Source organism: Streptomyces sp. NBC_00510, assembly GCA_036013505.1.
GTDB lineage: Bacteria > Actinomycetota > Actinomycetes > Streptomycetales > Streptomycetaceae > Actinacidiphila.
In genome coordinates this window covers 5025793-5141135 of sequence record CP107851.1, presented here as the reverse complement: position 1 = coordinate 5141135, position 115343 = coordinate 5025793, and the positions used below count along the sequence as shown (strand labels likewise).

General features: G+C 71.8%; 104 protein-coding genes, 3 tRNA genes and 1 pseudogene (2 of these 108 only partly in view). 40 read left to right on the top strand and 68 right to left on the bottom strand.

Features of this window, described 5'->3' with window-relative positions:
• A protein-coding gene (locus tag OG937_23165) for a helix-turn-helix domain-containing protein (GenBank protein ID WUD74384.1) crosses the window boundary here: on the bottom strand, nt 1-416 show its 5' end (the start). The gene continues 454 nt to the left of window position 1, outside the view; the window shows 416 of its 870 coding nt (coding positions 1-416); its start codon is at nt 414-416; its stop codon lies beyond the left edge, outside the window.
• A 193-nt stretch (nt 417-609) separates the two neighbouring features.
• Here OG937_23165 and OG937_23160 point away from each other — a divergent pair, with 193 nt between their 5' ends.
• Nucleotides 610-1095 carry an ATP-binding protein gene (locus OG937_23160; GenBank protein WUD74383.1) on the top strand — a complete coding sequence of 162 codons (486 nt, stop codon included), beginning with the start codon at nt 610-612 and terminating at the stop codon, nt 1093-1095.
• A gap of 22 nt (nt 1096-1117) precedes the next feature.
• Here the strand turns inward: OG937_23160 and OG937_23155 are convergent, their stop codons facing one another.
• The 4 genes from OG937_23155 to OG937_23140 form a co-directional block, all read right to left on the bottom strand.
• On the bottom strand, nt 1118-1357 hold the full coding sequence (locus tag OG937_23155; protein ID WUD74382.1) for a DUF397 domain-containing protein: 240 nt from the start codon (nt 1355-1357) through the stop codon (nt 1118-1120).
• A 231-nt stretch (nt 1358-1588) separates the two neighbouring features.
• Nucleotides 1589-2542, bottom strand: a complete 954-nt coding sequence (locus tag OG937_23150; GenBank protein ID WUD74381.1) for a pirin family protein — start codon at nt 2540-2542, stop codon at nt 1589-1591.
• A gap of 104 nt (nt 2543-2646) precedes the next feature.
• Nucleotides 2647-3066 carry an SseB family protein gene (locus tag OG937_23145; protein ID WUD78852.1) on the bottom strand — a complete coding sequence of 140 codons (420 nt, stop codon included), beginning with the start codon at nt 3064-3066 and terminating at the stop codon, nt 2647-2649.
• A 45-nt stretch (nt 3067-3111) separates the two neighbouring features.
• Nucleotides 3112-5220: a SpoIIE family protein phosphatase gene (locus OG937_23140; GenBank protein ID WUD74380.1), complete on the bottom strand. Its 2109-nt coding sequence runs from the start codon at nt 5218-5220 to the stop codon at nt 3112-3114.
• A 108-nt stretch (nt 5221-5328) separates the two neighbouring features.
• On the opposite strand from OG937_23140, the gene aspS reads away from it, so the two are divergent.
• Entirely contained in the window at nt 5329-7098 is a 1770-nt protein-coding gene (aspS, locus tag OG937_23135; GenBank protein WUD74379.1) for an aspartate--tRNA ligase, read from the top strand.
• Nucleotides 7099-7174: 76 nt separating this feature from the next.
• Here aspS and OG937_23130 read toward each other — a convergent pair whose 3' ends face one another.
• Both OG937_23130 and metG read right to left on the bottom strand, forming a co-directional pair.
• On the bottom strand, nt 7175-7720 hold the full coding sequence (locus tag OG937_23130; GenBank protein ID WUD74378.1) for a hypothetical protein: 546 nt from the start codon (nt 7718-7720) through the stop codon (nt 7175-7177).
• A complete protein-coding gene (gene metG / locus OG937_23125; GenBank protein WUD74377.1) occupies nt 7720-9447 on the bottom strand; it encodes a methionine--tRNA ligase in 1728 nt (575 codons plus the stop codon). Before metG ends, OG937_23130 begins: the two co-directional genes overlap by 1 nt.
• Nucleotides 9448-9583: 136 nt before the next feature.
• Here metG and OG937_23120 point away from each other — a divergent pair, with 136 nt between their 5' ends.
• From OG937_23120 to OG937_23105, 4 genes are all read left to right on the top strand, one after another.
• Nucleotides 9584-10660 (top strand): AI-2E family transporter, encoded by a 1077-nt coding sequence (locus OG937_23120; GenBank protein WUD74376.1) that lies wholly within the window; start codon nt 9584-9586, stop codon nt 10658-10660.
• 110 nt (nt 10661-10770) lie between these two features.
• Nucleotides 10771-12600 carry an acyl-CoA dehydrogenase gene (locus OG937_23115; protein ID WUD74375.1) on the top strand — a complete coding sequence of 610 codons (1830 nt, stop codon included), beginning with the start codon at nt 10771-10773 and terminating at the stop codon, nt 12598-12600.
• Nucleotides 12601-12695: 95 nt separating this feature from the next.
• A complete protein-coding gene (locus OG937_23110; protein ID WUD74374.1) occupies nt 12696-13985 on the top strand; it encodes a M18 family aminopeptidase in 1290 nt (429 codons plus the stop codon).
• A 133-nt stretch (nt 13986-14118) separates the two neighbouring features.
• The gene (locus OG937_23105) at nt 14119-14340 is read left to right on the top strand and encodes a hypothetical protein (protein WUD74373.1); all 222 of its coding nucleotides are present in this window, start codon (nt 14119-14121) and stop codon (nt 14338-14340) included.
• 16 nt (nt 14341-14356) lie between these two features.
• On the opposite strand, the gene OG937_23100 is transcribed toward OG937_23105, so the two are convergent.
• Nucleotides 14357-16174: a redoxin domain-containing protein gene (locus tag OG937_23100; protein ID WUD74372.1), complete on the bottom strand. Its 1818-nt coding sequence runs from the start codon at nt 16172-16174 to the stop codon at nt 14357-14359.
• A 217-nt stretch (nt 16175-16391) separates the two neighbouring features.
• On the opposite strand from OG937_23100, the gene OG937_23095 reads away from it, so the two are divergent.
• Nucleotides 16392-17771: a VCBS repeat-containing protein gene (locus tag OG937_23095; protein WUD74371.1), complete on the top strand. Its 1380-nt coding sequence runs from the start codon at nt 16392-16394 to the stop codon at nt 17769-17771.
• Between the two features lie 115 nt (nt 17772-17886).
• On the opposite strand, the gene OG937_23090 is transcribed toward OG937_23095, so the two are convergent.
• The 4 genes from OG937_23090 to pdhA (OG937_23075) all read right to left on the bottom strand — a co-directional run bounded on the left by OG937_23090 (nt 17887) and on the right by pdhA (OG937_23075) (nt 21775).
• Nucleotides 17887-18081 carry a hypothetical protein gene (locus tag OG937_23090; GenBank protein WUD74370.1) on the bottom strand — a complete coding sequence of 65 codons (195 nt, stop codon included), beginning with the start codon at nt 18079-18081 and terminating at the stop codon, nt 17887-17889.
• Between the two features lie 106 nt (nt 18082-18187).
• Complete coding sequence (locus OG937_23085) at nt 18188-19594, bottom strand: 2-oxo acid dehydrogenase subunit E2 (protein ID WUD78851.1); 1407 nt, start codon at nt 19592-19594, stop codon at nt 18188-18190.
• 52 nt (nt 19595-19646) lie between these two features.
• Nucleotides 19647-20621, bottom strand: coding sequence for an alpha-ketoacid dehydrogenase subunit beta (locus tag OG937_23080; protein ID WUD74369.1), 975 nt, complete (start codon nt 20619-20621; stop codon nt 19647-19649).
• Nucleotides 20622-20623: 2 nt separating this feature from the next.
• Nucleotides 20624-21775, bottom strand: a complete 1152-nt coding sequence (pdhA, locus tag OG937_23075) for a pyruvate dehydrogenase (acetyl-transferring) E1 component subunit alpha (protein WUD74368.1) — start codon at nt 21773-21775, stop codon at nt 20624-20626.
• Between the two features lie 310 nt (nt 21776-22085).
• Between pdhA (OG937_23075) and OG937_23070 the strand changes: the two genes are divergently transcribed.
• The 3 genes from OG937_23070 (at nt 22086) to OG937_23060 (ending at nt 24869) form a co-directional block, all read left to right on the top strand.
• Nucleotides 22086-22790 carry a response regulator transcription factor gene (locus OG937_23070; GenBank protein ID WUD74367.1) on the top strand — a complete coding sequence of 235 codons (705 nt, stop codon included), beginning with the start codon at nt 22086-22088 and terminating at the stop codon, nt 22788-22790.
• Between the two features lie 94 nt (nt 22791-22884).
• Nucleotides 22885-23565, top strand: coding sequence for a GntR family transcriptional regulator (locus OG937_23065; protein WUD74366.1), 681 nt, complete (start codon nt 22885-22887; stop codon nt 23563-23565).
• On the top strand, nt 23565-24869 hold the full coding sequence (locus OG937_23060) for an MFS transporter (protein WUD74365.1): 1305 nt from the start codon (nt 23565-23567) through the stop codon (nt 24867-24869). The genes OG937_23065 and OG937_23060 overlap by 1 nt, the downstream gene beginning before the upstream one ends.
• A gap of 15 nt (nt 24870-24884) precedes the next feature.
• Here OG937_23060 and OG937_23055 read toward each other — a convergent pair whose 3' ends face one another.
• A complete protein-coding gene (locus OG937_23055) occupies nt 24885-25715 on the bottom strand; it encodes a maleylpyruvate isomerase family mycothiol-dependent enzyme (GenBank protein WUD74364.1) in 831 nt (276 codons plus the stop codon).
• A gap of 131 nt (nt 25716-25846) precedes the next feature.
• Between OG937_23055 and OG937_23050 the strand changes: the two genes are divergently transcribed.
• From OG937_23050 to OG937_23040, 3 genes are all read left to right on the top strand, one after another.
• A complete protein-coding gene (locus OG937_23050) occupies nt 25847-26647 on the top strand; it encodes a carbon-nitrogen family hydrolase (GenBank protein WUD74363.1) in 801 nt (266 codons plus the stop codon).
• A gap of 91 nt (nt 26648-26738) precedes the next feature.
• Entirely contained in the window at nt 26739-27107 is a 369-nt protein-coding gene (locus OG937_23045; GenBank protein ID WUD74362.1) for a pyridoxamine 5'-phosphate oxidase family protein, read from the top strand.
• Nucleotides 27104-28132 (top strand): phosphotransferase, encoded by a 1029-nt coding sequence (locus OG937_23040; GenBank protein ID WUD74361.1) that lies wholly within the window; start codon nt 27104-27106, stop codon nt 28130-28132. The genes OG937_23045 and OG937_23040 overlap by 4 nt, the downstream gene beginning before the upstream one ends.
• A gap of 19 nt (nt 28133-28151) precedes the next feature.
• Here the strand turns inward: OG937_23040 and OG937_23035 are convergent, their stop codons facing one another.
• The gene (locus OG937_23035) at nt 28152-29720 is read right to left on the bottom strand and encodes a protein kinase (GenBank protein ID WUD74360.1); all 1569 of its coding nucleotides are present in this window, start codon (nt 29718-29720) and stop codon (nt 28152-28154) included.
• Nucleotides 29721-29965: 245 nt separating this feature from the next.
• Here OG937_23035 and OG937_23030 point away from each other — a divergent pair, with 245 nt between their 5' ends.
• Nucleotides 29966-31732 (top strand): protein kinase, encoded by a 1767-nt coding sequence (locus OG937_23030; GenBank protein WUD74359.1) that lies wholly within the window; start codon nt 29966-29968, stop codon nt 31730-31732.
• A gap of 115 nt (nt 31733-31847) precedes the next feature.
• On the opposite strand, the gene OG937_23025 is transcribed toward OG937_23030, so the two are convergent.
• From OG937_23025 to pdhA (OG937_22985), 9 genes are all read right to left on the bottom strand, one after another.
• Nucleotides 31848-32411: a bacterial proteasome activator family protein gene (locus tag OG937_23025; protein WUD74358.1), complete on the bottom strand. Its 564-nt coding sequence runs from the start codon at nt 32409-32411 to the stop codon at nt 31848-31850.
• A gap of 185 nt (nt 32412-32596) precedes the next feature.
• The gene (locus OG937_23020) at nt 32597-32953 is read right to left on the bottom strand and encodes a hypothetical protein (GenBank protein ID WUD74357.1); all 357 of its coding nucleotides are present in this window, start codon (nt 32951-32953) and stop codon (nt 32597-32599) included.
• 75 nt (nt 32954-33028) lie between these two features.
• Nucleotides 33029-34000 (bottom strand): NAD(P)H-quinone oxidoreductase, encoded by a 972-nt coding sequence (locus OG937_23015; GenBank protein ID WUD74356.1) that lies wholly within the window; start codon nt 33998-34000, stop codon nt 33029-33031.
• Between the two features lie 10 nt (nt 34001-34010).
• The gene (locus tag OG937_23010) at nt 34011-35024 is read right to left on the bottom strand and encodes a potassium channel family protein (protein WUD78850.1); all 1014 of its coding nucleotides are present in this window, start codon (nt 35022-35024) and stop codon (nt 34011-34013) included.
• Between the two features lie 53 nt (nt 35025-35077).
• Nucleotides 35078-36487, bottom strand: coding sequence for a molybdopterin molybdotransferase MoeA (locus tag OG937_23005; GenBank protein ID WUD74355.1), 1410 nt, complete (start codon nt 36485-36487; stop codon nt 35078-35080).
• Nucleotides 36484-37404: a molybdenum cofactor guanylyltransferase gene (locus tag OG937_23000; GenBank protein ID WUD74354.1), complete on the bottom strand. Its 921-nt coding sequence runs from the start codon at nt 37402-37404 to the stop codon at nt 36484-36486. The genes OG937_23005 and OG937_23000 overlap by 4 nt, the downstream gene beginning before the upstream one ends.
• 28 nt (nt 37405-37432) lie before the next feature.
• Complete coding sequence (locus OG937_22995; protein ID WUD74353.1) at nt 37433-38776, bottom strand: 2-oxo acid dehydrogenase subunit E2; 1344 nt, start codon at nt 38774-38776, stop codon at nt 37433-37435.
• Complete coding sequence (locus tag OG937_22990) at nt 38776-39801, bottom strand: alpha-ketoacid dehydrogenase subunit beta (protein WUD74352.1); 1026 nt, start codon at nt 39799-39801, stop codon at nt 38776-38778. Before OG937_22990 ends, OG937_22995 begins: the two co-directional genes overlap by 1 nt.
• On the bottom strand, nt 39798-40898 hold the full coding sequence (pdhA, locus tag OG937_22985; protein ID WUD74351.1) for a pyruvate dehydrogenase (acetyl-transferring) E1 component subunit alpha: 1101 nt from the start codon (nt 40896-40898) through the stop codon (nt 39798-39800). Before pdhA (OG937_22985) ends, OG937_22990 begins: the two co-directional genes overlap by 4 nt.
• A gap of 149 nt (nt 40899-41047) precedes the next feature.
• Between pdhA (OG937_22985) and OG937_22980 the strand changes: the two genes are divergently transcribed.
• Nucleotides 41048-41590 carry an Lrp/AsnC family transcriptional regulator gene (locus tag OG937_22980; GenBank protein WUD74350.1) on the top strand — a complete coding sequence of 181 codons (543 nt, stop codon included), beginning with the start codon at nt 41048-41050 and terminating at the stop codon, nt 41588-41590.
• 47 nt (nt 41591-41637) lie between these two features.
• On the opposite strand, the gene OG937_22975 is transcribed toward OG937_22980, so the two are convergent.
• The 3 genes from OG937_22975 to OG937_22965 are packed head-to-tail and all read right to left on the bottom strand — an operon-like array spanning nt 41638 to nt 44540.
• Entirely contained in the window at nt 41638-42366 is a 729-nt protein-coding gene (locus tag OG937_22975; GenBank protein ID WUD74349.1) for an alpha/beta hydrolase, read from the bottom strand.
• A gap of 33 nt (nt 42367-42399) precedes the next feature.
• On the bottom strand, nt 42400-43017 hold the full coding sequence (locus tag OG937_22970; protein WUD74348.1) for a TetR/AcrR family transcriptional regulator: 618 nt from the start codon (nt 43015-43017) through the stop codon (nt 42400-42402).
• Nucleotides 43018-43019: 2 nt separating this feature from the next.
• Nucleotides 43020-44540, bottom strand: a complete 1521-nt coding sequence (locus OG937_22965) for a 3-hydroxyacyl-CoA dehydrogenase (protein WUD74347.1) — start codon at nt 44538-44540, stop codon at nt 43020-43022.
• A 131-nt stretch (nt 44541-44671) separates the two neighbouring features.
• Between OG937_22965 and paaN the strand changes: the two genes are divergently transcribed.
• On the top strand, nt 44672-46348 hold the full coding sequence (gene paaN / locus OG937_22960) for a phenylacetic acid degradation protein PaaN (GenBank protein ID WUD74346.1): 1677 nt from the start codon (nt 44672-44674) through the stop codon (nt 46346-46348).
• A gap of 45 nt (nt 46349-46393) precedes the next feature.
• Here paaN and OG937_22955 read toward each other — a convergent pair whose 3' ends face one another.
• From OG937_22955 to OG937_22945, 3 genes are all read right to left on the bottom strand, one after another.
• Nucleotides 46394-47074, bottom strand: a complete 681-nt coding sequence (locus OG937_22955; protein WUD74345.1) for an rRNA methyltransferase — start codon at nt 47072-47074, stop codon at nt 46394-46396.
• Nucleotides 47071-48381 carry an HTTM domain-containing protein gene (locus tag OG937_22950; protein WUD78849.1) on the bottom strand — a complete coding sequence of 437 codons (1311 nt, stop codon included), beginning with the start codon at nt 48379-48381 and terminating at the stop codon, nt 47071-47073. The genes OG937_22955 and OG937_22950 overlap by 4 nt, the downstream gene beginning before the upstream one ends.
• A 170-nt stretch (nt 48382-48551) precedes the next feature.
• The gene (locus OG937_22945; protein ID WUD74344.1) at nt 48552-49235 is read right to left on the bottom strand and encodes a DUF5819 family protein; all 684 of its coding nucleotides are present in this window, start codon (nt 49233-49235) and stop codon (nt 48552-48554) included.
• A 205-nt stretch (nt 49236-49440) separates the two neighbouring features.
• On the opposite strand from OG937_22945, the gene OG937_22940 reads away from it, so the two are divergent.
• Nucleotides 49441-50562: an acyl-CoA/acyl-ACP dehydrogenase gene (locus OG937_22940; protein ID WUD74343.1), complete on the top strand. Its 1122-nt coding sequence runs from the start codon at nt 49441-49443 to the stop codon at nt 50560-50562.
• A 49-nt stretch (nt 50563-50611) separates the two neighbouring features.
• Here OG937_22940 and OG937_22935 read toward each other — a convergent pair whose 3' ends face one another.
• From OG937_22935 to OG937_22925, 3 genes are all read right to left on the bottom strand, one after another.
• A complete protein-coding gene (locus tag OG937_22935; protein ID WUD74342.1) occupies nt 50612-50944 on the bottom strand; it encodes a rhodanese-like domain-containing protein in 333 nt (110 codons plus the stop codon).
• A 49-nt stretch (nt 50945-50993) separates the two neighbouring features.
• Entirely contained in the window at nt 50994-51821 is an 828-nt protein-coding gene (locus OG937_22930) for a hypothetical protein (protein WUD74341.1), read from the bottom strand.
• 82 nt (nt 51822-51903) lie between these two features.
• Nucleotides 51904-53322 (bottom strand): DUF2252 domain-containing protein, encoded by a 1419-nt coding sequence (locus OG937_22925; protein WUD74340.1) that lies wholly within the window; start codon nt 53320-53322, stop codon nt 51904-51906.
• Between the two features lie 153 nt (nt 53323-53475).
• Between OG937_22925 and OG937_22920 the strand changes: the two genes are divergently transcribed.
• On the top strand, nt 53476-55959 hold the full coding sequence (locus OG937_22920) for a SpoIIE family protein phosphatase (GenBank protein WUD74339.1): 2484 nt from the start codon (nt 53476-53478) through the stop codon (nt 55957-55959).
• A 57-nt stretch (nt 55960-56016) separates the two neighbouring features.
• Entirely contained in the window at nt 56017-56454 is a 438-nt protein-coding gene (locus tag OG937_22915; GenBank protein ID WUD74338.1) for a MarR family transcriptional regulator, read from the top strand.
• A 7-nt stretch (nt 56455-56461) separates the two neighbouring features.
• Here the strand turns inward: OG937_22915 and OG937_22910 are convergent, their stop codons facing one another.
• Nucleotides 56462-56872, bottom strand: a complete 411-nt coding sequence (locus OG937_22910) for a helix-turn-helix transcriptional regulator (protein ID WUD74337.1) — start codon at nt 56870-56872, stop codon at nt 56462-56464.
• A 114-nt stretch (nt 56873-56986) separates the two neighbouring features.
• On the opposite strand from OG937_22910, the gene OG937_22905 reads away from it, so the two are divergent.
• The gene (locus OG937_22905) at nt 56987-57601 is read left to right on the top strand and encodes an NAD(P)H-dependent oxidoreductase (protein ID WUD74336.1); all 615 of its coding nucleotides are present in this window, start codon (nt 56987-56989) and stop codon (nt 57599-57601) included.
• 67 nt (nt 57602-57668) lie between these two features.
• Here the strand turns inward: OG937_22905 and OG937_22900 are convergent, their stop codons facing one another.
• Nucleotides 57669-58244, bottom strand: a complete 576-nt coding sequence (locus tag OG937_22900; GenBank protein ID WUD74335.1) for a TerD family protein — start codon at nt 58242-58244, stop codon at nt 57669-57671.
• Nucleotides 58245-58404: 160 nt separating this feature from the next.
• Between OG937_22900 and OG937_22895 the strand changes: the two genes are divergently transcribed.
• Entirely contained in the window at nt 58405-58926 is a 522-nt protein-coding gene (locus tag OG937_22895; GenBank protein WUD74334.1) for a MarR family transcriptional regulator, read from the top strand.
• Nucleotides 58927-58948: 22 nt separating this feature from the next.
• Here OG937_22895 and OG937_22890 read toward each other — a convergent pair whose 3' ends face one another.
• From OG937_22890 to OG937_22880, 3 genes are all read right to left on the bottom strand, one after another.
• The gene (locus tag OG937_22890; GenBank protein WUD74333.1) at nt 58949-59221 is read right to left on the bottom strand and encodes a hypothetical protein; all 273 of its coding nucleotides are present in this window, start codon (nt 59219-59221) and stop codon (nt 58949-58951) included.
• Between the two features lie 37 nt (nt 59222-59258).
• A complete protein-coding gene (locus OG937_22885; GenBank protein ID WUD74332.1) occupies nt 59259-59477 on the bottom strand; it encodes a hypothetical protein in 219 nt (72 codons plus the stop codon).
• 389 nt (nt 59478-59866) lie between these two features.
• Nucleotides 59867-59950 (bottom strand) — tRNA-Leu (locus OG937_22880).
• A gap of 364 nt (nt 59951-60314) precedes the next feature.
• Between OG937_22880 and OG937_22875 the strand changes: the two genes are divergently transcribed.
• From OG937_22875 to pknB, 6 genes are all read left to right on the top strand, one after another.
• Nucleotides 60315-61163: a DUF3662 and FHA domain-containing protein gene (locus tag OG937_22875; GenBank protein WUD74331.1), complete on the top strand. Its 849-nt coding sequence runs from the start codon at nt 60315-60317 to the stop codon at nt 61161-61163.
• Between the two features lie 10 nt (nt 61164-61173).
• A complete protein-coding gene (locus OG937_22870) occupies nt 61174-61695 on the top strand; it encodes an FHA domain-containing protein (protein ID WUD74330.1) in 522 nt (173 codons plus the stop codon).
• A gap of 57 nt (nt 61696-61752) precedes the next feature.
• Nucleotides 61753-63303: a protein phosphatase 2C domain-containing protein gene (locus OG937_22865; protein ID WUD78848.1), complete on the top strand. Its 1551-nt coding sequence runs from the start codon at nt 61753-61755 to the stop codon at nt 63301-63303.
• Nucleotides 63304-63328: 25 nt separating this feature from the next.
• The gene (locus OG937_22860; protein ID WUD74329.1) at nt 63329-64717 is read left to right on the top strand and encodes an FtsW/RodA/SpoVE family cell cycle protein; all 1389 of its coding nucleotides are present in this window, start codon (nt 63329-63331) and stop codon (nt 64715-64717) included.
• The gene (locus OG937_22855; protein WUD74328.1) at nt 64714-66177 is read left to right on the top strand and encodes a penicillin-binding transpeptidase domain-containing protein; all 1464 of its coding nucleotides are present in this window, start codon (nt 64714-64716) and stop codon (nt 66175-66177) included. Before OG937_22860 ends, OG937_22855 begins: the two co-directional genes overlap by 4 nt.
• 151 nt (nt 66178-66328) lie before the next feature.
• The gene (gene pknB, locus OG937_22850; GenBank protein WUD74327.1) at nt 66329-68320 is read left to right on the top strand and encodes a Stk1 family PASTA domain-containing Ser/Thr kinase; all 1992 of its coding nucleotides are present in this window, start codon (nt 66329-66331) and stop codon (nt 68318-68320) included.
• Nucleotides 68321-68412: 92 nt separating this feature from the next.
• Here the strand turns inward: pknB and OG937_22845 are convergent, their stop codons facing one another.
• The 6 genes from OG937_22845 to OG937_22820 form a co-directional block, all read right to left on the bottom strand.
• The gene (locus tag OG937_22845; protein WUD78847.1) at nt 68413-69099 is read right to left on the bottom strand and encodes a class E sortase; all 687 of its coding nucleotides are present in this window, start codon (nt 69097-69099) and stop codon (nt 68413-68415) included.
• A gap of 70 nt (nt 69100-69169) precedes the next feature.
• Entirely contained in the window at nt 69170-70678 is a 1509-nt protein-coding gene (locus OG937_22840) for a class E sortase (protein WUD74326.1), read from the bottom strand.
• Between the two features lie 4 nt (nt 70679-70682).
• The gene (locus OG937_22835; protein ID WUD74325.1) at nt 70683-71318 is read right to left on the bottom strand and encodes an aminodeoxychorismate/anthranilate synthase component II; all 636 of its coding nucleotides are present in this window, start codon (nt 71316-71318) and stop codon (nt 70683-70685) included.
• Nucleotides 71315-71491 carry a hypothetical protein gene (locus tag OG937_22830; protein ID WUD74324.1) on the bottom strand — a complete coding sequence of 59 codons (177 nt, stop codon included), beginning with the start codon at nt 71489-71491 and terminating at the stop codon, nt 71315-71317. The genes OG937_22835 and OG937_22830 overlap by 4 nt, the downstream gene beginning before the upstream one ends.
• Before the next feature lie 41 nt (nt 71492-71532).
• Complete coding sequence (locus tag OG937_22825; protein ID WUD78846.1) at nt 71533-72252, bottom strand: class E sortase; 720 nt, start codon at nt 72250-72252, stop codon at nt 71533-71535.
• A gap of 2 nt (nt 72253-72254) precedes the next feature.
• Nucleotides 72255-72938 (bottom strand): DUF881 domain-containing protein, encoded by a 684-nt coding sequence (locus tag OG937_22820; protein WUD78845.1) that lies wholly within the window; start codon nt 72936-72938, stop codon nt 72255-72257.
• Nucleotides 72939-73158: 220 nt separating this feature from the next.
• On the opposite strand from OG937_22820, the gene crgA reads away from it, so the two are divergent.
• Nucleotides 73159-73413 carry a cell division protein CrgA gene (gene crgA, locus OG937_22815; protein ID WUD74323.1) on the top strand — a complete coding sequence of 85 codons (255 nt, stop codon included), beginning with the start codon at nt 73159-73161 and terminating at the stop codon, nt 73411-73413.
• A 241-nt stretch (nt 73414-73654) separates the two neighbouring features.
• On the opposite strand, the gene OG937_22810 is transcribed toward crgA, so the two are convergent.
• Nucleotides 73655-74509, bottom strand: a complete 855-nt coding sequence (locus OG937_22810) for a rhomboid family intramembrane serine protease (GenBank protein ID WUD74322.1) — start codon at nt 74507-74509, stop codon at nt 73655-73657.
• Nucleotides 74510-74580: 71 nt separating this feature from the next.
• Nucleotides 74581-75108: a peptidylprolyl isomerase gene (locus OG937_22805; protein ID WUD78844.1), complete on the bottom strand. Its 528-nt coding sequence runs from the start codon at nt 75106-75108 to the stop codon at nt 74581-74583.
• A 218-nt stretch (nt 75109-75326) separates the two neighbouring features.
• Between OG937_22805 and OG937_22800 the strand changes: the two genes are divergently transcribed.
• Nucleotides 75327-76094, top strand: a complete 768-nt coding sequence (locus tag OG937_22800; protein WUD74321.1) for a DUF5324 family protein — start codon at nt 75327-75329, stop codon at nt 76092-76094.
• A 94-nt stretch (nt 76095-76188) separates the two neighbouring features.
• Here the strand turns inward: OG937_22800 and OG937_22795 are convergent, their stop codons facing one another.
• The 4 genes from OG937_22795 to OG937_22780 form a co-directional block, all read right to left on the bottom strand.
• Nucleotides 76189-77790, bottom strand: a complete 1602-nt coding sequence (locus tag OG937_22795; protein ID WUD74320.1) for an MFS transporter — start codon at nt 77788-77790, stop codon at nt 76189-76191.
• Nucleotides 77791-77860: 70 nt separating this feature from the next.
• Nucleotides 77861-78682: a hypothetical protein gene (locus OG937_22790; GenBank protein WUD74319.1), complete on the bottom strand. Its 822-nt coding sequence runs from the start codon at nt 78680-78682 to the stop codon at nt 77861-77863.
• Nucleotides 78683-78771: 89 nt separating this feature from the next.
• Complete coding sequence (locus OG937_22785; GenBank protein ID WUD74318.1) at nt 78772-81204, bottom strand: AAA family ATPase; 2433 nt, start codon at nt 81202-81204, stop codon at nt 78772-78774.
• A gap of 97 nt (nt 81205-81301) precedes the next feature.
• Nucleotides 81302-81374: transfer RNA gene (locus tag OG937_22780), tRNA-Ala, on the bottom strand.
• 111 nt (nt 81375-81485) lie between these two features.
• Here OG937_22780 and OG937_22775 point away from each other — a divergent pair.
• A complete protein-coding gene (locus OG937_22775) occupies nt 81486-82052 on the top strand; it encodes a helix-turn-helix domain-containing protein (GenBank protein WUD74317.1) in 567 nt (188 codons plus the stop codon).
• The gene (locus tag OG937_22770) at nt 82045-83274 is read left to right on the top strand and encodes a serine/threonine protein kinase (protein ID WUD74316.1); all 1230 of its coding nucleotides are present in this window, start codon (nt 82045-82047) and stop codon (nt 83272-83274) included. The genes OG937_22775 and OG937_22770 overlap by 8 nt, the downstream gene beginning before the upstream one ends.
• Here the strand turns inward: OG937_22770 and OG937_22765 are convergent.
• The 12 genes and pseudogenes from OG937_22765 to dnaA form a co-directional block, all read right to left on the bottom strand.
• Nucleotides 83260-84498: a hypothetical protein gene (locus tag OG937_22765; GenBank protein WUD74315.1), complete on the bottom strand. Its 1239-nt coding sequence runs from the start codon at nt 84496-84498 to the stop codon at nt 83260-83262. The genes OG937_22770 and OG937_22765 overlap by 15 nt on opposite strands.
• A complete protein-coding gene (locus OG937_22760; protein ID WUD74314.1) occupies nt 84495-86384 on the bottom strand; it encodes a VWA domain-containing protein in 1890 nt (629 codons plus the stop codon). The genes OG937_22765 and OG937_22760 overlap by 4 nt, the downstream gene beginning before the upstream one ends.
• Before the next feature lie 179 nt (nt 86385-86563).
• A complete protein-coding gene (locus OG937_22755) occupies nt 86564-86704 on the bottom strand; it encodes a DLW-39 family protein (protein ID WUD74313.1) in 141 nt (46 codons plus the stop codon).
• A gap of 155 nt (nt 86705-86859) precedes the next feature.
• A tRNA-Ile gene (locus OG937_22750) sits at nt 86860-86933 on the bottom strand.
• Between the two features lie 48 nt (nt 86934-86981).
• Nucleotides 86982-87698 (bottom strand): DUF3566 domain-containing protein, encoded by a 717-nt coding sequence (locus OG937_22745; GenBank protein ID WUD74312.1) that lies wholly within the window; start codon nt 87696-87698, stop codon nt 86982-86984.
• 6 nt (nt 87699-87704) lie between these two features.
• Nucleotides 87705-90296 carry a DNA gyrase subunit A gene (gene gyrA / locus OG937_22740; protein ID WUD74311.1) on the bottom strand — a complete coding sequence of 864 codons (2592 nt, stop codon included), beginning with the start codon at nt 90294-90296 and terminating at the stop codon, nt 87705-87707.
• A 43-nt stretch (nt 90297-90339) separates the two neighbouring features.
• On the bottom strand, nt 90340-92382 hold the full coding sequence (gene gyrB, locus OG937_22735) for a DNA topoisomerase (ATP-hydrolyzing) subunit B (GenBank protein WUD74310.1): 2043 nt from the start codon (nt 92380-92382) through the stop codon (nt 90340-90342).
• 270 nt (nt 92383-92652) lie between these two features.
• Complete coding sequence (locus OG937_22730; GenBank protein ID WUD74309.1) at nt 92653-93210, bottom strand: DciA family protein; 558 nt, start codon at nt 93208-93210, stop codon at nt 92653-92655.
• Nucleotides 93207-94337, bottom strand: a complete 1131-nt coding sequence (gene recF, locus OG937_22725; protein ID WUD74308.1) for a DNA replication/repair protein RecF — start codon at nt 94335-94337, stop codon at nt 93207-93209. Before recF ends, OG937_22730 begins: the two co-directional genes overlap by 4 nt.
• Nucleotides 94338-94369: 32 nt before the next feature.
• Nucleotides 94370-95248: pseudogene (gnd, locus tag OG937_22720) on the bottom strand (decarboxylating 6-phosphogluconate dehydrogenase).
• 82 nt (nt 95249-95330) lie between these two features.
• Nucleotides 95331-96461, bottom strand: a complete 1131-nt coding sequence (gene dnaN / locus OG937_22715) for a DNA polymerase III subunit beta (protein WUD74307.1) — start codon at nt 96459-96461, stop codon at nt 95331-95333.
• 838 nt (nt 96462-97299) lie between these two features.
• Nucleotides 97300-99048: a chromosomal replication initiator protein DnaA gene (dnaA, locus tag OG937_22710; GenBank protein WUD74306.1), complete on the bottom strand. Its 1749-nt coding sequence runs from the start codon at nt 99046-99048 to the stop codon at nt 97300-97302.
• Nucleotides 99049-99438: 390 nt separating this feature from the next.
• On the opposite strand from dnaA, the gene rpmH reads away from it, so the two are divergent.
• The 9 genes from rpmH to OG937_22665 all read left to right on the top strand — a co-directional run bounded on the left by rpmH (nt 99439) and on the right by OG937_22665 (nt 106006).
• Complete coding sequence (gene rpmH, locus OG937_22705) at nt 99439-99576, top strand: 50S ribosomal protein L34 (GenBank protein ID WUD74305.1); 138 nt, start codon at nt 99439-99441, stop codon at nt 99574-99576.
• 26 nt (nt 99577-99602) lie between these two features.
• Nucleotides 99603-99977, top strand: coding sequence for a ribonuclease P protein component (gene rnpA / locus OG937_22700; GenBank protein WUD74304.1), 375 nt, complete (start codon nt 99603-99605; stop codon nt 99975-99977).
• On the top strand, nt 99974-100294 hold the full coding sequence (gene yidD / locus OG937_22695; GenBank protein ID WUD74303.1) for a membrane protein insertion efficiency factor YidD: 321 nt from the start codon (nt 99974-99976) through the stop codon (nt 100292-100294). The genes rnpA and yidD overlap by 4 nt, the downstream gene beginning before the upstream one ends.
• Nucleotides 100295-100296: 2 nt before the next feature.
• Nucleotides 100297-101349: a membrane protein insertase YidC gene (gene yidC / locus OG937_22690; GenBank protein ID WUD74302.1), complete on the top strand. Its 1053-nt coding sequence runs from the start codon at nt 100297-100299 to the stop codon at nt 101347-101349.
• Nucleotides 101350-101364: 15 nt separating this feature from the next.
• The gene (locus tag OG937_22685; protein WUD74301.1) at nt 101365-101862 is read left to right on the top strand and encodes a single-stranded DNA-binding protein; all 498 of its coding nucleotides are present in this window, start codon (nt 101365-101367) and stop codon (nt 101860-101862) included.
• A gap of 103 nt (nt 101863-101965) precedes the next feature.
• Nucleotides 101966-102682, top strand: a complete 717-nt coding sequence (gene rsmG / locus OG937_22680; GenBank protein WUD74300.1) for a 16S rRNA (guanine(527)-N(7))-methyltransferase RsmG — start codon at nt 101966-101968, stop codon at nt 102680-102682.
• 253 nt (nt 102683-102935) lie between these two features.
• Complete coding sequence (locus tag OG937_22675) at nt 102936-103985, top strand: ParA family protein (protein WUD74299.1); 1050 nt, start codon at nt 102936-102938, stop codon at nt 103983-103985.
• The gene (locus OG937_22670) at nt 103982-105091 is read left to right on the top strand and encodes a ParB/RepB/Spo0J family partition protein (protein WUD74298.1); all 1110 of its coding nucleotides are present in this window, start codon (nt 103982-103984) and stop codon (nt 105089-105091) included. Before OG937_22675 ends, OG937_22670 begins: the two co-directional genes overlap by 4 nt.
• Before the next feature lie 297 nt (nt 105092-105388).
• Nucleotides 105389-106006 (top strand): GNAT family N-acetyltransferase, encoded by a 618-nt coding sequence (locus OG937_22665; protein WUD74297.1) that lies wholly within the window; start codon nt 105389-105391, stop codon nt 106004-106006.
• A 56-nt stretch (nt 106007-106062) separates the two neighbouring features.
• On the opposite strand, the gene trxA is transcribed toward OG937_22665, so the two are convergent.
• From trxA to OG937_22630, 7 genes are all read right to left on the bottom strand, one after another.
• Nucleotides 106063-106392, bottom strand: a complete 330-nt coding sequence (gene trxA / locus OG937_22660) for a thioredoxin (protein ID WUD74296.1) — start codon at nt 106390-106392, stop codon at nt 106063-106065.
• A 47-nt stretch (nt 106393-106439) separates the two neighbouring features.
• On the bottom strand, nt 106440-107426 hold the full coding sequence (gene trxB, locus OG937_22655; GenBank protein WUD74295.1) for a thioredoxin-disulfide reductase: 987 nt from the start codon (nt 107424-107426) through the stop codon (nt 106440-106442).
• A gap of 109 nt (nt 107427-107535) precedes the next feature.
• Nucleotides 107536-108399, bottom strand: coding sequence for a hypothetical protein (locus OG937_22650; protein WUD74294.1), 864 nt, complete (start codon nt 108397-108399; stop codon nt 107536-107538).
• Entirely contained in the window at nt 108396-109088 is a 693-nt protein-coding gene (sigM, locus tag OG937_22645) for an RNA polymerase sigma factor SigM (GenBank protein WUD74293.1), read from the bottom strand. Before sigM ends, OG937_22650 begins: the two co-directional genes overlap by 4 nt.
• 19 nt (nt 109089-109107) lie before the next feature.
• The gene (locus OG937_22640; GenBank protein WUD74292.1) at nt 109108-110841 is read right to left on the bottom strand and encodes a protein kinase family protein; all 1734 of its coding nucleotides are present in this window, start codon (nt 110839-110841) and stop codon (nt 109108-109110) included.
• 120 nt (nt 110842-110961) lie between these two features.
• Entirely contained in the window at nt 110962-113025 is a 2064-nt protein-coding gene (gene murJ / locus OG937_22635; GenBank protein ID WUD74291.1) for a murein biosynthesis integral membrane protein MurJ, read from the bottom strand.
• Between the two features lie 33 nt (nt 113026-113058).
• A protein-coding gene (locus OG937_22630) for a DUF6049 family protein (GenBank protein ID WUD74290.1) crosses the window boundary here: on the bottom strand, nt 113059-115343 show its 3' portion. Its footprint extends 118 nt past the window's final position; only the last 2285 of its 2403 coding nucleotides appear in the window; its start codon lies beyond the right edge, outside the window; its stop codon occupies nt 113059-113061.

The following is a 115343-nucleotide window of genomic DNA, read 5'->3' as shown; positions in this document are numbered from 1 at the left end:
TCGATGACGGCGCGGCTGTAGTCGTCGGCCTGGAGCAGGCCGTGCACGAACTGCGTCTCGAAGGAGCGGATGACCGAGGCGGACTCCTCCAGGCCGACGTACGTCTGGAACCACGCGGGCAGGACGTCGCCGAAGCCGTGCCACCAGCCGGCGACGTTCGCCTCGCGCACCAGGCCGAGCAGGGCCGTGCGCTCACCGTCGTCCGTGATGCCGTAGAGGGTGAGCAGGTCGGCCACGTCGCGCTCCTTGAAGCTCACGCGCCCGAGCTCCATGCGGCTGATCTTCGACTCGGACGCGCGGATCGAATAGCCCGCGGCCTCACGGGTGATGCCCTGCGCTTCGCGCAGCCTGCGCAGCTGCGAGCCCAGGAGGATGCGGCGCACCATCGATCCGCTTCCTGACTGCACTGTGGTCATTTGCGCCTACCTTCTCCCCGTGGCATCCAGCAGTCTGCCACCTTCGCGCTGCGTTCAGTACTCGATCGGTCACTCTCGATCGTCACTCCCGACCCATCTGCCTCGTGCCATGCAAATGCACGTGCATCCGCCCCTTGCATCGGCCGCAGGCCGTACGGGACGATTACGTACGTGCCGATACCGGGTGGTGCGCATGTGGACTGAGAGCTCGGCCGGGGTGCAGCCCTTATGGGACGGGCTGGTTCCGGAGCGCCTTTCGTCGTCGAGTGCCACCTCCTGCCCGCTGCCGCCGCGTTACGAGGCGGTCGGCGACGCACGAAGATTTGCGCGGACGACCCTGCACGCCTGGCACTTGGAAGAACTCCAGGACGGCATCGAACTGGTCGCCTCGGAACTGGTGACCAACGCCCTGCGCTACGCGGTCCCCGAGGACGCGGCCCACGGGTGCGTCCGGCTCAGCCTGGTCAGATGGTCAACGCGCGTAGTGTGCGCGGTGCGCGACCCCAGCAGTCACGGGCCCGTCGCCAAGGCCCCGGACTTCGTCGCCGAGTCCGGGCGCGGGCTGCATCTGGTGGAGTCCTTCAGCGAGACCTGGGGCTGGCATCCCCTCACCGGCATGGGGAAAGTCGTCTGGGCGCTCTTCCGTATGCCCGGACAGAACGACGGCCCGTCACATTGAGCCGTACCGGGGACGACCGTGGTCAGTTCGCCACGAAGTGATCGAACTCCCCGTTCTTCATCCCCACGATGAGGGATTCAATCTCTTCCTTCGTATATATCAGCGCCGGTCCGTCCGGAAAACGTGAATTGCGCACGGCCACGTCCCCGTCCGGAAGCGCGGCCAGCTCCACGCACTGACCGTTCGCATTGCTGTCCCGGCTCTTCTGCCACACCAGTCCGTGGAGATCGGACGCTGCCATGCCGTTGTACGTGTGGCGCATGCTTCTCTCCAGGTAAGTGCCGTGCAGGACAGGGGAGATGATAGCCAGAGACGGTGTCACGTGCATCTGCACGTGCAGGTGCACGTGCAGTCACTCAGGGTGAATGCAGCGGCCAATGAAGAGCCAACGAACCGCCCGCCGGAATTGCTCCCACCGTATGCGACGGCCCCGCCCGGGAATCGGATTCCCGGACGGGGCCGTTTAATGCCGGAGGCACCGGAGCCGTCGCCGTCACTCCTGACCGGCGGGAACGGTGCCGAGCTTGCCGGCCTTGAAGTCGTCGAAGGCCTGGGCGAGTTCCGCGTGGGTGTTCATCACGAACGGGCCGTACTGCATCATCGGCTCACGAATCGGCAGCCCGCCCAGAAGGACGACCTCGAAGTTGGGGCTGCGCGATTCCTGGGACCCGTCGGCGCGGATCGTGAGGGAATCGCCGCGCCCGAAGACCACCGCCTGCCCCATGCGGAAGGGCCGGTTCTCCGGGCCCGCGGTGCCGCGGCCGGCCAGGCCGTACGCCAGGGCGTTGAAGTCCGCGCGCCAGGGCAGCGTGAGCTGGGCGCCCGGGTTCACCGAGACGTGCAGCATGGTGATCGGGGTGTGCGTGGCGCCCGGGCCCTGGTGGCCGTCGATGTCGCCGGCGATGATCCGGATGAGCGCGCCGCCGTCCTCGGACGCCAGCAGCTTGACGTTGCCGCCGCGGATGTCCTGGTACTTCGGCGCGATCATCTTGTCCCTGGCGGGCAGGTTGACCCACAGCTGCAGGCCGTGGAACAGGCCGCCGGTCATGACCAGCTCCTCCGGCGGCGTCTCGATGTGGAGCAGGCCGCTGCCGGCCGTCATCCACTGCGTGTCACCGTCGGTGATGGTGCCGCCGCCACCGTGGGAGTCCTGGTGGATGAACGCGCCGTCCATGATGTAGGTGACGGTCTCGAAGCCGCGGTGCGGGTGCCAGGGCGTGCCCTTGGGCTCGCCGGGCGCGTACTCCACCTCACCCATCTGGTCCATCATGATGAACGGGTCGAGGTTCTTGTAGTCGATGCCCGCGAAGGCGCGGCGGACGGGGAAGCCCTCCCCCTCGAAGCCGCTCGGGGCGGTGGTCACCTGCAGCGCCCGCCGCTGTACCGCGTCGGCGGGGGCGTGGACGCGCGGCAGGGTCAACGGGTTCTCGACGGTCACTGCAGGCATGGCCAGATCCTCCTCGGATTGTTCAACGTTCAACATAGTTGAACGCTGAACTTCCCGCAACCGTTCCCCGGCCTTTGTCCGGTTTCCGTGGGGTGAGGGCCGGATCAGCCGTACATCCGCCGCATGGTGAACTCCACCATCTGCTCGACCGCCTTCGCGTCGAACACCATCCGGTGCTCGCCCTCCATGTCCAGCACGAAGCCGTAGCCGGTCGGCAGCAGGTCCAGCACCTCGGCACCCGTGATCACGAAGTACTTGGACTCCTTGCCGGCGTAGCGGCGCAGCTGCTTCAGCGAGGAGAACATGGGGATCACCGGCTGCTGCGTGTCGTGCAGCGCCAGGAAACCGGGGTTGTCGCCGCGCGGGCAGTAGACCTTGGACGTGGCGAAGACCGCCTGGAAGTCCTCCGCCGACATCGAGCCCGTCGTGAACGCGCGCACCGCGTCCGCCAGCGAGGGCGGTGACGGCTCGGGGTAGCCCGCACCCATCGGCGCCCCGCCCATCGGCGGCGCCGCCCCTGCCATCCCGTTCTGGTCGTAGCCGTACACGGCACACAGCGTATCGGGCCGCTAGCCCGGCACGGGAGCCTCATGGAGTTCGAACCAGATCGCCTTGCCGTCGCCCAGCGGATCCACGCCCCAGGCGTCCGCCATCTCCTGCAGGAGCAGCAGCCCGCGTCCGGAGGCGGCCATCTCGCCCGGGGTGCGGCGGTGCGGCATGTCGTCGCTGCGGTCGGTCACGTCGACCCGCAGCCGCCGGACACCCGGCACGCCGAGCAGCTGCGCGCCCAGCACCGCGTCGTCGTCCGTGTGCAGCAGCACATTGGTGACCAGCTCCGACACCAGCAGCACGGCCGCGTCGACCTGGTCCCCGGACGTCCAGTCGTGCAGCAGCGCGCGGACCTCCTCCCGGGCCGCCCGCAGCTGCCGGGGGTCGGTCTGGCCGACGGTGAGCACACTGCGCCGCACCGGGACGTCGCGGAGCGTCCCGACGGGGTCGCGGCGCACCAGCAGCACCGCGATGTCGTCCTCCCGGCGGTCGGCGAAGGGGCCGGTCAGATGGTGCGAGGCCGGGCCGTGCACCGCCTCGACCAGGGTGTCGGCGAGCGCCTCCAGCCCGTCGTCGACCGCGTCCTCCAGCACCGAGCGCAGCCGCCGCCACCCCGTGCCCAGGTCGTGGCCGCCGGTCTCGACCAGCCCGTCCGTGCAGATCAGCATCGTCTCGCCGGGCTCCAGGGTGAGCCGCGTGGTCGGGTAGTCGGAGTCGGGGGCGATCCCCAGGGGGAGGCCGCCGGCCGTGCGCCGGATGATCGTCGTGCCGTCCGCGAGCCGGACGACCGGGTCCAGGTGCCCCGCCCGTACGACGTCCAGGGTGCCGCTGACCGGATCGACCTCCATGTAGAGGCATGTGGCGAAGCGCCCGTCCTCCCCGTCGGCGGAACACTGGGTGAGCCCGGCCAGGAAGCGGGAGGTCCGGGACATCACCGCGTCCGGGCGGTGCCCCTCGGCGGCGTACGCGCGCAGCGCGATGCGCAGTTGCCCCATCACTCCCGCCGCGCGGACGTCGTGGCCCTGCACGTCGCCGACGACCAGGGCGGTGCGCCCCGACGGCAGGTCGATCACGTCGTACCAGTCGCCGCCCACCTGCAGTCCGCCGCCGGTCGGCACGTAGCGGGCGGTCAGCGCCATCCCCTCGACGTGCGGCCGCCGCCCGGGCAGCATCGCGCGCTGCAGCCCGTCGGAGAGCTCCCGCTCGGACTCGTGCAGATGCGCCCGGGACAGTGCCTGGGCGAGCATCCGGGCGACGGTGGTCAGCACCGACCGCTCGTCCGGGGTGAAGGCGACGCGTTCCCGGAAGGCGGCCATCCACGCGCCGATCGTGCGGCCCGCGGCGACCAGCGGCAGATACGCCCAGGACGACCGCCCGAAGTCCCGCACCAGCGGCCACGTGGCCGGGAAGCGTTCCTCGTACGCCTGCGGGCTCGGCAGGTAGACCGCACGGCCGGTGCGCACCACGACCGCCGCCGGGTACTCCGTGCGGAGCGGCATGTCCAGGAAGGGCACCTCGTCGCCCGGCCGCTGCCCGTGGAACCCGATGGCGCGGAGCCGGTCGCCCTGGACGCCGAAGACGGCGAGGCGGTCGGGGGAGAACCCCGGCATGGACAGGTGGGCGGCCACGCGGAGCACCTCCTCGGTGCTGTCCGCCTCCGCCAGCGCCCGGCCCGCGTCCAGCAGGAAGGCCTCGCGGGACCGCCGCCAGTCCGCGGGGGCGGCGGGGGCCGCCGCGGTGGGGCGGGTGCCGGTGCCCGCGCCGGGGAGACCGTGCACCGCGGGGGCCTCCTGCAGCGTGCCGACGACCTCCTCCGGCCGGCCGCCCGCGGAGGGGAGCCCGAAGGTGCGCATCACCACCGTGCGGACGACCCGTCCGTCCTCCCGGACCACGCGCAGCAGCGACTCCGACGCGGTGCCCTCGGCTATCGCCAGGGCGACCGCCGCCGCCATGTCCACGTAGTCGGAGGCGTGGTAACGGGCCCGGGTCACCCCCGAATGGACCTTCTGCGGCTGGGGCGGAAGCCCTATCAGCCCGGCGCTCACGGCGTCGAGCTCCACCATGTCGGTGGCGCTGTCCCAGCGCCAGACGCCCGTGCCCAGCGCGGCCAGCACGTCCTCGATGCGCATTCGCATAGTTTATGGTTTTCCGCGGCTTTCATACGAATGGGGTCGGGCGCGCGTACCCCCGTAGACTGGGGAGGCCTCATCCCCGAAATCAGACGACTTGGATGAACGATGCATCGGTACCGGTCCCACACCTGCGGTGAGCTGCGCGCCACCGACGTAGACGCGGAAGTGCGCCTGAGTGGTTGGCTGCACAATCGCCGGGATCTGGGCGGCATCCTGTTCGTCGATCTCCGGGACCACTACGGGGTGGTCCAGCTCGTCGCCCGTCCGGGCTCGCCCGCGTACGAGGCCCTGAGCCACCAGTCCAAGGAGTCGGTGCTCCGCGTCGACGGACGCGTCGTCGCCCGTTCGGGGGAGAACGTCAACCCCGACCTGCCCACAGGCGAGGTCGAGGTCGAGGTCACCGAGCTGGAGGTGCTCGGCGCCGCCGACCAGCTGCCGTTCCCGGTCTTCCCGGAGGACAACGCGAACGAGGAGATGCGGCTCACCAACCGCTTCCTCGACCTGCGCCGCGCCCGCATGCACCGCAACATCATGCTGCGCACCCAGGTGATCAGCTTCCTGCGCCGCGAGATGACGGCGCTGGGCTTCAACGAGCTGGCCACCCCCATCCTTTCGGCGACCTCGCCCGAGGGGGCCCGCGACTTCCTGGTGCCCTCCCGCGTGCACCCCGGCACGTTCTACGCGCTGCCGCAGGCCCCGCAGCAGTTCAAGCAGCTGCTGATGATCGCGGGCTTCGACCGCTACTTCCAGATCGCGCCCTGCTTCCGCGACGAGGACAGCCGCGCCGACCGCTCGCCCGGCGAGTTCTACCAGCTCGACGTCGAGATGAGCTTCGTCGAGCAGGAGGACGTCTTCGGGGTCATCGAGAAGGTCATGACCGACCTCTTCGAGGAGTTCGGCGGCGGCCGCCACGTGACCTCGCCCTTCCCGCGGATCCCGTTCCGCGAGTCGATGGTCAAGTACGGCAACGACAAGCCCGACCTGCGCGCCCGCCTGGAGCTGGTCGACGTCTCGTCGGTCTTCGCCGACTCCGGCTTCAAGGCCTTCGCCGGCAAGCACGTCCGCGCCCTGCCGGTGCCGGACACCGCCGAGCAGCCGCGCAAGTTCTTCGACAACCTCGGCGACTACGCCGTCGAGCAGGGCGCCAAGGGCCTGGCCTGGGTCCGGGTCGGCGACGACCTCACCCTCACCGGCCCGATCGCCAAGTTCCTCACCGAGGACGACGTCAAGGCGCTGCTCGCCGCCGTCGACGCCAAGCCCGGCCACGCGGTCTTCTTCGGCGCGGGCGAGTTCGACGAGGTCTCCAAGATCATGGGCGCCGTCCGGGTCGAGGCCGCGAAGCGGGCCGGCCAGTTCGAGGAGGACGTCTTCCGCTTCTGCTGGATCGTCGACTTCCCGATGTTCGAGAAGAACGAGGACACCGGCCAGGTCGAGTTCTCCCACAACCCGTTCTCCATGCCGCAGGGCGGCCTGGAGGCGCTGGAGACCAAGGACCCGCTGGACATCCTCGCCTGGCAGTACGACATCGTCTGCAACGGTGTCGAGCTGTCCTCCGGCGCCATCCGGAACCACGAGCCCGCGATCATGTACAAGGCCTTCGAGATCGCCGGCTACGACCGCGACACCGTCGAGCACGAGTTCGGCGGCATGCTCCGCGCCTTCCACTTCGGCGCCCCGCCGCACGGCGGCATCGCCCCGGGCGTCGACCGCATGGTCATGCTGCTCGCGGACGAGCCCAACATCCGCGAGACCATCGCCTTCCCGCTCAACCAGAACGCCCAGGACCTCCTGATGGGCGCTCCGAGCACGGTCGACGAGGCGCGGCTGAAGGAGCTCCACCTCGCGCTGCGGCTGCCGCCGGAGAAGAAGGCCTGACGGCCCGGACCACGCCGTGACGACGGAGGGCCCGGAACCACACGGTTCCGGGCCCTCCGTCGTCCGCCCGGGTCCGTCAGCCGTCCAGGGCGACGAGGGCGACCACCGGGTGGGCGGGGTCGCTGTCGTCGACGGCGACACCGCGGCTGTAGGCGCCGTGGTCCGCGCCGGCGGGCACGTGGTCGCCGGCGTAGCGGGCGTGCGTGAGGCCACCGGCGGCGCGGCGGCAGGGGTCGGCGGGGGGCTCGCCGACCCGCAGGGCCTGCACGTCGGGGCCGAGCGCGCCGAAGCCGGAGGCGGACAGGAACCGCTCCAGGCCTGCGGCGGTGGTGCGGAAGCTCAGTTCGAGGTCGTGCTCGCCGGACAGCCCGCCGCCCTGCGCGAGGTAGTGCACGTCCTGCGGGTCGTCGGGCAGTCGCAGGCCGAAGCGCCCGGCGGCCTCCGCGAGAGTGACGTTGCTGCCGCGGCACGCCCCGTCCCGGTCCGGGGCGGCACCGGAGCGGCGGTCGCCCGAACCGGTCAGCGAGACCGCGAGGATCACCCCGGCCACCACCAGCACCAGGGTCAGGCCCACCGCCAGGATCAGCACCAGCGGGGACCTGTCCCTGACCGTGGTCGGCATCAGACCGCCTCCGGCTCCCCGCCGAAGCGCTCCCGGTAGCCGTCCAGGTCCTCCTCGGTGATCTTCGCGAAGAGCACCGGCGGGACGGTGAAGGCCGTCCCGGCCGGGACGGCGGCCAGCGCGCGGGCCTCCTCGGGGGTGACCCAGACCGCGGTGTCGTCCGTCAGGGCGAAGGCGCCGCGCATGGCGGCGGCCGTGGCCGGGATGAAGGGCTCGGAGACGACCGCGTAGAGGTGGATCAGGTTCATGGCGGTGCGCAGGGTCAGGGCGGCGCCGTCGGCGTCCGTCTTGATCTCCAGCCAGGGGGCCTTCTCCTCCAGGTAGGAGTTTCCGGCGCTCCACAGGGCGCGCAGCGCCTGCGCGGCCTTGCGGAACTGCAGGTCCTCCATGTGCCGCTCGTACTCGGCGAGGAGCTCGGCGATCTGCCCGCCCAGGCGCTCCTCGGCCTCCCCGGCCTCCCTGCCCGCGGGCACCTCGTCGCCGAAGCGCTTGCGGGAGAAGGACAGCACCCGGTTGACGAAGTTGCCGAGGGTGTCGGCGAGGTCCTTGTTGACCGAGGCGGCGAAGTGCTCCCAGGTGAAGGAGGTGTCGTCGGACTCGGGCGCGTTCGCGATCAGGAAGTAGCGCCAGTAGTCGGCGGGCAGGATCTCCAGGGCGGCGTCGGTGAAGATGCCGCGCCGCTGCGAGGTGGAGAACTTGCCGCCGTAGTAGGTCAGCCAGTTGAAGGCCTTGACGTAGTCGACCTTCTTCCACTTGTCACGGGTGCCCAGCAGGGTCGCCGGGAACATCACCGTGTGGAAGGGGACGTTGTCCTTGGCCATGAACTCGGTGTAGCGCACGTCGGTGTCGACGTCGTACCACCAGGAGCGCCAGTCGCGGGTCTCGCCATCACCCGCGGCGTCCGACCATTCCTTCGTGGCGCCGATGTACTCGATGGGCGCGTCGAACCAGACGTAGAAGACCTTGCCCTCGGCCGCCAGGTCCGGCCAGGTGTCGGCCGGCACCGGCACGCCCCAGTCGAGGTCGCGGGTGATGGCGCGGTCCTGCAGGCCCTCGGTCAGCCACTTGCGGGCGATGGAGGAGGCGAGCGTCGGCCAGTCCTTGCCGTGCTCGTCGACCCAGGCCTCGACCTCGTGGGAGAGCTTGGACTGCAGCAGGAAGAGGTGCTTGGTCTCGCGGACCTCCAGCCGGCTGCTGCCGCTGATCGCGGAGCGCGGCTCGATCAGGTCGGTCGGGTCCAGCACACGGGTGCAGTTCTCGCACTGGTCGCCGCGCGCCTTGTCGTAGCCGCAGTGCGGGCAGGTGCCGACGATGTAGCGGTCGGGCAGGAAGCGCTCGTCGTCCAGGGAGTAGACCTGGCGGATGGCGCGCTCCTCGATGAAGCCGTTCTCCTTCAGCTCCCGCGCGATGGCCTGGGTGATCTCGCGGTTCTGCTGCGAGGAACTGCGGCCGAAGTAGTCGAAGGAGAGCGCGAAGCCGTCGTAGACCGCCTTCTGCGCGTCGTGCTGCTGCGCGCAGAACGCGTCGACCGGCAGGCCGGCCTCCTGCGCGGCGAGCTCGGCCGGCGTGCCGTGCTCGTCGGTGGCGCAGATGTAGAGCACCTCGTGGCCGCGCTGGCGCAGGTACCGGGAGTAGACGTCGGCCGGGAGCATGGACCCCACCATGTTGCCCAGGTGCTTGATCCCGTTGATGTACGGAAGGGCGCTGGTGATGAGGTGTCGAGCCATTGCCGGCTGCTCCCAAGTCGCTACTGTGGGTGAGGATTTCCTCTACGGACCGTCAATATCGTATCCGACCGGGAAGGTCCACCCGTTCGCCCTTCCCGGCATGCGGACACGGCCGGGGCCGTGATCGGCTGGCCGGGTGGACGCGCCCCTTCTGCCGGCCTCCGCGCGACGGACGGCCGCGTGGTGCGGCGTCGTGCTGCTGGTGGCCGGTGTGGGCGCGCTCGTCGTCTGGCTGGTCGTCACCTTCGCGGCGGTCGTCACCCCCGTCCTGCTGGCCCTGCTGGGCAGTGCCCTGCTGGGCCCGCTGTACCGGCGGCTGCGGGCCGTCAAGGTGCAGCGGTCGGCGGCGGCGGCGCTGACCTGCGTGGCGCTGGTGCTCTTCGTCGCGGGCGCGGGGTTCGTGGTCGTCCACAGCCTGGTGGAGACCGGGGACGAGATCGTGGCCTCGCTCAAGGACGCGGCCCGGAAACTGCTGCCCCGCCTGGGCGCGTCGGGGACCTCGCTGAACGACACCATCGACAGCCTCAAGTCCTTCGCCACCAAATACGGCGCCCGCGCCGCCTCCGGGGTGGTGTCCGGCATCAGCATCGTGGGACAACTCATCGCGACCGCCGTGCTGGCGCTGCTGCTGACCTTCTTCTTCCTGCGCGACGGCGCCCGCTTCCCCGTCCTGCTGCGCGAGGCCGCCCCGCACGGCACCGGTCCCCTGCTGGAGCGGATCGCCCACCGCGCCTTCGCGGCGGTCCAGGGCTTCATGCGGGGCACGACGGTGATCGCGCTGATCGACGCCACGCTCATCGGCATCGGCCTGCTGATCCTGCGGGTGCCGGGGGCGCCGGGCCTGGCCGCGCTGGTCTTCATCGGCGCCTACATCCCGTACCTGGGGGCGTTCATCTCCGGCGCGGTGGCGGTGCTCGTCGCCCTCGCCGACCGGGGGTGGGTGATCGGCGTGTGGGCCCTGGGGGTGGTACTGGCGGTGCAGGTGCTGGAGGGGCACGTGCTGCAGCCGATCGTGCAGAGCCGCACGGTGCACATGCACCCCGCGCTGGTGCTGCTGGCGATCACCGCGGGGGCGAGCCTGGCGGGCATCCTCGGGATGCTGCTGGCGGTGCCGATCGCGGCCGCCGCCTTCGGGGCCCTGGACGAACTCCGGCGCCAGGAGCCGGACGTTCCTCCAGAAGTCGAAGGCCCTCCGTCACATCCGGCCGGATAGGGGTTGTTTTTATTACCCGCGGGTAGCATCATTACCGACTGGTAAGTGATAAAGCTGCGAGGACTGCGAACCCTTCCCGCCGTCCGACCGACCCCGACGGAGCCGTCGCCATGGGCCACTACAAGTCAAACCTTCGCGACATCGAGTTCAACCTCTTCGAGGTCCTCGGACGCGACAAGCTGTACGGGACCGGCCCGTTCGCCGAGATGGACGTCGAGACCGCCAAGGACATCCTGTCCGAGGTCGCACGCCTCGCGGAGAACGAGCTCGCCGACTCCTTCGCGGACGCCGACCGCAACCCGCCGGTCTTCGACCCGGAGACCAACACCGCCCCCGTGCCGGACTCCTTCAAGAAGAGCTACAAGACCTTCATGGACTCCGAGTACTGGCGCCTGGGCCTGCCCGAGGGCATCGGCGGCACCACCGCCCCGCCATCCCTGATCTGGTCGTACGCGGAGCTGATCCTCGGCTCCAACCCGGCGATATGGATGTACTCCTCCGGCCCGGCCTTCGCCCGCATCCTCTTCGAGGAGGGCAACGAGGTCCAGAAGAAGATCGCCGGGATCGCGGTCGAGAAGACCTGGGGCTCCACGATGGTCCTCACCGAGCCGGACGCCGGCTCGGACGTGGGCGCCGGCCGTACGAAGGCCGTCGAGCAGGGGGACGGCTCCTGGCACATCGAGGGCGTGAAGCGCTTCATCACCTCCGGCGAGCACGACATGGAGGAGAACATCCTCCACTACGTCCTCGCCCGCCCCGAGGGCGCCGGTCCCGGCACCAAGGGCCTGTCCCTCTTCCTCGTCCCGAAGTACCTCTTCGACTTCGAGACCGGCGAGCTGGGCGAGCGCAACGGCGTCTACGCCACGAACGTCGAGCACAAGATGGGCCTGAAGGCCTCCAACACCTGCGAGATGACCTTCGGCGACCAGCACCCCGCCAAGGGCTGGCTCATCGGCGACAAGCACGACGGCATCCGCCAGATGTTCCGCATCATCGAGTTCGCCCGCATGATGGTCGGCACGAAGGCGATCTCCACCCTCTCCACCGGCTACCTCAACGCGCTGGAGTACGCCAAGGAGCGCGTGCAGGGTCCGGACCTCGCGCAGTTCATGGACAAGAGCGCGCCCAAGGTCACCATCACCCACCACCCCGACGTGCGCCGCTCCCTGCTGACGCAGAAGGCCTACGCCGAGGGCATGCGCGCCCTGGTCCTCCACACCGCCTCCGTCCAGGACGCGCTCGCCGTCGCCGAGGCGGCCGGCGAGGAGGCCAAGGCCCTCGAGGCGCTCAACGACCTGCTCCTGCCGATCGTCAAGGGCTACGGCTCCGAGAAGGGCTACGAGCAGCTCGCCCAGTCCCTGCAGATCTTCGGCGGCTCCGGCTTCCTGCAGGAGTACCCGATCGAGCAGTACATCCGCGACGCCAAGATCGACACCCTCTACGAGGGCACCACGGCGATCCAGGGCCAGGACTACTTCTTCCGGAAGATCGTCCGCAACCAGGGCGCCGCGCTGACCACCCTCTCCGAGGAGATCAAGAAGTTCCTCGCCGAGGCCACCGGCGGCGACGAGCTGGCCGCCGCCCGCGAGCAGCTCGCCAAGGCCGCCGTGGACCTGGAGGCCATCGTCGGCAAGATGCTCACCGACCTCGCCGCCACCGAGCAGGACGTGAAGTCCATCTACAAGGTGGGCCTGAACACCACCCGCCTGCTGCTCGCCTCCGGTGACGTCGTCGTCGGCTACCTGCTGCTCAAGGGCGCCGCCGTCGCCGCCGGGAAGCTGGCCGCCGGCGCCTCCGCCAAGGACACCGCCTTCTACACCGGCAAGATCGCCGCCGCGAAGCACTTCGCCGCCGAGGTCCTGCCGCAGGTCTCCGTCGCGCGGTCCGTCGCCGACGGCGTCACCCTCGACGTCATGGACCTGCCCGAAGAGGCGTTCTGACCCGGTCCTGACCGGTTCCGGCCGGGACCGATACGGCGACGACGGCCCGCTCCTCCCCCGAGGAGCGGGCCGTCGCGCGTCCTTATGCTTGAAGCATGAACCCTCAGCCCCACTTCGGCCGCGGCCACACCGACGACCTCGCAGCCTTCCTCACCGCCAGCCCGTCGCAGTACCACGCGGTCGCGAGCGCCGCCGAGCGCCTGGAGAAGGCCGGATTCCAGCAGGTGGCCGAGACCGAGGCGTGGGGCGCCGGGGCGGGCGGCAAGTACGTGCTGCGGGGTGGCGCGATCATCGCCTGGTACGTGCCCGAGGGCGCCGGGCCCGCCACCCCCTTCCGGGTGGTCGGCGCCCACACCGACTCCACCAACCTGCGCGTCAAGCCCCGTCCCGACTCGGGCTCCTTCGGGTGGCGCCAGATCGCCGTCGAGATCTACGGCGGCGCCCTCCTCAACACCTGGCTCGACCGCGACCTGGGCCTGTCCGGCCGGCTGGTGCTGCGCGACGGCACGACGACGCTGGTCCACGTCGACCGGCCGCTGCTGCGGGTGCCGCAGCTCGCCGTCCACCTCGACCGCGCCGTCAACACCGAGGGTCTCAAACTCGACAAGCAGCGCCACATGCAGCCCATCTGGGGCCTCGGCGAGGTCGACGAGGGCGCCCTGATCGCGTTCCTCGCGGAGGAGAGCGGCGTGGCCGCCGCCGACGTCGTCGGCTGGGACCTGATGACCCACGACGTCCAGCCGCCCGCCTACCTCGGCCGCGACCGGGAATTCCTGGTCGCGGGCCGGCTCGACAACCTGCTCTCCGTGCACGCCGGCACCGCCGCCCTGGCCGCCGTCGCCGGGGCCGACCTGCCGTACATCCCCGTGCTGGCCGCCTTCGACCACGAGGAGACGGGCAGCGAGTCCGACACCGGCGCCGTCGGCCCGCTGCTCGGCAACGTCCTGGAGCGCTCCGTCTTCGCCCGCGGCGGCAGCTACGAGGACCGCGCCCGCGCCTTCGCCGGCACCGTGTGCGCCTCCTCCGACACCGGGCACGCCGTCCACCCCAACTACGCGGAGAAGCACGACCCGACGCACCGCCCGATGCCCAACGGCGGCCCGATCCTCAAGGTCAACGTCAGCCAGCGCTACGCCACCGACGGCACCGGCCGCGGCATCTTCGCCGCCGCCTGCGAACGGGCCGGCGTGCCCTGGCAGGCCTTCGTCTCCAACAACGCCATGCCCTGCGGCACCACCATCGGCCCCATCACCGCCGCCCGGCACGGCATCACGACCGTGGACGTCGGCGTGCCGATCCTCTCGATGCACTCCGCGCGCGAACTGTGCGGTGCCGACGACCCGTACCTGCTGGCCAGCGCCCTGAAGGCGTTCCTGGAAGGCTGATCCGCGGCCCCGCCGGTGAAGTCGGCTCCCGGGGAGCCGACTTCACCGGCGGGGGACCGGTCATGAGATGTCCGCCCCGGGGTACACGGGTTCTACGAGTCCGTAGTGCCAACCCAGTTCGGAGGCGGACATCATGGGCATCGGCGGTTGCATCGGTCTGATCGCGGTGGGGGCCATCCTCACCTTCGCGACCGACTGGCACATGGCCGGGGTCAACCTGGACCTGGTCGGACTGATCATGATGGCGGTCGGCGTCATCGGTCTGGCCGCTTACGTCAGCATCTTCAAGAAGCGCCGGGTCGTGGAGCCCATGCCGGTGATGGACGAACGCGCCCGCAACTACCCGCACGTGTGACGGACGTGCGGGGACGTCAGGCGTCCATCCCCGCGAGCACCAGGGCGAGCCGGGTGTCCCCCTCGGCCGTCAGCCGGACGGGGACACCCCAGTCCTGCTGGTGCACATGGCAGGCCGGGAACTCGTTGTCCGGGTCGTCGTCGCACGACGCGGCCATCGCCGACACGTGGAGCACCCCCTCGCCGACGTCCCCGTTCAGGACGACGTCGCGGAAGAGGTCCGTGCCCTTGCCGGCCCCCTCCAGCAGCAGCTCCGGCGGCGTCGCGCTGACCAGCAGCCGCGTCGAGGGGCCGTAGCGCTCGTCGAGCTTCTGGCCGACCGGGGCGGAGAACACCACGTCCAGCCGCAGCGGCCCCGGTGCCACGTCCGTCGCGGGCCGCTGCGTACGGTGCGCGGCGCCCTCGACCCGCGCCGCCTCCTCCGGCAGGCGCAGCCGCGTCAGCCGGTGGCGGGCGGACTCCACCACCACGATCTCCGCGCCGTCCACCACCGCGCCCGACGGCTCCCGCAGGTCCGTCGCGAGCGTGCCGACCTCACCGGTCGCCGGATCGAAGCGGCGCAGCGCGTGGTTGTACGTGTCGCTGACCGCGACCGACCCATCCGGCAGCGCGGTCACCCCCAGCGGATGCTGCAGCAGCGCCTGCTCCGCGGCACCGTCACGGTGACCGAAGTCGAACAGCCCCGTGCCGACGGCGGTGCGCACCACGTACCCCGCGCCGTCAGCGGCCCGCTCCACCCAGCGCAGCGCGCTCGTCTCGGAGTCCGCGACCCACAGCCGTTCGCCCGCCGCCGCCAGTCCCGACGGCTGCGCGAACCACGCCTGCTCCGCCGGCCCGTCGACCAACCCCTCATTGGTCGTCCCGGCCGCCACGGCGACCGTCCCGTCCGCCGGGTCGTACGTCCACAACTGGTGGACGCCCGCCATGGCGATCCACACCTTGCCGTCCCACCAGGCCACGTCCCACGGCGACGACAGGTCTGTCCCCAGCGCCGGGCCCGAGGTCGCCGACCCCTGCCACCACTGCCTGCCGGTGCCGGCCACCGTCTCCAGGGCCCCGCCCGCCGGGTCGAACGTCCGCAGCCGGTGGTTCACGGTGTCCGCGACGACCACGGTGCCGTCCGGCAGCAGCGCCAGCCCCTGCGGCTCGCTCAAGTCCCCCGGCCCGCCGATCCGCCGCACGACGGTCTCCCCGTCCGGCTCCATCTCCACCAGCTGGTGCCGGGTCGAGTCCGACACCAGGAGGTTCCCCGACGGCAGCCGCAGTGCCTTCCCCGGGAACCGCAGGTCCGTCGCCACCGGCTCCGGCGGCACGTACGGCCCGTCCCCGCGGCGCAGCGTCCCCTTCGCCGCGTGCTCCGCCTCCAGCTCGGTGACCAGCGCCTCCAGCGCGTGGGCGTGCCCCTCCCCGGAGTGCTGGGCCACGACGTACCCCTCCGGGTCGATCACGGTCAGCGTCGGCCACGCCCGTACGGCGTACTGCTTCCAGGTGGCCAGCTCCGGATCGTCCAGCACCGGGTGGTGCACCCCGTACCGCTCCACGGCGTCCACGACCGACTGGTGCTCCGCCTCGTGCACGAACTTCGGCGAGTGGACGCCGACGATCACCACGGTGTCGCGGTGCTTCTCCTCCAGCTCGCGCAGCTCGTCGAGGACGTGCAGGCAGTTGATGCAGCAGAAGGTCCAGAAATCGAGGATCACGATCGATCCCCGCAGGTCGGAAAGGTCCAGCTGCTTGCCGCCGGTGTTGAGCCACCCGCCCTTCCCGACCAGCTCGGGGGCACGGACACGGGCACGGCGGAGCTTGGGGGAGGACGCGGAGGCGGAATCGTTCATGCTGCAAGGGTGCCACCCCGCGCGAGGGGCGATCACAGCCGTGGGCCCGGTACAACCCTTTCCCGTCGTGGACTGTCTCTCCTGTACCGACCGTCCCTCGTGCCACGGCACGACCAGGGGTACCGCAGCGCTCCGCCGCGTCGTGCTCCCCCGTCCGGACGGACGATCCAGACCGGCGCGGGCCGCCGAAAGGCCCCCGCACGCAGCAGGAGCTCGCATGCCCACGCGCAAGAACCTCCGCCTGGTCGCCGCGATGGCCGCGGCCGTCGCACTGACCGGAGGGCTGCTCACCATCTCGGCGGGGACCGCGGCCGCCGCACCCGCCAAGTACGCCGACGACTTCAACGGCGACGGCTACCGCGACTACGCCGCCGGCGGCGGCGGTTCGGTCACCGTCACGTACGGGACCGCAGGCGGTCCCGGAACCAAGGTCAAGACCTTCACCCAGAACAGCGCCGGCATCCCCGGGACGGCGGGCGACAGCGGAGGCTACGTCGACATGTTCGGCGAATCCCTCGCGGCCGCCGACTTCAACCGCGACGGGTACGCCGACCTCGCGGTCGGCGACGGCTCCGAGAAGGTGGGCAGCCGAGCCGCCGCGGGCGCGGTCACCATCGTGTGGGGCTCCAAGTCGGGGCTGTCCTCCACCGCGACCCGCATCCCGCTCAAGTCCCCCCACGCCCACTTCGGGTTCGGCGCCTCGCTCGCCACCGGCGACTTCAACGGCGACGGCAAGATCGATCTGGCCGTCACGGACATCGAGGCCGTGTACGTCTACCGGGGCGGCTTCGCCAAGTCCGGCACCACGGGCAAGGTCACCCGCCACGCCCCGGCCCCGACCGCGGACAACACGCTCGAACCTGCCGGGCTCGTCGCCGGGAAGGTCACCAAGGACGCCGCCACCGACCTGTACGTCCTCGGCCAGGGCTACCGGAACGACAAGGCCACCTCGGTCGCCTGGTTCCTGCGCGGCGGTTCCACCGTCAAGGCGGGCAAGTTCACCACGTACAACACCTCGTCCCCGAACTACAGCCCCTCGGGCGTCATCGCGGACTTCGACAAGAACGGCTACGGCGACCTCGCGGTCGGCGACCAGCCGTACAGCAAGAACGCCGGGGCCGTCTTCGTGCTGCGCGGCGGCTCCGGCGGCCCCACCACCGGCTACCGCCTCACCCAGGCCACCGCCGGTGTCGCCACCGGCGCCACCGGCGGCGACTGGTTCGGCTTCGCGCTCTCCGCGGGTGACACGAACCGCGACGGCTACCCGGACCTCGCGGTCGGTGTGCCGGGGGAGGAGATCGGCACCGCCAAGGGCGCGGGCGGCGTGCACATCCTGCGCGGCGGCAAGAAGGGTCTGACGGGCACCGGCTCCCAGTGGTTCAGCCTGCGGACCGCGGGCGTCCCCGGCGATGCCACGGAGTACTCGGCGTTCGGCCAGGTCGTCCGTCTGCGCGACATCGACCGGGACGGCGACGCCGACCTCCTGGCCTCGGGGAACAGCTACAGCCCGTCGAGCGTGCTGCTGCCCGCCGGCACCAAGGGCATCACCGCGGACTCCGCCCGGGTGATCCCGCTGTTCGCCGCGTTCCCCCAGTAGCAGGGGCGGGTTTCGACGGCGGAAGGAAGGGCCCGGGCAGCCGCTTGCCCGGGCCCTTCCCCGTGACGCCCGCTCCGGACGGCGGAGTCCGCCGGGAGGTCCGCCGGTGCGGGGCTCAGGGGCGCAGGTCGCTCACGACGTCCGTGGTGGCGACGAGGCCGGAGTGGATGGTGGGGGCGAGGCTGGAGCCGGCGAGGCAGAAGCCGAGGAGGACGCAGAGGATCGCGTGGGAGACCTTCAGCGACTTCGCCCGGAGCAGGATGAGCGTGATCACGATCAGGAGCAGGACCACGGAGATGGATACCGCCATGGCCGTATGACGTCACAGATCGCCGCCGGGGTGGGGGCGACACGCGCGGGAAGGGCCCGGACGCACAAATGTCCGGGCCCTTCCCGTTGCCGTGCCTGGGGGCGGATCAGGCCCAGGTGATCAGGCGCTTGGGGTACTCCAGGACCGCCGCGACGTCGGCGAGGACCTTGGAGCCGAGCTCGCCGTCGACCAGGCGGTGGTCGAAGGAGAGCGCGAGCGTGGTGACCTGGCGGGGCTTGACCTTGCCCTTGTGGACCCAGGGCAGCTCCTTGACCGCGCCGAAGGCGAGGATCGCGGACTCCCCGGGGTTGAGGATGGGCGTGCCGGTGTCGATGCCGAAGACGCCGACGTTGGTGATGGTGACCGTGCCGCCCTGCATGTCGGCCGGCGAGGTCTTGCCCTCACGGGCCGTGGCGACCAGGTCGCCGAGGGCGGACGCCAGTTCGGGCAGGGTCTTGCCCTGGGCGTCCTTGATGTTGGGGACGATCAGCCCGCGCGGGGTGGCGGCGGCGATGCCCAGGTTGACGTAGCCCTTGTGGACGATCTCCTGGTTGGCCTCGTCCCAGGCGGCGTTGACCTCCGGGTTGCGGCGGATCGCGACCAGCAGGGCCTTGGCGACCAGCAGGAGCGGGCTGACCTTGAGCCCGGCGAAGGCCGGGTCGGTCTTGAGCTCCTGCACGAGCCGCATGGTCCGGGTGATGTCGAAGGTGACGAACTCGGTCACGTGCGGCGCGGTGAAGGCACTGGCGACCATGGCCGCGGCCGTCGCCTTCCGGACGCCCTTGATCGGGACGCGGGTCTCCAGCGCGCCCGCGGCGGGGGCCAGGGCGGCGGGAGCCGGTACCGCCGCCGGGGCGGCGGTGACCTGCGCGGGGGCGACCGGCGCGGCGGCGGGGGCCGCCGCCTTCTGGACGTCCTCGCGGGTGATCGTGCCCTGCGGCCCGGTCGGGGTGACCGCGGCCAGGTCCACGCCCAGGTCCTTGGCGAGCTTGCGCACCGGCGGCTTGGCCAGCGGGCGGACCTCGGCGGGGGCGAACCCGGCGTGAGCCGCCGGGGCCGGGGTGGCGGCGGCCGGCGCCGGGGCATGGCCGTTCAGCTCACCCTGGACGGCCTGCTGCGCCCCGGTCTGCGCCGGAACGGCGGGCTGCTTGCGCGCCCGGCGCTTGGTCGACGAGGCGGCGACGCCGTAGCCGACCAGCACGGGCTGGCGCTTCTGCGCCGGCTCCGCGGCGGGGGCCGGCGCGGCGGCCGGCTCCGGTGCGGCCCCGGCGGCCGGTTCGCCGCCCTCGCCCTCGCCGGTGTCGACGGCGATGATCACGGTGCCGACGTCGACGGTCTCGCCCTCGGGGAAGCGCAGCTCGTGCACCACCCCGTCGAACGGGATCGGAAGCTCGACCGCGGCCTTGGCGGTCTCCACCTCGCAGACCACCTGGCCGTCGGTGACGGTGTCGCCGGGCTTGACGTACCACTTGAGGATCTCGGCCTCGGTGAGTCCCTCGCCGACGTCCGGCATCTTGAACTCACGGAAGCGCTGCGGTGCTGCCACTGTCGTCACAACCCTCTCCTCAGAACGCCAGCGATCGGTCGACGGCGTCCAGCACCCGGTCCAGGCCGGGCAGGTACTCCTCCTCCACCCGGGCCGGCGGGTACGGGGCGTGGAAGCCGCCGACCCTCAGCACCGGGGCCTCCAGGTGGTAGAAGCACCGCTCGGTGATGCGGGCCGCGATCTCCGCGCCCATGCCGAGCTGCACCGGCGCCTCGTGCACGACGACCAGGCGGCGGGTCTTCTCCACGGACGCCTGGACGGCGTCGAAGTCGAGCGGGGACAGCGACCGCAGGTCCACGACCTCCAGGCTACGGCCCTCCTCGGCGGCCGCGGCGGCCGCCTCCAGGCAGACCTTCACCATGGGGCCGTAAGCGGCCAGGGTGAGGTCGGTGCCCTCCCGGGCGGTACGGGCCTTGTGGAGCGGCGCGGGGATGCCGTCGGTGTCGACCTCGCCCTTGTCCCAGTAACGGCGCTTGGGCTCCAGGAAGATCACCGGGTCGTCGGAGTCGATCGCCTGCTGCAGCATCCAGTAGGCGTCCTGCGGGGTCGACGGGGAGACGACCTTGAGTCCGGCGGTGTGCGCGAAGTACGCCTCGGGCGACTCGCTGTGGTGCTCGACGGCGCCGATGCCGCCGCCGTAGGGGATGCGGATGACGACCGGGAGCTTGATCTTGCCCAGGGCGCGCGCGTGCATCTTGGCGAGCTGGGTGACGATCTGGTCGTACGCGGGGAAGACGAAGCCGTCGAACTGGATCTCCACGACGGGGCGGTAGCCCCGCAGGGCCAGGCCGATCGCGGTGCCGACGATGCCGGACTCCGCGAGCGGGGTGTCGATCACCCGCTGCTCGCCGAAGTCCTTGTGCAGGCCGTCGGTGATCCGGAAGACACCGCCGAGCTTGCCGATGTCCTCACCCATGAGGACGACCTTGGGGTCGGTCTCCAGGGACTTGCGCAGTGCCTCGTTGAGGGCCTTGGCGATGGTCATCGTTGCCATGGTCAGTGACCCTCCGGGCTGTCGGCGAAGGACGCCTGGTACGCGGCGAACTGGGCGCGCTCCTCGTCGACGAGGGCGTGCCCGTCGGCGTAGATGTTCTCGAAGATCGACATGGGGTCGGGGTCGGGCATGGCGCGCACGGCCTCGCGGACCCGCTTGCCGAGCGCCTCGCTCTCCTCCTCGACACCGGCGAAGAAGGCCTCGTCGGCGATGCCGTCCTTCTCCAGGTAGCTGCGCAGCCGCAGGATCGGGTCCTTGTGCTCCCACTGCTCGCGCTCCTCGTCGAGGCGGTAGCGGGTGGGGTCGTCGGACGTGGTGTGGGCGCCCATGCGGTAGGTGAAGGCCTCGACGAGCATCGGGCCCTGGCCGGAACGGGCGTGCTCCAGGGCGGCACGGGTGACCGCGAGGACCGCGAGGACGTCGTTGCCGTCGACCCGCACGCCGGGGAAGCCGAAGCCGGCGGCGCGCTGGTAGATCGGGACGCGGCTCTGCTTCTCGGTGGGCTCGGAGATCGCCCACTGGTTGTTCTGGCAGAAGAAGACCACGGGGGCGTTGTAGACGGCGGCGAAGGTGAAGGCCTCCGCGACGTCGCCCTGGCTGGAGGCACCGTCGCCGAAGTAGGCGATGACGGCGGAGTCCGCGCCGTCCTTGCTGATGCCCATCGCGTAGCCGGTCGCGTGCAGCGTCTGGGAGCCGATCACGATCGTGTACAGGTGGAAGTTGTTCTCGTTCGGGTCCCAGCCGCCGTGGTTCACCCCGCGGAACATGCCGAGCAGGTTGACCGGGTCCACCCCGCGGCACCAGGCGACGCCGTGCTCGCGGTAGGTGGGGAAGACGTAGTCGTCCGGCCTGGTGGCCCGCCCGGAGCCGATCTGTGCGGCCTCCTGGCCCAGCAGCGACGCCCACAGACCCAGCTCGCCCTGCCGCTGCAGGGAGGTGGCCTCCGCGTCGAACCGGCGGGTCAGGACCATGTCCCGGTACAGACCGCGCAGCTCTTCGGGGCTCAGGTCGATGGAGTACTCACTGTGCTGGACGCGCTCGCCCTCGGGGGTCAGGAGCTGCACCAGCTCCGGCTCGCCCTCACGGCGCTTCGCTCCACCGCGCGTGCCCGTACGGGGCGTACGGGGCTTCGCGGCAGTGCTTTTCACGCTCACGCTTGCTCCTCCGTCTGTCCGGCCCCCGGGATCCGCCGGCGGCCAGTGCGGCTCCTGCCCGACTCGTCGCGGCGCACGGGGTGTGTGCGGCACGGCCGAGCCGGGAGTGTTGGTCGACCCGGCAGGCAGCCCTGCGAAGTGAACGTTACCCACACCTCCCGCTTTCGCGCGAAGGGTGTTCTACCTGCGGTTTTGTTTGGATTTCCTAGTAAATGGGCGTTCTCGCAGGCCACCGGGACAACGGCACGGTATCCCGAGGATCGATTCTTCGTAAGAGGTCGGCGCGGGTCGCGTGTGCAACGCTGAAGTTGTGACCGAAAAGTCGGTAATCACGGTTTTCCTACTGGACGACCACGAAGTCGTCCGGCGCGGGGTGCACGAGCTCCTCGCCGCCGAGGACGGGATCGAGGTCGTCGGCGAGGCCGGCACGGCCGCCGAGGCGCTGGCCCGGATCCCGGCCGTGCGTCCCGACGTCGCGGTGCTGGACGTCCGGCTGCCGGACGGCAGCGGCGTCGAGGTGTGCCGGGAGATCCGCTCCTCGCAGCCCGGCGTCGCGTGCCTGATGCTCACCTCCTACGCGGACGACGAGGCGCTCTTCGACGCGATCATGGCGGGCGCGTCGGGCTACGTGCTGAAGGACATCCGCGCCACCGACCTGGTCGGCGCCGTGCGCGACGTCGCCGCCGGCCGGTCACTGCTGGACCCGGTCGCCACCGCGCGCGTCCTGGAGCGCCTGCGCGGCGGCGGGGAACGCCAGGAGGGCCGCCTCGCAGACCTGACCGACCAGGAGAAGCGGATCCTCGACCTCATCGGCGAGGGCCTCACCAACCGGCAGATCGGCGACCGGCTGCACCTCGCCGAGAAGACGGTCAAGAACTACGTCTCCTCCCTGCTCGCCAAGCTCGGGATGCAGCGGCGCACCCAGGCCGCCGCCTACGTCGCCCGGCTGCGCAGCGGCGGCTCGTCGGGCCCGGACACGGGAGCGGGGGCGCGCCCGGGTCCGTCCGGATCCTGACGGTCCGAACCCCGGCCCCGGTGACCCACGTACCAGTCCGTATGCCGGACGCGGACTGCTGGTGCATACGTCTTGTATCTATGATGTGCGCATCATGACCCGGAGCCCCGTCGCGACCGCCGGCACCACCGCCGAGCCGGCCGCCAAGCAGCCGCCCGCCGCCGAGCGGGTCTACACGCACGTCAAACAGGCCGTCCTCGACCGCCGCTACGAGGGCGGCACCCTCCTGAGCGAGGGCGAGCTGGCCGAGGCCGTGGGCGTCTCGCGCACCCCGGTCCGCGAGGCACTGCTGCGCCTGGAGGCCGAGGGCCTGCTGAAGCTCTACCCGAAGAAGGGCGCCCTGGTGCTGCCGGTCTCCGCGCAGGAGATCGCGGACGTCGTGGAGACCCGGCTGCTCGTGGAGCGCCACGCGGTGATGAAGGTGGTGCCCGCCCCGCAGCGGCTGCTGGCCCGCCTGGAGGAGCTGCTGGACGAGCAGCGCGGCCACGCCGCGACGGGCGACCTGGCCGCCTTCGCGGCGGCCGACCGCTGCTTCCACGCCGAGATCGTGCGCGCCGCGGGCAACCGCATCCTGGCGCATCTGTACGACCAGTTGAGGGACCGTCAGCTGCGCATGGGGGTGGCGACGATGCACGCGGAGCCGGGCCGGATCGCCAAGAACGTCGCCGAACACACCGAGATCCTCCACGCGTTGCGCGCGGGGGACGCCGCCCTGGCGGCCACGCTGGTCGAACGGCACGTCAGCTGGGTGAACCACCTGGCCAGGGGGGAGTGATGGCAACGAGCGCCACCCCGACCGGCGAACCGCCCGGCGGCACCAGGGCGGTCGCGGTCTGGAGCATCGGCACCCTCGTCTACACGGTCGCGGTCGTGCACCGCACCAGCCTCGGCGTCGCCGGGATCGACGCCGCGGAGCGCTTCCACATCGGCGCCTCGGCGCTGTCCACCTTCTCCATCCTGCAGGTGCTGGTCTACGCGGGCATGCAGATACCCGTGGGCCTGATGGTCGACCGCCTCGGCACCAAGAGGGTGCTGAGCATCGGCGTCGTCCTGTTCACCTTGGGCCAGCTCGGCTTCGCCCTCTCCCACACCTACGGCACGGCGCTGGCCGCCCGCGCGGTGCTGGGCTGCGGCGACGCCATGACCTTCGTGAGCGTGCTGCGGCTCGGCTCGCGCTGGTTCCCGGCCCGCCGCGGGCCGATGATCGCGCAGGGTGCCGCGCTGTTCGGTGTGGCGGGCAACCTGCTGAGCACCGTGCTGCTCGCGCGGCTGCTGCACTCCGCGGGCTGGACCCCCACCTTCGTCGGCACGGCGCTGGGCGGCGCGCTCGTCCTCGTCCTGGTGCTGGCCTTCATGAAGGACCACCCCGAGGGCTTCGAGCCGGCGCCCGCGGAGCACCCCGGACGCGGTTACGTGAAGCGGCAGATCGCCGCCGCCTGGCGGGAGCCCGGCACCAGGCTGGGGATGTGGACGCACTTCACCACCCAGTTCTCCGGGATGGTCTTCCTGCTGCTGTGGGGCCTGCCGTACCTCGTCGAGGCCCAGGGACTGTCCCGCGAGACGGCCGGCACCCTGCTGACGGTCGTCGTGATCGCCAACATGGTCTTCGGGATGCTCTTCGGGCAGATCATCGGCCGCCACCACGGTGCCCGGATGCCGCTCACCCTGGGCGTCGTCGGGGCGACCGCGGTGATGTGGGCGGTGGTCCTGGTCTGGCCCGCGGACCACGCCCCGCTGTGGCTGCTCGTACTGCTCTGCGTCGTGCTGGGCACCTGCGGCCCGGCGTCGATGATCGGCTTCGACTTCGCGCGCCCGGCGAACCCGCCCGAGCGCTTCGGCACGGCCTCCGGCATCGTCAACATCGGCGGCTTCACCGCCTCGATGGCCGCCCTGCTGGCCATCGGCGTTCTGCTGGACGCCAGCGGCGACGACTACCGGGTGGCGTGGAGCAGCGTCTTCGTCCTGCAGGCGCTGGGCCTGGTCCAGATCCTGCGGCTGCGCGGCCGGGCGGCGCGGCTGGAGCGGCAGCGCATCGCCGTCAGCCGCGTCGAGAGCGTCCACGTCCCCGCGGGGACATGAACGCTCCCCCCGGCGTCACTGCGTGACGGCGATGTTCGCCAGGATCGCGTCCGCCAGCGCCTGGTCGCCCTCGGTCTTCAGCCGGTCCTCCACCGCGTGCGGGCGGGTACGGCCGCAGGTCAGCCGGACGAAGGTCTCCCAGTCCAGGGTCAGCGTGACCGCGGGGCCGAGCGAGACGCTGCCGTCGATCGTGCCCTGGCCCTCGGTGTCGACCCGGACCGTCCGCATGAACTCCAGCTCGCCGTGGACGTCGAACACCACGGCGGAACCCGCCGGGGCGCCCGCGCGCTCGGCGACCACCTTGGGCAGCTCGGAGAGGATGTGGTCCCGGGCGACGACAGCGCCCGGAGAGTCGAGGTTGCCGGGCTCGCCCAGCGCCCGGCGCAGGTCCTGCTCGTGCACCCACACGTCGAAGACCCGCCACTTCAGCAGCCCCTCGAGGGTCATCTCCTTGCCCATGGGGCCGCGGACGGTGTCCTGCGCGCCACGGGTCTCGTTCCGCAGCTGCCGGGACCGGCGGATGATCGTGTAGTCGAGCTCGCCGACGACCTCGGGCGCGGTGTGGTGCCGCCGCTTGTCGACCGGCACCTCCACGTAACGGGCGTGCTCCGTGGTCATGTGACGCAGGTCGCTGGGGAGCGTGTGGATCGGCCGGGGATCGCCGAGCAGCTCGCACTCGAACCCGATCACGTGCGACACGATGTCGCGCACGGACCAGTACGGGCACTCGGTCGGCCGGTTCCAGGCGCCCGCCGGAACGGGGCGGACCAACTCGGCTATGGATTCTATGGAGTGGGTCCAGGCGTCGATGTACGGCTGGATCTGGCTGTGGACGGTGCCGGTCACGGGACCCCTCGACGGTCGGGCGCGGTCGTGGTGTGCGCCTTAAATTACGCTGCGCAGTGACACCACGGGAGTGCTTTCGTGTGACGATCGTAGGCCCGCAAGAACATGCCGAACTCATGGGCGGTGGTACTGTGCGCGTTTCCCTGCTCCAGATCGACGTCGACCCCGGCGAAGCGGTGGACGCCCGGCGTGAACGGGTCGCGTCGCTCGTCCGCGGACAAGCCGGGTCGGACCTGGTCGTCCTGCCCGAACTGTGGCCGGTCGGCGCCTTCGCCGCCGATCTTTTCCAGCCAGAGGCCGAGCCGCTCCAGGGCCCCACCGCGCAGGTGATGAGCGCCGCCGCGCTCGACGCGGGGGTGTGGCTGCACGCGGGCTCGATCGTCGAGCGCGCCCCCGACGGCGCGCTGTACAACACCTCGCTGCTCTTCTCCCCCGACGGCGAACTGCGCGAGACCTACCGCAAGATCCACCGCTTCGGCTTCGACCAGGGCGAGGCCGTGCTCATGCACGGCGGCGACCGCGTCGTCACCACCGACGTCCAGGGCGTCCCCGTGGGCCTGGCCACCTGCTACGACCTGCGTTTCCCCGAGCAGTTCCGGCTGCTCGTCGACGCGGGCGCCACCGTCGTCCTCCTCCCGGCCGGCTGGCCCGCGCGGCGCCGCGAGCACTGGACCCTGCTGGCCCGGGCCCGCGCGATCGAGTCGCAGGCCTACGTGGTGGCCTGCGGCACCGCGGGCACCCACGCCGGGGTGGAGCTTGCCGGGCACAGCCTCGTCGTCGACCCCTGGGGCGCCGTCCTCGCCGAGGCCGGACCGGGCGAGGAGGTCATCACCGCCGACCTCGACCCCGGCCTGGTGGCCAAGACCCGGGCGGACTTCCCGGTGCTGCGCGACCGCGTGCTGGGCCTGCCGGTGCCGGATTCGGCCGGTTGAGCCGGTATGGCCCCATCAGGGACCATCGGCCCCGGAGGTGGGGGCGGAGTGCTCTGCGCCTCCGGGGGGCCGGCCCGGCAAGGTGGTTCCCATGGAACTCGAGGGGCGCGCTGCGCTGGCGCTGCTGGGAAAGGTCCGGTACGGGCGGCTGGCGCTGACGCGGGGGGCCCTGCCGTACATCGCCGTGGCCCGGCACGTCGTCGCCGACGGCTCCGTGCTGATCCGCACCGACCGCTCATGGGGCGTGGACGGCACGGTCGTGGCCTACCAGGCGGACGACGTCGAAGCGGGCTGGGCGGTGCAGTTCCTCGGGACGGCACGCGCCTTCCATCCCTCGACGGCGCAGCGGGCGCTCTTCGGCACAGATCGTCAAAACGATACAAGCCGGGAGCCGGGCCATGTGTACGTACGTCTCGACCCGCGAGTCCACCACCGGAATGATCTAGCATCTGCCTGGTGATCGGGAGTTCGGCGACGGCGCCGCCCTCCGCCGGGACACTGGACACCCTGCTGCGCCGATACACGGACGCCGGCGCCCCGCTGTCCTGCGAACCCGTTGCCCAGGGCTTACTGAACCGGGGATTCCGGCTGGCCACCACCAGCGGCCGCTACTTCCTCAAGCTGTACGTCGACGGCGCCACCGCCGACTCCGCCGTCATCGCCCGCCAGCACCGGGCGACCCAGCGGCTGGACGAGGTGGGCCTGCCCGTCGCCTCTCCGGTGCCCGACGCCGACGGCCGCACCGTCGCCGTGGTCGGCGGCCGCTGCTTCGCGCTCTACCCGTGGGTGGAGGGGCGGCACCGCGAGGGCGGCGAACTCACCACCGCCGACTCCCGCCGCCTGGGCGCGCTGCTCGGTCTCGTCCACACCACCCTGGCCCAGGTGCAGCCCGCCCCCGAGCCGGGCCGGCACGCCAGCGCCGACCCCGAACTGACCTACGCGCTGATCACCGCGCTGCTGCGGCGGGTGCGCGCCAGCGCACCGCGCGAGACCTTCGACGAACTGGCCGAGCACCGACTGCTGGAGCGCCGTGCCCTGCTGGAACGTCACGCCCACCGCCGCCCGCCCGACGCGGCCGGCCCGGTGTCCGGCTGGGTGCACGGCGACTTCCACCCGCTCAACCTGCTCTACCGCGAGGACGAACCCGTCGCCATCGTCGACTGGGACCGGCTCGGCGTGCAGCCGCGTGCCGAGGAGGCGGTCCGGGCCGCCGTGATCTTCTTCGTGCAGCCCGGCGGCGCCCTGGACCTCGACAAGATCCGCGCGTACGCCCGTGCCTACCGCGCCGCCGCGGGCGTGCCCGGGGACGAACTGGCCGCGGCCGTGCACCGGGTGTGGTGGGAACGGCTCAACGACTTCTGGATGCTGCGCTGGCGCTACGTCCTCGACGACCGCAGGACCGACCCCCTCTTCCCGGCCTCGTCCGCCCTGGTCGTCTGGTGGACCGCGGCGTACGAGGCCGTGCTGGAGGCCTTCACGGGCTGACCCGGCGGTCGGCGGCCGGTCAGCCGCCCGTGACGCCGCCGTCCGCGGCGCCCTCGGTGCCGGCCGTGCCGCCGGACACGTCCCCCGAGGCCCCCTCGGTGCCGCCGGTCTCGGACGCGGTCGGCGTCGGCGTGGGCGGCGCGGAGGTGGCCGGGGTGCTCGGCTTCTGCGTCGGCGTCACGGGGGGCGAGGGGGCCTGCGAGGTCGGCCGCGTGTAGGAGGGGCTCGGGGTGTACGAGGGCTGCTCCGAGACGCTGCCGCTGCTGTCCTGCGTACCGCCCGTCGAGTCGTCCTGGGTCGGCTGCGACGTCGGCTTCTCCGGCTGTGACTGAGTAGGCGTCACCTTCTCCGCCGGGGGCGTCTTGTCGCCGGTCTTGGAAACGGCGAAGTAGATGCCGAGCGCGACCGCGAGCACCGCCGCGATCACGAACAGCACGGGCTTCACCCACCGTCCGCCACCGTGCGGGGGCCGTCCGTCGTCGTAGCCGTGGCCGCCGCCGTCACCGCCGGGCGGGCCGAGCAGCAGGGGCGGCTGCAACTCCGCGGTGGTGTGCGGGTGCTGCTGCCCGTACTGCGGGGGGACGCCCATCGGCGCGGTCGGGGCGGCGTTCGCCACGGGCACGTAACCGGTGTTCCAGGTGCCGGTGTGACCGCCGCGCTCGCTCAGCATGGCCAGCGCGTACTGGACGACGCCGCGCATCTCCTCGGCGGTCTGGAAGCGGTCGTCCGGTTGTTTGGCCAGCGCGTGCAGCACCAGCCCGTCCAGCTCCGGCGGCACCCGGTCGCTGAGCTCGGAGGGCGGGCGCGGCTCGTCCTGGACGTGCTGGTAGACCACCGACAGCGGGGTCTCACCGGTGAACGGCGGCCGCAGCGCGAGGAGTTCGTAGAGCAGGCAGCCCGTGGCGTACAGGTCGGAGCGGGTGTCGACCGTCTTGCCGAGCGCCTGTTCCGGCGACAGGTACTGCGGGGTGCCCATGACCATGCCGGTCTGCGTCATCGTGGTCGAGGCGCCGTGCAGCGCCCGCGCGATGCCGAAGTCCATCACCTTCACCGCGCCGGTATTGGTGATGATCACGTTCGCCGGCTTGATGTCCCGGTGCACGATGCCGTGCGCGTGGCTGTAGGCCAGCGCCTCCAGCACGCCCGAGACGATGATGAGCGCCTGGTCGACCGGCGGCGGCTCGTCGGAACCCACCAGCAGGTCGCGGATCGTGCGGCCCTCCACGAGTTCCATCACGATGTAGGGCACGGTGCCGCCCGGCGTGACGTCCTCGCCCGAGTCGTACACCGCCACCACCGCATGGTGGTTGAGCCCGGCGACCGACTGCGCCTCGCGCGTGAAGCGGGCCTTGGAGACCGGGTCCTCGGCGAGGTCGGAGCGGAGCAGCTTCACGGCCACCGTCCGCCCCAGGCGCACGTCCTCCGCCGCGAAGACCTCGGCCATGCCGCCGCGTCCGAGACGCCCGGTCAGCCGGTAGCGGCCGTCGCCCACCAGGCCCGCGGCGCCCCACAGCTCGGGCGAGTCGGGCACGCCCCGGCCGTCGGCAGAGGGCTCGTCAGGGCCCCCGGCGGCTGTCGTCTGTGCCATCAGTCCTCGCCGTCGATCGTCGCCGTACAGGGTCCTCCGGCCCACCACGCTACCGCGTTCCACGATGGACGCGCTCCCGTGGCACCCGTGCCCCCGATGAAGGGATTCATACGCATCCGGTGACGAACAGGTCAACGAACTTGACCTGTCCAGGCCGTCCGGCAGACTGGGCGGTCAGGATCGGGGCAACTGTCTTGTGCGTACGCGCGGTGCGCCCAGGGGGATCGTCAAGGGGACGGGTACGGATGAGCGGGGACGGCACGCGGGGCACTCATTCGGGGCGTTCGGTCGGTAACGGTCGCTACGTCCTCCGCGACCTGCTGGGACAGGGCGGCATGGCAGCCGTGCACCTGGCACACGACACGGTGCTGGACCGGCCGGTGGCCGTCAAGACGCTCCACACCGACCTCGGCAGGGAACAGTCGTTCCGCGAGCGGTTCCGGCGCGAGGCGCAGGCCGTCGCCAAGCTCAACCACACCAACATCGTCTCGGTCTTCGACTCCGGCGAGGACACCGTCGACGGCGCGCTCGTGCCGTACATCGTCATGGAGTACGTCGAGGGCAAGCCGCTGCGCGACGTGCTCGACGAGGACATCGCGCAGTTCGGAGCCATGCCCACCGAGAAGGCCCTGAAGATCACCGCGGACGTGCTCGCGGCGCTCTCCGAGAGCCACAGCATGGGCCTGGTCCACCGCGACATCAAGCCGGGCAACGTGATGCTCACCAAGCGCGGCGTGGTGAAGGTGATGGACTTCGGCATCGCCCGTGCGATGCAGTCCGGCGTCTCGTCGATGACGCAGACCGGCATGGTGGTCGGCACCCCGCAGTACCTGTCGCCGGAACAGGCACTGGGACGCGGCGTGGACGAGCGCTCCGACCTGTACTCGGTGGGCTGTCTGCTCTTCGAGCTGCTCACCGGACGGCTGCCCTTCGACGGCGACTCCCCGCTGTCCATCGCCTACCAGCACGTCCAGGAGCTCCCGCCGGCCCCGTCGGCGCTCAACCGGGCGGTGCAGCCGGGCGTCGACGCGCTCGTCGCGCGGGCCCTGAAGAAGAACCCCGCCGAGCGCTTCCCCACCGCCGACACCATGCGCGACGAGGCCGAGCGGGTCGCCGCGCCGGCGCGCGGCGCCGGCACCACACCGCTGATCATCGGCGGCGGGCCGCGCCCGCGCGGCCGCGGCGAGGAGGTCTCCTCCGCGGTCTTCCCGCCGGTGCAGGGGGACCTGCGCACCCCGCCGCCGAACGTGCAGACCCCGTACCAGGCCCCGGCCCCGGCTCCTTACCCGCGGCCCCAGCCGCAGCCGCAGCAGCGCTGGGGCACCGCAGGTCAGGGTGGTCCCGCGCACACCCCGCCGCCCGGCCCCGGCCCGGCCTACGGCTACCCGCAGAACGCCCCGCACGCGCCCCACCAGACCCACCAGCCCCACCCGCAGGCCGTGCAGCAGCACGCCACCCCGCCCTACACGATGCGCCCGGGCACCCCGCCGGGCGGCGGCCGCAGGGGCGGCGGCGCCTCGACGGCGGTCGTCGCCATCGGCGCCACGGTCGCCGTGATCGCGGTGGTCGTGGTCGTCATCATCGCGATGTCGATGGGCGGCAAGGGCGATACCGGGGACACCGGCGGCACCCCCACCTACGACTCCCGGGGCAGCGCCTCCGCCACCGCCCGCGAGGAGACCCCCTCGCAGCCGGCGGATGACGAACCCGCGCCGGGCGTCAGCCAGGCCGACCAGACCCGCACCATCGACGCCTCGCGCTGCACCGAGGCCACCAAGAGCTACCTGGGCGACGACCCGGACGCCGTGGTGATGCCGGACTTCTTCACCAAGTACGTCGACTCCGTCAAGTCCTGCATGGACGCGGCCGGTTGGAAGTACGAGGTCAAGTACCGCAACGAGCAGATCTACGGGAAGGGCGCGGTCGTCGACCAGAAGCCCAAGACCTACACGGCGTTCAAGCCGGAGAAGGACAAGATCACCCTGTGGGTCTCCACCGGCCAGGGCGGCTGACCCGCCCCGGGCGTGCCCTCGCGGCGACGACGGACGGGCAACGACGGACGGCGGGTGACCCCACGGGTCCCCGCCGTCTGTACCTACGCGTACGTACCGTCCTGATGCCGACCGCTCACAGATAAGGGCCGGTGCGCGCCCCGCCCGGGGCGTGCCCCTCCTCGTCGCCCTCGTGGCCCACACCGGGCGGCAGCGCGCGGCGCATCTGCTCCAGCTGGGCGCGGGCGGCCATCTGCTGGGCGAAAAGGGCGGTCTGGATGCCGTGGAAGAGGCCCTCCAGCCATCCCACCAGCTGTGCCTGGGCGATCCGCAGCTCGGCGTCGCTCGGCACGCCGTCCTCGGCGAAGGGCAGCGAGAGCCGCTCCAGCTCCTCGACGAGCTCGGGGGCGAGCCCCGCCTCCAGCTCCTTCACGGAGCTGTGGTGGATCTCCTTCAGGCGCGCCCGGCTCGCCTCGTCCAGCGGCGCCGCCTTGACCTCTTCCAGGAGCTGCTTGATCATGCTGCCGATCCGCATGACCTTCGCGGGCTGTTCGACCATCTCCGTCACGGGCACCTCGCGCTGCTCGTCGCCTTCTCCGGCGCGGCCGGCGTGTCCGCCGCCGCCGAGGGCCATCCCGTCCGGGCCGACGACCAGGACCTGCGGGCTCTCCTGCGACCGTTCGTTCATCGGCATCTCCATGCCGCCATTGTCGCGCACCGTCGCCCCTCCGGGATTTGTGCCCCCCGCCGCCCCGCGCTACCCCTCCCGCGCGGCACTCGTCCGCCTCGGCCAGGTCGGCCCGGTGTGCGACTCGGACGCGGTGCGCAGCCGGTGGGCGTGTGCCGGGGACCTGTGTGCGGGGGCGGGGGCAGCCGCGTCCGCCATCAGCGGCCACGGCGCAGCCGCAGGCCGAGGAAGCCCAGGCCCAGCCCGATCAGCACCAGCCCCGCACCGAGCGGCAGCACCTCCAGCACCCGTCCCACGGGCACCTGGACGGCGGCCGGGCCCTGGTCCTGCGGTTCCTCGACGTGGACGGGGAGCGGCGCGGAGGGCCGGCCGCCACCGTCGCCCGGGGTCGCGGGCGGCTCCGCCCGCCCCGGGTGCCTGCGCCCCTCGCCGGCCTCGCTGCCGGCCGGCCCGGAGGACGCCGCCGGATGGGGCGGGGGCGGCGCGGCCGCGCCGGTGACCAGGAGGGCGACCCCGGTCACCGTCGCCGCCACGACCACCTTCCGCAACTCCATGCCTTCAGCGTCACACGGAGCGTCATGGGCGGCCAGTCGTGCCCACCGGGCCCGTGCCGGCCGTCCGGCGGCGGCTCAGACCGTGAGCAGCACCTTGCCGACGTGGGTGCTGGCCTCGACCAGCCGGTGCGCCTGTGCCGCCTCGCTCATCGGGAGGGCGCGGTCCACCACCGGGCGCACCACTCCGGACTCCAGCAGCGGCCAGACGTGCTCCCGCACCGCCGCCACGATGGCCGCCTTCTCCTCCAGCGGCCGTCCGCGCAGTGACGTCGCGGTGATCGCGGCCCGCTTGGCCAGCATCTTGCCGAGGTCGAGCTCGCCCTTGACGCCGCCCTGGAGCCCGATGACGGCCAGCCTGCCGTTGACCGCGAGGGCGTCGACGTTCCGGCCCAGGTACTTCGCGCCCATGATGTCGAGGATGACGTCGGCGCCGCCGAACGCCTGCCGCACCTCGGCTGTGAAGTCCTGCTCGCGGTAGTTGATCCCGAGGTCCGCGCCCAGCTCGCGGCACTTCGCGAGCTTGTCCTCGCTGCCCGCGGTGACCGCGACCTTGGCGCCGACCGCCTTGGCCAGCTGGATCGCCATGGTGCCGATGCCGCTGGAACCGCCGTGGACCAGCAGCGTCTCGCCGGGGCGCAGGTGGGCGACCATGAAGACGTTGGACCAGACGGTGCACACGACCTCGGGCAGGGCCGCGGCCTCGACGAGCCCCACGCCCTTGGGCACCGGCAGCAGCTGCCCGGCGGGGACGGCGACCTTCCCCGCGTAGCCGCCGCCCGCGAGCAGCGCGCACACCTCCTCGCCCACGGTCCAGCCGCTCACCCCCGGGCCGAGGGCGGCGACGCGGCCCGAGCACTCCAGGCCCGGGTAGGGGGACGCGCCGGGTGGCGGGTCGTAGAAGCCCTGCCGCTGCAGCAGGTCGGCACGGTTGACGGCGGTCGCGGCGACCTCGACCAGCACCTCGCCCTCGGCGGGTACGGGATCGGGGACCTCGGCCCAGACGAGCGCGTCCGGGCCGCCGGGTTCGGGGATGGTGATCGCATGCATGGGGCCGACGCTACCCCTGCGGGACGTGCGACGGGTCGTCCTGACTCGTCCTGTGGATGACGATGAGCCGATCGGTCAACTGCAGGGGGCTCGCCTCGGGGTTGTCGTGGTCGAGCATCCGGTGGCCGCGCTTGACGACCACCACCAGGTCGGCGACCTCCCGCGGATCGAGCCCGGTCTCGGCCTTGGTGACGGGACGCTCGATCAGGTCCAGCCCGCTGCCGTAGGTGATCAGCTCCTCCATCACCTCGCCGGCGCTCGGGCTGAGCATCGACATCCCGAGCAGCCGGCCCGCCGCGCCCGAACTGGTGACGACGGCGTTGGCACCGGACTGGCGGAGCAGCGGGGCGTTCTCCTCCTCGCGCACGGACGCGACGATGTTGATCCGCTTGCTCAGCTGGCGGGCCGTGAGCGCCACCAGGACGGCGGTGTCGTCCCGCTGCGCGGCGATGATCAGCTCCTTGGCCCGCTGGATCTCCGCGCGCAGCAGGACGGCGTTGCGGGTCGCGTCCCCGGTGACGCCCGCGAACCCGGCGGCGACCGCGGCCTCCACCGCCTTGGGGTCGGGGTCGACCACCACGATCTGCTGGGCGGGCACGCCGTGCCCGGTCAGCGTCCTGGCCGCGGAACGGCCCTTGGTGCCGAACCCGACGATGACGGTGTGGTCGCGCACGGTGGACCTCCAGCGCTGCTGCCGGTACTGCTCGCGGGTGCGCTCGGTGAGCACCTCGAGAGTGGTGCCGACGAGGATGATCAGGAAGAGCACGCGCAGCGGCGTCACCAGGAGCACATTGGTCAGCCGCGCGCTCGGGCTGTACGGGACGACGTCGCCGTAGCCGGTGGTGGAGAGGGTGACGGTGGCGTAGTAGACGCAGTCCAGCAGCGACATCGAACCGCCGGCGTTGTCGTGGTAGCCGCCCCGGTCCAGGTACACGATCAGCACGGTGAGCACCAGGACGAACAGCGCCATCAGCAGCCGCCGGACGACCTGGTGCAGCGGGCCGAGGGGGCTCTTGTGGGGCAGGTGGACGACGTCCCCGTCCGCCCCCGCCGTGGCGCGTCCGCGGCCCGCGTCCCTCACAGCCGCCCCCAGCCCGTCTCCAGGACGGCCGTACGGTCGCCCTTGACGGCTCCGCCGGGCGGGATGACGGCCATGCCGTCGGCCGTCGCGATGCCGCGCAGCATGGCAGGACCGCTGAAGTGCAGCGGGGCCGCCTGCGACTCCTCGTCGACGACCACCGGCACCAGGCGGGTGTCGGTGGGGTGGCCGTGCACGTCGCCGCTGAGCCGCGCCTCGTACGCCACCGGGGCCGGGCGGCCCGCGAGCGTGCGCAGCAGGGGGACGGCCAGGGTCAGCACCCCGGAGACCGCCGCGAGCGGGTTGCCCGGCAGGCCCACCAGGAGGCCGCCACCGGGCAGTTCGGCCAGCAGCATGGGGTGACCGGGGCGGACCGCGACGCCGTCGACGAGCAACCGCGCGCCGATGCGCTCCAGCACGGGGTGGACGAAGTCCACCGGGCCGCCCGCCGTGCCTCCGGTGGTGACGACGAGATCGGCGGTGGACGCGGTGACGGCGTCCTGCAGCAGGCCGGCGTCGTCCTTCAGCCGCCGCGCGCGGACCGTGCCGGCCCCGAGCGCGGTGAGCCATGCGGGCAGCAGCGGGCCGAGCGCGTCCCGCACCCGGCCGCCGCCGGGGGCTCCGGCGTCCAGCAACTCGTCGCCCAGGACGAGGACCTCCACCGAGGGCCGCGCGGTGACGGTCAGTTCGTCGTAGCCCGCCGCCGCGGCCAGGCCGAGCACCGCGGGCGTGACCAGCACGCCGGCCGTCAGCAACTCGTCGCCGCCACGGCACTCCTGACCACGGGGCCGCACGTCCTGCCCGGGCTCGGGGCCGCCCCGCGTGGCGTGCAGGTGCCCGTCGGCGGTGACGCGTCCGTGCTCCCGGCGCAGCACCGCCGTCGTGCCGGGGGGCAGTGCGGCCCCGGTGGCGATGACGGTCGCGTGGCCGTCGAGCAGCGGGGCCACGGAACGCTGCCCGGCCAGGACGCTGCCTTCCGTGCGCCACGGGCCGGGGCCCGCGACGGCCCAGCCGTCCATCGCGGAGGTGTCGAAGGCGGGCAGGTCCGTGAGCGCGGTCAACGGCTCGGCCAGCGCGTGCCCCAGCGCGGCGCCGAGCGGCACGGACAGCCGTCCCAGCGGTCCCGCGGCGGAACCCGCGATGCGCCGCGCCCGCGGCCACGGCAGGTCGTGGTGCCCGCCGTGGGCGCCGGCCCGGGTCCCGCCGTGCGTCCCGCCCTGGGTCCCGTGGGGACGGGGGAGGGGCGACCGGGAACCGTCGGGGGCGGTGCCGCCGGAGGGTGGCTGCACGGGGTCGTGCCGGCCGGCCGGCCGTCCGTTGGCCAGGGCGAGCGCCGCGGCCAACTCGTCGTCGGCGGCGTCCCCGGGTCCGGTGTCGCGGGCACCGCCCGCCGCACCCGGCAGGTTCATGCGCCCGGGTCCCCGCTCTCCGCTTCCTTCGCCCACCGCTCGGCCAGCGCGGCGGCGCGCCTGACGGCCTCCGCGACGGCCTGCTCGCCGCCGCCCGCCGTGGCCGCCGCGTAGCCCACCAGGAAGGTGGTCAGCGGCGCGGCAGGGCGGTCGACGCCGTGCGCGGCGTCCCGGGCGAGATCGAGGAGCATACGGATGTCGACGTCGAGGTCGATGCCGAGTTCGGCCTTGGCTGCGGTGATCCATTCATCCAACACGCCCCCATGCTCCCTGATGCGGGCCCGGGCTGTGGAGAGGTCGTCCCAGGTGTCGCAGTCGAAGGAGGCCTGCCCGGTGGGGTCGGGCAGCCTCCGCAGGGCCAGTTCACCGGTGAGCAGACGCAACGGCAGCCCGGTGAGGGTCCCGTGCTCGGCGGCGATCAGCGCCAGGTGCTGGCGCAGCGCCTCCGTGCGGTAGGCGGCCGCCAGCGTCTGGTCACGGCCGTCGGGGTCGGTGAGCACGACCCCGTCCTCGCCCTGCCCGCCGCGCAGGGCGGCGAGCAGCGCGCCCACCGTCGTGCGGGAGAGGAACGGCAGGTCGGCGGCGAGCACCAGCACGACGTCCGCGGTGACCTCGCGCAGCCCGGCGGAGAGCGCGGGCAGCGGGCCCCCGCCCGGTGGTTCCTCGCGGGCCCAGGCCACCGGGCGGACGGTGGGGCGGCGCGGGCCGACGACCACCGTGGTGGCCGCGCCCGCGCACGCGTCCAGGACACGGTCGATCAGCGCGCGACCGGCGACCGCCAGTCCCGGCTTGTCGGCCCCGCCGAGGCGCCTGGCGGCGCCGCCGGCGAGGACGACCGCGTCGTAGGGCTGCTCGTGCGGCGAACGCGGCGAAGGCGGCGAGGGGTGGTCACGCGGCTCACCTGGCTCCGGAGTCATGCCCGGAGTATCGCCCACCGTGACGCGTTCACACCGCCCGGAGCAGCACCGCCGGTTGTTCCACGCAGTCCGCGACGAAGCGGAGGAAGCCGCCCGCCGTGCCACCGTCGCACACCCGGTGGTCGAAGGTGAACGACAGCTGGACCACCTGACGCACCGCCAACTCGCCCTGGTGCACCCACGGTTTGGGGGTGATCCGGCCGACGCCGAGCATCGCGGCCTCGGGGTGGTTGATGATCGGCGTGGATCCGTCGACACCGAACACGCCGTAGTTGTTGAGCGTGAAGGTGCCACCGGTCAGCTGGGCCGGGGTCAGGCCACCGGAGCGGGCCGCCTCGGTGAGCCGGCCGATCTCCGCCGACAGCTCCTCGGTGCTGCGCCGGTGGGCGTCCCGGACGACCGGCACGACCAGCCCGCGATCGGTCTGCGCCGCGAAGCCGATGTGCACCTCCGGCAGCACGACGATCTCACCGCGCCCGGTGTCCACCGTGGAGTTGAGCTCCGGGTAGCGGGCGAGGGCCGCCGCGCAGATCCGCGCGAACAGCGCGAGCACCGAGACCTTGGGACCTCCCGCGGCGTTCATCGCCGCCCGTGCCGCGAGCAGCTCCGTCGCGTCGGCGTCCACCCAGCAGGTGGCGTCGGGGATCTCCCGCCTGCTGCGGCCGAGCTTCTCGGCCACGGCGCCGCGGATGCCCCGCAGCGGGATGCGGGTGCCCTCGGCGGCGGGGGCCGCCGGCGCCGAGGGGGCGGCCACGGTGACCGGCGCCGCGGACCCGGTCGTGATGGCCCGCTCCACGTCGGAACGCAGGATCAGCCCGTCGGGGCCGGAGCCCGTCAGCGCGCGCAGATCGAGGCCGTGCTCACGGGCCCTGCGCCGCACCAGGGGGGAGATGACGGCGACGGGACCCTCGTGCCGGACCGGCGCGGCGACCGCGGCCACCGGGACCGGGACGGGCACCGGGACTGGGGCCGGGGCGGCGGCAGCCGGCGCGGGGCGCACCCGGCGGCGCCGGGCCGCGGGGCCGCTGGTGCCGTAGCCGACCAGCACGTTGCCGGATCCGGAGTCGCCGTCGGCCGAGGCGGCCGGGGCGGCGGGTGCGGGCGCGCCGGCGGCGTGCCGGTCGGGGGAGCCGACCGCGACCGTCAGCAGCGGCCGTCCGACGTCGAGGGTCTGGCCCTCCTCGCCGAAGCGTGCGGTGACCACGCCGCCGTAGGGGCAGGGCACCTCGACCACGGCCTTGGCCGTCTCGACCTCGACGACCGGCTGGTCGATGGCGACGACTTCGCCGACCTGCACCAGCCAGCGCACGATCTCGGCCTCGGTCAGCCCCTCGCCCAGGTCGGGGAGGGCGAACTCGCGGACGACGGCCATCACGCCTCCTCCCACTGCAGGCGCCCGACCGCGTCGAGGATGCGGTCGACGCCGGGCAGGTGGTGCCGCTCCAGCATCGGCGGCGGGTAGGGGATGTCGAAGCCGGCGACCCGCAGGACCGGGGCCTCCAGGTGGTGGAAGCAGCGCTCGCTCACCCGGGCGGCGATCTCGGCGCCCACACCGCCGAAGCCCGAGGACTCGTGGACGACGACCGCGCGGCCGGTGCGGCGCACCGACGCGGTGACCGTCTCGTCGTCGAAGGGCACCAGGCTGCGCAGGTCGACGACCTCCAGGTCCCAGCCTTCCTGCACCGCGGCCTCGGCCGCCTCCAGGCAGACCGTGAGCGACGGGCCGTAGGTGATGAGCGTCGCGGAGCGGCCGCTGCGGCGGACGACGGCCCGTCCGATGGGGGCCACCTCCTCCGGCGCGTCCGCCGACCAGTCGGCCTTGGACCAGTACAGCCGCTTCGGCTCGAGGAAGATCACCGGGTCGTCGGAGGCGATCGAGGCCCTCAGCAGCCCGTAGGCGTCCGCCACCGTGGCGGGGGTGACGACGTGCAGACCGGGGGTGTGCGCGTAGTACGCCTCGGAGGCGTCGCTGTGGTGCTCGACGCCGCCGATGCCGCCGCCGTACGGCACCCGGATGGTCAGCGGCAGCGGCATGGTGCCGCGCGTACGGTTGCGCATCTTGGCGACATGGCTGACGAGCTGCTCGAACGCCGGGTACGCGAAGGCGTCGAACTGCATCTCGACCACGGGACGCATGCCGTACATCGCCATGCCCACGGCCGTACCGAGGATGCCGGCCTCGGCGAGCGGGGTGTCGGTGCAGCGGCTGTCGCCGAACTCCTTGGCGAGGCCGTCGGTGATCCGGAAGACGCCGCCGAGGGTGCCGATGTCCTCGCCGAAGAGGTGGACCGACGGGTCCTCGGCGAGGGAGTCGCGCAGCGCGCGGTTGAGCGCCTGGGCCATGGTGGCCGGCTTGCGTCCGGTGGCCACGGGGGTCGCGGTGGTGGCGGTGCTCATGACTGTGCCTCGGCCTCCAGCTCGGCCCTCAGCATCGCGGCCTGCTCGCGCAGCTGCGGGGTGGGCTCGGCGTAGACGTGTGCGAACAGGTCCATCGGGTCGAGGACCGGGTCCTCGTTCATCCGTTCGCGCAGTGCGGCGGCCATCCGCTCCGCGTCCTCCTCGGTGGCGCGGACCATCGCGTCGTCGAGCAGGTCGCGCTCGCGCAGGGCGCGCTCGAGCACGGCGATCGGGTCGTGCTCGCGCCAGGCCTCGACCTCGGCGTCCTCCCGGTAGCGGGTGGCGTCGTCGGCGTTGGTGTGGGCGTCCATGCGGTAGGTGATCGCCTCCACCAGGGTCGGACCGCCGCCCTCGCGGGCGCGGGCCACGGCCTCGGTGAGCACGGCGTGGACTGCCGCGATGTCGTTGCCGTCGACGAGCCGCCCGGGCATCCCGTAGCCGACGGCCTTGTGGGCCAGCGACGGGGCGGCGGTCTGCTTGGCGAGCGGCACCGAGATGGCGAAGCCGTTGTTCTGCACGAGGAAGACGACTGGGGAGTGCCACACGGCGGCGAAGTTCAGCGCCTCGTGGAAGTCGCCCTCGCTGGTGCCTCCGTCGCCGACCATGGCCAGGGCGACGACGTCGTCGCCCTTGAGCCGGGCCGCGTGCGCGAGGCCCACGGCGTGCGGCAGCTGGGTGGCCAGCGGCGTGCTGAGCGGGGCGACCCGGTGCTCGCGCGGGTCGTAGCCGGTGTGCCAGTCACCGCGCAGCAGCGTCAGCGCCTCGACGGGGTCGACGCCGCGGGCGACGGCGGCCAGGGTGTCGCGATAGCTCGGGAACAGCCAGTCCTGGGGCTCCAGGGCGAGTGCCGCGGCGACCTCGCACGCCTCCTGACCGGTGCTGGAGGGGTAGACGGCCAGCCTGCCCTGCTTGGTGAGCGCGGTGGCCTGCCGGTTGTAACGGCGGCCGCGCACCAGCTGTCCGTACATCGTGGTCAGCAGTCCGGCGTCGAGCGCGCCTGCCTCGGGGGTGCCGAGCAGTCGGTACGGCTCAGGGTCGGGCAGCAGCGGCGCCGGGTCGGTGCGGGGTTGCCAGACGTGCTGGTCCAGGACGGTCATCGCGAGCACCTCCTCGTGGGCGTGTTCGGTGGGGGGAGCGGGTATCGCTCCCCTACCGATTGTTCGGTCGCCGGAGGCATTTTGGCTACAGGTGTGTCCCGCCTGTGGACAAACGGTTCTCCACACCCTGAGATGGAGCCAGTACGTCCATGCTAGGGAGGCTCGGGGGCGTGACGGATTCCCAAATTTCTCGGGGCGGCGCCCCGGGACCGCAGGCAGCGGCGCCGGACACCGGTCCGGCGGCGGTGCGTCCGCTGGACGCCATCGACCGCGCGATCCTGCGCTACCTGCAGGAGGACGGGCGGGCGTCCATACGATCGGTGGCCGAGCACGTCCACGTGTCCCGCGCCAACGCCTACGCCCGGATCAACCGCCTCATCGAGGACGGGGTCATCCGCGGCTTCACGGCCCGGGTCGACCACGAACGCGCGGGTCACGGCGCGTCCGCCTACATCACCTTGAAGATCGTGCAGAACTCCTGGCGCACCGTGCGGGAGAAGCTGCTGGAGCTGCCCGGGGTGGCGCACATCGCCCTGGTGAGCGGGGACTTCGACGTGCTGCTGCTCGTCCACACCCCCGACAACCGCAGCCTGCGCGAACTGGTGCTCACCCGCATCCAGGCGGTGCCCGAGGTGCTCAGCAGCCGTACGCTGCTGGTCTTCGAGGAGACCGACCGGGTGCTGACCGACTGACCCACCGGCACCGCCTGCCGGCGGCGCCCGCGGGCTCCCCGGTGCGGCTATCCGGCGTACTTCCGCAGGAAGGCCGTCACGGTGGCCCAGTTGGGGTCGTAGGTGAGCATGCCCACGCCGTGCTGGGGTCCGCTGACGATGTCGAGCCGGTTCTCGGCCGCCTTCTTCGTGGCCTTGCTCAGCGCCCCGGTCGACTCCGCGAACGCGGTGTCGCCCGCCGCCGCCATGTAGAGCACGGGCGCGGTCAGCCGCGGCACCGCGGAGCTCGCGTCCATGGTCCCGTAGGTCTCGGGCGCGGAGAGCGAGACCACGGCGTCGACCGGCGGATCCACCGACGCGGCACCTTCCAGGACCGCCGTGCCGCCCTTGGACGCGCCCATCAGCAGGACGTGCCGCGCGCCCTTGGCGCGCAGGAACGCCACCCCGCCCACGACTTCGGGCACCTCGCTGCCGTTGGAGTCGACGACCAGGACGCGGTAGCCGTCCTTCAGCAGGAGGTCGGCCTGCGGCATCCACTGGCACATGTCGCCGTCCGCCTGGTGCATGAGCAGGACGGCGGTGTCGCCCTTGCCGGCGAACCAGGCGTCCACGGGGTTGTCGTCGGTGTCGTCGTAGCTGACGGACCCGGACTTCGCCTGCGCGGCCGTCAGGCAGCCGAAGTCCTCCGGCGGTGCGGCGTCGGCGGTCTGACCGCCGCCGTCACCCCCTCCACACCCGGCGAGCAGCAGGACGGCGGCTGAGGCGGCGCACAGGCGGGCACGGAGGGTGAAGGACATGGCTCTGATCGTGAGGGTTGGTCTGGACCAGCGTCAAGAGACGCGCAAGCCGTCGAAGGCCAGCCGCACCACGGCGTCCACGACCGCGGCGTCGTCGTGCTCCCGGGTACCGGCCGTGTGCGGCTGGTACCACTCGACTATGGAGTTGATCATTCCGAAGAGCAGCCTGGTCGCGAGCCTGGGCTCCACGTCACCGCGCAGGTCCCCCTCCGCGACGGCCGACTTCAGCAGGTCGGCGACCCGGTGGTCGAACTCCCTGCGGCGCTCCAGGGCGGCGCGCTCGGTCCTGGTGTTCCCGCGCACCCGCAGCAGCAGCGTGACGTAGGGCAGCTCCGCCATCAGCACCCCGGTGGTGCGGCGCGTGACGTACTCCAGCCGCTCCACGGCGCGCCCGCCGCGCGCTCCGGGCTCCTCCAGGATGCCGAAGAGACCGTCCAGGGCACGGCCGACGGCGCGCTCCAGGAGCTCTTCCTTGCCCCGCACATGGTGGTAGATCGAGGACTTGGAGATGCCGGCGGCCCGCGACAGGTGCTCCATGGACGTGCCGTCGTAACCGCGCTCGATGAAGACCGTCACGGCCACGGCCAGCAGCGAGTCCGGGGTGTAGGTGTCCCTCTTGGGGGCGGAGCTGTCGCGCTGTGCCATGGTCATGATTAGAGCAGTCTCCCCTCGGCCGCCGCGCGGCGGTTCAGCAGACGGGACGGCGCGTAGCGCCCGCCGGGGTACGCCTGGTGCAGGTTGCGCAGCACCTCGCGGACCCACTCCGGGCCGAGTTCGGCACCCCAGGCGAGCGGACCGCGCGGGTAGTTCACGCCGAGCCGCATCGCGGCGTCGACGTCCTCCGGTGAGGCCACCCCCCGGGCGACGGCGTCGGTGGCGAAGTCCACCAGCATCGCCACGGTACGGGCGACGATCATGCCCGGGACGTCCTCGATGACGCTGACCTTCTTGCCCAGCGCCTGGAACAGCCCGATCGCCGCCTGCACGGTCTCCGGGCGTGCCGAGTCGGACGGCGCGATCGCGACCCGGGTGGCCACCCGGTAGTCCAGCGCGAGGTCGAACTGCACGTAGTCGACGGCCGGGCCCGTGGTGGCCGGGCCGCCGTCCGCCAGGTAGAGCCGGCCGCCGCCGGGCAGCTCGAGGTACCCGTCGTCCGGGTCGGCGACCTCGCCGTCCAGCACCTCGATGCCCGCCTCGGCGATCAGCTGGGGCAGCACCGCGGCCGGGCCGCGGCCGCCCATGCACACGGTGACCTCGGCGGGCGGCTTCTCCGGTCCCGCGGTGTGGGGGGCCGGGGCGGCGGCGCCCTCGGCGTGGTCGTACCAGCCGTGACCGCTCTTGCGGCCGAGCCGCCCGGACTCCACCAGCCGCCGCTGGGCGAGGGAGGGGGTGAACTTGGGGTCCTGGAAGAAGGAGTCCCACACCGAGCGCGTGACGGCCTCGTTGACGTCCTGGCCGATGAGGTCGGTGAGCTCGAACGGGCCCATCCGGAAACCGCCGCTCTCCCGCAGCACCGCGTCGATGGTGGCGGGGTCGGCCACACGCTCCTCGTGGAGCCGGAAGGCCTCGGCGTAGAAGGGGCGCGCGACCCGGTTGACGATGAAGCCGGGGGTGTCGGTGCAGCGCACCGGCGTCTTGCCCCAGGCGGCGGCGGTGTCGTACGCGGCCTGGGCGGCGGCCTCGTCGGTGGCGGCGCCGGAGACCACCTCGACCAGCGGCAGCAGCGGGGCGGGGTTGAAGAAGTGGAGGCCGACGAAGCGGCCCGGGCGCCGCAGCACGCCGCCCACGGCGGTGACCGACAGGGAGGAGGTGTTGGTGGCCAGCAGGCAGTCCTCGGCGACCACCGACTCCAGGGCCGTGAAGAGCTGCTGCTTGGCCCCCAGGTCCTCCAGGATCGCCTCGACGACGAGCGACACGCCCGCCAGTTCCTCGATCTCGCGGACGGCCGAGAGCCGGCCGCGGGCCGCGTCACGCTCGGCGGCGGGCAGCCTGCCCTTCTCCACCAGGCGGTCCAGCCGTTCCGCCAGGGCCCGCTCGGCCTGCTCGGCCCGGCCGGGACCGGCGTCGTAGAGCCGTACGGAATGGCCCGCCACCAGCGCGACCTGGGCGATCCCCTGGCCCATCGTCCCCGTGCCCACCACCGCGACCGTGCTGGATCGGTCAAGAGCGCTCATCGCCGCCACTGCTCCTCGCCAGTTGTCCACAGCTTCGGTCGGCCCCCTTGTCCCGACCGAACATTCGGTTAATCTAGCGGGGAAGCCAGCACCCTGCCCACCCCAATCCAGCTCGACGAGGAGTTGGCCCCATGGCTGCCGATCTCACCGCTGTCCCGTCGGTCGCACAGCACCGCGAGACGCTCGACAAGGCGCTCGAGGCGATCCGTACCCGCGAGTACTGGTCCCCGTACCCCGAGCACCCGAAGGCATACGCGGACGGCGAGACCGCCCAGGCCGCGTTCGACGCCCTGCGCGGCACCCGCTTCGACCTGGACCAGCCCGGCACCGACGGCTGGACCGGCGGCGAGGTGTCCCCGTACGGCATCGAGCTGGGTGTGGAGTACCCGCACCCGGACGTCGACGTGCTCCTCCCCGCGATGAAGGCCGCGATGCCCGCCTGGCGCGAGGCCGGCCCGGAGAACCGGGCCCTGGTCTGCCTGGAGATCCTGGCCCGGATCAACGCGCGCACCACGGAGCTGGCCCACACGGTCATGCACACCTCCGGCCAGGCCTTCATGATGGCCTTCCAGGCCGGCGGCCCGCACGCGCAGGACCGCGGCCTCGAAGCGGTCGCCTACGCCTACGTGGAGCAGGTGCGCACCCCCGGCACCGCCGAGTGGGTCAAGCCGCAGGGCAAGCGCGACCCGCTGACCCTGCGCAAGGACTTCACGACGGTGCCGCGCGGCATCGCGCTCGTGATCGGCTGCAACACCTTCCCCACCTGGAACGGGTACCCGGGCCTCTTCGCCTCCCTGGCCACCGGCAACGCGGTCGTGGTCAAGCCGCACCCGCGCGCGGTGCTCCCGCTGGCACTGACGGTCAGGATCGCCCGCGAGGTGCTCGCCGAGACCGGCTTCGACCCGAACCTGGTCTGCCTGGCCGCCGAGCGGCCCGGCGAGGGCCTGGCCAAGACCCTGGCGCTGCGCCCCGAGGTCCGCGTCATCGACTACACGGGCTCCACCGCCTTCGGCGACTGGCTGGAGGAGAACGCCCGCCAGGCCCAGGTCTTCACCGAGAAGGCCGGCGTCAACACCGTCGTCGTCGACTCCACGGACGACTACAAGGGCATGCTGTCCAACCTGGCCTTCTCCCTGTCCCTGTACAGCGGCCAGATGTGCACCACCCCGCAGAACCTGCTGATCCCGCGTGACGGCATCGCCACCGACGACGGCCACAAGGGCTTCGACGAGGTGGTGGGCGATCTGTCGGCCGCCGTGGGCGGGCTGCTCGGCGACGACGCCCGGGCCAACGCCCTGCTGGGCGCCCTGGTCAACCCTGACGTGAAGGCCCGCCTGGAGGCCGCCGCCTCCCTCGGCGAGGTCGCGCTCGCCTCCCGCGAGGTCGCGCACCCCGACTTCCCGGACGCCGTGGTCCGCACCCCGGTGATCGTGAAGCTGGACGGCGCCAAGCCGGACGACGAGGCCGCCTACATGTCGGAGTGCTTCGGCCCGGTCGCCTTCGCGGTCGCCATGGACTCCTCCAAGGACTCGGTCGACCTGCTGCGCCGCACCGTGCGGGAGAAGGGCGCCATGACGGTCGGCGCCTACACCACCTCCGGCGAGGTGGAGCGGCAGATCGAGGAGGTCTGCCTGGAGGAGGCCGCCCAGCTCTCCCTCAACCTGACCGGCGGGGTGTACGTCAACCAGACGGCCGCCTTCTCCGACTTCCACGGCTCCGGCGGCAACCCGGCCGCCAACGCGGCCCTGTGCGACGGCGCCTTCGTCGCGAGCCGCTTCCGGGTCATCGAGGTCCGCCGCCAGGCCTGATCGGGCCCGCCCGCACCACCAACAGCCCCGTCCGGAGCAGCCCTGTCACTCCGGACGGGGCTGCTCCGTACCCACCTGCGCGTAGCGCTGGATCCAGGCGTGCATGGCGATGGCCGCCGCGGCGCCCGCGTTGATCGAGCGCGTGGAGCCGAACTGGGCGATCGAGCAGACCGCCGCCGCGTGCTTCCACGCCTCGTCGGTCAGACCGGGCCCCTCCTGCCCGAAGAGCAGCACGCAGCGCCGTGGCAGCTCGGTGGTCTCCAGCGGCACGGCACCCGGGAGGTTGTCGATCCCGATGATCGGCAGGTCCTCCGCGGCCGCCCACGCGGCCAGCGCCGCGACGTCCAGGTGGTGGCGCACGTGCTGGTACCGGTCGGTCACCATGGCGCCGCGCCGGTTCCAGCGGCGCCGCCCCACGATGTGCACCTCCTTGGCCAGGAAGGCGTTGGCGGTGCGCACCACGGACCCGATGTTGAAGTCGTGCTGCCAGTTCTCGACGGCGACGTGGAAGTCGTGGCGCCGGGTGTCGAGGTCGGCGACGATCGCCTCCCGCGTCCAGTAGCGGTACTCGTCCACCACGTTGCGGCGGTCGCCCTGCGCGAGCAGCTCGGCGTCGTAGCGCGGGTCCTCCGGCCAGGGCCGCGTGTGCGGCCCGACCCCGACCTCGGGGCCGAAGCCGTCGTCGTACTGCAGCGGCTCGGCCGCGTCGTCCTGGCTGGTGCTCACACCACGAGGTTAGAGGGGGTGGGCTCGCCGGCCGGTCCCGGCCCTCGCTGCCCCGCGACTGCCCGCGCCTGCGCGTCCTCCGTGCCCTCCGCGCCTTCCGCGCCTTCCGCGCCTTCCGCGTCCTGCGGCCGCCCGTCCTCCGGCTCCCCGGCGGCGCCCGCTCCCCCGTCGCGTCCAGCGCCGCGCCGCAGCGGACGCGCCACCCGGTCACCCGCCCAGCGCAGGAAGCCGGTGGGCAGGAAGACGGCGTCGGCGGCGATCATCGCCAGCGAGAAGAACGGCAGTCCGAGGACGACCGCGATCGAGGCGTGCTCCAGCATCATCAACGCGAGGAGCACGTTCTTCACCCGGCGGTTGAAGAGGGTGAAGGGGAAGGCGACCTGGACGATCACCGTGCCGTAGGTGATCACCATGACCATCAGCCCGCTGGCTGCCATCGTGTGGGACAACCCCGGCCAGGGGCTGAAGTCGTCCAGGTGGAGCGGGTAGTACACCGCCGTGCCGTCCTGCCAGCGCGAGCCCTGGACCTTGTACCAGCCCGCCGTGGCGTAGATCAGGCACACCTCGACGACGATCACCAGCAGACCGGCGGCGTGCAGGATGTCGGCGAGGATCCCCAGGACCGCCTTCGGCTCGCCCGGTGCGTACCGGCGCACCGCCCACCACACGGCCTGCAGCAGCAGGAAGCCCCACAGGAACGGGGTCCAGCCGAGCCAGGGCAGCAGGCCGTCGGTCCAGTTCAGGCCCGTACGACCGAGCAGCTGCGCCACGGTGAGCACGAGCCCGAGGACGATCCACAGCGCGATCCCCGCGCCGTCGCCGTCCCGCCCCTTGGCGCGGCGGCGGGCGTCGAGCGACCAGACCTGCCCGCACCGGGTGAAGACGAGGTAGATCGCCATCAGGTGGATCACGTTGTCGCCGCCGTCGCCGACGAACACGCTCCGGTTCTGCAGGGAGAGCACGCCGATCATGAACAGCAGCGAGGCCGTGCGGGTCCGCCAGCCGAGCAGCAGCATCGCGCTCGCCACGATCGCACCCGCGTACACGACCTCGAACCACGCGTCGGCCCTGCCCCACAGCAGCAGGGTGAAGGCGTGGTTGTCGGCGACGAGCCGGTTCGCCAGGTCCCAGCTCCACGCCCCGTCCGGCCCGTAGAGCTCGTGGCGGTGCGGCCACTCGCGCAGCAGGAACAGCAGCCAGGCCAGTGAGATGCCGATCCGCACCACGGCGGTCTGGTACGGGCCGACGGTGGTGCCGGTGATCCGGGCCAGGCCACGCGACAGCCCGCCCGCGGCGGAGTCGAGCAGTCCGGCGAAGGGGGACGGGACGGGGGCCGGGCGGGCGGCGGGGGCCGGGCGGGCGGCGGGGGCCGGGCGGGCGGCGGGGGCCGGGCGGCCGCGGCCCGCCGCCGGCTCGTGCACGGGGCGGTCCACGGGCTCCGCGGCCGGCCCGTGCGCGGACTCGTTCACGGCTTCGCTCACGACGCGTCCTCCCCGCTCTCGTCTCCCTCGTCCTCGTCCGCCACGTGCGCGTTCCACCAGGGCAGCACCTGGAAGGTGGTGCGCGTGTCGATCTCCTCGGGGCTCCAGGTGGGGGCCGCGACCGGTGTGGTGCCGGTGCGCACCTGCAGGCGGACGACGTCGCCACCGTCGAGCCGGGGCCCGATGCGGTCCTCCACGATGCGTTCCAGGTACTGCCTGCTCAGCTCGCCGCGCACGCCGATGGGCTTGTCGTTCTCACCGTGGGAGGCGGCGTAGAAGCTCCACGCCCGGCGCAGCTCGTTCTGCTGGGTGTGGCTGGGCAGGACGTTGTGCCTGATGGCGGCGATGTCCATGGCCGTGAGGTCGACCCAGCCGGTCACCCGGTCGGTGCCGTCGTCCTTGTGGACATCGGCGCGCGCCCAGACGTGGATGTTCTGCTGGAGCGGATTGGGTGCGAAGAGCTTCCAGTTCTGCTCGAACTCGGGGTAGATGTAGCTGCCGACCAGATCGCCGTGCTTCTTGGTGGCCGTGTTCGTGGGCGCGACGTGCAGGAAGACCATGAGCAGGTGCACCGCGACGCCGACCACGGCCGCGGCCAGCGCCAGCGCGACCACGGCCCGGGCGGGTGGCGACAGCGCGGCTATCCCGGCCGGTCCCCCGGACTCCTCGGGTGGCTCCATCGTGGTTCTCCGCTCGTGTTCCCCGTGTTCCGCTCAGCACGGAACGGTACTCATGCCACACACGTGCGGTACAGCCGTCCCGGTCAGCACGGGCCGCGGGCGCCACGGGGAGGGGCAGGGATGCGGCGACGGGGATGTGGACTTCCCCGCCCGGTCCGCCTAATCTGACACACCGTCAGAATGGACGCGTCCGGGAGGTCGGGCCATGGACTTCAGCTTCAGCGAGGAGCAGCTGGCGGCCGTCGAGGCGGCACGGGCGGTGTTCTCCGGCGTGGCCCCCGACGCCGTACCGAGCCCCGCGCTCACCGCCGGCGCGGTGGCGGAGGACTTCGACCGCCCGCTGTGGCGCCGGCTGGCCGCCGCCGACCTCCTCGGGCTGGTGCTCGACGAGGCGTACGGCGGGGCCGGCCTCGACCCGGTCGCACTGTGCCTGGTACTGCGCGAGGCCGGGGCCGTACTCGCCCGGGTGCCGCTGCTGGAGACCTGTGCCGCCGCGCTCGCCGTGCAGAGCGACGGCCCCGAGGAGCTGCGCGCCCGGCTGCTGCCCGCGGTCGGCCGCGGCGACCTCGTGCTGACCGTCGCTTCCGCGGGCCGCACCGGCCACGACGGCGCGGAGCTCGCCGTCACCGCGCGGCCCGTGGACGCGGACGGGGACGGGGACGGCGCCGCCCACGACTGGCTGCTCGACGGCGTCCAGACCGCCGTCCCCTGGGCCCCGCACGCCGACCTCGTCCTGGTCCCGGCCTCCGCCGCCGGAGGCCGCACGGTCATCGCCCTCGTCCCGCGCGAGGCGGTCACCGCGGCCGAGCAGATCTCGACCAGCGGGGAGCGCCACGCCGAGCTCCGGCTGGACGCCGTCCGCGTCCCCGCGGGCGACGTGATCACCGCCGACGGCGCCTGGGACCGGCTGCGCCGGCTGCTGACCACCGGCACCTGCGCCCTGGCGCTGGGGCTGGGCACCGCCGTCCTGCGCATGACCGGCTCCTACACCGCCAAGCGCGAGCAGTTCGGGCACCCGCTGGCCACCTTCCAGGCGGTGGCCATGCAGTCCGCCGACCGCTACATCGACCTGCGGGCGATGGAGGTCACCTGCTGGCAGGCCGCTTGGCGGCTGGACCCCGCCGACGTCGCGGTCGCCAAGATCTGGGCCTCGGAGGGCGTACGACGGGTGGTGCAGACCGCGCAGCACCTGCACGGCGGCTTCGGCGCCGACACCGACTACCCCCTGCACCGCTACCACGCCTGGGCCAAACAGCTGGAGCTCTCCCTCGGCCCCGCCGCCGCCCACGAGGAGGAGCTGGGCGACCTGCTGGCCGCCGAGGCCTGAGAGCGCCCGAGCGCCCGCCCCGCGGACCCTTGCCGCCGCCCCGCGGGCCTCAGAGCACGTGCGCCGGGCCCGCGCCGTCCGTCACCAGCGGGCGGCCCGCGGCCTCCCAGCCCAGCATGCCGCCGTCGACGTTCACCACGTCGAGGCCCTGCGCGATCAGGTACTGGGCGACCTGCGCCGAGCGACCGCCGACCCGGCACACGACGTGCACCCGGCGGTCCGCCGGGACCTCCTCGATGCGGGCCACGACCTCGCCCATCGGGATGTGCACCGCGCCCTCGGCGTGCCCGGCGTCCCACTCGTCGTGCTCCCGGACGTCGAGCAGGTAGCCGTCGGCGGGGACCTGCGCCGCGTCCACCGCGGGCAGCTGGGCGTAGAACATGGAACGGACTCCTTCGGTCGGGGCGTGCACGTCGAACGTACCCGACCCGCTAATCGGACCCCTTCGAGGAGCGCACCAGCTCCGCCAGCCGGGCCTCCCGGTTGGCGACCTGGTTGAGGAGGTTCTCCGCGATCTCGTTGAGCAGCCCGTCCGGGTCCTCCGGGGCGAGCTTCATCATCTGCGCGATCGCGCTGTTCTCCAGGTCGGCGGCGAGCGCGGCCAGCCGCTCCTTGCGCTGCGCGAGCCACTCCAGCCGCGCGTACAGCACCTCGGCCTCGCTCGGCTGCTCCTCCTCCGGGACCGGCCCGGCCTCCCACTCCTCCGCGAGCTCCCGCAGCCGCTGCTCGTCGGCGTAGGTGTACGCCTCGTTGACCCGGGCGATGAACTCGCTGCGGCGCTCGACCTCGGCCTCGTCCTGCGCCAGGTCCGGATGGGCCTTGCGGACCAGCTCGCGGTAGAGCCGCTGCGCCTCCTTGCCCGGCCGCACGCGGCGCGGCGGGTTCGGGTCCTCCTGGGGCCGGACCCCGTCCGAGCCGAGCAGGCCCTCGAAGAGCTCCTCCACCCCCGGCATCGGCATCACGAGGGCGCGCGCCTCCCAGGCACGCTGGATGTCCTCGCGGGAGCCGCTCTTCGCCGCGACCGCCTCCGCGATCAGCGCGTCGAGCTCGTCGAGCCGGGCGTACATCGGGCCGAGCTTCTGGTGGTGCAGCCGGGAGAAGTTCTCGACCTCCACCCTGAAGGTCTCCACCGCGATCTCGAACTCGATCAGGGCCCGCTCGGCGGCACGCACCGCCTGGGCCAGCCGGTCCTGGGGTTCGGAGGATGCGGCGGCCGACTCGGTGCCGGGGGCCGACTCGGTGCCGGGGGAATTCGTCACCGGTCCAGCCTACGAGGAGTGGGGGGCGCCGGTCACAGGGTACGGCCTCGTACCTGCCCCCGGCACAGCTGCGCCCGGGCCCTCACACGCCCTGTTCCGCCGCGATCCGCCCGGCCCGCACCTCCGCCACCAGCTCGGCGTGGTCCGCCTCGGTCCGGTCGGCGTACGCGACCGCGAAGGCCGCGACCGCCTCGTCGAGTTGCCCGCCCTTGCCGCAGTAGCCCGCGATCAGCCGGGGGTCCGCGGAGTGCGCGTGCGCCCGGGCCAGCAGCGCGCCCGTCATCCGCGCGTAGTCGTCTATCAGGCCGGCCTCCAGTGCCGCGGGATCGACGCTGCCCTTGCGGTTGCGGAACTGTCGTACCTGGTGAGGACGGCCGTCCACGTCGGCCCAGCCCAGGAGGCTGTCGCTGACGACCTGCATACGCTTTTGGCCCAGCACCACGCGCCGCCCCTCGTGCTCCACCGCCGGCGCGTCGAACCCGGCCTTCCCCAGGTACGGCAGCAGCGCGGAGGGCCGGGCCTCCTTCACCTGGAGCACCAGCGGCTGACCGAGGTGGTCCAGGAGCAGCACCACGTACGACCTCGTGCCCACGCTGCCCGTCCCGACCACCCGGAACGCCACGTCGTGCACCGCGTACCGGGCCAGCAGCGGCCGCCGGTCCGCACCGATCGTCGCCAGGTAGCCGCCCTCCGACAGGGCCCCGGCGACCGCCGCCGCCTCCCCGTCCGGCACCCGGCGCAGCACCGGGGGCGCGTCGACGAAGCGGCGGCCGCCGCCCTCGACCTCCTCCGTGGCCCGCGCCGCGAACTTGGCGCTGGTGTTGCGGCGCGCCTTCCCGGCCACCAGGCGCAGCGTGCCCGCCAGGTCGCGGGCGTCGGCGTGTGCGACCAGCTCCTCGTCGGCGATGGCGTGCCAGGCGTCCAGCACCGGCATCTTCGCCAGCAGCCGCATGGTGCGCCGGTACGCGCCCACCGCGTCGAAGGCGGCGCCCCGGCACGCGTCCTCGTCGGCCCCGGCCTCGCGCCCGGCCAGCACCAGGGAGGCGGCGAGCCGCTTGACGTCCCATTCCCAGGGGCCGTGGACGGTCTCGTCGAAGTCGTTGATGTCCATGACCAGCCGGCCGAGGTGGTCCCCGTACAGGCCGAAGTTGGCGGCGTGCGCGTCCCCGCAGATCTGGGCGCCGATCCCGGTGACCGGGCCGCCCGCGAGGTCGGCCGCCATCAGCCCGGCCGAGCCGCGGAGGAAGGCGAAGGGGCTCGCCGCCATCCTCCCCACCCGCAGCGGGACGAGTTCCGGGATGCGCCCGAGGCTCGACTCCCGCACCGCCTCCACCGCGCCCGGCCGGTCGGCGCCCGGAGTGAACACCGCGTGCGCCTCGCGCGGCACCGCCTCCCGCAGCGCCTTGCCCTCCTGCTTGGGCGCGCCGTCGTGCGGCCATCTCTGGAACCCCGCGATGTGCGGAAGCCTGTGCTCCACGTGCTCTTCCTCCCCACGGGCCATGCCCGGTTGGTCACTCCTGGGGGCAATCTAGCCATTTACCGGACCGCGTCCGATGTTTCATGCTTGCCTGGACGGTGAAGACCCGACCCTGATGCTCTTTCAGCCTTCCGCGCCGAACCGCAGCCGAACCGCAGGTGCCCGACGTTGGACGAGATGACCAGGCTTCCCACGACCACGACCCCGCTCGCAGCCACCGGTGTCTCCGCGCTCGTACGCCTCGCCGTGCTCTGCGTCGGTCCCGACGGTGACATCTCGTACTGGAACCGCGGCGCCGAGGAGCTCTTCGGCCACCGCTGGGAGGGCGTGTTCGGCCGTCCGGCGGCCGGACTGCTGCCGCACACCGCGGGCCGGCACCCCGGTGAGCAGGACGCCCTGGAGGTGCTGGACGAGTTCACCCGGTCCGCCTGGGCCGGATCGCTGCCCACCACCGACCGTGACGGCGGCGTCAAGGACGTGGTGTGGTGGTCCTACCGCATCATGGAGCCGGCCGGCCCGAGCCTGCTGGTGATCGCGGCCAACGCCCGCCCGTTGCGGGACACCGGGCCGCGCCTCGCGCTCGGCGACCACCTGCTGCCCTACACCGCCGACGGCACCACCGCCCGCGGCGCCGTCCGCATCATCCCGCGCCTCGCCCCGGCCGCCGACCCCGCGCACGCCGAGCACCTGGCCGGCCGGCTGGGCTCGGTGCTGCCCCGGGTCAGCGCGGGGCGGCTGGACCGGATCGTCCGTCAGATCGTGCCCCTGGGCTACCCGGCGGTGGAGGTCGACGGCACCGTGCTGCTCCCCGTGCTCCCCGAGGAGCACGGCACGACCGTGGCCCAGCCCGCCGCGAACCCCGCCACCGGCCGCACCGCGCGGCCCACCCGGCCCGCCCGGCGCACCCGGCCCGCGCACCCGGAGCTGCTGCCCGGCCCCCGCGGCGACGTCGCGGCGCCGGTACTGGTCCCGGTGGCCGCCCCCAGCGTCTCGCTCGCCCCGGGCCACGTGCTGGACGAGCAGCTCGCCCTGCTCCGGGAGACCGGGGCCAAGGTCGGCACGACCCTCGACCTGGCGACGACCGCCCGCGAGCTGTGCGCCGTCACCGTGCCGCGCTTCGCCGACTTCGCCGCCGTCCTCGTCGTCGACCAGCTGTTCTCCGACGCCGAGCCGCCGAAGGACGACCTGACCGGGGACACGATCATCGCGCGCCGGGTCGCCGTCGCCCACACCGACACCACTCCCGGCCCGTGGGCGGCCGCCCTGCCGGAGGGCGAACTGATCCCGCTGCCCGCCGACTCCACCCCGCGGCTGGGCGAGCCGCTGCTCGTGCCGGTGATAGACCCGGCACTGGCCCGGGACATCGCGCTCGACCTGGGCGTCCCCGGGCTCGGCCCGTTACTGCCCGAGCGGTCGATGGTCGTCGTACCGCTCACCGCACGGGGCACGGTGCTGGGACGGATGTGCTTCCTGCGCCACCCCGGCCGCCGTCCCTTCGACGCCAAGGACGCCGCGACCGCCGCCGAGGTCGCCGCCCGCGGCGCCGTGCACCTGGACAACGCCCGGCTGCACCGCCTGGAGTCGCGCGCCGCCGCGACCCTGCAGCGCAGCATGATGCCGACCCGCCCGCCCCGCATCCCCGGGGTGCGGATCGCCCACCGGTACATGCCCGGTGATCGCCAGGCCCAGGTCGGCGGCGACTGGTTCGACGCCATCCAGCTGCCCGGCGGGCGCGTGGCGCTGATCGTCGGCGACGTGATGGGCCACGGTCTGCTGTCGGCGGCCGTGATGGGCCAGTTCCGCACCTCCGTGATCACGATGGCCGCGCTCGACCTGCCGCCCGCGCAGTTGCTGCGGCACCTGGACAACCTCGCCCACCGCCTCGGCGCCGAGCACCTGGCGACGTGCGTGTACGCGGTCTACGACCCGATCCACCGGACCCTGACCCTGGCCAACGCCGGCCACATCCCGCCGGTGCTGGCCCGGCACGACGGCCGCAGCGAACTGCTGCAGATCCCCAAGGGCGCCCCGATCGGCGTCGGCGGCGTGCCCTTCGAGACGGTCGAGATCCCGGTACCGGACGGCAGTTGGCTGGTGCTGTGCACCGACGGCCTGGTGGAGGTGCGCGGCCAGGGGATAGACGCCGGCCTGGCGGCGCTGTGCTCCAACGTCATCGAGCCCCAGCAGACCCCCGAGGACGTCTGCGAGCAGATCCTCAGCCGGGTCCACTCCGACGACCGTCGCGACGACGTGGCGCTGCTGGTCGCCAACTTCCAGGGCATCCCGCCCGAGGACGTCGCCGAGTGGCGGCTGTCGATGGACCTCTCCGACGTCCGGCGGGCACGCGCGCTCACGCGTGAGCAGCTGTCGCGATGGGGGCTGGAGGGGGTCAGCGACCTGACCGAGCTCCTGGTCAGCGAGCTGGTGACCAACGCGCTGCGGGTCGCCTCGCACGAGGTGTCGCTGCGGCTGATGCGGGTCGGCAAGCTGCTGGTCGAGGTCAGCGACGACGACCACAACCTGCCCCAGCTGCGCCGCGCGGACGCCGACGACGAGGAGGGCCGGGGCCTGGCCCTGGTCAGCAACCTCTCCCGGCGCTGGGGCACCAGCCGCAAGGCGGTCGGCAAGGTCGTCTGGTTCGAGCTGCCGCTGCCCGTCTGAGCCTGGGGGACGAACCGGGTCGGACCACCCCGATCCGGTCAGATGTAACCTACAAGCATGCAGGCCGGCAAAGGCGCGTCCGTCGAGACGATCCATCGCGAGATGACCGCGTTCGCCCGCCGCGCACGCACCGCGGTGGCCCGTATGCACCCGCAGCTGTCCCTGGTGGCGTACACGCTGCTGGCCCACATGAGCGAGCACCGGAACTGCCGGGCCACGGACCTCGCGCAGGCGTTCCTGCTCGACAAGTCGACGGTCAGCCGCCAGGTCGCCACCCTGGAGCGGCTGGGTCTCGTCGAGCGGCGCCCCGACCCCGCCGACCACCGCGTCCAGGTGCTGCTGCCGACCGCGGCGGGCGCGGCCGTGCTCGCCGAGGCGACCCGCGCCGCACGGCGCATCGTGTGCGGGAGGCTCGCGGACTGGGACGACACCGACCTGGAGCGCTTCGCCGCCTACCTGACCCGCTACAACGACGCCGCGGAGCAGCAGGGCTGACCCGGCGTCAGCCGGTCGCCCCCGCCCCTGAGCCGCAGGCCTCCGCGCCCTCCGTGCAGGCGGCGGCGCCGTCGGGGAGGTACTTCTCCGCCCACGACCCCAGCTCCCCCAGGGCCGGACCGAGCGCCTCGCCGGCTTCGGTGAGGCGGTAGCTCACCCTCAGCGGCGGGCCGGGGTCCACCTCGCGGACGACGATGCCCGCCTCGGCCAGCTCCGTGAGCCGGTCGGAGAGCATCCGTTCGCTGATCTTGGGGATGGCCCGGCGCAGCTCGACGAAGTACGCCGGCCGCTGCGTGAGGACGGCCACGATCAGGCCGCTCCAGCGCTTGCCGAGGATCCCGAAGACGCGGGTCAGCCCGACGTCGACCTTGGCGCACGGCTCCGCGTCGTGCGCGGCCGGCTCAGTCCCCTGTCCCATGGCCACAAGGGTACCCGGCTTGCCGTTACGTGCTGCAGAAAAGTAAGGTCCTGTGGTAGCAATAGCAACGCACGAATTTTTCACTCCGAACTTTACGGAAGTGGAGGCACCTCCATGCCCACGCTGCTGCACCTTGACTCGTCCATCTGGCCCTCCGAGACCTCCGCGTCCCGTGACGTGGCGAACTCCTTCCGCAAGGAATGGGAGGCCCAGCACCCGGGCGGCGTCGTCATCTACCGCGACCTGAACGCCGAGCCCGTGCCGCACCTCGACGCGACCCACTACGTGGGCGGTGCCGAGCACCCGCTGCGCAGCGAGCTGGCCGACGAACTCGAACGGGCCGACGCCCTCCTGATCAGCGCGCCGATGTACAACTTCTCGATCCCCAGCACCCTCAAGGCCTGGCTCGACCAGGTGATCATCCTGGGCCGCACCGCGGGCGAGCAGCCCTCCGCCGCGGACACCCCGGTCGTCGTGGTGGCCAGCCGCGGCGGCGGCTACGGCCCCGGCACCCCGCGTGAGGACTTCGAGTTCGTGACCAACTACCTGGAGAAGGTCCTGCAGGGCTGCCTCGGCATCACCGACGTCGAGTTCATCGTCCCCGAGCTGACCCTGGCCCGCGTCGTCCCGGCCATGTCCGACCTGATCGAGGCCTCCGACGCCTCCCGCACCAAGGCCCACGAGCAGGCCAGCGCCAAGGCCAAGGAGCTCGCGGCGCGCGTCGCCTGACCCCCGTCCCGGCCGCCCCTCCGTCGTCGTACGTGCCCGGCCGCCCGGGCGTACGGCTACCCCAGGCTCACAGGTTGACGCCGAAGTCCTGCGCGATGCCGCGCAGGCCCGAGGCGTAGCCCTGGCCGACGGCGCGGAACTTCCACTCGGCGCCGTTGCGGTACAGCTCGCCGAAGACCATCGCCGTCTCGGTCGAGGCGTCCTCGGAGAGGTCGTAGCGGGCGAGCTCGTTGTTGTCGGCCTGGTTCACCACACGGATGAAGGCGTTGCGGACCTGGCCGAACGACTGCTGGCGGCTCTCGGCGTCGTAGATCGACACCGGGAAGACGATCTTCTCGACCTCGGCCGGCACGGTGGCCAGGTTCACCTTCACCTGCTCGTCGTCACCCTCACCCTCGCCGGTGAGGTTGTCGCCGGTGTGCTCCACCGAGCCCTCCGGGCTCTTCAGGTTGTTGAAGAACACGAAGTGCTTGTCCGAGACCACCTTGCTCTCGGCGTTGACCAGGAGCGCGCTCGCGTCGAGGTCGAAGTCGGTGCCGGTGGTCGTACGGACGTCCCAGCCCAGACCGACGGTGACCGCGGTCAGTCCCGGAGCCTCCTTCGTCAGCGAGACATTGCCGCCCTTGGAAAGGCTGACACCCATGGGATCTCCCTGCTCATTCCGGCGCGGGCCGCGCCCCTTGACGATTCCTTTGCCCAATCGGTCAACGGTTCTCCCGCGCCGCGGGTTCCCGGCGCCGCACCCGTTCACCTGAGTGCCGTACACGCCCGTACGACGGGCGTGGGAGCGGTAGAAAGGACCCATGGCCACCGGCTCCCGCGCTCCGTCCGACTCCCCCACCGGCGCCGACGACCCCGGGAGCACCGCCGAGGAGATGGTCGGCGCCCTGCTGACCGCGTCCCGGCTCCTCGTCGCGGTCTCCGCCCGCTCGCTCGCCGCGGTGGAGGAGGCCCTGACCCTGCCGCAACTGCGCATGCTGGTCGTCCTCGAGACGCACGGGGCGCTGAACCTCTCGCAGCTCGCCGCGGAACTGGGCGTCCAGCCCTCCACGGCGCTGCGCATGCTGGACCGCCTGGTGGCGATCGACATGGTCACGCGCGACGCCTCCCCCACCGACCGGCGCACGACCGTCATCTCGCTGACCGCGACCGGGCGGCGCACCGTGAACGACGTCACGGAGCGCCGCCGGGCCGAGATCGCCCGCATCGTCGACGCGATGCCCGCAGGACAACGCCGCCACCTCGTCCAGGCCCTCCAGGCCTTCGCCGAGGCCGGCGGCGAGCCCCCCGTCGGCGAGCGCGACGCACATCACGCCGGCTGGTGATCCTCCCGCCGGCGTGCGGCGGTCAGGACGGCTGGAAGCCGCCGACCTGCGGGTATTCCCCAGCCACCCCGAGCTTCGCGGCGGTCAGCTCGACACTGCCCTTCCCGGTGGGCCGGGTGGACGTGCCGGGCAGGACCCAGGCCGGACCGGCGGCCTGGTCTACGTCAACCCGGAGGTGGGCCGAGGTCCGCTGGCCGGGGACGGCACGACCACAGCCGTCGGGGACGTCAACGGCGACGGTTACAACGACCCCGTCGGTGCCGAGCGCGTCCGAACCCGAGGAGCGGTTCGGCACCCGCCGGTCCGGCCGCCGATCCGGATCGACGTCACGATCAGGTCGGCGGCCCGTCGCGCCGCAGGTCGGCCGGCTCGACGCCCGCGACCGAGGGCATGACGTCGTTGAGCGACTTCACGCCGACCGAGCCGTCCCGCTCGAAGGTGTCGCCGAACTCCACCGAGCCGTCGTAACCGCCGACCAGCACCCGCGCGCCGCGGCTGTCACGCAACGCGGCCACGTCCATCCCGAACCGGCCCTCGGCGACCCGGGGCACCGGCAGGGCGCTCGCCGCGGCCAGCCCGGGACGACCAGGTCCCGGTAGCCGTCCCCGTTGAAGTCCGCGGGCGCCGCCAAGGGCTTCGCCACGGCGTCAACGGGCATCAGCACCGCCCCGGCCACCCCGGCGGCCGCCACGGCAACCGCCGTGGCGACGCGCCGCGTTCGCGTCTTCCCCACCCCGATTCCCCTCCTGTGTCCACAGTGAGACGCCAGGGAGGGCAGAGGCGGAAGGTGAACTCTCCACGAACGGGCCGCACTAGACCGCAACGCCGGAAGCCGTGGCCGTCGCGTGGCCTGCGTCACTTCCGGGCGCGGGACGCGGAGCACGAGAAACGGGCCCCCGACTGCGACTTTCGTCACGGTCGGAGACCCGTCTCCACTGTGTGCGCGAGGGGGGAGTTGAACCCCCACGCCCTTTCGGGCACTGGAACCTGAATCCAGCGCGTCTGCCTATTCCGCCACCCGCGCATGGGTGTTGTCTTCCGGATCCCTTCACACCTTGGGGTCTTCCCCGTCCGGTGCGTCAGCCCCTTCCGACACCCAGAACATTAGCACGCTGCTCAGGGTGGAATCACATCCGTTTCCGGGCACCCCCGAGCGAGGGGAACCGTCCTCTGTTGCGGGACACTGGCATGAGCCGCCTCTACCATCCCTGTGGGGGAGCGGCCGCGGACCATGGCACTGTTGACACCGGTCCCGTGGGACCGACCGGGGAACCAGCGGTTTTCCCAGTGCGTGGATACGATCAGTAAGCAGTACCGGAAGGATCGGACCGGAAGACCACGGCGGACCGCCGTGCGCAACCGCAGGACCTCGAGGAGGGAGGTGCACCGTGGGAGTACTCAAGAAGTTCGAGCAGCGTCTCGAGGGCTTCGTGAACGGCACCTTCGCCAAGGTGTTCAAGTCCGAGGTCCAGCCCGTGGAGATCGCGGGTGCCCTGCAGCGCGAGTGCGACAACAACGCGACGATCTGGAACCGGGACCGCACCGTGGTCCCCAACGACTTCATCGTCGAGCTCAGCACCTCCGACTACGAGCGGCTGAGCCCGTACGCCGTCCAGCTCGGCGAGGAGCTCGCCGGCATGGTGCGCGACTACGCCAAGCAGCAGCGCTACACCTTCATGGGCAACATCAAGGTGAACCTGGAGAAGGCCGACGACCTCGACACCGGCCTGTACCGGGTGCGCAGCCGCACCCTCGCCTCCAGCGAGTCGCAACAGCAGCAGTACCAGCAGCAGCAACAACAGCCCCCCGCCGGCCGCGGTGGCTACGGCTACCCCCCGCAGGCCCCGCAGCGCCCCGCGGGCCCGCCGCCGATGCCGGCCGGTCCGCCGCCCGGCGCCGCGCCGGTCACCAGGCTCCCCGGGAGCGGCCCAACGGCCCCCGGTGGCGCCGGCATGAACGTACGCCGCTGGATCGAGATCAACGGCACGCGCCACCAGATCTCCCGTCCGACCCTCGTGCTCGGCCGCAGCACCGAGGCCGACGTCCGGGTCGACGACCCCGGTGTGTCCCGCCGCCACTGCGAGATCAGGGCGGGATCGCCCTCGACGGTCGTGGACCTCGGGTCGACGAACGGCATCGTGGTGGACGGACAGCACACCCAGCGCGCTACGCTCCGCGACGGTTCACGGATCGTCGTGGGCAGTACCACCATCGTGTACCGGCAAGCCGAAGGGTGAAGCGGGGGCAATGTCAGAGCTGACCCTGACGGTCATGCGGTTGGGTTTCCTCGCCGTACTGTGGCTGTTCGTCATCGTGGCCGTGCAGGTCATCCGCAGCGACCTGTTCGGCACGCGGGTGACCCAGCGCGCGGCCGGGCGCCGCGAGGCCCAGTCGCGCCCGCCGCAGCAGCGCCAGCAGGCGCAGCCCGCGCAGGGCCGCCAGCAGCAGAACAACAACAACCGGGCCCGGCGCGGCGCCCCCACCAAGCTGGTGGTCTCCGAGGGCTCGCTCGCGGGCACCACGGTCGCGCTCCAGGGGCAGACGATCACCCTGGGCCGGGCTCACGATTCCACGATCGTGCTCGACGACGACTACGCGTCCAGCCGCCATGCCAGGATCTACCCGGACCGCGACGGCAACTGGATCGTCGAGGACCTGGGATCCACCAACGGCACCTTCATGGACCGGAACCGGCTCACCACGCCGACCCCGATCCCGCTCGGTGCCCCGATCCGCATCGGCAAGACCGTCATCGAGCTGCGGAAGTAGTCGCACAATGGGCGAGCACAGCCAGCGAGCGCGAGCGAGAGGGTGGGCAGCGTGCGGATGTACCCGGAGCCGACGGGCGAGGTGCGCATGACTCTGTCGCTGCGCTTCGCCGCCGGCTCTCACAAGGGAATGATCCGGGAGGGCAACGAGGACTCCGGCTACGCCGGCCCGCGGCTGCTCGCCATCGCCGACGGCATGGGCGGCCAGGCCGCCGGTGAGGTCGCCTCCTCCGAGGTGATCTCCACCCTCGTCCCCCTCGACGACGACATCCCCGGCTCGGACATCCTCACCTCCCTCGCCACCGCCGTGCAGCGGGCCAACGACCAGCTGCGCGTCATGGTCGAGGAGGACGCCCAACTGGAGGGCATGGGCACCACGCTCACCGCCCTGCTCTGGACCGGCCAGCGGCTCGGCCTGGTGCACGTCGGCGACTCCCGTGCGTACCTGCTGCGCGACGGTGTGCTCACCCAGATCACCCAGGACCACACCTGGGTGCAGCGGCTCGTCGACGAGGGCCGGATCACCGAGGAGGAGGCCGGCACGCACCCGCAGCGTTCGCTGCTGATGCGCGCCCTGGACGGCCGCGGCCAGGTCGAGCCCGACCTGTCGGTCCGCGAGGTCCGGGCCGGCGACCGCTACCTGATCTGCTCCGACGGCCTGTCCGGCGTCGTCAGCCACCAGACCCTCGAGGACACCCTCGCCGGGTACCAGGCGCCCGCCGAGACCGTGCAGGAGCTGATCCAGCTCGCCCTGCGCGGCGGCGGCCCCGACAACATCACCTGCATCGTCGCCGACGTCCTGGACATCGACGACGGCGACACCCTGGCCGCGCAGCTGCACGACACCCCCGTCGTCGTGGGCGCCGTCGCCGACAGCCGGCACCACTCGCCGCTGTCCGACCCGCGGCATCTGCAGACCCCCGCCGGCCGCGCCTCCGAGCTCGGCCGTCCGCCGGCCCCCGACGGTGCCTTCGGTCCGCCCGGGAGCGGGAACCCGCAGGTCAGCGCCCCCGTGGGCGGCTTCGGTGCGTTCGAGGACGAGGAGCTGAGCAAGCCCCGCAGGCGCGGCCGGTGGCTCAAGCGCTCGCTGCTCCTGCTGGTCGTCCTCGGTGTCATCGGCGGCGGCCTGTACGGCGCGTACCGCTGGACCCAGACGCAGTACTACGTCGGCGTCAAGGGCGACCACGCGGCGATCTACCAGGGCATCGAGCAGAAGCTGGCCTGGGTCAACCTGTCGAAGGTCCACGAGGACCGCCCCGGTATCGAACTCAAGTACCTACCGCAGAACCAGCGCAAGTACGTCACGGCCACGATCGCCGCCAGCGGACTCGGCGACGCGCGCCGGACCGCGGACGAGCTCGAGCACCAGGCGAAGGTCTGCCAGACCAAGGAAGCCATCGACAAGTCCAAGGCGGCCGCGGCGGAGAAGGCCAAGAAGGACGAGCAGAAGGGCGCGGACACCGCCACCGGCAAGACCACCGGCAGTCCGTCCCCCGACGCGTCCGGCTCTCCCAAGCCCGGCACGACCCCCTCCACCAGCCCGTCGACCAGCCCCACCCTCTCCGACGAGGACCAGTCGCTGGCCCAACAGTGCCCCAGCGGCAGCTAGTGAGCAGGAGGGGCGTCAGTCCAGCATGAGCGTTGTCACGAACACCACGACCATCACGTCCGTCGGCGCACCGAGCCGCCGCAACACGGAGCTCGCGCTCCTGGTCTTCGCGGTCCTGATCCCGGTCTTCGCCTACGCGAACGTCGGGCTGGCGAAGAAGGGCACCCTGCCCGCCGGCATGCTCGCGTACGGCCTCGGCCTCGGCGCCATCGCCGTCGTCGCGCACCTGGTCGTCCGCAAGTTCGCCCCCTACGCGGACCCCCTGATGCTGCCGATCGCCACCCTGCTGAACGGCATGGGCCTGGTGTTCATCTGGCGGCTGGACCAGGAGCCCAGGCTCCCCGGCGGCGCCTCGGCGCCGACGCAGCTGATGTGGTCGACGCTGGGCGTCGCGCTCTTCCTCGGCGTCCTGGTCTTCCTCAAGGACCACCGCATCCTGCAGCGCTACACCTACATCTCGATGGTCGTGGCGCTGGTCCTGCTGATCCTCCCGGTGTTCTTCCCGCCGGTCTACGGCGCGCGGATCTGGATCACCATCGCGGGCATGTCCATCCAGCCCGGTGAATTCGTGAAGATCATCATCGCGGTGTTCTTCGCGGGCTACCTGATGGTCAAGCGGGACGCGCTCGCGCTCGCCAGCCGCCGCTTCATGGGGATGTACCTGCCCCGCGGCCGTGACCTCGGCCCGATCCTGGTGATTTGGGCCCTCAGCATCCTCATCCTGGTCTTCGAGACCGACCTGGGCACCTCGCTGCTCTTCTTCGGCCTCTTCGTGATCATGCTCTACGTCGCCACCGAGCGCACCAGCTGGATCGTGTTCGGCCTGCTGCTCTCCGTGGGCGGCGCGGTGGTCGTCGGCAGCTTCGAGTCGCACGTCCACAGCCGTGTGGAGGACTGGCTCAACCCGTTCCGCACCATCGAGGCCGGCCAGGGCGCCAGCCAGCCCGCGCAGGCCATGTGGGCCTTCGGCTCCGGTGGCCTCTTCGGCTCCGGTCTCGGCCAGGGTTACTCCCGGCTCATCGGCTTCGCGGCCAAGAGCGACTACATCCTGGCCACCGTCGGGGAGGAACTGGGCCTGGCGGGCCTGATGGGCATCCTGCTGCTCTACGCACTCCTGGTGGAGCGCGGCGCCCGCACCGCGCTGGCCGCCCGTGACCCCTTCGGCAAGCTGCTGGCGATCGGCCTGTCCGGGGCCTTCGCGCTCCAGGTGTTCGTCGTGGCCGGCGGTGTCACCGGGCTCATCCCGCTGACCGGCATGACCATGCCGTTCCTGGCACAGGGCGGTTCCTCGGTGATCGCCAACTGGGCCCTGGTCGCCATCCTGCTGAGAATCAGCGACACCGCGCGCCGCCCGGCGCCGACCCCCGCCTCGTCCCCCGATGCCGAACCGACCCAGGTGGTGCGGACCCAGTGAACAAGCCCCTGCGCCGAGTCGCCATCTTCTGCGGACTGCTCGTGCTCGCCCTGCTCGTCAGGGTGAACTACATCCAGTTCGTGCAGGCCGACGAGCTCAAGAACGACGCGAACAACCGACGGGTCACGATCAACCAGTACGCGACGCCGCGCGGCGACATACTCGTCGACGGCAAGGCGATCACCGGCCACACCGAGACCACGGGCAGCGACTTCAAGTACAAGGCCACCTTCAAGAACGGGAAGATGTGGGCGCCGGTCACCGGCTACGCCTCGCAGGCCTTCGGAACGACCCTGCTCCAGGGCGTCGAGGACAAGATCCTCACCGGTGACGACGACCGGCTCTTCTTCACCCGCACCGTCGACGTGCTGTCCGGCAGGCAGAAGCAGGGCGGCGACGTCGTCACGACCCTCAACAGCGCCGCCCAGAAGGCGGCCTTCGAGGGCCTGGGCAACAAGAAGGGCGCGGTCGCGGCCATCAACCCGGAGACCGGAGCCATCCTGGCCCTGGCGAGCACCCCTTCGTACGACCCCTCCTCCTTCGCCGGCAACTCCGAGAAGGACAGCGAGGCCTGGAACGCCCTGCAGAAGAAGAACAACCCCGACGACCCGATGCTGAACCGGGCGCTGCGGCAGACCTACCCGCCGGGCTCCACGTTCAAGGTCGTCACGGCGGCCGCCGCGCTGCAGGACGGGCTGTACGACGACATCGACGAGCCGACCGACTCCGAGGTGCCGTACATCCTCCCGGACACCAACAACCAGGAACTGAAGAACGAGGGCGGCATCGCCTGCAAGAACGTCTCCCTGAGGGAGGCGCTGCGGGTCTCGTGCAACTCCGTCTTCGGCAAGCTCGGAGCGACCCTCGGCCGCGACAAGATGGTCGAGGAGGCCGAGAAGTTCGGCTTCAACGAGGAGCAGTTCGTCCCGGTCCGCGTGGCGGCCAGCAACTTCTCCACCAAGATGGACAGGCCGCAGACGGCACTGTCGTCCATCGGCCAGTTCGAGACCGCCGCCACCCCGCTGCAGATGGCGATGGTGGCCGCGGCGATCGCCAACGACGGCAAGCTGATGAAGCCGTACATGGTGAGCGAGCTCCGCGGCTCGAACAACAAGCTCGTGGACAGCATCAGCCCCGAGGAGCTCTCGCAGCCGCTCAGCGCGGAGAACGCGCAGAAGCTCCAGCAGATGATGGAGACCGTCGTGCAGTCGGGCACCGGCACCAACGCCCAGATCCCGGGCGTCACGGTCGGTGGCAAGACCGGTACCGCCCAGCACGGCGTCGACAACAGTGAGAAGCCTTACGCATGGTTCATCTCATACGCGAAGACGGACAGCGGCTCCCCGGTGGCCGTCGCCGTCGTGGTCGAGGACGCCAGCGCGAACCGCGGCGACATCTCCGGTGGCGGCTTTGCCGCGCCGATCGCCAAGAGCGTCATGGAGGCCGTGCTGAACAAGTGATGCCGGTCACACCGTATCCATGGATGTGCGCTATGTCGCACGTCGCGATACCGGTCGTATATCGGCTACCGGCGAGGACCGGGATCGGCACGCGGCGACGGGTACGGTATGCCCGAGCAGCCACACGGACGGTTTAGGAAGGGCAAGCGCTATGGAAGAGCCGCGTCGCCTCGGCGGCCGGTACGAGCTGGGCTCGGTGCTCGGCCGTGGTGGCATGGCCGAGGTGTACATCGCCCATGACACCCGGCTCGGCCGCACCGTCGCCGTGAAGACGCTCCGGGTGGACCTCGCCCGCGATCCGTCCTTCCAGGCCCGGTTCCGCCGTGAGGCCCAGTCGGCCGCCTCGCTGAACCACCCGTCGATCGTCGCGGTCTACGACACCGGCGAGGACTACGTCGACGGGGTCTCCATCCCGTACATCGTCATGGAGTACGTGGACGGCTCCACCTTGCGTGAGCTGCTCCACTCCGGGCGGAAGCTCCTGCCGGAGCGTTCGCTGGAGATGACCATCGGCATCCTCCAGGCCCTGGAGTACAGCCACCGGTCCGGCATCGTGCACCGCGACATCAAGCCCGCGAACGTGATGCTGACCCGGAACGGCCAGGTCAAGGTCATGGACTTCGGCATCGCCCGCGCCATGGGCGACTCCGGCATGACCATGACGCAGACCGCGGCCGTGATCGGCACCGCCCAGTACCTCTCCCCGGAGCAGGCCAAGGGCGAGACCGTCGACGCGCGCTCCGACCTGTACTCCGCCGGCTGCCTGCTCTACGAGCTGCTCACCGTGCGGCCGCCCTTCGTCGGCGACTCCCCGGTCGCGGTGGCGTACCAGCACGTGCGCGAGGAGCCGCAGCCGCCGAGCGTCTACGACCCCGAGGTCACGCCCTCGATGGACGCCATCGTGCTCAAGGCGCTGACCAAGGACCCCGACTACCGGTACCAGTCCGCCGACGAGATGCGCGCCGACATCGAGGCCTGCCTCGACGGCCAGCCCGTCGCCGCCACGGTCGCCCTGGGCGCCGTCGGCTACAACGGCGGCGGCTACGGGGGCTACGGCAACGACGCCCCCACCACGGCCCTCCCGCCCCAGCAGGACGCCGGCACCTCGATGCTGCCGCCCATGCGCGAGGACGACGGCGGCTACGGCTACGACCAGCCCCAGGGCGGCAACGGCCGGCGCAAGCCGAAGAAGAGCAACACGTCCACGATCCTGCTGGTCGTCGCGGCCGTCCTGGTCCTGATCGGCGCGATCTTCATGGGCAAGGCGCTGTTCTCCGGGAACGGCAGCGGCAACGGCACGGTGTCCGTCCCGCAGTTCGTCGGCGACACCAAGTCCGAGGCCCAGGACCGGGCCTCGAACGGCGGGATCACCATCACCTTCGGTCAGGCGATCTTCTGCGCCGACCAGCCCAAGGACCACGTCTGCAAGCAGTCGGCCGAGGTCGACAGCAAGATCCCCAAGGACCAGAGCGTCACCCTGCAGCTCTCGAAGGGCACCGAGAAGGTCGAGGTCCCGGACGTCACCGGTGACTCCTTCGAGGACGCCGAGGCGAAGCTGAAGGAAGCGGGCTTCGAGGTCGACAAGCAGTCCAAGACCTCCAACGAGGAGGAGGGCACGGTCCTCAAGCAGAACCCCGAGGGCGGTGCGAAGCGCGACAAGAACTCGACGATCACGCTCACCGTGGCCGTGGCGCCCGAGGAGGTCGTGGTCCTCGACGTGACCGGTCAGGACGTGGAGCAGGCCAAGAAGACCCTGGAGGACCAGGGCCTCAAGGTCACCACGCAGGACCGCGAGTCGGCGGACCAGCAGCAGGGCAAGGTCGTCGACCAGAACCCGCGCGGCGGCAGCAAGCTCAAGGCCGGTGACTCGGTGACCCTGTTCGTCGCCAAGCCCCCGTCCACGTCCCTGATGCCCGATCTGAAGGGCCAGACGGTCGCGCAGGCCAAGGCGGCGGCCGCCGAACTCGGCATGAACTACCAGCCGGCGAACCAGGCGGCCCAGAACGACCAGGCCATCGTGCAGTTCCAGATCCCGGCGGCCGGTACGCCGGTGAAGCCCGGGGATCAGTTGCAGATCGCCGCCCAGGACCCGAACGGCGGCAACAACGGCGGAGGCTTCATCAACGGAGGCAACGGCGGCTGACGCCGAACGCACCGGAAACGGAAGGGGCCGCGGACATCACGTCCGCGGCCCCTTCCGTTTGCGTCCCCGCCCGTGCGGGCGGCTCCTGCGCGTCAGCCCAGCTCCGCCGGAGGCGTCCGCTTCGCGTCCACCTTCTGGGTACGGACGAGTTCGGCCCACACGATGTAGCGGTCGCGCGAGGTGTAGACCGGGGTGCAGGTGGTGAGCGTGAGGTAGCGGCCGGCCTTCTTCTTGCCGCTCTCCTTCGGGATCTGGTCGATGACCTCGACGTTGTACTTCGAGGTCTCGGGGAGCACCTTGTAGACCTTGTAGACGTACCAGGTGTCGCGGTTCTCGAAGACGACCGGGTCGCCGTTCTTGATCTTGTCGATGTTGTGGAACTTGGCGCCGTGGCCGTCGCGGTGCGCGGCGAGCGTGAAGTTGCCCTGCTTGTCCCCGGGCATGGCGGACTCGACGGGCTCGGTGTAGTAGCCGGCGACACCCTCGTTGAGCACCTTCGTGGAGGTGCCCTTCTTCACCAGGACCTCGTAGTTCCTGCCCATGGCGGGGACGTGGAGGAAGCCGATGCCGCCCTTGGTGTCGAGCTTGCCCGGGGCGCTGTCGGCCCACTGGCGCCTTATGGCGTCGCCCTCGTGCTTGGCGGCACGGTCGGCGAGGACGTTGGTCCACCAAAGGGAGTAGACGACGAAGAGCCCGAGGATCACGCCCGCGGTGATGAGGAGTTCACCGATCAGGCTGACGGTGGCGGCGAACCACGAGAGCCGGTGCCGGGCGGGCACGGCTTCCCGGGCGCGGTCGTGCTGGGTGGTCGTCACCACTTGCCCCGATCTTTGTACGTCCGTACCTGGCTCAGCCGACCAAGGCGGGCGGCTTGCCCTTGCTGCGCGGCCATTCCTCGACCATCTTGCCCCAGACGATCAACCGGAACTTGCTGGTGAACTCCGGTGTGCACGTGGTCAGTGTGATGTAGCGGCCGGGCCTGGTGAAGCCGGATCCGTCGGGGACCGGCTTGATCACCGAGATGTTGGAGGGCGGGGTCGAGGGCAGCGTGCTCGTGATCTCGTACGTGTAGTACGTGCTCTCCGTCTCGACCACGACCTTGTCCCCCGCCACCAGTTTGTTGACGTAGCGGAACGGTTCGCCATGGCTGTTGCGGTGAGCGGCGAGGGCGAAGTTGCCCTGCTTGTCCCAGGGCATGGCCGTCTCCAGCTCGCCCGAGTAGTGGCCGATCATGCCCTTGTCGAGCACCTTGTGCTTGTCGACGCCCTCGGCGATGGGTGCCTTCACGTCCAGCTTCGGGATGTACATGATCGCGAAGCCCTGCCCGGGCGAGAAGGCGCCGGGGTCGCGGGCCGGGTCCTTCTCGCCTTGCCACTGCTTCTGCAGGTTGTTGGCGGCGCCGCCGGCCTGCTGGTGGGCGAGGACGTTGGTCCACCACAACTGGTAGGTGACGAAGAGCAGCATCAGCACGCCCAGGGTGATGAACACCTCGCCGGCCACCCGGCTGGCGATCACCGCGGGGCTCTCCTTGGCCGCGCGCGCGGCACGTCGGGCCTCCATGCGGGACCTGGGTGCGGCCGGCGTCGACGCCATGGGGGCCGTGACGGCCCCTGTGGCGGCCTGGGAAGCCTCGGGGGCACCGGAACGCCTCCGTCCCCTGCCGCCGCGCCGTGCGGCCTCCTGGGCCGCTTTCCGGCGGGCCGCACGTCCACCGCCCTCGGGCGCCGGGACGTCGGGGGGCGGCTGCGGGATCTCCTCCCGGTCCTGCTCCGGCTCGCGCTCCGGTTCGCGCTCCGGTTCGCGCTCCGGCTCGGAACCGGTCACCACGGGCATCGCCATGGTGTCGCCGGGCGCGCCCGCGACCCGGCGGCGCGCGGCGGCGCGCTCCTCGTCGGTGAGGGGACGCCGGACGGCCCTGAACCCCTCGGCGTACGGCTGCTCGGCCGGCCCTCCGTGCCGGGGGCGCGGCTCGGGCGGCTCCTCGGGGCCCGGCGCGGACGACGGCCGGGACGGCCACGGGTCGGCCGGCTGCGGCTCGTAGGCGGGCCTCGTGGACCCGTAGTACCCCTGCTCCTGCCCTTGCCCCTGCCCCTGCCCCGGCTCGTATGCCTGCTGGCCCGGCACCACGGCCTGGGGGGTGATCGGCTGCGCGGTCGCGGGCGGCGTCGTGGGGGGCGGCGTAGATGGCGCCGCGGCGGGCTCTGCGCCGGAGTCCGTGCCGGAGTCCGTGCCGGACTCCTGGGCGGGCCGGGCCGCGCGGCGCCCGGTGCTGGGCAGCGGGTCGTTGAGCGGGTCGGCCAACTGCTCCACCACGGCGGCGAATTCGGCGGTGTCACCGAAGTGCCGATGCGCGGTCACGCAGTCACGCCCTGGTTCCGACCACAGGCGCGAGGCCCGCGGAACGCTCGACGGCGCCCTTGTCGCCGCATTCCACCAGCCAGTTGGCGAGCATCCGGTGCCCCCATTCGGTGAGCACCGACTCGGGATGGAACTGGACGCCCTCCACCCGGGCGCTGCGGTGCCGCAGTCCCATGATGATGCCGTTCTCCGTCCAGGAGGTGATCTCCAACTCCTCCGGCACCGTGTCCCGTTCGACCGCCAGCGAGTGGTAGCGGGTCGCGGTGAACGGCGTCGGCAGCCCCGCGAAGACCCCGCGGCCCTCGTGGGTCACCAGGGAGGTCTTGCCGTGCAGCAGCTCCGGCGCCCGGTCCACCACACCGCCGTACGCCACCGCCATGGACTGCAGTCCGAGGCAGACCCCGAAGACCGGGACGTCGGTGGCGGCGCAGTGGCGCACCATGTCGACGCAGACGCCGGCCTCCTCGGGGGTACCGGGCCCGGGGGAGAGCAGGACGCCGTCGAAGCCGTCCTGGGCGTGGGCGAGCTCCACCTGGTCGTTGCGGAGCACTTCGCACTCGGCGCCCAGTTGGTACAGGTACTGGACCAGGTTGAAGACGAAGCTGTCGTAGTTGTCGACGACGAGGATGCGCGCGCTCATCGGACGGCTGCCATCCCCTCGTCGACGGTCACGTCCCCGAACGGCAGCAGCGGCTCCGCCCACGGGAAGACGTACTGGAAGAGCACGTAGACGGCGGCGAGGACCAGCACCAGAGAGATGAGTGCCTTCAGCCACACGTTGCCCGGCAGATGCCGCCAGATCCAGCCGTACATGCGCCGCCTTCCTGCCCTCCGTGCCCGTGCCTCGCCCAAGATTAGCCCGACAAACCCTCCGGCATACCGCCCTCCACAGGGCGTGTGGATTCCAGGTGCCCCCAGGTGATGAGCCGGTGGCTGTGGCCCCACTCGGGATCGCACGTGGTCAGGGTCAGATAGCGGCCGGGAACGGTGTACCCGGACTTCACCGGGACGGGATCGATCACAGCGACGTCGGTGGGGACGGTGCGGTAGGGTGCGCGGTCGATCTCGTAGGTGTACCAGGTGCGCCCGTCGGTCAGGACGACCTCGTCGCCCTCGCGCAGCCTGGGGAAGTCCTTGAACGGGTCGCCGTAGGTGCGGCGGTGGCCGGCGACGGCGAAGTTGCCCACGGCGCCGAGCCGGGCGGTGTTCGCGTAGTGGCCGAGGCCCTTCTTCAGGGTGCCGGTGCCCGTCCCCTCCAGCACGGGCTTGTGCCAGGAACGGCCCAGCCGCGGGACGTACATCACCGCGAAGGCCGTGCCGTCCCGGTAGGGCGCCGCGGCCGGCCCCGACGGGGAAGGGGACGCCGAGGGGGTGGCACCGCCCGCGCCTTCGGGTGACGGATCGGCCGCGGCGACGGGCCCGGTCGCCCAGCGGTCCTGCAGCCGGTCGACCTCCCCGTCCATCGCGCGGTCCGCCCGTACGCCGGTCCAGAACAGCACGTAGCAGACGAAGAGGACGATCAGCGCGCCCACGGTGATGCACAATTCGCTCAGCGTCCGCACCACCAGGCGCATGCTCACCCCACAGGCTTGGCGTACTGCAGGTCCACTGTGCCGGAGTAGCCGGGAAGAGTCACCCGTCGTTCGTCCTCGACCTTCCAGCCGAGCCCGTAGGCCTGGACGTACTGCAGGTAGTTCTGGATCGCTGGGCTGGCGTCGAGCGCCTTGTGCAGCTTCTCCTGGTCGCCGACGGCCGTGATGGTGTACGGCGGGGAGTAGACGCGGCCCTGCAGGATGAGCGTGTTGCCGACGCAGCGCACCGCGCTGGTGGAGATCAGCCGCTGGTCCATCACCTTGATGCCGGAGGCGCCGCCCGCCCACAGGGCGTTGACCACGGCCTGCAGGTCCTGCTGGTGGATGACGAGGTCGTTCGGCTGCGGATTCGGCACGCCCGGGACGAGCGCCGTCGCGTCCGGCGGCGCGTCGTTCAGGGTGACGGAGACGGCGGGACCGGTGAGCTTGAGGGTGCCTGCCTCGGCGCCGAGCCGCGCCAGCTCCTTGCGGGTGGCGTCGCTGACGCCGCTGTCGGTGTGGGCGAGTCCGTCGACGTCCTCGCGCACCCCGGCGAGCTCGTTCTCCAGCTGCTCGTTCTGCCGGCTCTTCTCCTGGACACGGTCCGACAGGCGCAGCAGCGGGTCGTCGGTGCGGATGTCCAGGCCCTTGGCGGTGTCGAAACTCATCCAGAACAGCAGACCGGCCATCGCGAAGACCCCGGCGCTGAGCACGCGAAGCACCACAGACCGGGCGGATCGGGGGCCCGGGGAGGCGTCCACCGGATTGCTCACCGTAGCCTTATCTCCTTCCAACCCGCGGAAGCACTACGCTAACGGACGCCCGGAGGCGTGGGCCCCCCTGCCGTCGGGCCGCTCATACAAGACGTCACACGCGCGGTTACGCAGCGCATCGACAGGAGAGTCCCTCGTGCCGAAGTCACGGATCCGCAAGAAGGCCGACTTCACTCCGCCCCCGGAGAAGACCACCCCCATAAAGCTGAAGTCCGGCCGCGGCTGGGTGGCTCCGCTCATGCTGGCACTGTTCCTCGTCGGCCTGGCCTGGATCGTGGTCTTCTACGTGACGCAGGGCAGCTTCCCGATCGAGCAGCTGGGCAACTGGAACATCGCCGTCGGCTTCGGCTTCATCGCGGGCGGGTTCGTCGTGTCCACGCAGTGGAAGTAGCAGATCGCACAGTTATCCACAGGCGTCATCCACAGTGTTGAAAAGGTCGCATGATCTGTGGATAACCGTCAGCCGGTTGACACCGGTGTGACCGGTGGTCCGATGTACGGACCACCGGTCTTTCGTTGATCTTGCAGGTCAGACACGGTGTGTAGGGGCGCACGCACGGCTTGCCCACAGGATGCACAGGAGGCCGCCGCCCCTCTGTGGATAACGTCTGATCAGCGGTGCGCGTTACGGCCTAGCCGGAGATATTCGCGACCCCGGCCCACACCGTGACCGCCACGGCGAGCAGCATCGCCACACACGTCCCCCACTGGACCAGCGCCCGGCGCGAGCGCGGCGCGTACGCCATCGCGACGGCGATGATCGCCCCGGTGACGAGACCGCCGATGTGCGCCTCCCAGCTGATGTTCCCCCACGTGAAGGTGAACAGCAGGTTCAGCCCGAGCAGGATCAGGACGGGCCGCATGTCCATCCGCAGCCGCTTCACGAAGACGGCCGTGGCGCCGAAGAGCCCGTAGATCGCGCCGGAGGCACCCAAGGTCAGGGTCTCCGGGGCCAGCAGCACCACCAGCGCGCTGCCCCCCAGCCCCGCGACCAGGTAGAGCGCGGTGTAGCGGGCCCGGCCGAGCAGCGTCTCCAGCGGGCCGCCGATCCACCACAGCGAGAGCATGTTGAAGGCGATGTGCGCGATCTCCTGGTGGAGGAACATCGAGCTCACCAGCCGGTACCACTCGCCGGGTCCGCCCGCCACGCCGCACACCGCGGTGCCGGGGGCGTAGCACGGGACGAAGAGCCCCAGCTCGGTGACGAACTGCTTGCCCTCGACCCTGGCGAGCAGGAAGACCAGCAGGTTCAACCCGATCAGGATCTTGGTGACCAGCCGGGGGTCCCCGGCGACCGAACCGCCCGCCACCGTACGGGGTTCGGCGGCCTGGGCCGCACGACGGCCCTCCCGCACGCACTCCGGGCAGTGGAAGCCCACCGACGCGTTGATCATGCACTCCGGACAGATCGGCCGCTCGCAGCGGGAGCAGCGGATGCCCGTCTCCCGGTCCGGGTGCCGGTAGCAGCGGACGGCCTGGTCGGTCATGTGTCAGCCCTTCGCAGCGGAATCGCCCCGCCCGTCATACGCACGGGCGGGGCGTTCGGGTTCCCGGGACCCTAGCGACGCTCGATCACGACGCTCTGGATCACCACGTCCTCCAGCGGACGCTCGGTGCGCGGGTTGGTGGGGGCGGTCGCGATGGAGTCCACGACCTTCTGGCTGGCGGGGTCGGTGACCTCGCCGAAGATGGTGTGCTTGCGGGTGAGCCACGCCGTCGGGGCGACCGTGATGAAGAACTGCGAGCCGTTGGTGCCCGGGCCGGCGTTCGCCATCGCCAGGAGGTAGGGCTTGGTGAAACCGAGGTCCGGGTGGAACTCGTCGGGGAACTGGTAGCCGGGGCCGCCGGTGCCGTTGCCCAGCGGGTCGCCGCCCTGGATCATGAAACCGGAGATGACCCGGTGGAAGACCGTGCCGTCGTAGAGGTGCTCGTGGGAGGTCCGGCCGGTGTGCGGGTCCGTCCACTCACGGGTCCCCTCCGCGAGCTCCACGAAGTTCTTGACCGTCTTCGGCGCGTGGTTCGGCAGCAGCCGGACGGTGATGTCCCCGTGGTTGGTCTTCAGGGTGGCGTAGAGCTGCTCGGCCACGATCTTGCCTTCCATAGTCCTCACTGACAGGGGCAAATCCTCGCACGCCACGCCTTCCCGCACGCAACTGTCGCGCCGCAGGTCATCCGGTGGCATCGTCGGTGACGGCTCCCCTTGACCCGGATGCCCGTACGCACATGCCGTACCCCGCGGCGGCGGGCATGATTTCAAACCGGGTGGAAAGGCGAAAACCGAACGCCACCGAGGAGGAGGTTCTCGTGACCCGCATCGACAGCGTGCGCGACGCAGCCGAGAGGACGAGGGTCAGCGTGCGGCACGCCGCGGACGTGGTGGCGCCGTACGCCGACACAGCGAAGCTCAACGCCGCGCACTACACGGACGAGGCCAGGCTCTACCTGGCACCGCGGGTGTCGGCGGCCGGGCGTCAGGCCCGCGCGGCGGCCCGGACGCAGTACGACGCGCACCTGGCGGCGCGTCTCGACCAGGCCCTGGCGGCGGTGCCGCCGGGCGTCCAGCAGAAGGTGGGGACCGCCGCCCGGCGCACCCGTGACACCGCCCGTCTGGCGGCGGAGTTCACAGCGCCGCGGATGGGCCAGGCAGTGACCACCGTGCGCAGCGTCGCGGCCCCGGCCGCGGAGGAGGCGGCGGCCCGCAGCGCCGCAGCGGTCGCCGTGCTGCGCAGCCACGTCACGGCGGACGACATCCGCAAACTGGAGCGCCGCCGCGAGCGCCGGGCCCGCAACGGGCGGTTCGCCAAGGGCCTGCTGCTGGCGGGCCTCGTCGCCGGGGCCGGCTTCGCTGCGTGGAAGTGGTGGAGCAAGCAGACCAACCCCGACTGGCTGGTGGAGCCCGCGCCCGCCACCGAGGTCGCCGACCGCGCCTCCCTCAACGGCGGCGTCGAGGCCGACGCCTCGTTCGGCAAGGTCGACGGCTCGCCGGTGGACGCACTCGACCCGGAGGTACAGGCCAAGCAGGCGGAGTCGGACGCCGACGACCGCCGCGACCGCGGGGACACCTACCCGTGACGTGACGGCCCGGACACCAGCGACGGTGTGACACGACCGGCAGGAGGGCGGCGGACCCGTGACGGGTCCGCCGCCCTCCTGCCGTACGCACCCGTCACCGTCCGGACGGCGCGGGCAGCGGCAGGACCTCCTCCTCGGCCTCCGGGTCGGCGATCTCCGCGGGCACCCCGCGCAGGGCGTACAGCGCCACGACGGCGCCGACGGCGAGCAGCGCCGCCCCCACCACGGTGGTGACCTGGACGCTGTGGCAGAAGGCGTCCTTCGCGGCCGCCAGCAGCGCGGCCCCGTCCGCCCCCGGCACCCGGGCGGCGGCCTCGGCGGCCCCGCCCACCGACTCGCGGGCGGCGTCCGCGGCGTCTGCGGGCAGTCCCGCGGGCAGGGCGAGCGCGTCACGGTAGACCGCGCCGAGCAGCGAGCCGAGGACCGCGATGCCCAGCGAACCGCCCATCTCCATGGCGGTCTCCGAGACGGCGGCGGCCGCGCCCGTCCGCTCCTTGGGGGCACTCGCGAGGATCGTGTCGTTGGTGACCGAGACGATCAGGATGATGCCCGCGCCGTTGGCGACCAGCGGCGCCAGCAGCTCCCAGTACGGCGTCCCGGGCGTGGAGAGCCGGCCGAGCACCGCGGTGCTCGCGGCCAGCAGCACCAGGCCGAGGGCCACCACCCGCGCCCGGCCCAGCCGCGGGATCAGCGCGGTGGCCAGCGGAGCGGCGAAGGCCGCGGCCAGCGGGCCGGGGAGCAGCGCCAGCCCCGCGGTGAAGGGCGACCAGCCGCGGACGACCTGGAAGTACAGGGAGAAGGCGAGCGACAGCGTGGACGAGGCGAAGATCATGACCAGGTTGGCGCCGACGGCGCCGCTGAAGGCGGGGTTGCGGAACAGCCGCAGGTCGATCAGGGGCTCCTCGACCCGCACCTGGCGGCGGGCGAACAGCACCAGGGCCGCCGTCCCGATCGCCGCGGCGATCCACACCGGCGCGTGGTCCGCGCCGTCCCGGAAGCCCTCCTTGACGGCGTAGATGGCGCCCAGGACACCGACGACCGACAGCGGCACGCCGATCCAGTCCAGCCGTCCCGGCCGCGGGTTGCGGGACTCCGGCAGCACCAGGGCGCCGGCCACGAGGACGACCGCCATGAGCGGGACGTTGATCAGGAAGACCGAGCCCCACCAGAAGTGGTCCAGCAGCAGGCCGCCGACCACGGGTCCGAGCGCGAAGCTCGCGGCGGCGATGCCGCTGCTGATCCCGATCGCCGTGGTGCGCTCCTTGGGGTCGGTGAAGGCGTGGCGTACGACGGAGAGCGTCGAGGGCACCATCGCCGCCCCGGCGACGCCGAGCAGCGCGCGGCCGGCGATCAGCGCCCCGGGGTTCGGTGCGTAGGCGGTGAGCAGCGAGGCCACGCCGAAGGCGGCGGCGCCCAGCAGCATCATCCGCTTGCGGCCGAGCCGGTCGCCGAGGTTGCCCATGACGACCAGCAGGCCGCCCATGGCGAAGCCGTAGACGTCGGAGATCCAGAGGATCTCGGTGCCGGACGGACCCATGTCCTTCAGCAGCGACGGGATGGCGTAGTTGAGCACGCTGTTGTCGATGCCGAGGAGCATGGCGGCCAGGCAGCAGACGGCGAGTGCGGCCCAGCGATGGCGGGCGGGGGCCGCGGGCGTCACGGCCGCGGCATCGTGTGTGCGTGCGGGATTCGTCATGACCGACACGGTGCGCGCGGGCGCTGACCGGCCGCGCACCGCGCGCTGACCGGCGGCTGCCCGGGCCCGGTCAGCGCGCGGTCAGCCCGGTCAGTGCCCGCAGCGCCCGGTCGGCGGGGAGCCCCGCACCGCGCGCGTACGCCTCGTGGTGGGCCGGGTCGCCGAGGGCGGCCCGTGCGGCGCCCCCGGTGCGGGCGGCGTCGGGACCGGCCGGCACCTCGGTGCCGCGCAGCGCACTTCCCACGCCCAGCAGTTCCGCGGCCCGTGCGGGGTCGCCCTCGGCGAGCGCGAGGCCGGCGAAGGCGTCGGCGAGGTTCGCCGCCAGCGGCAGGTCGCGGGCCCCGTGCTCCACGCCCGCGGCCTCGCGGAAGTGCCCGCGGGCGCGGGCGGTGTCGCCCTCCTCCTGGGCGATCCTGCCGAGGGCGATGTGCGCCTCGGCACGGGCGCTCTCGCCGGTGTACCAGCCGTCCAGGGACTCGGACAGGGCCAGCCCCGACAGCCGCCGCGCCTCGGTGAGGTCGCCGGTCAGCCGGGCGCACTCGCCGAGGCCCAGGTGGGCCACGGCGAACATCTCCCGGGCGCCGCAGCCGCGGGCGAGCTCCAGCCCGCGCGTGAAGTCGGCCCGGGCCTGCTCGTACCGTCCCGCCCGCAGGCCGCACCTGCCGCGTTCGCCGAGCAGTTCGGCGACGCTCTCGGTGGCGCCCAGCTCGGCGGCGTGGCCGAGGGCCTCGTCGATGAGCGCCACGGCCCGCGCCACGTCACCGCGGGCGCCGGACAGCCAGGCCAGCTGCGTGAGGGCCATGGTGGCCCCCCAGCGGTCGCCCAGGGCGCGGAACCCGGCCAGGGCCCGGTCGAACTCCGTCTCGGCCGCGGCGATGTCACCGCCGACCATCCACGCGTGGAACCCCGAGCCGACGTGGACCAGGGCCCGCTGCCAGGGCTCGACGAGGCTCGCCGCGCCGTCCGCGTACCGGGCGTACGTCAGTCGTCCGGCACTCCGGCGAAGGGCGCCCAGAGCAGGTTGAGCACGGGGTAGCGGCGGGCCATGCCGCCGAGCCCGGCGACGACGTCCGTGGCGGCCGCCAGGTGGACGGCGAGTTCGGCCTGGTCCGCGGTGACGGAGGCGGCGGTGATCACGCACAGCGCGTACTCCTCCGCCAGCCCCGGCGGCGCGCAGGGCCCGGTCACCGCCAGCAACTCACGGGCGGGCCGGGCGCCCTCGTAGCGCATGCCGCGCAGCATCCAGTACGTGCACAGGGCGGCGAGCAGCCGCAGCGCCACGGCGGTGTCGCCCGCGGCCACCGAACCGCGCAGCGCGGCGTGCAGGTTGTCGTGGTCGGCGGCGAGCCGGCGCAGCCACTCCAGCTGCTCGGCCCGGCGCAGCCGCGGGTCGGCGGTCAGCGCCAGGTCGAGGAAGTACGCGGCGTGCGCCCCGCGCAGCGTCTCCGACTCGCCCGCCTCGGCGAGACGTTCGGCGGCGTACGCCCTGATGGTCTGGAGCAGCCGGTAGCGCACACCGTTTCCGTCGCCGTCGCCGTCCGGACGGTCCACCACCACCAGCGACTTGTCGGCGAGGGAGGCGAGCAGGTCGAGCACGTCCTCGGCGTCGATGGCGTCATCGTCCGCCGAACCGGTCGCGGGCCCCGCGCAGATCGCCTCGGCCGCCGGGAGGGTCCAGCCCCCGGCGAAGACGGAGGCGCGGCGCAGCACGGTGCGCTCGTCCTCGGGCAGCAGCTCCCAGCTCCAGTCCACGACCCCGCGCAGGGTCCGCTGACGGGGCTGGGCGGTGCGGCTGCCCCGGGAGAGCAACCGGAAGCGGTCGCCGGGCCCGGCGAGCACGTCACCGAGCCGGTCGGCGACGTCGGCGGCGGACAACGACCGCAGCCGGGCGGCGGCCAGCTCGATGGCGAGCGGGAAGCCGTCCAGGGCCCGGCAGATCCGGGCGGCGGCCTCGGCGTCGGGCAGCCTGCCGGACGGACTCACGGCGGCGGCCCGCTCGAGGAGCAACCGGACGGCGGGGGAGCCGAGCACGTCCTCCTCGGGCGCGCCGGGGGCCGGCAGGGGGAGCGGTTCCAGCGGGCAGAGCGTCTCGCCGTTGACGCCGAGCGCCTCCCGGGTGGTCGCCAGGACCCGCACCCGCGGGCAGGAGGCCAGCAGCTCCGCGGTGATGCGGGCGACGTCGGCGATCAGGTGCTCGCAGTTGTCCAGCACGAGGAGCACGTCCCGGTCGGTCAGCGCGGCCGTGAGGCGGGCGAGCGGTGAGCCCTCCGGACCCGCGGCCTCACGCCCGGCGGCCCCGGGGAGCAGACCCGCCTCGCGCAGGCCCAGGGCCCCCGCGATCGCCTGCGGCACCTCGGAGCCGTGGGTCAGCCCGGAGAGGTCCACGAAACAGACCTCCCCTGCGTGCCGCCCGGCCGCCTCCACCGCGGTACGGGTCTTGCCCGCTCCGCCCGGGCCGATCAGGGTGACCAGCCGGGCGTCACCGAGCCGCGCCCCGATCCGTGCCAGCTCCTGCTCACGACCGATGAAGCTGGTCAGCTGGGCGGGCAGCCCGTGCCGGAGGAGCGGCGCGGACGGACTCCCGGCGGACGATGTTTCACGTGAAACACCCGAAGACCGGGCATCCGGCACGCCTCCGGTGCCCCCGGCGACCGCGGCCGGCGCGGTACGGGCGGGCACCGGCTCGCCGCGCAGCACCGCCAGATGCGCCTCCACCAGTTCCGGGCCCGGGTCGGCGCCGAGGGACTCGGCGAGTTCACGCCGTGCGTCCTCGTACACCCGCAGCGCCTCGGACTGGCGGCCGCAGCTGTACAGCGCCCGCATCAACTGGGCGCGCAGCCGTTCCCGCAGCGGGTACCGGGTGACCAGCTCCTGCAGTTCGGCGACGAGTTCCCGGTGGTGCCGGGCGTCCAGCGCCAGCTCGGCCGCGATGCGGTCCTCCACCGCCGCGATCCGCAGTTCGTCCAGCCGCGCCACCTGCGCCCGCGCGAAGGGCGCGTCGCCCACGTCCGCCAGGGCCGAGCCCCGCCACAGGTCCAGCGCACCGCGCAGCAGGCCCGCGGCCCGCCCGGGCTCACCCGCGGCCAGCGCCTCCCGCCCCTCGGCCGCGAGCCGCTCGAAGCGGTGCACGTCCACCTCGTCACGGGCGACCACCAGCCGGTAGCCGCCCGGATGGCGCTCGATGGGCACGGCGACGGTCGCGCGCAACCGCGAGACCTGGGACTGCAGCGCGTTGCCGACCCCGGCCGGCGGCTCGTCCCCGTACAGCCCGTCGATCAGTCGCTCGGTGCTGACGATCCGGCCCGCCTCCAGCAGCAGCATCGCCAGCAGCGCCCGCCGGCCCGGGCCTCCGACGGCGGCGGTGCCCCCGTCGTCCCGCAGCGCTCTCGTCTCCCCCAGAATGCCGAACCGCACGCCGCCGATTCTGCCGCACGGGTCCGCGGCCGGCACCAGGCCCCGGGAACACGACAGGCCGGGACCTCCATGAGGTTCCCGGCCCGGTCGGACGGTGTGGAGCCTAGGGGAGTCGAACCCCTGACATCCGCCATGCAAAGACGGCGCTCTACCAACTGAGCTAAGGCCCCGTGCCGCAGACCAGCGTACCGGCTGCGGAGAGGATCACCGACCGAGTATCGGGGGTCCGTAGGATGACGGGCAAGTTCGCGGCCGCAAAGGTCCCCCGTCAGGAGCCCGCAATGGACACCTCGCAGCCGGACGCCACCACCCGCGTCCAGGACATGCAGCGCACCTGGTACGGCGAGCCGCTCGGCGTGCTGTTCCGCCGCCTCATGGAGACCCTGGGGCTGAACCAGGCGCGGCTGGCGGGGGTGCTGGGGCTGTCGGCGCCGATGCTCTCCCAGTTGATGAGCGGACAGCGAGCGAAGATCGGCAACCCCGCGGTCGTACAGCGGCTCCAGGCGCTGCAGGAACTCGCCGCGGAGGTGTCCGGCGGAGCGGTGACCGCGGCGGACGCCGTACCGCGGATGGAGGAGATCCGCGGTTCCGAGGGCTCGCCCCTGCTCGGCACCACCCAGAGCGCGACCGGAGCGCCGCTGCCGCCCGCACGCAGGGTCGTCCACGAGATCCGCTCGCTGCTGCACGGGGTGGCCTCGCCCGCCGAGATCGCCGAGGCGGCCGATTCCCTCGCCCACCGCCACCCCCAACTGGCAGAGTTCCTCAGGGTGTACGGTGCCGGGCCGTCCGACGCGGCGGTCCGGGACTACGAGGCGCGGAAGCAGGGGGCAGACGCACGCCATGGGTGAGGTCTTCGCGGGCCGGTACGAACTGGTCGATCCGGTCGGGCGCGGCGGGGTGGGCGCCGTGTGGCGCGCCTGGGACCGGCGGCGCGGACGCTACGTGGCGGCCAAGGTGCTGCTGCAGAGCGACGCCCACGCCCTGCTGCGCTTCGTACGGGAGCAGGCGCTGCGCATCGACCACCCGCACGTCCTGGCCCCCACGAGCTGGGCGGCCGACGACGACAAGGTGCTGTTCACCATGGACCTGGTGCGCGGCGGCTCGCTGTCGCACCTCATCGGCGACTACGGCCCGTTGCCGGCGCGCTATGTCGGCGGCCTGCTCGACCAGTTGCTGTCCGGCCTGACGGCCGTGCACGCCGAGGGCGTGGTGCACCGGGACATCAAGCCCGCGAACCTCCTGATGGAGGCGACCGGCACCGGGCGCCCGCACCTGCGGCTGTCGGACTTCGGCATCGCCATGCGCAAGGGGGAGCCCCGGCTCACCGCGGCCAACTACGTCGTGGGCACCCCTGGTTACTTCGCCCCGGAACAGCTGCTCGGCGCCGAGCCCGACTTCCCCGCCGACCTGTACGCGACCGGGCTGGTCGCGCTCTACCTGCTCGGCGGCAGCAAGCCCGACGCGGAGGCGATCGTCACCCAGTACGCCCACGGCATGCCCCGGGCCCCGCAGGGCGTCCCCGGCCCCCTGTGGGAGGTGATCGGCACCCTGCTGCAGCCGGACCCGGAGGCCCGCTTCCGCACCGCCGCGGGCGCCCGCAAGGCCCTGGCGGCGGCGGTGGAGCTGCTGCCGGACCCTGAGCCGGACGAGGAGGCCGTCGAGGTCTTCGACCAGATCGGGCCGCTGCCCGCCGGCTTCTCCCCCGACGGACCGGTGGACGCGGCGCCGTCCGTGGAGGAGACCGGGAGCTTCCGGCTGCCGCCGCCCGCACCCGCCCCGCGGCCCGCCGCGACGGCACCGACGCCGCCCACACCGCCGACGCAGGGGCCGGTCACCCCGGCGCCCACGCGTCCGTACACGGCCACCGTGGCGGGTGCCGGTGCCCCGGTGGCCGCCTCCGTCGCTCCGCCGCCGCCCCCGCTGATCGCACCGGCCGTGCCGGCCGCCCGGGCCGGCGCACCGTCGCCGATGCGCCGGCCCGGCCCTCCCGCCAAGGTCGTCGTGCCGATGCTGCTCGTCGCGGCCCTTTGCCTCGCCTTCGGCTTCTGGGCCCTGTCAGCGTCCTCCTGAGACCGCGGCCGGCGCGCGCCGCGCAGCCACCGTCCAGACCGCGAGCGACAGCAGCAGCACGGTGCCGGCGCCCAGGCCCGCGAAGCCGAGGGCGCGCAGCAGTGGGTTCCCGGAGCCGGGCTCCCCGGGGAGGCCCAGGTCCTCGCCGGGGTCACCGTCGTACGACGGCCCCGCTTGCGCGGCGCCCTCGACGTTGATCCGCAGCGTGACCGGGACGGCGCCGTCGACGAAGCCCGCGACCTCCGGGTGCACCGACACCGCCAGGTAGTAGGAGCCGTCGAAGCGGGCTGCCGACACGGCGTTACCGCTCTCGTAGCGGTTGGCGTAGGCGACCTTCCCGGTCGTGGCGGTGACGGAGGTCTGCTCGCCCGAGTAGGAGGCCGTGTCGCCGCCGATGAAGGCCCAGCGCGGGTTGTAGACCTCCACGCGCACACCGGAGCCGCTGTAGCCGCCCGGCTTCGTCACGTCCGCGTTGGCGAAGTCCGCCGCGGCCCAGGCCTGTTGTCCCCAGCCGACCGGCACCCGGTAGAAGCGCGTCTGCCCGGGCAGCACCTCGTCCTTCCAGACCCCGGTGCCCAGCGTCCCGGCATGGGCGAAGTCCGCGCCGCCGGTGGCCCCGCGGGCGGTGCCGCTCGCGGGCACCGGCGTCTGCGTGCCCGGGCTGAGGGCGGGGCCGGGCGTGGCGCCGCCGGTGAGCCCCGGCTCGTGGGTGAACCGGATCTGCAGCGGCCAGGGCGCGGCGTCCGAGGTGCCCTGCGAGGTGCGGGTCACCTCCAGGACGTACGCGTGCGCCTCCTGGCACGGCCCGTCCTTGCCGATGGTCCGCTTGACCCAGGTGCCGATGGGCCGTGCCGCCCCGTCTGCGGAGAACGTCCGGCGGTCGCTGTCGCAGCGGGTGCCGTCGGTGCTCGTCAGCGTCAGCTCGATGCCGTCCCCGTACGCCACCTCGGAGCCCGGGCGGGGCAGCGCGAAGACCGCGAGGTAGGCCGAGCGCACCGCGTCCAGGTCGAGGGCGTAGTTCTTGCCGCCCTCGTCCGCCGCCAGACTGTCCCGGTACAGGACTCCGGGCTTGAGCTGCGGGGCGTCCGCGGTGCTCGCCCGGCCCCGCACCTCCTCGCCCTGCGGCTGCCAGGAGGGGACGGCCGGGTCGGCGTACGCCGCTCCCGCCGGTCCCGCCAGCAGCGCGAGCGCCGCCGCCACCGATGTGAGTGCTCTGCGGATCATGCCCCGTCCCTCCGCCTGCGGCCCAGCAGGGCCACCGTCCCGACCCCAACGAGCGCCACCGCGCCGCCCGCGGCCGCCGCCACCGCGTCGCCCGCCGTCATGAAGCCTCCGCCGTCCGCGGGGGCTGCGGCCGCCGTGGTGTCCACGGCCGCCGCCCGTTCCCCGCCGTCCCGGCCGGCGGCCGAACCGCCGCCGCGCGCGGGCGCGTCGTACTCCGGTCCGGCCAGTTCCGTCCCGGTCACGTCCACGCGCAGGACGACCCCCACCGCCGTGTTCCGCGCCAGCCCCGCCGCGCCCGGCCCGAGCGAGACCGCGACGTAGTGCTCTCCCGCCGTGCGGGCGCCCCGGGCGCCGCCACTGACGACCCAGCGGTTGGTCCAGGTCACGGGTACCGTGCCGAGCCCCACGGACAGCGGGCGCCCGTAGTAGCCGCGGCGTTGCGAGGCCCCGGAGTCGTCGCCCAGCGGCTGCCGTCCCGGCCCGTACGCGGCCGTCGCCACGAAGGACGAGGCCGTGGAACCACCCTCCAGGAGCGGTTCGTTGGCGAAGTCGGCGGTGTACGTCAGTCGCTGTCCCCAGCCGACCCGCACCTTGTAGAAGCGCGTCTGACCGGGCAGCAGCGTGTCCCGCCAGATGCCCCTGCCGACCCGGCGCGCGTCGTTGAACCCCGTGCCGCCCTCGACGTCCCGCGGTGCGCCCGTCAGAGCCGCCGGCGGGTCCCCGTAGCGGGTCGCGGCCGGTGCCGGGGTGGCGCCCGCCGGGAACGGCCGCTCGGAGCCGTACCGCAGTTCCATGGGCCAGCGGGCGCGGTCGGAGCCGGCGGCGCTGGTGCGGTGCACGGAGAGCACGTAGCGCCCCGCCCTGTCGCAGGCGCCGTCCCGGTCGTCGCCGGGAATCCGGCTGACGGCGCCGCCGACCACCATCGCGCCCTCGTCCTGCCCGAAGTGCGCGGTGTCCGAGCCGCAGGTGAGGGGGTACCTGCCGGTGCCCGCCAGCCGCAGCTCGACACCGTCCCCGTACGCGGCCTTCACCCCCGGCCGCGGCACCGCGGTCACCGCGAGGTCCGCCGTGGAGGCCGCGTCCAGCGTCATCGCGTACCAGCGGGTCTCGCCGGGCCCGATGTCGTCGACGTACTGGCCGGGGGACAGCCCGGGCGCACCGGTGGCGCTCGTCCCTCCGTCCACCCGCCGGCCCTGGAGGCGGTACGCGTCAGCGCTCAACCGGGAGGCCCGCGTCAGCTGCCGTACGAGCGAGGCGGCGTCGGGGGCGTCCCAGTAGCTGCCGTGACCCGCCTCGGCGATGCACTCCAACTGCTCGCGGGCACCGCCGCGCACCTGGAAGCCGATGGTGTCGATCCGCAGGTCCACGCCCTGCCCGGCCAGCCGTGCCGCCACCTCGCAGGGCTCGGGTGCCCCGCAGGTGTCCTCGCCGTCGGAGACCAGCACGATCGTGCGCCGCCCGTCCTCGGGCAGGTCGGCGGCCGCCTTCTCCAGCGACAGCCCGATGGGGGTGTCCCCCTGGGGCCGCACCCCGGCCACGGCCTGCTTCAGGGCGTCCCGGTCCAGCGGCCGCACGGGCTCCAGCAGACGGGTGTCGTCGCAGCCGTGCTCCTTGCCCGCGCCGTAAACCCGCAGTCCCGTCGGGTAGCCGTCCGGCAGCGCGTCCACGACGGCGCCGACGGCCTTCCTGGCCGCCGTCATGCGGGCGCCCGCCATGGAGCCGGAGGAGTCCAGCACCATGACCAGCCCGTCGCCGTCGTCCACGGCCTGGTCCTGGGCCTGGGCCGCCCCGGCCGGGCCCAGCAGGGCGCCCAGCACCAGCAGCCCGCACGCGGCCGCCCGCAGCGGCCCCACGGGCCCGCGCGGCAGCGCCTTCCCTCGTCGCATGTGCTGTTCCCCCTCGCACATCGTCGGCCTCAGCGAAGCTATTGATTTGCGACAGCAAATACAAGCGGATCACGTCACGGTCGGGCAACAACGGCCCGGGCGACCACGGGCGGACATGACGGGGCCCCGACCACATCGTGATCGGGGCCTCGGGAATCCTTCGTCCGGGCTGTGCCGTCTCAGACGCTCGCGCCGGAACCCGCCGGAACGGAGTCCGTGGCCTCCGTCCACAGGTCCTGCTCGGCGCGGTCCGCCTGGATCTGGCGGTACACGAGGAGACCGCCGATGGCGGCCAGTGCGACCAGGAGAAACTTCTTCACCGCGCGACCTCGTCCTTCTTGCGTTGGGGGTCTTCCGACGGGCCCGACTATACACACCGGTCGATATCGAACGGTGACCTGCCACCGGAACCAACTCCGCGGACGCGGACAAGGAAACGGCCCGTACGGATGATCCGTACGGGCCGTTCACGCGGTGGGGCTAACAGGACTTGAACCTGTGGCCTCTTCCTTATCAGGGAAGCGCTCTAACCGTCTGAGCTATAGCCCCGCGCTGCGTTGAAAGATTAGCGCACCCGGGGCCGTGGCCCAAAATCGGTTACTCGTCCTCCGCCAGCGTCAGCTCGATTCCGCCCACCATGCCGGCCGACATGTTGTAGATGAAGGCGCCGAGCGTCGCCAGCGCCGTGGCCAGCACGACGTCGATGACCGCGATGACCGCCGTGAAGGTCAGCACGCGCGACAGCGACAGGAACGACACCAGGTCGAACCCGCCGTCCGAGCCGGACGACGTGGCCTCGCTGAGCGTGCCGCCGACCGTGGTGAAGACGCCGATGGCGTCCATCACCATCCACAGCACCGCGACCGCGATGACCGTGCAGATGCCCAGCGCGATGGAGAGCAGGAAGCTGACCTTCATCACCGACCACGGGTCGGCCTTCGCCACCCGCAGCCGCGCCTTGCGCGTGCGCGGGACGGTACGGGCCGCCGGACGCGGCTGGCGGACGCCCGCGGTCGCGGGGGGGCCGGCCGGGGGCGCGTACGCCTGGGGCGGCTGGTGCGGGTCCTGGGTCGGCTGCGGCGCCTGCTGCGGCTGCTCGGCGACCGGGCCACCGGGCCCACCGCCGTAGGTCTGCTGGTGCACAGCGTGCTGGTGCTGCGCTGGACGGGTGTCGGTCACGGTGATTCCCCCCTGGTGCGGGCCGTTGTCCGTACGTGGGCCAGGGGCACCGCCGATCGCGTCCGGAACGGCAGCCGGCATCGGCTGCCCTCCGTCCGCGCCCGTCCCACCCGCGGCGCCCTCGGCTCCACTCACGGCTTCTTACTCCTCCGACTCGGCGGCCACGGGCTGCTCGCCCTCGGCCTCTTCGGCGGCGACGACCTCTTCGGCCTCCGCCCCCGCCTCGGCATTGCGGGCGACGCCCACGACTGCATCCTTTTTACCGAGGTTGATCAGTTGGACGCCCATGGTGTCACGCCCGGTTTCCCTGATCTCGTTGACACGGGTGCGGATCACACCGCCGCCGAGGGTGATGGCGAGGATCTCGTCGGTCTCCTCCACCACCAGCGCCCCGACCAGGGAACCCCGGTCCTCGACGATCTTGGCCGCCTTGATGCCGAGTCCGCCGCGCCCCTGGACCCGGTACTCGTCCACACTGGTGCGCTTGGCGTACCCGCCATCGGTGGCGGTGAAGACGAACGTACCCGGTCGCACGACATTCATCGAGAGCAGTTCGTCCCCTTCGCGGAAGCTCATGCCCTTCACGCCCGAGGTCGCACGGCCCATCGGCCGCAGCGACTCGTCCGTCGCGGTGAACCGGATGGACTGCGCCTTGCGGCTGACCAGCAGCAGGTCATCGGCCGGGCCGACCAGCTCGGCACCGATCAGCAGGTCCTCGCTGCCGTCCTCGGTCTCCCGCAGGTTGATCGCGATGACACCGCCCGAGCGGGGGGAGTCGTAGTCCTTCAGCGATGTCTTCTTCACCAGGCCCGACCGGGTGGCGAGCACCAGGTAGGGCGCCGCGTTGTAGTCGCGGATGGCCAGCACCTGGGCGATCTGCTCGTCCGGCTGGAAGGCCAGCAGGTTCGCCACGTGCTGCCCGCGGGCGTCGCGGCCGGCGTCCGGCAGCTCGTACGCCTTGGCGCGGTAGACCCGGCCCTTGTTGGTGAAGAACAGCAGCCAGTGGTGCGTGGTGGTGACGAAGAAGTGGTCGACGATGTCGTCTTCCCGCAGCTTCGTGCCGCGCACGCCCTTGCCGCCACGCTTCTGCGAGCGGTAGTCGTCCGTCTTGGTGCGCTTGACGTAGCCGCCACGGGTGATCGTGACGACGATGTCCTCCTCGGCGATCAGGTCCTCGATGGACATGTCACCGTCGAAGGGCACCAGGGCCGAACGCCGGTCGTCGCCGAACTTCTCGACGATCGCCGTCAGCTCCGTGCTGATGATGCCGCGCTGCAGCTCGGGCGAGGCCAGGATGCGGTTGTACTCGTTGATCTTCGCCTGGAGCTCGTCGTGCTCCTGGACGATCTTCTGCCGCTCCAGGGCCGCCAGGCGGCGCAGCTGCATCTCCAGGATCGCGTTGGCCTGGATCTCGTCGATCTCCAGCAGGCCCATCAGGCCTTCACGCGCCACGTCCACGGTCGCGCTGCGCCGGATCAGGGCGATGACCTCGTCGATCGCGTCCAGGGCCTTCAGCAGACCGCGCAGGATGTGGGCGCGCTCCTCGGCCTTGCGCAGCCGGAACCGCGTCCGGCGGACGATGACCTCGATCTGGTGGGTCACCCACTGCTTGATGAACTGGTCCAGCGAGAGCGTGCGCGGCACGCCGTCCACCAGCGCCAGCATGTTGGCGCCGAAGTTCGTCTGCAGGTCGGTGTGCTTGTACAGGTTGTTCAGCACGACCTTGGCGACGGCGTCGCGCTTGAGCACGATCACCAGGCGCTGTCCGGTGCGCGAGGAGGTCTCGTCGCGCACGTCGGCGATGCCGCCGACCCGGCCGTCCTTCACCAGGTCGGCGATCTTCTGCGCCAGGTTGTCCGGGTTGACCTGGTACGGCAGCTCGGTGACGACCAGGCACTGCCGGCCCTGGATCTCCTCGACCTCGACGACCGCGCGCATCGTGATGGAGCCGCGGCCGGTGCGGTACGCCTCCTCGATGCCCTTGCGGCCCACCACCAGGGCGCCGGTCGGGAAGTCGGGGCCCTTGATGCGCTCGATGAGGGCTTCGAGCAGCTCCTCGTTGGACGCCTCCGGGTTGGCCAGGTACCACTGGGCGCCCTCGGCGACCTCGCGCAGGTTGTGCGGCGGGATGTTGGTCGCCATGCCGACCGCGATGCCGGCGGAGCCGTTGATCAGCAGGTTGGGGAAGCGCGACGGCAGGACCGTCGGCTCCTGGTTGCGTCCGTCGTAGTTGTCCTGGAAGTCGACGGTGTCCTCGTCGATGTCCCGGACCATCTCCATGGACAGCGGCGCCATCTTGCACTCGGTGTACCGCATGGCGGCGGCCGGGTCGTTGCCCGGGGAACCGAAGTTGCCGTTGCTGTCGACCAGCGGCATGCGCATCGACCACGGCTGGGCCAGGCGCACCAGCGCGTCGTAGATCGAGGAGTCGCCGTGCGGGTGGTAGGTACCCATGACGTCACCGACGACACGGGCGCACTTGTAGAAGCCGCGCTCCGGGCGGTAGCCGCCGTCGTACATCGCGTACAGCACGCGGCGGTGGACGGGCTTGAGGCCGTCCCGGACGTCGGGCAGCGCGCGGGACACGATGACGGACATCGCGTAGTCGAGGTAACTGCGCTGCATCTCCGTCTCGAGGCCCACGGCCTCGATCCGCGTCGTGGTGTCCGCCTCGGCGGCGCCCGCGGCGTCCTGCGGGGTGCCGGGCGTGACAGGGGTGTTCTCGTCGGCCATTGCTGGTCAAAGTCCTTTCGGGCGGCGGCTGATGGGGGCCGACTCAGATGTCGAGGAAGCGGACATCCTTGGCGTTGCGCTGGATGAAGGAGCGCCGGGCCTCGACGTCCTCGCCCATCAGCACCGAGAACAGGTCGTCGGCGAGGGCCGCGTCGTCCAGGGTGACCTGGCCGAGCACGCGGTGGTCGACGTCCATCGTGGTGACCCGCAGTTCCTCGGCGTTCATCTCGCCGAGGCCCTTGAAGCGCTGGATCGAGTCCTCGCGCACACGCTTGCCGTTCTGCCGGCCCAGCTCGATCAGGGCGTCGCGCTCGGAGTCGGAGTACGCGTACTCGAAGTCGTCCCGACCCCACTTGATCTTGTAGAGCGGGGGACGGGAGAGGTACACGTGGCCTGCCTCGACCAGCGGCCGCATGAAGCGGAAGAGGAAGGTCAGCAGCAGGGTGTTGATGTGCTGGCCGTCCACGTCGGCGTCCGCCATCAGGATGATCTTGTGATAGCGCAGCTTCGAGATGTCGAAGTCCTCGTGCACACCGGTGCCGAAGGCCGAGATCAGCGCCTGGATCTCGGTGTTCTGCAGGATCTTGTCGATCCGCGCCTTCTCCACGTTCAGGATCTTGCCGCGGATCGGAAGGATCGCCTGGTACTGCGGGTTGCGGCCGGACTTGGCCGAGCCGCCGGCGGAGTCACCCTCGACGATGAAGATCTCGCACTTGGCGGGGTCGTTGGACTGGCAGTCGCTCAGCTTGCCCGGCAGCGACGCCGTCTCCAGCAGTCCCTTGCGACGCGTCAGGTCGCGCGCCTTGCGGGCCGCCACCCGGGCGGTGGCCGCCTGGATGGACTTGCGGATGATGTCCGAGGCCTCGTTGGGGTTGCGGTCCAGCCAGTCCGTCAGGTGCTCGTGCACGACCTTCTGGACGAAGGTCTTCGCCTCGGTGTTGCCGAGCTTGGTCTTCGTCTGGCCCTCGAACTGCGGCTCGCCCAGCTTGACCGAGATGATCGCGGTCAGACCCTCGCGGATGTCCTCACCGGTGAGGTTGTCGTCCTTCTCGCGGAGCAGCTTCTTCTCGCGCGCGTACTTGTTGACCAGCGTGGTCAACGCGGCGCGGAAGCCTTCCTCGTGGGTGCCGCCCTCGTGGGTGTGGATGGTGTTGGCGAAGCTGTAGACACCCTCGCTGTACTGGGTGTTCCACTGCATCGCGACCTCGACGGAGAGCAGCCGCTCCTTGTCCTCCGCGTCGATGTCGATCACCGACGGGTGGACCGGCTCGCCCTTGCGCGAGTTCAGGTACTTCACGAAGTCGACGATGCCGCCCTCGTAGTGGTACGCGACCGAGCGCGGCTGACCCTCGTTCTCCACGTCCGCGTGCTCGGGACGCTCGTCGGTCAGCGAGATGGTCAGGCCCTTGTTGAGGAAGGCCATCTCCTGGAAGCGCCGCGACAGCGTCTCGAAGGAGTACTCGGTGGTCTCGAAGATGTCACCGTCGGCCCAGAAGGTCACGATCGTGCCGGTCTCCGCGACCGGCTCGTTCTTCTGCAGCGGGGCGGTGGGAACACCGAGCTTGTAGTCCTGGGTCCAGCGGAAGCCCTCACGCTTGACCTCGACCGCGACCTTGTTCGACAGCGCGTTCACGACCGAGACGCCGACGCCGTGCAGACCGCCGGAGACGGCGTAGCCGCCGCCGCCGAACTTGCCGCCCGCGTGCAGCACCGTGAGCACGACCTCGACGGCGGGCTTTCCCTCGGACGGGACGATGTCCACCGGGATGCCGCGGCCGTTGTCGACCACGCGCACGCCGCCGTCGGGGAGGATCGTGACGTTGATGGTGTCCGCGTGACCGGCCAGTGCCTCGTCGACGGAGTTGTCGACGACCTCGTACACCAGGTGGTGCAGGCCGCGCTCGCCCGTCGAGCCGATGTACATGCCCGGGCGCTTGCGAACCGCGTCCAGGCCCTCAAGGACGGTGATCGCGCTGGCGTCGTACGCCCCACCGGTGGCGGGCGCGGCGGAGCCGTCAGCTGCGGACGTATTGATCTCGTTGGGGTTGCCGGAATCGGCCACGAAGCGCCCTTTCTGGCACAGCATGAGCCGGGTCCCGCGGCGCGGAACCGGCTGCATCACTCGACATCGTTCGACTGGTCCCGCTGGGGTCCCCCGGTGCCGGAGGCCAGGGGCGGGCGGTACTGCCACCAGTCTACCGGTAGCGCCGACATAGATGGGGCTTTGGCGGTACCTGAGTTCCCGTGTGCCCGACGGAAGTACCTCCAGCCGACTCCCCACACGCGGACCGGGTCCCAAAACGGCTCACGCGGGCGCACAGGGCTTCGACCCGATTACGCACAGCAGGTTCCCGGCCTATCCGTACGTATCGCCCGGCCCACGGCTCCCGGGGGCACGCAGACGCCCGTACGAACGCACCGGTCCTCCCGGCCCCAGGACCTTGATCAACTTCACGGTGCCGTGCCCGAGATCGGCGTTCAGCCTGGCCACGAGCGTCGGGGCGAGCAGCCGCAGCTGGGTCGCCCAGGCCGTGGAGTCGCACTGCACCGTGAGGACCCGGTCCTCCTCGTCGTACCGCTGCGGCTGGCAGTGCAGGGCCACGTCGTCGCCCACCAGCTCCGGCCAGCGGCCCATCACGCCGCCCACCGCCGCGGGGGCCTCCCAGCCGCGCTCGGTGATCAGCCGGCTGATCGCGGCGCCCAGGGGCAGCGGGTCCCGCCCGTCCGCCCGCGCACCACTGCGCAAGCCCCCGCGCCGGGCCTGCTTCTTCTGCTGGGCGGCCGCGCCCCTCGCGCGGGCCTGCTCCTTGGCGGCTCGCAGCGCGACCCTGGCCAGGTCGACGCCGGACACCGGCTTGTCCTGGGCGCCCGTCTCCTGCCCCGGCTGCGGCGCCGGCTGCTGCTGATCCGTCATGCCCGCTCCACGCCGCCGTCCTCCACCGCGTACCGGGCGCCGACCAGCACGTCCGGTACGTCGTCGTCCACCGCGGCCGTCACCAGCACCTGCTCACCGGGGGCCACCAGCTCGGCCAGCCGGGTGCGGCGCCGGGCGTCGAGCTCGGCGAAGACGTCATCGAGCACCAGCACCGGTTCGCCACCGTCGGCGCGCAGCAGGTCGTACGAGGCCAGGCGCAGCGCCAGGGCGTACGACCAGGACTCGCCGTGGCTCGCGTACCCCTTGGCGGGGAGCTGTCCCAGCTTGAGGGAGAGGTCGTCCCGGTGCGGGCCGACCAGGGTCACCCCGCGCTCGATCTCCTGCTTGCGGGCCTCGCCCAGGGCCTCCAGCAGCAGTCCGTACAGCTGCTCGCGGCCCGACGCCCCGGCGATCCGTTCGCCGATCGAACTGCGGTACTCCAGGACGACGGGGCCACCGCCCGGTGCCAGCTGCTCGTACGCCTTGTCCGCCAGCGGCTGCAGGGCCTGGGTGAGGTCCAGACGCTGGGCCAGCAGCTCGGCGCCGGCCCTGGCCAGGTGCTGGTCCCAGATGTCGAGCGTGGACAGGTCGGCGCCGCGGCCGCCGTGGCGGCGGGCCATGGCGGCCGACTTCAGCAGCGTGTTGCGCTGCTTGAGGACCCGCTCGTAGTCGCTGCGGACGCCCGCCAGCCGGGGCGCCCGGGCCGTGAGCAGCTCGTCGAGGAAGCGCCGGCGCTCCCCGGGGTCGCCCTTGACCAGGGCCAGGTCCTCGGGGGCGAAGAGCACCGTCCTGACTATCCCCAGCAGGTCGCGCGGGCGGACCTGGGAGGAGCGGTTGAGCCGGGCCCGGTTGGAGCGGCCCGGATTGATCTCCAGCTCGATCAGCTGTTGGCGCTCGCCCTGCACCACGGACGCCCGCACGATCGCCCGGTCCGCGCCCATCCGCACCAGCGGGGCGTCGCTCGCGACCCGGTGGCTGCCGAAGGTCGCCAGGTAACCGACCGCCTCGACCAGATTGGTCTTGCCCTGGCCGTTGGGGCCGACGAAGGCGGTGACGCCCGGGTCGAGCGGGACCTCGACCCGGGCGTAGGAGCGGAAGTCGGCGAGCGACAGATGCGCGACGTGCATGGCTGCGCGCCGCCTCCTTCCCGTGGGTGTGACTAGTGCTTCTCGACGGCGTGGCCGCCGAACTGGTTGCGGAGCGCGGCGATCATCTTCATCTGCGGGGAGTCGTCCTGGCGGGACGCGAAGCGGGCGAAGAGCGACGCGGTGATCGCGGGCAGCGGCACGGCGTTGTCGATGGCCGCCTCGACGGTCCAGCGGCCCTCGCCGGAGTCCTCCGCGTACCCCTTGAGCTTGTCGAGGTGCTCGTCCTCGTCCAGGGCGTTGACGGCCAGGTCCAGCAGCCAGGAGCGGATGACGGTGCCCTCCTGCCAGGAGCGGAACACCTCGCGCACATCGGTGACCGAGTGGACCTTCTCCAGCAGCTCCCAGCCCTCGGCGTAGGCCTGCATCATGGCGTACTCGATGCCGTTGTGGACCATCTTGGCGAAGTGGCCGGCGCCGACCTTGCCCGCGTGGACGGAACCGAAGTTCCCCACCGGCTTGAGGGCGTTGAAGACCGGCTGCACCCTTTCGACGTGCTCGGGCTCGCCGCCGTACATCAGCGCGTAGCCGTTCTCCAGGCCCCAGACGCCGCCGGAGACACCGCAGTCGACGAAGCCGATGCCCTTGGCGGCCAGCTCCTCGGCGTGCTTCTCGTCGTCCGTCCAGCGGGAGTTGCCGCCGTCGACGACCACGTCACCGGGGGAGAGCAGCTCACCGAGCTCGTCGATCGTCGCCTGGGTCGCGGCGCCGGCCGGCACCATCACCCACACCACCCGCGGGGCCGCGAGCTTGTCCACAAGTTCCTGCAGGCTGTGGACATCGGCGAGATCCGGGTTGCGGTCGTAGCCGACGACAGTGTGACCGGCCTGGCGGATGCGCGTGCGCATGTTCCCGCCCATCTTGCCGAGACCGATGAGACCGAGCTCCATCGTTGATCCTTCGTTCGAAGCCTGCCTGACCTACGTCGAGCCTACGTCGGTACCTGCAGGGCGACGCGACCGGACAGGCCTCGCGTCAGCCGGACAGCCGGACCGGCATGATCAGGTACTTGTACGCGTCGTCGGCCTCGGCGTCGACCGCCGGACGGCCGCTGAGCAGCGCGGGCTTGGTCGACGTGGTGAACGACAACTGCGCCACCGGCGAATCGATCGCGCTCAGGCCGTCCAGCAGGAAGGTCGGGTTGAAGGCGATCGAGATGTCGTCGCCCTCCAGCTTGGCGTCCACACGCTCCACAGCCTGTGCGTCGTCGCTGGAACCGGCCTCCAGGGTCAGCACGCCCTGCTCGAAGCTCAGCCGGACCGGCGTGTTGCGCTCGGCCACCAGGGCAACGCGCTTGACGGCCTCGACGAACGGAGCGGTCTCGATCACCGCGACGGAGTTGAACTCGGTCGGGAAGAGCGTCCGGTACTTCGGCAGGTCGCCCTCGAGCAGGCGGGTGGTGGTGCGGCGGCCCGCGCCCTCGAAGCCGATCAGGCCCTCGCCCGCGCCGGAGCCGGCCAGGGCGATGGCGACCGAGTCGCCGTTGGTGAGGGACTTGGCGGTGTCCAGCAGCGTCTTGGCGGGCACCAGGGCGACCGCGGAGATGTCCGGGGTCTCCGGCTTCCACAGGAACTCGCGGACCGCGAAGCGGTAGCGGTCGGTGGCGGCCAGGGTGACCGTGTCGCCCTCGATCTCGATCCGCACACCGGTGAGCACCGGCAGGGTGTCGTCGCGGCCGGCGGCGATCGCGACCTGGGCGGCGGCCGCGGCGAAGACCTCGCCGGGGACGGTGCCGGAGGCGGTCGGCATCGCGGGCAGCGCCGGGTACTCGTCCACAGGCAGGGTGTGGAGTGTGAATCGCGAGCTGCCGCAGACGACGCTCACGCGCACGCCGTCGGTGGCGATCTCCACAGGCCTGTTGGGGAGCGCCCGCGAGATGTCGGCGAGCAGCCGGCCGGAGACCAGGACGGTGCCGTCCTCCTCGACGTCCGCCTCCACGGAGACGCGGGCCGAGACCTCGTAGTCGAAGCCGGACAGGCTCAGCTGGCCTTCCTCGGCCTTCAGCAGCAGGCCGGCCAGGACCGGCACCGGGGGACGGGCCGGGAGACTGCGGGCCGCCCAGGCCACTGCCTCCGCGAGTACATCGCGCTCCACCCGGATCTTCACCGGAACCGCCTCCTGCTGTTGCTGGCTGTCTGTGGCCGACTGTCTCTTGGCCCTGCTGGCCCTCTTGCCGGAGAACAGTCTGACAGCCGCCACGGACATGCGGTGCGGGTTGCGGTCAAGCCGGAGGGCGGGGAGGCGGACGGCCCGCGGCTCGGTTGTGCACAGGCCCCACTTCGAAGCAGATTCCCCGGTAACTATCCCTGGTCGTAGTAATAGGGGGTGTGGATACCGTGGATAAGTGGTCCCGGTGCAGGTCAGGCCCTGTTTTTTATCCACCGCGCCTGTGGGCGGAGCCCGTGGACAACCCAGCCGATCTGTGGACGCCCGGAAGTTGTGCACACGCGATTCACAGGGACGCTCCGGTTCTCCCCAGCGCTGTCCCCAGGAATACCCAGGTTCTCCCCAGCCCAACCCACCACGTTGGTGTGATGCGGTTCACTCCGATCGGTGAGCGGGTCTGTTCCGTTGCCGAACAGTGGACAGGACTGTGGAGAAGTGGTCCCTGACTGGGGACAACGTGCCCCTGCCTGTGGGCGGCCGGTGGACAACCGGGAGGGTGGCCTTGTGGGCGGCGGGAGCGTCCACAGTCTGTGGATCAGGGTTGCCCACAAATCCACACGGCCTCCAGCAGCCCGGATGAGTATCCCGCGGTCGTGCCTGTGGACACGTTCGGGACAACCCGGGCATCCCCAGGCTGTGGACGGGGGAAAACCGCCCCCGCCTGTGGAGAGACGTTCCTGTCCCCAAGACGCGGCCGGCGCAGTCGAACAACGAGAAGCGCCCCGGGAGTTGGCCCGGGGCGCTGTGGAGGTCTCGGCGGACGCCGAGGGCGCTGCGCTCAGCTCTTGATGCGGTTGGTGAGCTCGGTGACCTGGTTGTAGATCGACCGCCGCTCGGCCATCAGGGAGCGGATCTTGCGGTCCGCGTGCATGACGGTCGTGTGGTCGCGGCCGCCGAACAGGGCGCCGATCTTGGGCAGCGAAAGGTCCGTGAGCTCACGGCACAGGTACATGGCGATCTGCCGGGCCGTGACGAGCACCCGGCTGCGGGAGGAGCCCGAGAGGTCCTCCACGTCCAGACCGAAGTACGAGGCCGTCTCCGCCATGATCGCCTGCCCGCTGATCTCGGGGACGGAGTCCTCCCCGCCCGGGATCAGGTCCTTCAGCACGATCTCGGTGAGCTGGAGGTCCACCGGCTGCCGGTTGAGGCTGGCGAAGGCCGTCACGCGGATCAGCGCACCCTCCAGCTCGCGGATGTTCCGCGAGATCCGGGAGGCGATGAACTCCAGCACCTCCGGCGGGGCGTTGAGCTGCTCCTGCACGGCCTTCTTGCGGAGGATCGCGATCCGGGTCTCCAGCTCGGGCGGCTGGACGTCGGTGATCAGGCCCCACTCGAAGCGGTTGCGCAGCCGGTCCTCCAGGGTCACCAGCTGCTTGGGCGGCCGGTCCGAGGAGAGCACGATCTGCTTGTTGGCGTTGTGCAGGGTGTTGAAGGTGTGGAAGAACTCCTCCTGCGTCGACTCCTTGCTCGCCAGGAACTGGATGTCGTCGACGAGCAGGATGTCCATGTCGCGGTAGCGCTTGCGGAACGCGTCCGCCTTGCCGTCGCGGATGGAGTTGATGAACTCGTTGGTGAACTCTTCGGAGCTCACGTAGCGCACCCGCGTCCCCGGGTAGAGGCTGCGGGCGTAGTGCCCGATCGCGTGCAGCAGGTGCGTCTTGCCGAGGCCGGACTCCCCGTAGATGAACAGCGGGTTGTACGCCTTGGCCGGTGCCTCCGCGACGGCGACCGCCGCGGCGTGCGCGAAGCGGTTGGAGGCGCCGATGACGAAGGTGTCGAAGAGGTACTTGGGGTTCAGCCGCGCCGTGGGCTCGGCCGGGCCCACGGAACCACCCGAACCGCTCGCGCCGCCCGTGGGGGAACCGACACCACCGCCGCCACCGGTGCGCGGCGTCGGCATGGTGGGCATGGTCGGCCTTTGCGGCGGCACCGGCTCCGGACGCCCCTGAGGCTGGTGCGGCGGGGGGATCTCGTAGCGGGAGGCGGGCGGCCGGTACGGCTCGCGATCCTGGTAGTCGCCGAAATGTTGTTGCTGCCAGCGGTCCTCGGGCTCGTGGGGCGGCCAGCCGCCGGCACCGCCGGTGGGCCCGACCGCGTGGTCGGGGTAGGCCGGGCGCATCCGCGGGACCTCGCCGTAGCCGTGCGGCTGCTCGCCGTACCGGGCGGGTTCCGCGCCGTACCCGGGGGGCTGCGGCTGGGCCTGGGACTGCGGCTCGGGGGCGACCGGGGCCGGCGGCGCGGGCGCCGCTTCCGGCTCGCCGCCCGAGGCCACGGCGATGGCGATGCCCACGGGGTGCCCGAACTCACGGCTGAGGACATCGGTGATCAGCGGGAGGAGCCGTCCCTCCAGCACGCTCTTGGCGAACTCGTTGGGGGCGGACAGCACCGCCGTGCCCGCGACGAGCGCCAACGGCTGCGTCCGCTGCAGCCACTCCGCGTCCTTCGGCTTGAGGTCGTCGCTTTCGGCGAGCAGTTTCTGCAGGACCCTGGGCCACACTGAGGCAAGATCGGCAGTTACGTCAGCCACAGTGCACGCTCTCTCGTCGGTCGCTGGTTGGTGCCGATGGGTCCCACGAAGGTGTGGTTCTTGGGACGGACGGGAATGTTTCGGGGTTTGGCCACGGTAGTCAGCGCGGGCTACCTGGTTCAAGTCGTTGTCCACAGGGTGTGCAAAACCACGTCCGGATGGCGGTGCACCACGGCCCGCGCCCCAGCGGGTTTGACCTGATGCCGCGGCCCCGCGTACCGTAACCAGGTCGAGTTGTCGATGGCTGCTGCCGCCTGCCTACCGATGGGCGAGGATCACCAAGGTGATCGTCAAGCGGTGCACACCTGAATGTTCCGCGAGCTTCTCGTGGGCGCACGGTGACAGCCAGGCGACGCCCCGCCAACACCCGATTCATCCTGGAGCCCCCGAGTGAGCAAGCGCACCTTCCAGCCGAACAACCGTCGTCGCGCCAAGACCCACGGCTTCCGGCTGCGTATGCGTACGCGTGCCGGCCGCGCCATCCTCGCGACCCGCCGCAGCAAGGGCCGCGCCCGTCTGTCCGCCTGATCGCACCGAAGCGCGAGGTGTGAGTCGTGCTGCCCACCGGTAATCGGCTGAGGCGGCGCCAGGACTTCGCGACGGCGGTACGTCGAGGACGCCGGGCCGGACGGCCGCTCTTGGTCGTCCACCTGCGCACCGACAGTGACACAAGGGACCCGCACGCGGCGGGGGGGAGTGCCTCCCCGGCGCGTGCGGGTTTCGTCGTGAGCAAGGCCGTCGGCGACGCCGTGACCCGGAACCTGGTCAAGCGTCGGCTTCGTCACCTCGTCCGCGAACGTCTGTCCGTGCTGCCCCCCGGTAGCCTGGTAGTCGTACGAGCGCTGCCCGGTGCGGGTGACGCAGACCATTCACAGCTGGCCCGAGACCTGGATGCCGCCCTCGGGAGGCTCCTGGGGGTGGCGCTATGAAGTACCCGTTGCTGGCCTTGATCAAGATTTACCAGTGGACCATCAGCCCGTTGCTCGGTCCGGTCTGCAAGTACTACCCCTCGTGCTCTCACTACGGGTATACGGCGATCGATCGGCACGGCGCGATCAAGGGCACTGCCTTGACCGCGTGGCGGATCCTGCGTTGCAACCCGTGGTCGCTCGGCGGTGTGGACCATGTCCCCCCGCGCAAGCGACCGCCGTGGCACGCTCGCCTGCGCGAAGCCCTCCGGGGTGACGCACCAGGCGGGTCCGTTACTCCCGAGCCCGTCGAGACGCCTCATGCCCAAGGAGCCTGACCGTGGGGATCTTGAACCCCCTCTACGCCGCCGTTTCGTGGATCATCGTCCAGTTCCACTCGCTGTACGGTCTTGTCTTTGACAAGGACGGCGGCCTGGCCTGGGGTCTGTCGATCGTCTCTCTGGTGGTCCTGATCCGGATCTGCCTGATCCCGCTCTTCGTGAAGCAGATCAAGTCGACCCGGAACATGCAGGCGCTCCAGCCCAAGATGAAGGCGATCCAGGAGCGCTACAAGAACGACAAGCAGCGCCAGTCCGAAGAGATGATGAAGCTGTACAAGGAGACGGGCACCAACCCGCTCTCCTCGTGCCTTCCGATCCTGGCGCAGTCCCCCTTCTTCTTCTCGCTGTACCACGTGCTGAGCTACATCGCGCAGGGCAAGCAGGTCGGCGTGATGAGCCAGGACCTGGTCAACAGCGCCCAGAAGGCGCACATCTTCGGCGCCCCGCTCGCCGCGAAGTTCACCGACAGCGCTGACAAGCTCGCCTCGCTGGGCGCCTCGGTCACCGACGTCCGCGTGGTCACCGTCATCATGATCATCCTGATGTCGGCCTCGCAGTTCTACACGCAGCGCCAGCTGATGACGAAGAACGTCGACATGACGGTGAAGACGCCGTTCATGCAGCAGCAGAAGATGCTGATGTACGTCTTCCCGATCATGTTCGCCGTCTTCGGCATCAACTTCCCCGTCGGTGTCCTCATCTACTGGCTGACCACCAACGTGTGGACCATGGGGCAGCAGATGTTCGTCATCCGCCGGAACCCGACCCCCGGCAGCCTCGCCTTCCAGCAGCGCCAGGAGCGCCTGAAGGCCAAGGGCAAGCTGAAGGACGAGCCCGCCGCCGACAAGGAGCTGCAGGACGCGGCGCCGGTGAAGCGCAGCCAGCCCAAGCGCCAGACCAAGTCCCAGCGCCAGACGGGCGGTCCCGCGCAGCCGGGTGCTGCTGCCGGCGGCACCAAGCCGAAGCCCAAGCCGGGCGGCGGAGCGACCGCGGGCACCAAGCCCAAGCCGAGCAGCGGCGCGGACAAGCCGAACCTGTCGAAGAAGAAGTAGTAGAGGAGTCCTGCCGTGACGGACGGCAACACCACCGACGCGCTCACCCGCCTCGAGCAGGAGGGCGAGATCGCGGCCGACTACCTCGAGGGGCTGCTGGACATCGCCGACCTCGACGGTGACATCGACATGGACGTCGAAGGGGACCGCGCCTCGGTCTCCATCGTCGGCGACCCGTCGAGCCGTGACCTCAACAAGCTCGTCGGCCGGGACGGCGAGGTGCTGGAGGCGCTCCAGGAGCTGACCCGGCTCGCGGTCCACCGGGAGACCGGCGACCGCAGCAGGCTGATGCTGGACATCGCCGGCTTCCGGGCGCAGAAGCGGGCCGAGCTGACCGAGCTGGGCGAGAAGGCGGCCGAGGAGGTCAAGGGCTCCGGCCAGCCGGTCAAGCTGAAGCCGATGACGCCCTTCGAGCGCAAGGTCGTGCACGACGCCGTGGCCGCCGCGGGGCTGCGCAGCGAGTCCGAGGGCGAGGAGCCCGAGCGCCGGGTGGTCGTCCTTCCGGCCTCCTGACCTCCCCCGGTCTCAGCGGTACTCACTCGGCCCCGTCTGTTCGCAGGCGGGGCCGAATCTTGTCAGCCTGGAGAAGGCCCGTAACAACGGAAGGACGGTTCTCGTGACGGAGGCAGCGGCGGAGCTCCCCCCGGCGCCGGAGGCGGCACGTGAGGTGTTCGGGGAGCGCTTCGCGGACGCGGTGCGGTACGCGGAACTGCTGGCCGACGCGGGCGTGCGTCGCGGGCTGATCGGTCCGCGGGAGGTGCCCCGGCTGTGGGAACGCCATCTGCTGAACTGCGCGGTGCTCGCCGAGGTGATCCCCCAGGGCGTCTCGGTGTGCGACGTGGGCTCGGGGGCGGGGCTGCCGGGCATCCCGCTGGCACTGACCCGGCCGGACCTCAGCATCACCCTGCTGGAGCCGCTGCTGCGCAGGACCACCTTCCTCGAGGAGGCCGTGCGGCTGCTGGGGCTGTCCAACGTCGTGGTGGTGCGTGGCCGGGCCGAGGAGATGGTGGGCAAGGTGCCTCCGGTGGACGTGGTGACCGCGCGCGCCGTGGCCCCCCTGGACCGGCTCGCCGGCTGGGGACTTCCCCTGCTCCGTCCGCACGGGGAGATGACCGTCCTCAAGGGCGACACGGCCGAGGAGGAGCTGAAGGCGGCGCGTGCCGCGCTGAGCCGTCTCGGTGCCGTGGAGACCTCCGTGGTCCAGGTCGGCGAGGGGATCGTGGATCCGCTGTCGACCGTGGTGCGGGTGCTCGCGGGGGAGAGCCCCGGTGGTGTCCGTGCGGCGACCCGGAGGGCCAAGGCGGCCCGGGAGAGCCGCCGGCGCCAACGCTGATCGCGGCTGGGGTCGTGTGCTCCATACAAACGGCCATACGTACACAATCCGGAGTGTCGTGTAGGAAACGGTCGCCGCGCTGCGCATCGTGTTTCACGTGAAACGGCGCTCTCTACTTCCAGGAATCCTCGGCCGCGCCCGTGCCGCGGCCGAATCGCTCTCTCATCGGGCCGTCGAGATGACCCATTCAGCGACCCAACCGGTGGATTCATCCACAGGAGAACGGCCCTCACTGGTTCGTGACCCCGAAAGCATGGCAGGCTCTGTTCATTGCGAGCTTGTAGTCGAGGAGAGTGAATCCTTGCGGTCCGACGCCAACATCGCGGGACCGATGGCCGATCCGGTCCCCGGTCCCCGCACCGAGTCGTTCGGGGATGATGTTTCACGTGAAACACCGCCCCCGATGGACGACACCCCCATCGGCCGTGCAGCCCAACTGGCCGTGGAGGCGCTGGGGCGGGCCGGTGAAGGACTCCCCCGCCCACCCCAGACCCGAGTGGTCGTGGTCGCCAACCAGAAGGGCGGGGTCGGCAAGACCACCACCACGGTCAACATGGCCGCCTCCCTGGCCCTGCACGGGGCCCGGGTGCTGGTCGTCGACCTCGACCCCCAGGGCAATGCATCCACCGCCCTAGGGATCGACCACCACTCCGAAGTCCCCTCCATCTACGACGTCCTGGTCGAGAGCAAGCCGCTCTCCGACGTAGTCCAGCCGGTGCCGGACGTGGAGGGCCTGTTCTGTGCCCCCGCCACCATCGACCTGGCCGGTGCCGAGATCGAGCTGGTCTCGCTGGTAGCCCGGGAGAGCCGGCTGCAGCGGGCCATCGAGTCCTACGAGCAGCCGCTGGACTACATCCTCATCGACTGCCCGCCCTCGCTCGGTCTGCTGACCGTCAACGCCATGGTCGCCGGTGCCGAGGTCCTCATCCCCATCCAGTGCGAGTACTACGCCCTGGAAGGACTGGGCCAGTTGCTCCGCAACGTGGAACTGGTGCGTGGCCACCTCAACCCGAAGCTCCACGTCTCCACCATTTTGTTGACCATGTACGACGGCCGGACCCGGCTCGCCTCGCAGGTCGCCGAAGAAGTGCGCACCCACTTCGGCAAGGAGGTGCTGAGCACGAGCATCCCGCGCTCGGTCCGCATCTCGGAGGCCCCCAGCTACGGCCAGACGGTGCTGACCTACGATCCGGGTTCGAGCGGAGCGCTGTCGTACCTGGAGGCTGCACGCGAGATGGCCCTGCGCGGGCTGGGGCGCACCCAAGAAGTCAATGAGCAGAACACCTCGGAGGGGATCCAGTGAGTGAGCGACGCAGAGGACTCGGCCGTGGTCTTGGCGCGCTGATTCCCGCCGCACCGAACGGTGTGGACGCGGCGGCCGCGACCGCGGTGGCGACGGCGGCGAACGCCGCCCCGGTCCTGGCGCCGGAACGAGGGGTCGCCGTCGCCAAGGTGGCGGCCCTGGTGGAACAGCAGGGTCGTGAGGGCACCGCTGCGATCCCGGTTTCACGTGAAACCCCCGAAGCCATCGCGGCCCAGGAGCCGCCGATGGTCGCAGGGGCGTACTTCGCCGAGCTGCCGCTGGACGCGATCATCCCCAACCCGCGTCAGCCGCGTGAGGTCTTCGACGAGGACGCGCTGGCCGAGCTGGTGACCTCCATCAAGGAGGTCGGCCTCCTGCAGCCGGTCGTCGTCCGTCAGGTCGGACCGGAGCGCTACGAGCTCATCATGGGTGAGCGCCGCTGGCGGGCCAGCCGTGAGGCGGGCCTGGAAGCCATCCCGGCGATCGTGCGGGCCACCGAGGACGAGAAGCTCCTCCTGGACGCGCTGCTGGAGAACCTGCACCGTGCCCAGCTGAACCCGCTGGAGGAGGCGGCCGCCTACGACCAGCTCCTCAAGGACTTCGCCTGCACGCACGAGCAGCTCGCCGACCGCATCGGCCGCTCCCGTTCCCAGGTCTCCAACACCCTGCGCCTGCTGAAGCTCTCCGCGCCCGTACAGCGCCGTGTGGCGGCCGGTGTGCTCTCCGCCGGGCACGCACGGTCCCTGCTCGCCCTGGAGGACGTGGAGGACCAGGACCGGCTCGCCAGCCGGATCGTGGCCGAGGGGCTCTCGGTGCGCGCGGTCGAGGAGATCGTGCATGTGATGAACTCCGAGTCCCAGCCGACGAGGAAGGCCCCGTCCCCCCGGGCCGGCAAGCGGATGTCTCCCGCGCTGACCGATCTGGCGCTGCGGCTCTCGGACCGCTTCGAGACCCGGGTGAAGGTGGACTTGGGGCAGAAGCGCGGGAAGATCGTCGTGGAGTTCGCCTCGATAGAGGACCTGGAGCGCATCCTCGGCTCGATGGCCCCTGGTGAGGGCGAGGTTCTCGAGCGGTCGCTCACCGAGGAGACCGACGAGGAGGAGTGATCCCCTCCCCGTCATGTGACGGGCCGCAACTTCTGGGCGGGTCGCATCCCGAGCGGGATGTGACCCGCTTTTTGCTGGGCCGTTCGCGTTGCTCCGGTGTCGGACTTGTCCGCCCGCGGATACGATGCGTACGGGATGGAGCACTACCTCCGAGGAGGGGCTCATGCGATCGGTGCGGCGCGTCGGAGTGGAGCACGATTGGCAGAAGGCCGCCCTCCTCGCAGCGGGGCTTGGGCTGGGCGCCGTGGGTGGCTTCGTCGGCAGTTGGGTCCACGACAGAAACGAGGGTCAGACCTCATGGGGCGTCGGCTCGTTCCGCTCACGCTGGACAACCTCCCGGATCTCCCCAACCGCTGCCGCGCGTGCGTCTTCTGGGAACTCGATCCGGTAAGCGGTGAGGCCGCCGTCCAAGCCGGCAAGCCCGAGCTCGAGAAGGAGGCCTGGATCTCCGCGGTCCTCCTGGAGTGGGGTTCCTGCGGCCGTGTCGTCTACGTGGACGAGGTGCCGGCCGGTTTCGTGCTGTACGCCCCGCCGGCCTACGTGCCGCGCTCGACGGCCTTCCCCACGAGTCCCGTCTCCCCCGACGCGGTCCAGTTGATGACCGCCCGCGTCCTCCCGGGCTTCCAGGGACAGGGACTGGGCCGGGTCCTGGTGCAGTCCGTGGCCAAGGACCTGGTGCGGCGGGGCTTCCGGGCGATCGAGGCCTTCGGTGACGCGCGCTGGGAGGAGCCCGCGTGCGTGCTCCCCGCCGAGCACCTGCTGGCGGTCGGGTTCAAGACGGTGCGGCCGCACCCGCGGTTCCCCCGGCTGAGGCTGGAACTGCGGACGACGATCTCCTGGAAGGAGGACGTCGAGATGGCGATCGACCGGCTGCTCGGCGCCGTGCAGAAGGAGCCGGCGCTGCGGCCCCTGTGACGGACGAAGGGCCCGCCCCTCACGGGGGCGGGCCCTTTCGTGTCCGTCTGCGGTGCTCAGCCGATGAAGTCGGACAGGTCGCGCTCGATGGCGGCCTTCGGCTTGGCGCCGACGATGGTCTTCACGACCTCACCGCCCTTGTAGACGTTGAGGGTCGGGATCGACATGACGCCGTACTTGGCGGCGGTGACCGGGTTCTCGTCGATGTTCAGCTTGACGATGGTGATCTGGTCGCCGTGCTCCGCGGCGATCGCCTCCAGGGAGGGGGCGATCTGGCGGCACGGACCGCACCACTCGGCCCAGAAGTCGACGAGCACGGGCTTGTCGCTGGACAGGACCTCCTCGTCGAAGGTCGCATCGGTCACGGTCTTGGTGTTGCCGGCCACGGCTGTCTCCTCGGTGTGTAGGACGGGTACTTGCTTGTGCGGTGCGGTCAGACGACCGCGGCGGCGGTCTGCTCGGGCTCGCGGGTGTGCTCGCTGCCCGCGTCGCTCAGAGCGGCGAGGTAGCGCTCGGCGTCCAGGGCGGCGGAGCAACCGGTGCCCGCGGCGGTGATCGCCTGGCGGTAGGTGTGGTCCACGACGTCGCCGGCGGCGAAGACCCCGGGGATCTTCGTACGGGTGCTGGGGGACTCGACCTTGAGGTAGCCCTCCTCGTCCAGGTCGAGGATGCCCTTGAACAGCTCGGTCCGCGGGTCGTGGCCGATCGCGATGAAGAGTCCGGTGACCGGCAGCTCGGAGGTCTCGCCGGACTTGGTGTTCCGCAGGACCAGGCCGGAGAGCTTGCCGTCGCCGTTGATCTCGGCGACCTCGTTGTCCCAGACGAACGAGATCTTCGGGTCGGCGAAGGCACGCTCCTGCATGGCCTTGGAGGCGCGGAGGGTGTCCCGGCGGTGGACGACCCTCACGCTCTTGGCGAAGCGCGAGAGGAAGGTCGCCTCCTCCAGGGCGGTGTCGCCACCGCCGATGACGGCGATCTCGTGGTCCTTGAAGAAGAAGCCGTCACAGGTGGCGCACCACGAGACGCCGCGACCGGAGAGCTGGTCCTCGTTGGGCAGGCCCAGCTTGCGGTGCTGGGAACCGGTGGCGACGATGACGGCCTTCGCCCGGTGGACGGTGCCCGCGGAGTCGGTGACGGTCTTGATGTCGCCCTCGAGGTCGACCTCGACGATGTCGTCCGGGATCAGCTCGGCACCGAACCGCTCGGCCTGGGCCCGCATGTTCTCCATGAGGTCGGGGCCCATGATGCCGTCGCGGAAGCCGGGGAAGTTCTCCACATCGGTCGTGGTCATCAGAGCACCGCCGGCCGTGACCGCCCCTTCGAAGACCAGGGGCTTGAGGGAGGCGCGGGCGGTGTAGAGCGCGGCTGTGTATCCCGCCGGACCGGAACCGATGATGATCACGTTTCGGACGTCGCTCACGGGTGCTTCCTCGTCTCTGCTGTGCCGACTCGCCGGGTGCCTCGGCGACGGGACCATTGTCATCCCGCCTAACGGATCCTACGGTCCGGGCATTCCCATCGGCGCGGCGCTAGCGAGGGTATGTCTCCTCACGGAGGAGGGTGCCCGTGACGGGGGGCTGCGCGGTGGCGCACGAGGCGTCCACGACGTAGGCGTCGACCAGCGCGGGGTCGCCCTCGTGCGGCATCACGACCAGGTAGGAGTCCATGCCCTCGTACCGGCCCCGCTGGAAGGCGATCGGGGCCTCCCGGCGGTCGACGGCCCCCAGGACGCAGGACGGCGCGGCGCTGTCCATGCCGACCATGGGGGACTGCCCCTGGGGCTTGCTCTCAGTGCCCTTGCTCGTGCGGTCTGTCAGCAGATCGTGTACCTGCACGCCGAGCATGTCGGCGTCAGCCTTGACACCCGCATCGGAGGCCGACGACGACTGGCTGTCGGAGCTTCCCCCGGCGTTCCAGCCGGACTGGGCGAGGACGGTCCCGAGACCGAGCACGGCGGCCACGGAAGCGGTGATGAGGATCCCCTTCCCCCAGCGGCGACGGGGCCGGGTGCCCGGGCGGCCGGGCCCGCTGGGACCGGTGCCGCGGCCGGAGGGCCTTCCGTCTGCCGGGGCCGATGTTTCACGTGAAACACGGGGCGGCTCCGTGGTCTCTGTTTCACGTGAAACATCGGCCCCGCTCGCGGCGAGCAGTGCCTCGGCGGCGAGTGCGGCGTCGATCCGGCCCGCGATGTCGGCCGGCATCCGGGGCAGGCCGGGGAGGGTGCCCAGCAGCCCCCGGATCTCGTCCAGCGAGGCGTGGACGTCGGCGCAGAGCGCACAGCCGTCGATGTGCCCGCGGACGTCGGCCGAGCGCTCGGGCGGGAGGATGCCCTCGGTGAGCGCGGAGATCTCGGCGACCTCGGGGTGCTCGTCCGTACCCGTCGTCGACGTCATGGGTGTCCACCTCCGCCCTTCGTGAAGCCGTGGCCCGGCCGGGCCTCCGTCTCTGGGACGGATGCGTTCTCCGTCCGGTTCCTTCCCCCTGGGTGATCGCCGCTACTCCCTGACGCCTCCCGTAGATGGGAGAGGAGCGGCAGCAGTCGTGCCCTGCCGCGGGCACATCTGCTCTTGACCGTCCCCGTCGGCACGTCCAGGACGGCGGCGGCCTCGGCCACGGGGTAGCCCTGCATGTCGACCAGGACCAGGGCGGCCCGCTGCTCCACGGGGAGCGTCCCGAGCGCCCGCAGCAGTTCCCGGTGGAGCTCGCCCCGCTCGGCGGGGGCCGCGGCGGACTCATGGGGTTCGAGCAGTTCCTCGAACTGCTTCTCGTCCGTGACCGGAGCGGTGCGGCGTGAGGCGGCCTTGCGTGCCCGGTCCAGGCACGCGTTCACGGTGATGCGGTGCAGCCAGGTTGTGACGGCCGACTGCCCGCGGAAGGTGTGGGCGGAGCGGAAGGCCGAGACGAGCGCGTCCTGCACGGCGTCCGCGGCTTCCTCGCGGTCCCCCAGGGTCCGCAGCGCCACCGCCCACAACCGGTCGCGGTGCCGGCGGACGAGTTCCCCGAAGGCGTTCGGGTCCCCCGCGACATGACGGGCGAGGAGGTCGCTGTCGCTGACCTCCCCGCCCGTTCCTTGCGTGCCCACCGTCCCCCTCCCCGCGGGGCTACTGCCCCTCGAACCTCACGTCGGTGATGGCCTGCTTGTACCCCGACTGGCTGAAGTTGTCCGCCGGAGAGTTGGGCATGGCCGTCAGCCAGACGAGAACGTACCGCGTCTCCACGGGTTGCTTCGTCGTGAGCTTGGCGGAACGACCGGAGGTCTTGACCGTGGCGATCTTCTTCATGCCCGAGAGGTCGGCCGACGAGGACAACGAGTCCGTTGCGTAGAGCTCGACCGTGGTGTGGTCTCCGCCGTAGTAGAGGCCTATCGTCGCCGCGCTCAGCTTCTTCACGGCGCCGAGGTCGTAGACGATGCCGACCCCCTTCTTGTAGGGGGCGAGCACCGGGCCCTTCTGGAAACTCCTGCTGCGCCAGTAGCTCCCGGCGTCCTGGTCGTAGGTGAGCTTCACCTGCTCGGTGTGCTGCGGCGTGCCGTCCGGGTAGTACTCGGCAGCGTCCTGGACCGGCAGCGGCTTCAGCGTCACTTGGTTCGCGCCGCCGTTGTCGCTGCCGCCGTCGCCGCCCGTGTTGTGGGAGGTGGAGGTCCCTCCGGACTTCGCCTGGTTCTCGCGGTCCATCAGCGTCTCCGCGAGCTGCCAGCTGCCGAGGCCGAGGGCGACGATGAGGAGGGCCGAGACGGACCACTTGAGGGCCTTGCCGGTGCGGCCGGGCAGGGCCGGGGGCGGCGCGGCGGGGAGGGATGCCGTGGCGCCGGGGGACGCGGGGCCCGCGCCGGTCTGGCGGTAGGAGCCCTGCTGGTAGGTGGTGCGCGAGTAGGGCGCCATCGCCGGCTCGGGCGGCCGGATCTTGGGGATCGCGGTGACGGCCTTGGCCAGCTCCTCGGGGGTGGTGCAGGGCTCCGGCTCACGGGAGGCCGTCGCCCCGTCGTTGACCAGGGCACGCATGGCCAGCTCCGACAGCCCACGGTGGACCCCTGCCCGCACCTGGTCGGGCGCGACCAGGCCGACGTCCTTGGGGAGGCCGGTGAGCCCGTGGTCGTCCTCCGGGTACGGCCAGCGCTGGGTGAGCGAGGCGTACAGGAGGGCTCCGATGGCCTCGGTGTCCTCCCGCTGCGGGCGCTCGGAGGAGATCCCGCGCAACGCGGCGGCGACGGCCAGACCGCGGATGCGGTACTGGCCGGAGTCGGTGCGCAGCACGGCGTCGGGGCCGAGCCGCAGATGGGCCAGGCCCTCACGGTGGGCGGCCGCCATGGCCTGGGAGATCTGGCTGACCATCTGGTAGGCCTCGTGCGGCTCCAGCGGGTCGGCGGTGATCAGGGCGGTCAGTTCGCGCGCGTCCGGGAGCCACTCGTGGATGACGTAGACGAGGTCGTTCTCCTCGACCGCGTCGAGGACCTGGACGAAACGGGGGTCACCGAGCAGGGCGGCGGAGCGGGCCGCAGCCAGCACCGAACGGGCCCGGCCGTGGTCGGCGGGCAGGGTGTGGATGCCCACGGCGCGGCGCAGCTTCTCGTCGACGGCCCGCCAGCTGCTGAAGCCGTCGGAACGGGTGAGGCACTCTTCCAGGCGGTAGCGCTTGGCGAGCTTGTGGCCGCTGTGGAGCTCCGGCGGCTCGGACTTGGTCGGTGCTGTCTCCTCGGGGATGGTCTGCTCTGGCGCGTCCTGCTCTTCGCTCCGGTCCGTCGCCTCGTCGGCCGTGGCCCCGTCCGTGTGGGCGGCGAGCTGCTCTTCGCCGCCCTCGTTGGCCACTCCGACGGCAGCCGTGCTCCGTTCCGCCACCGTCGTTCCTGCCTCCCCATCCGTTGCAAGATCTGACAACACAGCCGAGGACAATTGTGCCAACAGTCCACCGCTATGCACGACACACGACGGCCCACGAAGGTTGCGCGCTGGGCGCCGTCAGCGGCCCAGACGGCCCCTGACCATGCCGACCATGGCCGTCAGTTCCTCGACGCGCATGCGCTTGGCGGCGATGAAGAAGATCCCGCCCAGCACAAGGGCGCCGAGCACCAGCGACAGCAACGATGCGGCAGCGCCGTGACCCAGCGATTGCGAGACACCGTAGACGACGGCGCCGGCGCCCGCAGCGGCGGGGATGCACGCACCGAAGAGCCTGGCGTACGTGCGGACCACGCGCTTGCCGTCGATGTCGCCGCCGAGGCGCCTGCGCAGCCGCTTGACCGCCACTCCGACGCCGATCGTGTAGGCGAGGCCGTACCCGGCCGCCATGCCGACCACGGCCCAGCGGGCGGGGAGCACGAAGTAGCAGACGGCGGCCGCGACGGCGTTGCAGGCGGCGACGATGACCGTGTTGTAGAAGGGGGTGCGGGTGTCCTCGTACGCGTAGAAGCCGCGCAGGACGATGTACTGCACCGAGAACGGGATCAGCCCGAGGCCGAAGGCCATCAGGATGTAGCCGATGTTCAGGGCGCCCTCTCCGGAGCTGCTGTAGAGCAGGGTGGCCATGGGGAGGCCGAGGGCGAGGAAGGCGAACGCAGCGGGCACGACGGCCACGCCCGAGGTCCGCAGGCCGTAGGAGAGGTCGTCGCGGACGGCGGCGGCGTCACCGTCGGCCGCGGCGCGGGAGATCCGCGGCAGCACGGCGGTCATCACGGAGACGGTGATGATGGCCTGCGGCATCTGCCACAGGAGCAGCGCGTAGTTGAAGCCGGTGATGCCGGCGCCCTCGTGGCCCGTCTTCTCGGCCGCCGCGCCCGCCGCCGTGGCGAACTGGGTGAGGACGATCATGCCGACCTGGTTGGCGAGGACGAAGAAGAAGGTCCACTTGGCCAGCTTCGCCGCGTGGCCGAGGCCGTGGCCGCGCCAGTCGAAACGCGGCCGGATCCGGAAGCCGGCGTCGCGCAGGTAGGGGAGCATCGCCAGCGCCTGCACCGCCAGGCCCAGCAGGGTGCCCAGGCCCAGCAGCCGGACCCCGTCGGGGGTGATGGTCCCGGAGGAGACGCGCGTGTCGGTGAAGGAGCCGAAGGCCCAGATGAAGGCGCCGAAGGTGGCGATGATGACGACGTTGTTGAGGACCGGAGTCCACATCATCGCGCCGAAGCGGCCGCGGGCGTTGAGGATCTGCCCAAGCACGACGTGCACCCCCATGAAGAACATGGTGGGGATGCAGTAGCGGGCGAAGGTGACCGCGACCTCGAACCTGACCGGGTCCGAGGCGATGTCGTGGGACATCGCCTGGATGAAGACCGGTGCGGCGACCACGCAGACGGCGGTGACGGCCGCCAGGCCGACGACGACCAGGGTGAGCAGGCGGTTGGCGTACGCCTCGCCGCCGTCGTCGTCGTTCTTCATGGCCCGTACGAGCTGCGGGATGAAGACCGCGTTGAGGGCGCCGCCGCCGACCAGGATGTAGATCATCGTGGGCAGGGTGTTGGCGACCTGGTAGCCGTCGTTCAGCGTGCCGACGCCGATCGCGGCCGCCATGACCAGGGTGCGGAGGAATCCGGTGACCCGGGAGACCAGGGTGCCGGCCGCCATGAGCGCGCTGGACTTGAGGATGCTGCCGGCCCGTCCGCCGGACTTCCCGGCCACGGGCTCCGCCGCGGGCTCGGGCTCCGCCGGGGCCGTCTGCACCGGCTCGTCACGGAAGAGGTGGGCGTACTCGTCCGGCCGCGCCGGCCTCCCGTCCTCGTCCGGAGCGTGGGAGACCAGCTCGTCGACGCCGACGTACCGGGTGTTGGCGTCGTCGGCGTAGGGCATGCGGTACGGCTCCTGGTGCGCGTACGGCGGCCCGTAGGCATGGGGCTGGGCCGGCGGGTGCGCGGTTCTGTCGTACAGCGCCTCGCCCACCGGGTCCTGCGCGGTCGGATCCTGCCGCTGGTACGGGTCGCGGGCGTAGGTGTCCTGCAGGTACGGGTCGGGCGCGGCAGGGTGCTGCCCGGGCTGCTCGGGGAACCGCTCCCCGGCTTCCCGTTCGCGCTCACCGTCGTACGGTGCGTTCATCTCTGCCCCACCTCATCGGCCATGGCTCGCTGGCTATCGGTCCACCTTCTCACCCGTCCCGGACGGGTCCGTACTTTCCGGGGAGGTGTCCGGCGCCAGGTCACCCGGCTGCTCGTCCTCGACGCCCTCCCGGTCACCCATGGTGCCCTCTGCGGCGTCGTCCTCGTCCTCGCCCGTGTTCCCGTCCCCGGACGGGTCCGCGTCGTCCCCGGGCGGATCCGTGTCGTCGTCCTCGCCCCCGGCGGCCGCGCGGCGCTTGCGCTGGTGGTACATCCGGACGCCCGCCAGCACGAGCAGCAGGAGCCCGGCGGCGATCACCAGCATGACGGTGGATGTGATCGAGGTGACATCCACCTGGAACGTGATGGGGTAGCCGAACTTCGCGCCGTCCGCCGTGTAGAGCTGGGCGGTGATCGTGTTCAGTCCGTTGCGGGCGGCGGTGCCCTCGAACTTCAGGGAGCGGGTGTGGCCGCCCTCCACGGTCACGGGCTGCGCGTCGCCCGGGTCGAGGCTGTTGCCCTGGCTGGACGTGAGGCGCAGCTCCAGGCCCTGCACGGTCTGGCCGAGCTCGTTCTTCACGGTCACCGGGATGGTGCCGCTGCGGCCCGACAGCGTGAGCGTCCCGGTCTTGGGGAGCAGGTAGACCAGGCTCATCAGGTCGGACAGGTAGTCGAAGATGGCCGTGCGGTAGGCGGCCGACCTCCAGGAGGAGCCGCGCCACTCGGTGGACATCGAGCGCATCAGCGCGTTGCCGAAGGGGGTCCGCACCCGGTCGGGCTTGCTCAGGAGGGCCATGAAGTCGTCGAGCTCGCCCTGGGTCGCCTGGATCTGGCGGAAGGCCGCGGTGCTCAGCTCCTGCTTGCGCAGGCGCTTGGGGTAGGACCCGGTACCGGGCACCGTGCGGTTGGCCTTGGGGTCGGGGGTGGCCTTCGCCGCCGCGGAGAAGGCGATGGTCTCGGCCCAGCCGCCGGCGGCGACCTCCGTGATGGCCTGGGCCATGGCCTGCGCCTGTGAGGCCTTGGCCATGCGCTGCGGGGCGACGACGACGCTGCGCTGCCGGTCGGGCGCCTGCATCGTGATCATGAGCGTCTGGGCCAGGTACTTCTGCACCGCGAGGGTCGAGGTCCCGGCCGACGTCATGTCGCCCTGGAAGGCCTTGGAGAGCCCGGAATCGGCGACCACCGCCGTGGTGCCCCCGCCGATGGGCCGCGCCGAGGTGGGGGTGTACCTGAGGCCGCCGGGCTCGCCGAGGCTGTCGCTGCGGGCGATCACCTTGTCGGCGCCGGCCGAGGTGGCCACGTCGACGATGGAGGGGTCGACGGCGCCCTCCACGGGCCAGGAGACGTCCGTGTCGGGGGTGACCACGCCGTTGAGGACGGTCTCGACCGTCGTGGTCGCGAGCTCCGTGGCGGTCTTGAGGTGGTTCAGGGTGCCCGGGACGCTCTTGCCGTGGTGCGCGATCGAGGCGAGGTCGGGGTCGGCGAAGGGTAGGGCGACGACCTCGTCCCCGGCGACGGCCTCCTTGAGGCTGTTCAGCCAGCGCTTCGCGTCGTCGGTGCCGGTGCCGGACGTGGTGTGGTCGAGATCACCACCGGGCCCCGCGACCTGGTACCGGCGCGTCATCGCGTCGACCGTGGCGAGCAGGTCCGGGTCGATGACCCACGTGACGGGCAGGTCCCGGCCGAGCGCCACCATCTGCTGCAGACGGCCGCCGGGCGCCAGGTCCCCGGCGAGGTCGTCGTTGAGGAAGATCGGGCTCTGCTGGTCGTCGCTCTCGCTGCGCACGGCGAGGTGCGGGCGGTCGATCAGCGGCCACAGGAAGGTGTAGCGGGTCGGCTTGGCGTCCCCGTCCGGGTACCAGGGGAGGAAGGTCCGCTCGATCCCCAGGTACTCGTCGTAGCCGCGGTCCCTGGTCTGCCCGGTCAGGGAGACGCCGAGCTGGTAGACGCCGTCCCGGCCCAGGTCCAGGTCCTTGACCGGGACCTCCAGGGTGAAGCTGCGGCTGATGCCGGACGGCAGGTCGTCGACGGGCACGGTGTGCCCGGGGATCTCCTGGCCGTCGGCCGGGGTGTGGGGCGCGCTGGTGGAGGTGCCGCTGATGGCGCTGCGGCTGCCCAGCGGGCCCTGAGGGGCGATCTCCACGCCCACGTGGGCACCGCTGACGGTGTGCTTGCTCTTGTTCGTGACGGTGCCGGTCACCGTGAGGGTGTCGCCCTTGGCGGGCACGGTGGGGGACAGTGAGTTCACCGACACGTCCACGGCCCGGCCGTCGGAGCTCTCCGCGTACGCCGCGGGGGCCGTACGGGCCTGGACCAGGC

Coding starts and splice junctions, on each gene's coding strand:
- OG937_23110 (WUD74374.1), top strand. CDS start 12,696: ATGAACCCTCAGCCCCACTTCGGCCGCGGCCACACCGACGACCTCGCA.
- pknB (WUD74327.1), top strand. CDS start 66,329: ATGGAAGAGCCGCGTCGCCTCGGCGGCCGGTACGAGCTGGGCTCGGTG.
- OG937_22795 (WUD74320.1), bottom strand. CDS start 77,790: ATGACGAATCCCGCACGCACACACGATGCCGCGGCCGTGACGCCCGCG.
- yidD (WUD74303.1), top strand. CDS start 99,974: ATGAAGTACCCGTTGCTGGCCTTGATCAAGATTTACCAGTGGACCATC.
- OG937_23090 (WUD74370.1), bottom strand. CDS start 18,081: ATGGCGGTATCCATCTCCGTGGTCCTGCTCCTGATCGTGATCACGCTC.
- OG937_22995 (WUD74353.1), bottom strand. CDS start 38,776: ATGGCCGTCGTCCGCGAGTTCGCCCTCCCCGACCTGGGCGAGGGGCTG.
- OG937_23100 (WUD74372.1), bottom strand. CDS start 16,174: ATGAACGATTCCGCCTCCGCGTCCTCCCCCAAGCTCCGCCGTGCCCGT.
- OG937_22965 (WUD74347.1), bottom strand. CDS start 44,540: ATGAGCGCTCTTGACCGATCCAGCACGGTCGCGGTGGTGGGCACGGGG.
- OG937_22820 (WUD78845.1), bottom strand. CDS start 72,938: ATGGCCGGTCTGCTGTTCTGGATGAGTTTCGACACCGCCAAGGGCCTG.
- OG937_23150 (WUD74381.1), bottom strand. CDS start 2,542: ATGCCTGCAGTGACCGTCGAGAACCCGTTGACCCTGCCGCGCGTCCAC.
- OG937_22770 (WUD74316.1), top strand. CDS start 82,045: ATGGGTGAGGTCTTCGCGGGCCGGTACGAACTGGTCGATCCGGTCGGG.
- OG937_23140 (WUD74380.1), bottom strand. CDS start 5,220: ATGCGCATCGAGGACGTGCTGGCCGCGCTGGGCACGGGCGTCTGGCGC.
- OG937_22870 (WUD74330.1), top strand. CDS start 61,174: ATGTCAGAGCTGACCCTGACGGTCATGCGGTTGGGTTTCCTCGCCGTA.
- OG937_22920 (WUD74339.1), top strand. CDS start 53,476: ATGACCAGGCTTCCCACGACCACGACCCCGCTCGCAGCCACCGGTGTC.
- murJ (WUD74291.1), bottom strand. CDS start 113,025: ATGAACGCACCGTACGACGGTGAGCGCGAACGGGAAGCCGGGGAGCGG.
- OG937_23155 (WUD74382.1), bottom strand. CDS start 1,357: ATGCGCCACACGTACAACGGCATGGCAGCGTCCGATCTCCACGGACTG.
- OG937_22910 (WUD74337.1), bottom strand. CDS start 56,872: ATGGGACAGGGGACTGAGCCGGCCGCGCACGACGCGGAGCCGTGCGCC.
- OG937_22935 (WUD74342.1), bottom strand. CDS start 50,944: ATGTTCTACGCCCAGCTGCCCGCGGTGGACGCGGCGCAGGTCCCCGCC.
- OG937_23045 (WUD74362.1), top strand. CDS start 26,739: ATGGAACTCGAGGGGCGCGCTGCGCTGGCGCTGCTGGGAAAGGTCCGG.
- OG937_22730 (WUD74309.1), bottom strand. CDS start 93,210: ATGACGGATCAGCAGCAGCCGGCGCCGCAGCCGGGGCAGGAGACGGGC.
- OG937_23060 (WUD74365.1), top strand. CDS start 23,565: ATGGCAACGAGCGCCACCCCGACCGGCGAACCGCCCGGCGGCACCAGG.
- OG937_22895 (WUD74334.1), top strand. CDS start 58,405: ATGGCCACCGGCTCCCGCGCTCCGTCCGACTCCCCCACCGGCGCCGAC.
- aspS (WUD74379.1), top strand. CDS start 5,329: ATGCATCGGTACCGGTCCCACACCTGCGGTGAGCTGCGCGCCACCGAC.
- OG937_23015 (WUD74356.1), bottom strand. CDS start 34,000: ATGCATGCGATCACCATCCCCGAACCCGGCGGCCCGGACGCGCTCGTC.
- OG937_22945 (WUD74344.1), bottom strand. CDS start 49,235: ATGGAGCCACCCGAGGAGTCCGGGGGACCGGCCGGGATAGCCGCGCTG.
- OG937_22675 (WUD74299.1), top strand. CDS start 102,936: ATGGCAGGCTCTGTTCATTGCGAGCTTGTAGTCGAGGAGAGTGAATCC.
- pdhA (WUD74351.1), bottom strand. CDS start 40,898: ATGACCGTCCTGGACCAGCACGTCTGGCAACCCCGCACCGACCCGGCG.
- OG937_22775 (WUD74317.1), top strand. CDS start 81,486: ATGGACACCTCGCAGCCGGACGCCACCACCCGCGTCCAGGACATGCAG.
- gyrB (WUD74310.1), bottom strand. CDS start 92,382: ATGCTGTGCCAGAAAGGGCGCTTCGTGGCCGATTCCGGCAACCCCAAC.
- OG937_22790 (WUD74319.1), bottom strand. CDS start 78,682: ATGGTCGGCGGTGACATCGCCGCGGCCGAGACGGAGTTCGACCGGGCC.
- OG937_23020 (WUD74357.1), bottom strand. CDS start 32,953: ATGGAGTTGCGGAAGGTGGTCGTGGCGGCGACGGTGACCGGGGTCGCC.
- OG937_22760 (WUD74314.1), bottom strand. CDS start 86,384: ATGCGACGAGGGAAGGCGCTGCCGCGCGGGCCCGTGGGGCCGCTGCGG.
- metG (WUD74377.1), bottom strand. CDS start 9,447: ATGGCTCGACACCTCATCACCAGCGCCCTTCCGTACATCAACGGGATC.
- OG937_22915 (WUD74338.1), top strand. CDS start 56,017: ATGCAGGCCGGCAAAGGCGCGTCCGTCGAGACGATCCATCGCGAGATG.
- OG937_22940 (WUD74343.1), top strand. CDS start 49,441: ATGGACTTCAGCTTCAGCGAGGAGCAGCTGGCGGCCGTCGAGGCGGCA.
- OG937_23160 (WUD74383.1), top strand. CDS start 610: ATGTGGACTGAGAGCTCGGCCGGGGTGCAGCCCTTATGGGACGGGCTG.
- OG937_23030 (WUD74359.1), top strand. CDS start 29,966: ATGAGCGGGGACGGCACGCGGGGCACTCATTCGGGGCGTTCGGTCGGT.
- OG937_22810 (WUD74322.1), bottom strand. CDS start 74,509: ATGACCGACCAGGCCGTCCGCTGCTACCGGCACCCGGACCGGGAGACG.
- OG937_22765 (WUD74315.1), bottom strand. CDS start 84,498: ATGATCCGCAGAGCACTCACATCGGTGGCGGCGGCGCTCGCGCTGCTG.
- OG937_23005 (WUD74355.1), bottom strand. CDS start 36,487: ATGAACCTGCCGGGTGCGGCGGGCGGTGCCCGCGACACCGGACCCGGG.
- OG937_22905 (WUD74336.1), top strand. CDS start 56,987: ATGCCCACGCTGCTGCACCTTGACTCGTCCATCTGGCCCTCCGAGACC.
- OG937_22665 (WUD74297.1), top strand. CDS start 105,389: ATGGGGCGTCGGCTCGTTCCGCTCACGCTGGACAACCTCCCGGATCTC.
- OG937_22825 (WUD78846.1), bottom strand. CDS start 72,252: ATGCGCCTGGTGGTGCGGACGCTGAGCGAATTGTGCATCACCGTGGGC.
- OG937_23115 (WUD74375.1), top strand. CDS start 10,771: ATGGGCCACTACAAGTCAAACCTTCGCGACATCGAGTTCAACCTCTTC.
- OG937_23145 (WUD78852.1), bottom strand. CDS start 3,066: ATGGCAGGGGCGGCGCCGCCGATGGGCGGGGCGCCGATGGGTGCGGGC.
- OG937_23080 (WUD74369.1), bottom strand. CDS start 20,621: ATGGCAACGATGACCATCGCCAAGGCCCTCAACGAGGCACTGCGCAAG.
- OG937_22975 (WUD74349.1), bottom strand. CDS start 42,366: ATGTCCTTCACCCTCCGTGCCCGCCTGTGCGCCGCCTCAGCCGCCGTC.
- OG937_22835 (WUD74325.1), bottom strand. CDS start 71,318: ATGAGCGCGCGCATCCTCGTCGTCGACAACTACGACAGCTTCGTCTTC.
- OG937_22990 (WUD74352.1), bottom strand. CDS start 39,801: ATGAGCACCGCCACCACCGCGACCCCCGTGGCCACCGGACGCAAGCCG.
- paaN (WUD74346.1), top strand. CDS start 44,672: ATGGCTGCCGATCTCACCGCTGTCCCGTCGGTCGCACAGCACCGCGAG.
- OG937_23085 (WUD78851.1), bottom strand. CDS start 19,594: ATGCCGGACGTCGGCGAGGGACTCACCGAGGCCGAGATCCTCAAGTGG.
- OG937_22830 (WUD74324.1), bottom strand. CDS start 71,491: ATGTACGGCTGGATCTGGCGGCATCTGCCGGGCAACGTGTGGCTGAAG.
- OG937_23105 (WUD74373.1), top strand. CDS start 14,119: ATGGGCATCGGCGGTTGCATCGGTCTGATCGCGGTGGGGGCCATCCTC.
- OG937_23095 (WUD74371.1), top strand. CDS start 16,392: ATGCCCACGCGCAAGAACCTCCGCCTGGTCGCCGCGATGGCCGCGGCC.
- OG937_22860 (WUD74329.1), top strand. CDS start 63,329: ATGAGCGTTGTCACGAACACCACGACCATCACGTCCGTCGGCGCACCG.
- OG937_23000 (WUD74354.1), bottom strand. CDS start 37,404: ATGACTCCGGAGCCAGGTGAGCCGCGTGACCACCCCTCGCCGCCTTCG.
- OG937_22980 (WUD74350.1), top strand. CDS start 41,048: ATGCTAGGGAGGCTCGGGGGCGTGACGGATTCCCAAATTTCTCGGGGC.
- OG937_23130 (WUD74378.1), bottom strand. CDS start 7,720: ATGCCGACCACGGTCAGGGACAGGTCCCCGCTGGTGCTGATCCTGGCG.
- OG937_23025 (WUD74358.1), bottom strand. CDS start 32,411: ATGGAGATGCCGATGAACGAACGGTCGCAGGAGAGCCCGCAGGTCCTG.
- recF (WUD74308.1), bottom strand. CDS start 94,337: ATGCACGTCGCGCATCTGTCGCTCGCCGACTTCCGCTCCTACGCCCGG.
- OG937_22900 (WUD74335.1), bottom strand. CDS start 58,244: ATGGGTGTCAGCCTTTCCAAGGGCGGCAATGTCTCGCTGACGAAGGAG.
- OG937_22925 (WUD74340.1), bottom strand. CDS start 53,322: ATGGCCCGTGGGGAGGAAGAGCACGTGGAGCACAGGCTTCCGCACATC.
- OG937_23065 (WUD74366.1), top strand. CDS start 22,885: ATGACCCGGAGCCCCGTCGCGACCGCCGGCACCACCGCCGAGCCGGCC.
- OG937_22970 (WUD74348.1), bottom strand. CDS start 43,017: ATGACCATGGCACAGCGCGACAGCTCCGCCCCCAAGAGGGACACCTAC.
- OG937_23035 (WUD74360.1), bottom strand. CDS start 29,720: ATGGCACAGACGACAGCCGCCGGGGGCCCTGACGAGCCCTCTGCCGAC.
- OG937_22650 (WUD74294.1), bottom strand. CDS start 108,399: ATGACGTCGACGACGGGTACGGACGAGCACCCCGAGGTCGCCGAGATC.
- OG937_22865 (WUD78848.1), top strand. CDS start 61,753: ATGTACCCGGAGCCGACGGGCGAGGTGCGCATGACTCTGTCGCTGCGC.
- gyrA (WUD74311.1), bottom strand. CDS start 90,296: ATGGCCGACGAGAACACCCCTGTCACGCCCGGCACCCCGCAGGACGCC.